This is a genomic window from Candidatus Pelagibacter sp. PS_41 (assembly GCF_059417725.1).
In genome coordinates this window covers 518331-632049 of record NZ_CM182062.1, presented here as the reverse complement: position 1 = coordinate 632049, position 113719 = coordinate 518331, and the positions used below count along the sequence as shown (strand labels likewise).

Below are 113719 nucleotides of genomic sequence, written 5' to 3'. Positions count from 1 at the left end.
AAAGAAGATTGAGACCTGGAGATAAAATGTCGGGTAGGCACGGAAACAAAGGTGTTGTTAGTAAAATTGTTCCAGTTGAAGATATGCCTTACAGAGAAGATGGTAGACCAGTTGATATTGTTTTAAATCCATTAGGTGTTCCAAGTCGTATGAATGTTGGTCAAATTTTAGAAACTCACCTTGGTTGGGCATGTAAAGAATTTGGTGAAGAAGTTAAAAGATTAGTTAATGAAAATAATAAAAAATTTGAAAAAACAGAAAAGATTTCTTCATTTTTAAAGTCTGTTTATGGAAATGATGTTTTTGATGGTGCTATCGACAAATTAAATAAAACGGAATTTAGTGATTTATGTGAAAATCTTCAAAATGGTATAGCTATATCAACACCGGTTTTTGATGGTGCTAAAGAAAATGATGTTTCTGAAATGCTTAATTTAGCAAAACTACCAACATCTGGACAAACTAATTTATGGGATGGAAGAACAGGAGAAATGTTTGATAGACCAGTGACTGTTGGAATAATTTACATGTTAAAACTTCATCACTTAGTTGAAGACAAGATACATGCTAGATCTACTGGACCTTACAGTCTTGTTACCCAGCAACCTTTAGGTGGTAAAGCTCAACTTGGTGGCCAAAGATTTGGTGAGATGGAGGTATGGGCTCTTGAAGCTTATGGAGCATCTTATACTTTACAAGAAATTTTAACTGTTAAGTCAGACGATGTAGCGGGTAGAGTTAAAGTTTATGAAACAATAGTTAAAGGTGAAGAAAATTTTGAATCTGGAATACCGGAGTCATTCAACGTATTGGTAAAAGAAATAAAATCATTAGCACTAAACATTGAGTTAAATTAAGTATGAAAAAAGAATTAACAGATTTATTTAAAAATAGTGAAGTTTCTGAAGCTCAAAATTTTAATAGTATTAAAATTACTTTAGCAAGTCCTGAAAAGATAAAATCATGGACTTACGGTGAAATTAAAAAACCTGAAACAATAAATTATAGAACTTTTAGACCTGAAAAAGATGGTCTTTTTTGTGCTAGAATTTTTGGTCCGATTAAAGATTATGAATGTTTGTGCGGTAAGTACAAAAGAATGAAATTCAGAGGAATAATTTGCGAAAAATGTGGTGTTGAAGTAACAAAATCTAATGTTCGTAGAGAGCGAATGGGTCATATCAATTTAGCAACACCTGTTGCACATATATGGTTCCTAAAATCATTACCAAGCAGAATATCACTCGCAGTTGATATGAAGTTAAAAGAAGTTGAGAGAGTTTTGTACTTTGAAAACTTTATTGTAATTGAACCTGGTTTAACTGGTTTACAAAAAAATCAATTATTAAACGAAGAAGAATTAGCAAAATATCAAGATGAATTTGGTGAAGAAGCATTTGAGGCTGGAATTGGAGCAGAAGCAATTTTAACAATTCTTAAAGCGATGGATTTAGAACTTGAAAGAACTAAATTAATTAATTCAATTAAAGAAACAAAATCTAAAGTTAACGAAGAAAGATCAATTAAAAGACTAAAATTAATTGAGTCATTTATTGAAACTGGTCAAAAACCAGAATGGATGATTTTAACTGTAATTCCAGTTATCCCGCCTGAATTAAGACCTCTAGTACCTTTGGATGGAGGTAGATTTGCTACTTCAGATTTAAATGATCTTTATAGAAGAGTAATCAATAGAAATAATCGTCTAAAGAGATTAATGGATCTTAAGGCTCCAGACATTATTGTTAGAAATGAAAAAAGAATGCTTCAGGAGTCAGTAGATGCACTTTTCGATAATGGAAGAAGAGGTAGAGTAATTACTGGAACAGGCAAAAGGCCTCTTAAATCATTAGCTGAAATGCTTAAAGGTAAGCAGGGTAGGTTTAGACAAAACTTATTAGGTAAAAGAGTAGATTATTCAGGAAGATCTGTAATCGTCGTAGGACCAGACCTTAAACTTCATGAATGTGGTTTACCAAAAAAAATGGCTCTTGAACTATTCAAACCATTTTTATACGCTAGATTAAATAAATTAGGATTAGCATCAACAATCAAACAAGCTAAAAAGTTAGTTGAAAAAGAAACTAATGCAGTTTGGGATGCGTTAGAACTTATTGTAAGAGAACACCCAGTTTTATTAAACCGTGCTCCAACTCTTCACAGATTAGGTGTGCAAGCATTTGAACCTAAGTTAATTGAAGGTGATGCCATTGAGTTACACCCGTTATGTTGTGCAGCTTTTAATGCTGACTTTGATGGAGATCAAATGGCAGTTCACGTTCCATTAAGTTTGGAAGCGCAGCTAGAAGCAAGAATTTTGATGCTTTCTACTAATAATATTTTAAGTCCATCAAATGGAAAGCCTATTATTGTACCGAGTCAGGATATGATTTTAGGTTTATATTATTTGTCCCAAGCTCCTTTTCAAACTGAAAAACCAGATGGCTATTTTATAAATAATGATGAAATTGAACATGCTTTGTCTACAGGTCAAATAAAAGTTCACTCTACTATTGTTTCAAGATTTGAAACTCTTGATGAAAATGGAAATAAGAAAGTTGAAAAACACACTACAACTGCTGGAAGATTTTTATTAGCAAACTTACTACCTAAACATAAAGATATTACATTTTCAATGATTGATAGATTACTACCTAAGAAAACGGTATCTGAAATTATTGATAGCGTATTTAGATTTTGTGGTCAGAAAACCACCGTTATATTTTGTGACCACTTAAAAGATTTAGGCTTCAAACATGCATTTAAAGCAGGGATTTCTTTTGGTAAAGATGACTTAGTTATTCCAGAAAACAAAGGTCAATTAATTGAAGATACCAAAAAACTAATTGCTGATTATGAAAATCAATATTCTGAAGGTTTGATTACTCGAGGTGAAAAATATAACAAAGTAGTTGATGCCTGGTCTAAGTGTACAGATAAAGTTGCTGGTGAAATGATGAGAGGTATCTCTGCTACTGAAAGTACTGCTGACGGAATGAAAATTAATTCTGTATTTATGATGGCAGATAGTGGTGCGAGAGGATCTGCAGCTCAAATGAAACAGTTAGCTGGGATGAGAGGATTAATTGCTAAGCCATCTGGTGAAATTATTGAGACACCCATTATATCAAACTTTAAAGAAGGTCTAACAGCCTTAGAATACTTTAACTCTACCCATGGAGCTAGAAAAGGTCTGGCAGATACTGCATTAAAAACAGCAAGCTCTGGTTATCTAACAAGAAGATTGTGTGATGTTGCTCAAGACTTAACAATTTCAAAAATTAAATGTGATGATCCAGGTTTTATTGAATTAGCAGAAATTCTTGAAGGTGGAAATGTCGTTGTCAGTTTATCTGAAAGAGCTCTTGGAAGGGTAACAGCATTTGATGTTAAAAATCCTATTACTGGTGAAGTTGTAATTAAAAAAGAAACAATGATCGATGAAGCTGGTTGCGATAAAATTGATGCAGCAGGGGTTAAATTTATTAAAGCATACTCTGTTATGACTTGTAGCTCTAAAAAAGGTGTTTGTGCAACTTGTTATGGACGTGATTTATCTAGAGGAAAAATGGTACATGTGGGTGAAGCAATTGGTATGATCTCAGCTCAATCTATTGGTGAACCAGGCACGCAATTAACAATGAGAACTTTCCACGTCGGAGGAACAGCTTCTGTTAAACAAGAATCGCAAATCATTACTAAATCAGCGGGTACTTTAAAAATAATTAATTCTAACTTATTAGAAGACTCTAAAAAGAATTTGATAGTAATGGGAAGAAATACTCAGTTATCAATTGAAGATGATAATGGCGTTCAAGTTGCTGTTTATAAAGTCGCTTATGGTTCAAAATTATTTTTCCAGAATGGAGATAAAGTTAAAGCAAATGAAAAAATTTGTGAATGGGATCCCTATACAACACCAGTTATTGCTGAAAAAAGTGGTATAGCAGGTTATGTTGATTTAATTGACGGTGTTTCAATTCAAGAAACTACTGATGATGCAACAGGAATTTCATCTAAATCAGTTATTGATTGGAGAGCTCAATCTAAAAATACTGATTTAAAACCAAGAATTACTTTAAGAGATGACAAAGGTAATGTTATTAAAAAAGCTGATGACAATGAAGCCAGATATTATTTAGTTCCAGACTCAATTCTTTCAGTGAAAGATGGTCAAAAAATATTTGCTGGTGACATAATAGCTAGACTTCCAAAGGAAACTACTAAAACAAAAGATATTACAGGAGGTCTACCTCGTGTTGCTGAATTATTTGAAGCTAGAAAAGCAAAAGATAGTGCAATAATTGCAGAGAATGATGGCCAAGTTTTATTTGGTAAAGAAGTAAGAGGAAAACAAAGAATTTCTATTCAACCTGAAAATGGAGAACCTTCAAACTATCTAATTCCAAAAGGCAAACATATTAATTTCAACCAAGGTGAAAAAATTAAAAAAGGTGAGTATCTTTTAGACGGACAGCCATTACCACATGATATTTTAAGAATACTTGGTATAAAAGATTTAACAGAATACTTTGTTAACCAAGTACAAGAAGTTTATAGGTTACAAGGTGTAATTATAAACGACAAACATATTGAAACGATTCTAAGACAAATGCTTAAAAAAGTAGAAGTTAAAGAGTCTGGTGACTCGACTTATTTACCAGGTGAGATGATAGATAGAATTAAATTTGATAATACAAATGAAAAGCTTGTTGCTGAAGGAAAAAATCCAGCAACTGGAGAAAGAGTTTTAATGGGTATTACTAAAGCATCTTTACAAACAGAGTCTTTTATATCAGCGGCTTCATTCCAAGAAACTACAAGAGTTCTTACAGATGCGGCTATTAAAGGTAAAGTTGACCCACTTAATGGCTTAAAAGAGAACGTTATTGTTGGTAGATTAGTTCCAGCTGGAACAGGTCACATTAAGAACAAATGGAACAAGAATGCTTTAGAAGCAGATAATAAGTTCTTGGCCGATCAAGATAAAATTGAACCAACAGAACCCACTGAAACTCAGGCAAACTAAACAAAATAACACTCTTCAAAAGCAGTTTTTAGTTTGACAAACTAGAATTAAATAGTAGTTTGGCGATGTTTTTGGTTGGAATGTAGTACCTACTTTATGGAACTAAACGCTGCCACAAAATAACCTGTCAGTTATTTTCATTCAAAAATATATTAATTAATTAAAAAAATTTATGCCAACTATTAACCAGTTGTTAAGAAAAAAAAGAATTAAACCTGTTGCTAGGAACAAAGTTCCAGCTTTGCAGAAGCAGCCTTTAAAAAGAGGTGTTTGTGTAAAAGTTTATACAACAACTCCAAAAAAACCTAACTCAGCATTAAGGAAAGTTGCAAGAGTTAGACTATCAAATGGTTTCGAAGTTACTGCTTACATTGGTGGCGAGGGTCACAATCTACAAGAACACTCTGTTGTATTGATCAGAGGTGGTCGTGTAAAAGATTTACCAGGTGTACGTTATCATATTCTAAGAGGAAACTTAGATACCCAAGGTGTTGCAAATAGAAAGAAGCGTAGATCTTTGTATGGAACAAAAAAAGGTAAATAATAGATATGTCTAGAAAAAAAACACAACCTAAAAAAGTCGTTACTCCAGACCCGATATTTAATTCTACAATTATTCCAAAACTAATAAACTCAATTATGTATGATGGAAAAAAAGTTGTAGCTGAAAAAATAGTTTATGAAGCAATAGAAAAAATTAAATCAAAAACAAAAGAAGAGCCAATTAATGTTTTTAATGAAGCAATTAATAACATTAAACCTACTGTAGAAGTTAGATCTAGAAGAGTTGGTGGCGCAACATATCAAGTGCCAGTTGAAGTAAAATCAAAAAGAGCACAAGCTCTGGCAATTAGATGGTTAGTTGATGCATCTAGAAAAAGAAAAGATAAACAAATGTCTGATAAAATTTTTAACGAACTGTATGATGCTTATGAAAAAAAAGGTTCTGCAGTTAAAAAAAGAGAAGATGTTCACAAAATGGCTGAGTCAAATAAAGCATTTGCTCATTTCAGGTGGTAAAAAATTATGGCTAGAACACATACTTTAGATAAATACAGAAATATTGGCATCATGGCACATATTGATGCTGGAAAAACTACTACTACAGAGAGAATATTATACTACACTGGTAAAAGTCACAAAATTGGTGAAGTACATGATGGTGCTGCAACAATGGACTGGATGGAACAAGAACAAGAAAGAGGAATAACAATTACCTCTGCCGCTACAACTTGTTTCTGGAACGATCATAGAATTAATATTATTGATACCCCTGGCCACGTAGATTTTACTATTGAAGTTGAAAGATCTCTTAAAGTTTTAGATGGAGCTGTTTGCGTTTTTGATGGTGTAGCAGGTGTAGAACCTCAATCAGAAACTGTTTGGAGACAAGCTGACAAATATAAAGTTCCAAGAATATGTTTTGTTAATAAATTAGATAGAACAGGTGCTGATTTCTATAGATGTGTTGAAATGATTAAAGATAGACTAGGTTGTACGCCTCTACCTATTCAAATTCCTATTGGTATTGAAGCAGATTTAGTAGGTGTTGTAGATTTAGTAAAAATGAAAGCACAAATTTGGAAAAATGAAGCTCTAGGTGCAGAGTGGGAGTACAAAGAAATCCCTGATGATTTAAAAGAAATTTCTCAAAAATATAGAACAGAATTAGTTGAGTTGGCTGTTGAGCAAGATGAGAAATTAATGGAAGCTTATTTAAATGGTGAAGAAATTAAAGAAGAAGATTTAATTAGATGTATAAGAAAAGGTACATTAAATTTCACTTTTGTACCAATAACAACTGGCTCTGCTTTTAAAAATAAAGGTGTACAACCACTTCTTGATGCAACAATAAATTATCTTCCAAGTCCAATTGATATTGGATCAATTAAAGGTACAAAACCTGGAACAGAAGATGTTTTAGATATGAAGTTCGATGATAAAGAGCCATTTTCTGCGTTAGCTTTTAAAGTTGCTAACGATCCATTTGTTGGATCTCTTACATTTATTAGAATTTATTCTGGTACAATTAAAACTGGTACAGCTGTATATAATACATCCAAAGACAAAGAAGAAAGAGTTGGCAGGATGTTATTAATGCATGCAAACTCTAGAGAAGATATCAAAGAAGCTAATGCTGGAGATATAGTTGCTTTAGCTGGTCTTAAATATACTATTACAGGTCACACATTATGTGATGAAAGCAATCCAGTATTACTTGAGCCAATGGAATTCCCTGAACCAGTAATAGAGATTGCAGTTGAACCAAAAACAAAAGCTGACCAAGAAAAAATGGGTGAAGCCCTTGGTAGATTGGCGGCAGAAGACCCTTCATTTAGAGTTACCTCTGATGAAGAGTCAGGACAAACTATTATTAAAGGTATGGGAGAGTTACATTTAGATATTATTGTTGATAGAATGAAAAGAGAATTTAAAGTTGAAGCAAATGTAGGTGCTCCTCAAGTTGCTTATAGAGAAACTTTACAAAATCCTTCTGAATTTGAGTACACTCACAAAAAACAAAGTGGTGGTGCGGGACAATTTGCAAAAGTTAAGCTTTTAGTAGAACCACAAGAACCTGGTTCTGGAAGATTAGTTGAAAGTAAAATTAAAGGTGGAGCCATTCCTAAAGAGTTTATTCCAGGTGTTGAAAAAGGAATTGAAACAATTTCTGATGGTGGAATTTTAGCTGGATTTCCAATGATTGATTATAAAGTAACAATACTTGATGGTTTGCACCACGATGTTGACTCAAGTGTTTTAGCTTTTGAATTAGCTGGAAGAGCTTGTTTTAAAGAAGCCTGTACAAGAGGAACTTTAAAACTATTAGAACCAGTAATGAGAGTTGAAGTTGTAACTCCTGAAGATTATATGGGTGATGTTATTGGAGACCTAAATAGTAGAAGAGGTCAAATTAGCACCCAAGAGCAAAGAGGAAATGCCACAGTTATTACAGCAATGGTACCTCTAGCTAATATGTTTGGTTATATTAATAGCTTAAGATCAATGTCACAAGGTAGAGCTCAATATTCAATGTTTTTTGACCATTATTCTAAAGTTCCACAAAACGTTCAGGATGAAGTAACTAAAAAGATTGCAGGCTAATCATTATGGAAAAACAAAATATAAGAATTAAATTAAGAGCATACGATAATAAAATTTTAGATGCTTCTACAGAAGAAATTGTAAACACTGTAAAAAGAACAGGTGCTACGATTAAGGGTCCAATACCTTTACCAACTAGAATTGAAAGATATACAGTTTTAAAAGGTCCTCATATCGATAAAAAAAGTAGAGAACAATTTGAAACAAGAACGCATAAAAGATTAATAGATATTATAGAACCAACACCTCAAACGGTTGAGGCTTTAATGAAACTTGATTTAGCATCAGGTGTTGATGTGGAGATTAAAATTTAATTATGAGTGAAATTGCATTAATTGGAAAAAAAATTGGTATGACTAGGGAGTTCTATAAAACAGGAAGACTAGTACCTGTTACAGTCATTAAGATGGAAAAAGCAAGAGTCATTCAAGTAATTAACGAGGATAAACGTGGATACAAGGCAGTGCAACTTGGTTTTGGTAAAATTAAGGCTTCAAAACTTACTAAGGCAATGAAAGGTTTTTATGCTAAAAAAAATACAGAAGCCAAAAAGAAATTAAAAGAATTTAGAGTAGAAGATACTGAACAGTATAAAGAAGGCAATGAGTTTGGATTAGAAATATTTAATGAAGTAAAATTTGTTGACACCACATCTAAAACTATTGGTAAGGGTTTTGCCGGAGCAATGAAGAGACATAATTTTGGTGGATTAAGAGCTACTCACGGTGTTTCAGTCTCTCACAGATCTCATGGTTCAACTGGTCAAAGACAAGATCCAGGTAAAGTTTTTAAAGGGAAAAAAATGGCTGGACATATGGGCGACAGGTTAAGAACTATGCAAAATTTAGAAATCGTTAAAACCGATTTAGAAAATGAATTATTATATTTAAAAGGTTCAATTCCTGGATCAAAAAACACTGAAATTTTAGTTAAAAAATCAGTTAAAGTTATTAATAAAATGACTATTAATGAAAAAATTGTTGCTGCAGAAGAAGCTAAAAAAACACCGGATAAAAAGAAAAAATAATGAAAATTAATAAAATAAATTTAGACGGAAAAAAAGTTTCTATTGAAGTTTTAGACCAAGTCTTTGGAGCTAAAATAAATAAGAAATTAGTTGATAATGTTTTATTTAAAACTAATGCCAATTACAAGGGAAGACACGCAAAAACCAAACAACAAAATGAAATTACTGGATCTACCTCTAAAATTTATGCTCAAAAAGGAACTGGTGGTGCTAGACATGCCAGTAGAAAAGCACCTATTTTTGTAGGTGGTGGTGTTGCTCATGGTCCAAAAGGAGAGCTGGCTTACAAAAAAAGAAAATTAAATAAAAGTGAAAAAAAACTAAGTATTGCTTCATTGATAACAGAAAAAAATAAATTAAATAATCTTTTAATCTTTAATGATTTTGGAAGTGAGATTAAAAAAACAAAAGAGATGAATTCAATAATTAAGAAATTTGAAATTACAAACTCATTAATTGTTTTAGATAAATTATCTAAAGAAAAAATAGAAAAATCTGTAAGAAATATTCCAAATGTTAAAGTTACAGATATCAATCATTTTAGTGCTTTTGATATAATGAAATTTAAAAAAGTAGTCTTTACTGAAAGTTCAGTTAAAGAACTAGAAAAGAGATATTCGTAATATGGACAAGATACATCTATACGATAAGATTTTATCACCGATGGTTACTGAAAAAACCACAAATTTATCTGAGCAAAATAAAATTGTGTTTAGAGTGCCACGTGCTGCAAACAAAACAAACCTAAAAAAAAATATTGAAAAAATCTTTAAAGTGAATGTAACAAAAATAAATATTATCAATAAACAGAATAGATCTAAGGTAACAAGAGGCAAAAAAGTTAATGTCCAAGGTTACAAAAAAGCAATAGTAACACTTAAAAAAGGTCAAAGTATTGACCTAACAACAGGAATTTAAGAAATGGCATTAAAAACTTTTAAACCATATACAAAATCAACTAGAGGAACAATTTTAGTTGATAGAACTGGACTATGGAAGGGAAAACCTTTTAAAGCTTTAGTAGAACCAAAAAGTTCTATGCGTGGAAGAAATAATAATGGTCACATAACTTCTCGTAATATGTCAGGTGGTGGACATAAGCAAATGTATAGAGTTGTAGATTTCTACCGAAAAAAAATTGATATGCCAGGTACTGTAGAAAGAATTGAGTATGATCCAAATAGATCTTGCTACATCATGCTTGTTAAGTTTGATGATGGACAACATTTTTACTATTTAGCCCCTCAAAAAATTCAAGTTGGAGATAAAGTTGAAAATGGTCCTGAAAAAGAAATTAAAGTTGGTAACTGTATGCCACTAAGAGATATTCCAGTAGGTATAAACATTCATAATGTTGAATTAAAGCCCGGAGCAGGTGGAAAAATTGCAAGATCTGCAGGAACTTCAGTTACAATCAGCGGTCTAGATGGAAATTATTCATTAATTAAGATGACCTCTGGAGAAGTTAGAAAAATTGACTCAAGATGTATGGCAACTATTGGGGTACTTTCAAATCCTGATCAAAAAAATATAAAGATAGGTAAAGCTGGTAGATCTAGATGGCTTGGTCGAAGACCACATACTAGAGGAGTTGTGATGAACCCAGTTGATCACCCTCACGGTGGTGGTGAAGGTAAAACAGCAGGTGGAAGACACCCTGTATCACCTACGGGTCAGTCAGCCAAAGGATTAAAAACAAGAGATAATAAGAGTACCGATAAATTTATTGTAAGAAGAAGAAATAATAGGAAGGATTCTAAAAAATAATGTCTAGATCAGTGTGGAAAGGACCATTTGTTGAAGAAAGCTTGATCAAAAAAGTTGAAAAACAAAAATTAGATCCAAAAAAAATGCCTATTAAAACATGGTCAAGAAAGTCTACAATTATTCCTGAATTTGTTGGAGTAAGCTTTTTAATTTACAATGGTAAAAAATTTATTCCTGTAACGATATCAGAAGATATGGTTGGACATAAACTTGGTGAATTTTCTCCAACAAGAACATTTTTTGGACATACACCAGCTGATAAAAAAGCAAAACCAGCTGAAACGAAAAAATAATTATGAGTAAGACAAAAAAAATTAATAAATTAAAAGAAAACACTGTTAGATCAGTTAATAACAACATCAGATCTAGTGTTAGAAAACTAAATCCAATTTTGAAAGCTATAGTAGGCAAAAAAGTTGATGTTGCAATTCGAGAACTTCAATTTTCTGCTAAAAGAATTACTAAAGAAATCAGAAAAACAGTTTCATCTGCAGTTGCAAATGCGGAAAATAATAATCAATACGATATAGATAAACTAATAGTAAAAGAGGCATATTGTGGAAAAAAAGTTGTTATGAAAAGGTTTAGACCAAGAGCCAAAGGAAGAGCAGCTCCGATTTTGAAACCATATTCAACAGTTACTATAATTTTATCAGAAGCAAAAAAAATGGAGAGTCATGGGACAAAAAGTTAATCCAGTAGGTTTTAGACTTGGTGTGAATAGAGGATGGGACTCTGTTTGGTATGCAAAAAAGAAAGATTTTGGAAATTATTTAATAGAAGATTTTAAAATAAGAGAATATATCAAAAAAAATGTAGTTAATTCTGGTGTTTCAAAAGTTATGATCGAAAGAACATCAAACAAATGTTACGTTACCATTTATACTTCTCGACCAGGTTTTGTGATTGGTAAAAAAGGTAGTGATATTGATAAAATTAAAAACAATTTATCAAAATTTACTAGCAATGAAGTTACTCTAAATATTAAAGAGGTAAAAAAACCTGAAACTAATGCATATTTAGTTGCAGAAAATATTGCTCAACAACTTGTTAAAAGAATTTCATATAGAAGAGCAATGAAAAGAGCTATGCAATCCTGTCTAAGATTAGGAGCAAAAGGAATTAAAGTATCTATTAGTGGGAGATTAGGTGGAAATGAAATTGCAAGAACTGAATGGTTAAGAGATGGAAGCATTCCTTCTCACACTTTAAGAGCTGATATTGATTATGCTGAAGCTGAAGCACTAACGACTTTTGGGATTATTGGTATCAAAGTATGGATCTATAAAGGAGAAGTTTTTGCTAAAGAATTTAGCCAAGAAACAAATAAAACAGTACCAAAAGAGGTTAAAGAATAATTATGCTACAGCCAGTTAGAACAAAATACAGAAAAGCGCATAAAGGAAGAATTCATGGTACTGCAACACGTGCAAGCAAAATAAATTACGGATCATATGCTTTAAAAGCAATGGCCCCAGAGAGAATTATTGGTAAACAAATTGAAGCTGCTAGAGTTGCTTTAACTAGACACATGAAAAGACAAGGTAGAGTTTGGACGAGAATTTTTCCAAATATTCCTGTTTCAAAAAAACCTGTAGAAGTACGTATGGGAAAAGGTAAGGGTGCACCAGAATATTGGGCTTGTAGAGTTAAGCCGGGCAGAATTTTATTTGAAATTGATGGTGTTTCAGAAACTATTGCTAAAGAAGCGCTTTACAAAGCTTCAGCAAAATTACCAATTAAAACTAAATTTATTAAAAGATTTGTATAAAAATGAAAAAACAAGAAATTAAAAAATTATCAAAAGATGAAGTTATCAAGAATATTGATAAATTAAAAAAAGATTTATTTAATTTTAGATTTCAAAAAATTAACTCACAAGTTACAAATCCATCTAAAATAGGACAGACTAAAAAAACTATAGCAAGATTAAAAACTATACTAAAAGGAAAGCTAAATGCCTAAAAAAATATTAACAGGAGTGGTAACTAGCGATAAAGCCAATAAAACTATAACTGTTTCAGTTGAAAGAAAATATTCACATCCCGTATTAAAGAAAGTTGTTAAAGTAAGAAAAAAATACAACGCTCATGATGAAAAAAATAAATATAAAATTGGAGACACGGTTTCAATTATTGAAAGTAAGCCTTTTTCAAAAAATAAAAAGTTTCAAGTAATGGATGGATCTAAATGATACAAGTACAAACAGAATTATTAGTAGCTGATAACACTGGTGCAAAAAGAATTGAATGTATCAAAGTTTTAGGTGGTTCTAAACGTAGATATGCAAGCATTGGAGATACCATTGTAATTGCTGTTAAAGAAGCTTTACCAAAAGGTAAGGTAAAAAAAGGATCAGTTCATAAAGCTGTAGTAGTAAGAGTTAAGAAAGGCATTCATAGAGATGATGGGTCTAAAGTTAGATTTGATAACAATGCAGCTGTTCTAGTTGATGACAAAGGTGAACCTGTTGGCACAAGAATTTTTGGTCCTGTAACAAGAGAATTAAGAAATAGAGGTCAAATGAAGATTATTTCATTGGCTCCAGAGGTTTTATAATGATTAAAAAAGGTTTAAAAGTGAGAATTTTAACTGGAAGAGATAGAAAAAAAGAAGGTGAAGTTATAGAAATTGATAGACCTAATAATAGAGCAAAAGTTCAAGGAATTAACATTGTTAAAAAACACGTCAAAACAACAAAAGAAAAAAAAGGTGGAATAATTTCTAAAGAGAGCTTTATTCATTTATCTAATTTAAAACTTGTTGATGACAAATCGAAAGCAAAAAAAATTGAGGCTAAGAAATAATGACACCTAGATTAAAAGAACTTTATTACAAAGAAATCCAGCCAAAGTTAAAAGAGCAGCTTGGTTTTAAAAACACTTACATGGGTCCAAAATTACAAAAAGTAGTTATAAATATGGGTCTAGGTTTAGATGGTGCGGATGCAAAAATTATGAAATCTACTGAAGAAGATTTAGGAAAAATTGCTGGCCAAAAACCAGTTGTTACTAAATTTAAAAAATCAGTTGCAAATTTTAAGACAAGAAAAGGCACAAATGCAGGATTAAAAGTTACGTTAAGAGGTAACAAGATGTATGAATTTATAGATAGATTAGTGAATATTGCATTACCTAGAATTAAAGATTTTAGAGGCTTATCACCTAAGGGTTTTGATAAGTTTGGAAATTATACTTTTGGCATCAAAGAACATATAATTTTTCCTGAAGTTAACTTTGATAGAATTGATAAAATTAGAGGTCTTGATATTGTTGTCGTGATTTCTGCGATAAGTAAAGAGCATAGTTTTGCTCTACTAGAAAAACTTAATTTCCCGTTCATTAAAAAAGGAGATAATTAAAAATGGCAAAAGTAAGCGCAATTAATAAAAATAATAAGAGAATTAAACTTTCTGATAGGCTTTATAAAAAGAGACAAGCTTTAAAGAAGATTGTAATGGATAAGAAAATATCATTAGAAGAAAGATTTAAAGCTCAACAAAAATTATCAAAGTTACCACGTAATTCTGCAAAAAGTAGAGTTATGAATAGATGTCAAATTACAGGTAGACCGCATGGTGTTTACAGAAAATTAAAAATATCAAGAATAGCCTTAAGAGACTTGGGACTGCATGGATTAATTCCTGGCATGACTAAGTCCAGTTGGTAGAAAGGATAATATGAGTTTAAGTGACCCAATTGGGGATATGATTGCAAGAATAAAGAACGCCCTACTGAGAAACCATAAAAAAGTATCACTGCCTTCTTCTAACTTTAAAGTTAAGATTGCAGATATTTTAAAAAGTGAAGGCTTTATAAAAGATTATAAAATTGAAACAGATGATAAAAAACCAACATTATCTGTTGACCTTAAGTATTACTCAGGAAATCCAGTAATTAGCACTTTTGAAAGAGTGTCTAAACCAGGAAGAAGAATTTTTTCTAGTGCTGATAGCTTACCAAAAATTAATGGTGGTCTTGGAATAGCAATTGTATCAACACCAAAAGGTGTAATGACTGATATTGAGGCGAGAAAACAAAAAGTAGGTGGCGAAATTATTTGTAAGGTATTTTAATGTCTAAAATTGGTAAAATAAGTATTTCAATCCCAGAAAAAGTAAAAGCAGTTCTATCTGGCAATGTTTTGAACATAGAGGGGCCATTAGGTAAAAAATCGTTAAACGTTGATTTAGATATGTTTAATGTAGATATTGCTGAAGGCAAAGAAATATCAATTAAACCAAAAAAATTAGATCAAAATTCAAAAAGATTATGGGGTATGAATAGAAGTCTGATAAATAATGCAGTAATTGGTTCAAGTACAGGCTATGAAAAAACACTTGAGCTTGTAGGAGTTGGTTATAGAGCTGCCCTTAAAGACAAACAGCTAAATTTACAGCTAGGTTACAGTCATGATATAAACTTTGATATCCCTGAAGGTATTAAAATTACTGTAGAAAAACAAACTATAGTTAAAGTTAGTGGATCAGACAAACAACAAGTGGGAATGGTTGTTTCAAAAATAAAATCTTTTAGAAAGCCAGAACCTTATAAGGGCAAAGGTATAAGAGAAAAAGGACAGTATATTTTAAGAAAAGAAGGAAAGAAAAAATAATGAAATTAAACACAATTCAAAGAAAAAAGTTTAGAGTAACTGGAAAGTTAAAAAAAGTATCTTCTCCAGACAGATTAAGATTGAGTATTTCTAGATCTGCGAATAATATTTCAGCTCAAATTATTGATGATACAAAAAATATAACTGTGGTCTCTTGCTCATCTGTAGAAAAAGATATCAGGGCAATGGATAAAAATAACAAAACTGAAATTTCAAAAATTGTAGCTGAAAAATTAGCAAAAAAAGCACAAGAAAAAAAGATAACAAAAATATATTTTGATAGAGGAATATATAAATATCACGGTAGAGTTAAGGCTTTTGCTGATACTTTACGTAAAAATGGAATGGAATTTTAATTATGGATTTTAAAAATAAGAACGATGACGGTATCTTAGAAAAATTAGTTCACATCAATAGAATTACAAAAGTTGTAAAAGGTGGACGTAGATTTGGTTTTTCAGCGCTTGTGGTTGTTGGAAATCAAGCAGGAAAAATTGGTATAGCTCACGCAAAAGCAAAACAAGTACCTGATGCTATAAAGAAAGCTAATGAAACAGCACGTAGAAAATTAATACATATTCCACTTAGAGAAGGAAGAACTATCCACCATGATGTTTATGGCAAAGATGGTGCTGGTAAAATTGTTTTAAGATCAGCTCCTAAAGGAACTGGTATTATTGCCGGTGGACCTGTTAGGTCTGTGTGTGAGGTTTTAGGTATAAAAGATATTGTTGCAAAATCTATGGGAACATCTAACCCACATAATATGATTAGAGCAACAATGAAAGCTTTATCAAAACAAAATTCACCAAAACACATAGCAACAATTAGAAATAAAAAAATTTCTGATGTAATTGAAAAAAGAGGATAATGAGCACACTTAATACAACGGGAAAAGTTACAAAGAAAAAAATTAGAGTAGGTAGGGGTATTGGATCTGGTAAGGGTAAAACATCTGGAAGAGGTGTGAAAGGTCAAAAGTCAAGATCTGGTGTAGCAATAAAAGCTTTTGAAGGTGGACAAATGCCTTTATATAGAAGGCTGCCTAAAAGAGGATTTAATGCAATTAAAAGATACCAGGCAGCAATTGCAATTATTAATTTAGAAAAAATTCAATCATTTATTGATGAAAAGACTATCAATTCAGGTGATGTTATTAACATAGCTTTATTAAAAAAATTAAAATTAATTAATAAAAACTCAGATAAATTAAAAATCCTTGGTACAGGAGAGATCAAAGATAAAATAAATATTGAAGCTGATTTAATCTCAAAGTCCGCAGTAGAAAAACTTGAAAAAGCAGGTGGATCAATACAGTTAAAAAAATAATTAAGATATTATGAGTGCATCTTCTCAAACTAATGATCTTAAAAATCGAATAATTTTTACAATATTTATTCTAGCAGTCTACAGATTTGGTACATTTGTACCTCTTCCAGGTATTGACCCAGATCAATTGCAGGTAATGATGGATGGTAATCAAAAAGGGTTGCTAGGCATGTTTAATGTTTTTGCAGGAGGAGCCGTTAGTAGAATGGCTATATTTGCATTAGGAATAATGCCTTATATTTCCTCATCTATTATTGTTCAGTTGTTAACTGGTGTTTCTGATTACTTTAAGCATTTGAAATCTCAAGGTGAGACGGGTAGAGCAAAAATTACTCAAATTACAAGATACGGAACTGTTTTGCTTGCTACAATTCAAGGTTACGGGTTATCGATTGGTCTAGAGTCTTCACCAAACTTAGTTATAAACCCGGGTCTATTTTTTAAAATAACTACTGTTTCAACTATTGTTGCTGGCACAATGTTTTTAATGTGGTTAGGTGAGCAAATTACACAAAGAGGGATTGGAAACGGTATCTCATTAATTATTTTTGCTGGTATAGTTGCTGAAATACCAAGAGCTTTAGTTACTACTTTTGAATTAGGTAGAACAGGAGCTGTTTCAACATTCATGATTATAGCAATATTTGTTTTATTAATTGCCACAATAATGTTTATCGTTTTTATGGAAAGAGCATTAAGAAAAATTCTTATAAACTATCCAAAAAGACAAATGGGGAATAAAATGTATGGTGGAGAGTCTTCTCATTTACCTTTAAAGATAAACCAAGCTGGAGTTATTCCTGCTATTTTTGCTTCTGCTTTATTGTTATTACCAGTGACTTTTTCAGGATTTAGCTTTTCTGACAATGATACATTTTTAAATATAAGTTCTTATTTTACACAAGGTCAGCCTCTTTATATGATCTTATATGCTTCAGGAATAATATTTTTTACTTTTTTTTATACCTCAATTACTTTTAATCCGACTGAGACTGCAGATAATTTAAGAAAATATGGAGGGTTTGTTCCTGGAATTAGACCTGGTGAAAATACAGCATTATATATTGAAAAAATTATAACAAAACTTACAACAATAGGCGCTCTTTATTTAACATTAGTCTGTTTAATGCCTGAGTTTTTAATTGCAAATTATCCAATACCTTTTTACTTGGGTGGAACATCAATCCTAATTGTTGTTGTTGTAGCAATTGATACCGTAACTCAAATACAAACTAGATTAATGAGTTCTCAATACGAGCAATTAATAAAAAAAACAAAATTCGGTAAGTAAAAATCGTGAATATAATTTTATTTGGACCCCCAGGTGCTGGAAAGGGGACTCAAGCACAGTTCATTGTAAAGGAGCATAATTATTTTCAATTATCAACGGGTAATTTATTAAGAAATGAAGTTAAGCTAAATACTGAACTTGGAAGTGAAATTGAAGAACTTATTTCAAACGGAAAATTTGTTTCAGATGAAATAGTGAATAAATTGCTGAAACAATCAATTACTAATTTAAAATTTAGAGATAGAATTATATTTGATGGCTACCCAAGAAATGTCGAGCAAGCAATTAATTTAGAAATTATATTGAATGAATTTAATCAATCTATAGGTCATACAATATTCTTAAATGTTTCAAGAGATATTATTGAAAAACGTATTATGGGAAGAATGACCTGTGATATATGCAATATGACTTTAAACGTTTATTTTAACAAAAAAGAAATTGAATTACATCCCTGTGGTGCTGAACATTTAAAAAAAAGAAAAGATGATAATTTAGAAGTGGTCATCGCAAGATACGATACTTATATGACGGCTACAAAACCTGTATTAGATTTTTATATTAAAAATTCAAATTTCACAGAAATTGATGGAGCAGATGAAATTGGTCAAATTACCAATAAAATTAATGATATTCTTAAGGTTTAAGACGTTGACTTTGGAACATCTTCTTATATAAAAGGCTAAATTTATTCTCAAAAATATGGCTCGTATAGCAGGTGTAAATATTCCGCAAAACAAACTTGTTCACATAGGACTTACCTATATCTATGGTATTGGTGATAAGTTTTCTAATCAAATTTGTACATCACTTGAAATTCCCAGAGAAAAAAGAATTAATGAACTTACTGACGAAGATATTCTAAAAATTAGAGAATATATTGACTCAAACTTTAAAGTAGAGGGTGACTTAAGAAGAGATTATTCTTTAACTATAAAAAGATTAATCGATCTTGCTTGTTACAGAGGGTCTCGTCACAGAAAAAAACTTCCTGTTAGAGGGCAAAGAACAAGATGTAATGCAAGAACAAGAAAAGGTAAGGCGATCGCGATTGCAGGAAAAAAATTAACACCACTTAAAAAATAATTTATTTATGGCTAAAGTTGACAAAGTTGAAAATAAGGATGCTGTTGTAGAAAAAAAAGCTGATAAGAAATCTAAAAAAAGCTCATATTCTAAAAAGAAGAAGATAAAGAAAAATATTCTTAATGGTATTGCTTATGTGCAATCAACATTTAATAATACAATAATATCAATCGCAGATACTAATGGTAACGTTATTTCATGGGCTTCGGCAGGACAAAAAGGATTTAAAGGTTCAAGAAAATCAACTCCATATGCTGCACAAATTGCTGCAGACTCTGCCGCATCTAAAGCTTTAGAGTACGGAATGAAAACTTTATCAGTTGAGGTTAAAGGACCTGGTTCAGGAAGAGAAACTGCTTTGAGAGCTTTACAAGCAAGAGGTTTTAAAATTCTTTCAATTAAAGATACTACACCAATGCCACATAACGGCGTAAGACCACCAAAAAAAAGGAGAGTTTAATAAATGGAAAGTTTAAATGTAAATGCAAAAAATTGGAAAGCATTAATTAAACCAGCCCAATTAGATGTAAAAATTAATGATGATAAATCACATGCAAAAATTGTAGCAGAACCTTTAGAAAAAGGTTATGGATTAACATTAGGAAATTCACTAAGAAGAATTTTACTTTCATCTATAAGAGGAGCCGCTGTAACCTCTATTCAAATTGATGGTGTGCTACATGAATTTACATCTATAAAAGGTGTTAGAGAAGATGTTACAGATATAGTTCTTAACGTTAAATCTTTAGCATTAAAAAGCTCATCTGAAAGTACTAAAAAACTTATTTTAGACGCTAAAGGTCCTGGTGAAATTAAAGCCTCTGATATAACACCAGTTACTGATATTGAAATTTTAAATCCAGATTTAGTTATCTGTAATCTTGATGAAAATACACATTTTCATATGGAAATGAATGTTGGCACAGGTAAAGGTTACGTTCCAGCTGTAATGAATAAACCAGAAGAACCACCATTAGGTTTAATAGCAATAGACTCTTTATATAGCCCAGTTAAAAAAGTTTCTTTTTCTGTTAGCACAGCTAGAGAAGGAAAGGCTCTTGATTATGATAAATTAACTATGGAAGTTGAAACAAATGGTTCAATTTCAGCTGAAGATGCAGTTGCTTATTCTGCTAGAATTTTTCAAGATCAACTAAATATGTTTGTTAATTTTGATGAACCAGTTGAAGCTCCTATAAAAGAAGTGTCAACTGAACCAGAATTTAATAAGAACTTATTAAGAAAAGTTGATGAACTTGAATTGTCAGTACGTTCTATGAATTGCTTAAAGAATGATAACATCATTTACATTGGTGATTTAGTTCAAAAATCTGAAGGTGAAATGCTTAGAACACCTAATTTTGGTAGAAAGTCATTAAATGAGATTAAAGAAGTATTAACTGGCATGTCTTTATATCTCGGTATGGAAATACCTAACTGGCCACCAGAAAATATTGCTGAAATGTCTAAGAAGTTAGAGGAACAGATCTAATGAGACACGGAATGACCAATAAGAAGTTAAACAGAACTTCTGAACATAGAAAAGCTTTACTGAAGAATATGCTAAATTCTTTAATAAAATATGAACAGATTACAACGACACTTCCAAAGGCTAAATTCCTAAAACCCCAAGCAGACAAGATTATAACACTTGGAAAAAAAGAAACTTTACAAACTACAAAAATGTTAATGTCAAAACTACAAGATATTTCATCAGCAAATAAGGTTAAAAAGACTTTATCTAAAAGATATGCTTCTAGAAATGGTGGTTATACTCGAATAGTTAAGGCAGGTTTTAGATATGGTGACAATGCACCAATGGCAGTAATTGAATTTGTTGATAGAGATGTAGAAGCTAAAAGAGTTGATAGAAAGAAAAAAGACGTTTCAAAAGATAAAACTGAAGAGAAAAAATTAGCTACTGCTTAATTTTTATATAATAATATAACATCATGAAAAAGTCATTCAACGTTGATTCAACGTTTAACGATATGCGTATCGATAGATGGATTCGTAATAATCTTGGCAATTATCCACAAAGCTTAATTGAAAAAAGTTTAAAAAGTGGAAAAATAAAAATAAACACTAAAAAAGTAAAAAGCTCACATAAAGTTAAAACTGGTGATGTGATTAATATTTTTAATTTTGATTTTAAAGAAACTATAGTTCAAAAAACAATTAAATTTGTTCCTACAGAGGAGGTTATTAAGGAAAATGAGGATTTGATTATTGATAACAACGAAGATTTTATTGTTTTAAATAAGAGTGCAGGTATTTCGGTTCAAGGTGGAACTAAGTCTAAAAAAAATCTAGTAGATATTTTTGCTCGAAGTGAGATTTTTCAAAATACCAAACCTTTTTCAGTTCATAGATTAGATAAAGATACCTCAGGTGTTTTTATTATGGCTAAACATAGAGAGTCAGCCCAACTATTAACATCTCTCTTTAGACTAAGAAAAGTTCACAAAACTTATCTTGCCATTTGTCATGGAGAACTAGAGAAAGACTCTGGTGAATGGAATAATGATTTAACAAGGTATGATAATGATAAAGAAATAGTTGAAAAAGCTAGAACTCTTTATAAGGTTTTAGATAAAAATTCTATATGTAGTTTAGTTGAAATGAAACCTATAACGGGACGAAAACACCAATTAAGAAAACAACTTTATGCTGTCGGATGCCCTATTTATGGAGACCAAAAATATAAATTTAGTAATACTGACAAAGCAATTAATAAGAATTTAATGCTACATTCATATCAAATTAAATTTATGATAAAGGATAAGAAGTATACCTACACGGCTTTGTTACCTGATTATTTTAAAAAACTTTTAAAAACTAAAAGACTTAGACTTCCAAATTCTTAGAAAATTTATCAATAACGATATCTTTTAAATTCTCATAATTTTGGTTATTGATCATTTTAAGATTAGTCACACCTTTATCTGAAATACCACAAGGTATTATTTTTTTATAATTATTAAGATCATTATCAATATTGATTGCAAAACCATGATAAGCAATCCACTTACTCACTCTAACTCCAATTGCTGCGACTTTACTAATTTCATCATTATGCTTAATCCAAATTCCTATATTTTTGGGATCTCCAAAAGTTTTGATATTAAATTCTAATAAACTTTGAATAATTGTTTTTTCAATTAATGTAATAAATTTTCTAATATCTTTTTCTCTTTTTTTTAAATCGATAACAAAGTAGCAAATTAGTTGTCCTGGCCCATGATAAGTAATTTTGCCACCACGATTTGTTTTAACTAGATTTATTTCATTATTGAGAACTTCCTCTGATTTATAGCTAGTACCAGCGGTAAATACTTCTTCATGTTCAAGAATCCAAATTAGTTCATTATTTTTACCACTATTTATTTCAATCAGTCTATTTTCTAAGAAATTTATAGCATCTTGGTATTTTACTGGTTTTGTTGACTTTTTTATCTCTATCTTCATTTATAAATTGTATTATTCTTATTATACACTATTAGTGCAAAAATTGATTTATAGGTAAATTTATGTCTTTAATAAAAAAAATAAAAGATAAAAAAGTTAATTTTGAATTTAACAAAGAGTATATAAAAGTAGTTACTTCAAAGATTAGCAATAATGATGCTGAATTTATTACAAATTCTTTTAATGAAATGCATCCAGCTGATGCTGCTGATATTATTGAACACTTAAATCAAAGCGATAGAGAAAGTTTAATCAAACTTAATAAATTTAATATCGATCCTCAAGTTTTTATTGAATTAAATGAGGCAATACAATCTGAAATTATAGCCTATCTATCACCTGAAAGCATTGTTAGACTTTTAAAGAATCTTGAGTCTGACGATGCCATCACAATATTAGAAAATGTAGAAGAAAAAGATAAAAATTCTATATTAAGCTCTTTACCACCTAAAGATCGTTTCGCATTATTGGAAAGTTTAAGTTATCCAGAAGATACAGCAGCAAGAATTATGCAACGAGAATTTACAGCAATTCCAAGCAATTGGTCTGTAGGTCAAACGATAGATTATTTAAGAGATAATAAAGATTTACCTGAAGAATTTTTAGAAATTTTCATAATAGATGAGGATTTTAAACCAATAGGAACTGTTCCTTCTTCTAAAGTTTTAACTACTTCTCGAGAAACAAAAATGTTGTCTATTATGTCGGAATCTCAATTATTAATTCCTGTTGATATGGACAAAGAAGAAGTGGGCCATGTTTTTGAAAATTATAATTTAAATTCAGCTGCAGTTGTAGACAAAACTAATAAGTTAGTTGGAATGATCATGTATGATGATATTTTAACTGTCCTTAAAGAAGAAGCAGAAGAAGATGCTTTAAGATTGGCTGGGGTAGGAGATGAGGAAATTACAGATGGTGTTTTTAAAAAGACAAGACGTAGATTTAATTGGTTATTATTAAATTTATTTACTGCCTTTCTAGCAACGTGGGTTATTAGTTTATTTGGTGCCACTATAGAACAAATGGTTGTGCTAGCATTTTTAATGCCAATTGTTGCTTCAATGGGTGGTAATGCAGGAATGCAAACTTTAGCAGTAACAGTTAGAACTTTAGCAACCAACGATTTAACTAAAAACAATTTTACACAAAATATTCTCAAAGAATTTAATATAGGTATTTTAAATGGAATTATTTTTGCAGTAATTAGTGCATTAATAGTCCAAATATGGTTTCAGGATAATTTACTTTCATTGATTATTTCTATGTCCATGATTATTACAATGATGGTAGCAGGTTTATTTGGAATTGTTGTACCTATTACCTTAAAAAGGATGAGCATAGACCCAGCAATTGCTTCAAGTGTATTTGTTACAACAATTACTGACGTTATTGGTTTTGTATCTTTTCTAGGAGTAAGTGCGTATTTTCTTTAAAAGTTATCTATAAGTCGAATACCACTTAAATAATAAGCAACAAATAACTTGAAATTATGTTTTTTAATTTTTTTACTCAAATTTATAAGATTTCTACATTCTAAATATTCAATCTTTATATTAAATTTTTTTATAAGATTATGAGAGGCTTTTTTTATTAGGTTTTTATCTTTAATATCTTTTTTGATCAATTTCTTTAATTTGAATAATTCACCAGCAATTGTTCCAGCTATTTTTAGATTATGAGCATTTAATAAAAAATTTCTCGTAGATAAAGCTGCTTTATTAGAGTCTCTGATAGTTTTACAAACATTAACTTTAGTTTTATATTTTTTCTCAATAAAATTACGCACTAAAAAGAATTGTTGATAATCTTTTTCACCCATCCAAATAATTTTTGGACTTATTATGTTTGTTAAACGGTCTAAAACATCAATAACTCCTTCAAAATGACCTTTTCTAAATTTAGCACATAATATTTTTTGTGATTTCTTTAATAAAATTTTGTTTAATTTTTTTTTACCATAAATCTGATCTACTGAAGGAATAAAAAGATAGTCAATCTTTAATTTTTTAAGAAGCTTAATGTCTTTATTAAGGTTTCTAGGATATGTTTTAAAATCTTTTTTGCTGTTAAACTGTGATGGGTTTACAAAAATACTTACTAGAGTTTTTTTACATCTTTTTTTGGAAATATTAATAAGTGAAACATGACCTTTATGCAAACCACCCATTGTAGGAACAAATCCCAGTCCTTTCTCATGGATTATTGCCTTATTTAAATCAACTATCTTTCGTATTAATTTCATTTGTAATAATAGTATTAATAAGTAAAACATTTATATGATTAAACAAGCAATTATTCCGCTTGCAGGACTTGGAACAAGACTGCTACCTCTCACAAGTGTTTTTGCTAAAGAACTTTTACCAATTAACGGTAAACCTGGAATAGAATATATTTTAGATGAATGTATTAATGCTGGTATAAAAGAAGTTATTTTTATTATCTCAAAAAAAAAATTAATGATAAAGAATTATTTTTATAACGATAAATTTTATAAAAATATTATTAAAAAGAAAAAAGACCAAAGGATCATTAAAGAGTATAAAAAAATATTAAAATACAAAAAAATGATTAAATTTGTATTCCAAGAAAAACCATTAGGAACAGGTGATGCTGTTTTAAAAACAAAAAAATTTATTAAAGATAAATATTTTTTAATGTTATTACCTGATGATCTAATAATGAAAAGTAATTGTTCAAAGTCTATGATTTCCATCCATAAAAAATACAACTCTGCTGTAATGGCGAGCATGAAGGTTAATAAGAAAGATGTTTCTAGATGGGGTATTTACAATATAAAAAAGAATATTGATAAAAATAATTTTATAATCAAAAATGTTGTAGAAAAGCCTTCAATTAAATCTGCTCCATCAAAAAATGCTGTTATTGGTAGGTATATTTTGCCTAAAACAATTTTTAGAAAGTTATCAAAGTTAAAGCCTGGTAGTGGTAAAGAAATACATATCACTGATGCTATTCAATCTTTGATAGATGAAAATTATAGATTTATTGGACATAACTTTAGTGGCAAATATTTAGACTGTGGAACAATGAAAGGTTATATTAACTCTACTTTAGAAATTGCTAAGATATGAAACTTTGTATGATAGGCACTGGCTATGTAGGTTTAGTAAGTGGTGTTTGCTTTTCTGATTTAGGTAATGATGTCATTTGTGTTGATAAAGATTTAGATAAGATTAATAATCTTAAACAGGGCATTATTCCAATTTATGAGCCTGGTTTAGAAGAGTTAGTTTTAAAGAATTTTAAAAACAATAGATTAAAATTTACAACTAATTTAAAAGAAGCCATTTTAAAATCTGATATAATTTTTATATGTGTTGGAACACCGACCAAAAAAAATAGTAGTGCTGCTGATTTAACACAAGTTTATGATGTAGCTAAAGAAATTAGCAGATCTATTGCTAAATTTAAGATTATTATTACTAAATCGACTGTCCCTGTTACTACGGGAGATGAAATTGAAAAAATAATATCAAAAAAAATATCAAAAAAGTTATTTTCTGTTGTTTCAAATCCAGAATTTTTAAGGGAAGGTGAGGCTATAAGAGACTTCATTTACCCTGACAGAGTTGTAATAGGTACATCAAATAAAAGATCAAATAAAATTTTAAAAAATCTCTATTCTCCACTTATATCTAAAGGTGCAAAATATATTAACACCTCAAGAAGAGCAGCAGAGTTAATCAAGTATGCGTCTAATGCTTTTTTAGCCACAAAGATAACCTTCATTAATGAACTCTCTAATCTATGTGAAAAAATAAATGTGAATATTGAGGATATTTCTATTGGAATGGGTCTTGATAAAAGAATTGGTAGTCGTTTTTTAAGAGCTGGTCCAGCTTATGGTGGATCATGCTTTCCAAAAGATACAAAAGCCATTGTTTCAACTAGTGACAAATTTAAAACAAATTTATCAGTAATCAAAAGTGTAATTAAATCTAATGACAATAGATCATCTTTATTACTCAAACGAACTTTTGAAATTTTAAACAACAAGATAAAAAATAAGAAAATATGCTTTCTAGGTGTAACATTTAAAGCAAATACAGATGATATGAGAGATTCATCCAGTTTATCTATGATTCCTTCGTTACATAAAAAAGGTGCAAAAATTAATTACTTTGATCCTACTGGTGAGAAAAATGATTTTAAGAAATTAAAAAATGTAACATTTTCTAATAATATTAAATCTGCAATTTCTAACTCAGATCTAATTATTATTCACACTGAATGGAATGACTTTAAATCAATAAATTTTAACAAACTTGTTAAAAACAAAAATTATAAAATCTTTGATATGCGAAACATTTATTCAGCAAAAAAAATGACCGAGCAGAAAATTAAATATTTTGCTATTGGATCTTAGTTTAATTCAAAAATTGCATCAACTTCGACTGACACACCTAGAGGTAAACTGTTAGTACTAACCGCTGCTCTAGTATGCATTCCAGCTTCACCAAAAACTGATACAATTAAGTCTGAGGCACCATTAATTACTTTTGGTTGTTCGGTAAAATCTTCTGTAGAATTTACAAATCCGGTTAACTTCACGCATGATTTAACTTTAGAGAGGTCATCATTGCATGCTTTTTTTACTTGTGAGATAATATTTAGACCACATCTTTTAGCCGCTTCATACCCATCTTCAGTGTTTAATTCTTTGCCAATTTTACCTTTAATTAGCTCACCATCTACATTAGTAGAAATTTGTCCTGATATAAAAAGCATTTTACCTATTATTTTTGATGCCACATATGAACCTACAGGATCTCTTGCTTCTGGTAATTTTAATTTTAATTCCTTAATTTTTTCTTCATAATTCATTTTTATTTACCTTTTTTCTTTTTTTTATTTTTTTTATTTCTATCGTATTCTTTTCTTTTCTCAATTAATATTAAAGCTTCTTCCATATTTAACTCCAATGGGTCTTTTTCTTCAGGAATAGTTGCATTTAAAGATTTATACTTAATGTAAGGTCCATATTGACCCTTCATTACTCTAACTGGTTTTTTGTCCTCAGGATGTTCTCCTAGATCTTTAATTATAGATGCCGACATTCTTCCAGGTTTAGCTTCTGCTATTAATGTTATTGCTCTATTTAAGCCTATAGAAAAAATTTCTTCTACATTTTCAATTCTTGCAGACTTATTTTCACATTTTAAATAAGGGCCAAATCTACCAGAATTTAATATAATATCTTTTTGATTTTCAGGGTTGATGCCTAAGCTTTTAGGTAATGAGCATAAGAATTTAGCTCTATCAAGATCTACACTATCTAATGTAATTCCTTTAGGTATAGAGACATTTCTTAAATTGTTATCTTCTTTTTCTATTTTCTTTTTTTTTGTTTTCTTTTTCTTTTTCGTTTCAACAATAGCTTCATCTTTTAATTCTTCAATTTTTTCATATTGTAAGTAGGGACCAAATCTTCCATTTTTAAGATACATGTCATTGCCATTTTCATGTTTTCCTATAAACTTTGGTTCTGCTAGTTGAGATTGAGCAGCTGCTTTAGCTTTAGATAAAGGTCTAGTAAATTTACACTCTGGATAATTTGAACAACCTATAAAAGCACCACCTCTAAAACTATTTTTTAAACTTAATGATCCCGTATCACAAAGTTTACATTGTCTATTTATATTACCTTCTTTATCTCTTTCAAAAATTAAACTACCAAGACTGTCATTTAAAAGGTCTAAAACTTCTCTAGTTCTTTTTTCTTTAACATCAGACACATTTTGATTGAAATCTTTCCAAAACATTTCAAGAACTCTAATCCATCCTTCTTTGCCTGTAGTTATGTCATCTAATTGATTTTCTAATCCAGCAGTAAAATTATAATCAACGTATTTAGAAAATAATTTTTCAAGAAATGCAGATATTAATTTTCCTCGGTCAGTAGGATGAAATCTTTTATTTATAGTTTCAGCATAACCTCTAGTTGATATGACTGATATTATGCTTGCATATGTTGATGGTCTTCCAATTCCTAATTCTTCTAGTTTTTTTACTAAGCTTGCCTCAGAATATCTTGGAGGAGGTTGTGTAAAGTGTTGTTCGTCTAATAAAGCTTCAATATTTATTGGCCCTTTGTTCATTTCTGGAAGAATATCTTCATCTTCATCTTTCTTATTATCGTTCATAACTTTTAAGAATCCGTCAAATTTAATCACCGAACCACTAGCTTTACAAATCGTTCCATTATCATCTGAAGTTATTGTAATAGTATTTCTATCAAATTGAGCAGGTTGCATTTGAGAAGAAAGCGCTCTACTCCAAATTAAATCATATAATTTATGCTGATCAGGACTTAAATATTTTTTAACAGAAGAAGGTGCACGCATAATATCTGTTGGACGGATTGCTTCATGTGCTTCTTGAGCATTTTTTGCTTTTTTACCAGAATAACTAGTTGGCTGATCAGGCAAATATTCACTTCCGAACTGATCCTTGATATATTTTCTGAAAGTATCCACAGCATCTTTAGATAGATTTGTACCATCTGTTCTCATATAGGTAATTAAGCCAATAGTTTCTCCCTCAATTTCTATTCCTTGATACAATTTTTGAGCGATTTGCATTGTACGTGATGCTCCAAACCCTAATCTACCTGAAGCAACTTGTTGAAGAGTAGAAGTTGTGAATGGACCAGAAGGATTTCTATTTATAACTTTGCTAGAAATATCACTTATTTGAAATTTTTTAGATTTAACGGTATTCATTGCTTTTTCGATTTCATCTTTATTTTTGAATGAAAATTTTTCAATTTTTTTATTCTCTAGTTGAGTGATGCTAGCAAGAATACTATTTTTATTATTATCATTAAATTTAATACTTAGTGTCCAAAATTCTTCTGGATTAAATAATTCAATTTCATGCTCTCTTTCAGTAATAAGTTTTAAGGCTACTGATTGAACTCGACCTGCAGATTTTGATCCTGGCAATTTTGTCCACAGTATAGGTGATATGTTAAAGCCAACTAAGTAGTCTAGAGCTCTTCTAGCCATATAAGCATCAACAAGTAAGGGTTCAATTTGCCTAGGATTTTCAATACCATGCACTACTGCTTTTTTGGTTATTTCATTAAAAACAACTCTTTCAACATATTTATCTTTTATTAATTTTTTTTCATTCAAATATTCTTTTACATGCCATGCTATTGCTTCACCTTCACGATCAGGGTCTGTTGCCAAAATTATTTTTGAAGAAATTTTAGCAGCATCAGTAATTTCCTTAAGATATTTTTTAGAAAAACTATCAACTTCCCATTCCATTTTAAAATTATTTTCTGGATCAACAGATCCATTTTTTGATGGAAGATCTCTAATATGTCCATAACTTGCTAAAACAATATAGTTATCACCTAAATACTTATTTATAGTTTTAGCTTTAGCAGGACTTTCTACTATGACTAGATTCATTATAAAACAAACTACTCAAAAGCTTTTGATAGTCAAATCAATAAATTTTTGTCTTTGTTTCTTCTTTATTTTTCAGGCGTTTAACGTTTTCTCTGTGAGTATAGAGTATTAAAATAAACATTATCATAAAAAAAATTGAATTATGATTTCCAAAAATGAATAAATAAAGTGGAATAACCAAACTTGCAATTATTGATGATAAAGATGAAAATTTTGAAATGACAAATATAATTCCCCAACTAACAACAAAAACAAAACCTAGAATAATATTTATAGAGAAAAGTATACCAACATAAGTTGCAACACCTTTTCCACCTTTAAATTTTAGCCATACAGGAAATACATGACCCAAAAATGCACTTAAAGAAGCTATAAAAACATATTCTGGATAGTTAAATTTTACAAATAAAACTGGAATAACTGCTTTTGCTATATCTAGGGCTAATGTCGTATATCCTAAAGCCTTATTACCAGTTCTTAGGGCATTCGTTGCACCAATATTCCCTGAGCCAATATTTCTAATATCTTTTTTTAAAAATATTTTTGTGAGTATAAAACCAAAAGGTATAGAACCAAGAACATATGATACTAATGCAATTAATAAATATTCCATTATTATAATTTAAATAGTTCTTCACCTTTTACAAATGTATTTGTTACTTTACCTTGGAGTTTTTTATCTTCTATCGAAGTATTTTTAGATTTTGATATCAGTTTTTCTTTTTTTACAATCCACGGTTTATCAATATCAACTATACAAAAATCAGCTTCATTTCCGACTGAAAGATTACCTTTGTTTATTTTTAATATTTTAGCTGGGTTTGATGTAAGTGCTTTAATTATAGTTTCTAATTTTACTGATCCGTTATGATATAATTCTAAGCTTAATGAAAGTAGCGTTTCAATACCTGATGCACCGGTAGCTGCTTGAGCAAATGTTAATCTTTTTTGCTCTTCATCTTCCGGCTTATGATCTGAAACAATTACATCAATAGTACCATCCTTTAACCCTTGTACGAGCCCAATTCTATCTTCTTCTGTTCTTAATGGTGGTGATAATTTTAAGAAGGTTCTGAAATCCCCAATATCATTTTCATTTAATGAAAGATTGTTTATAGAAACCCCAGTTGTAAATTTAACTTTTTCTTTTCTTTCTTTAATTATTTCAATTGATTTTGCAGCAGATACTTGTGATATATGATATCTACACTTTATATTTTCTAGTAACGTTAGATCTCTCTCTATAATTATTCTTTCAGCCACCGAAGATATTCCTGATAGTCCTAGTTTTGTTGCAATAATTCCTGAATTGATCATTCCATTTTTAGATAACTCATAGTCTTCAGCATGCTGCATAATTAAAGTCCCAAGATCTTTAGCAGAATTCATTATACGAGACATTAATCTAGTATTTTGAATAGTTTTTATACCATCTGTAAATCCAATTATACCTCTGCTTTGAAGTAGACCAAATTCTGTCATTGTAATTCCTTCAATGTTTTTTGTAAGGGCTGCACTAGGAAACACGTTAATTTTAGATTTATCTCTTCCACGTCTTTTTAAAAAATCTACAATTGAAACATTATCTATAATAGGATCTGTGTTTGGCATAGTGACAACAGAAGTTACGCCGCCAGCAAGAGCCGCATTACTCAAGGTTCTAAAATTTTCCTTGTATTCATAACCTGGCTCACCTGCAAAAACTCGCATATCTACTAATCCTGGAAATATATATTTTCCCTTTAAATCAATAATCTTTTCTCTTGAAGGTATATTGTTCGTGTTTACTTTTTTGCCAATAGCTTCAATAGAACCATCTTCAGCAATAATCATTCCACCATTTTCATTAATTGAATTATGAGGATCAATTATATTAGCATTTATAAAATATTGTTTTTTCATTTATTCACAAAATATTTTTAAACAAGCCATTCTTACAGCCACCCCAAGCTCAACTTGTTCTTTAATTACACTCCTGTTGATATCGTCAGCTAACTTTGTATCTATTTCAATACCTCTATTCATTGGCCCTGGATGCATTATTAATGCATCATCTTTTGCATGTAATAGTTTGTCAGGAGTTAAACCATAATATTCATAGTATTCTCTATTTGAAGATAAAAATGAACTAGTCATTCTTTCATTTTGTAATCTTAACATCATCACAATGTCACAGTCCTTTAATCCTTTTTTCATGTCTGTAAAAGTATTTACTCCAAATTTTTCTATCTCTTTTGGCATTAAATTAGATGGTGCAATAATATTAACTTCTGCTCCTAACATATTGAGCAGATAAATATTTGATCTTGCAACACGTGAATGTGTTATGTCACCACAAATTGCTATCCTTAAACCTTCAATTTTTTCTTTTCTATTTATAATCGTTAAAGCATCTAATAAAGCTTGAGTAGGGTGTTCACGACTTCCATCACCAGCATTAAGTACAGCACAATTTACCTTTTGAGATAAAAGATTACATGCTCCAGAGTCTTGATGTCTAATAACAATAATATCAGGATGCATTGCATTCAAGGTCATTGCTGTGTCTATAAGTGTTTCACCTTTTTTAATTGCAGAATTTGCCATATTCATAGACATGACATCTGCACCAAGTCTTTTACCAGCTAGTTCAAACGAACTTTGTGTTCTCGTAGAAGGTTCAAAAAATAAATTGATTTGTGTCTTACCATTTAAAATATTTGTTTTTTTGCTTTTACTTTGATTTAATTTAATAAAAGATTTTGCTTCATCTAAAATTAGATTGACATCATTGATGGATAAATCTTGAATACCTAGGAGGTGTTTTTGAGAGATTTTAATAGCTTTATTTGTTTTACTTGCCATTAAAATTAACTCTATAACTATTAATAGGCACTATGGCAAGTATTAATTATTCAAATAATCTATTGCCCCTTGTAAAATAAAGGCAGCAGCATTTTGATCTATAGTTTTTACTCTTTTAGATACATTAACATCCAATAAACTAGAAATATTAAATGCCCCAACCGTTGAAAGTCTTTCATCCCATAGTATCACTGGCAGATTAATTGATTTAGATATATTTAAAGCTACATCATTAACAGATTGAGCTGATCTGCCCATGCTACCGTCCATATTGACAGGGTTCCCAATAATTATCCCTCCAATATTGTTTTCTTTGATAATAATTTTAAGTTGGTCGATTAGTTCATTGGTGTTTGTTTTATTGATAGTTTTAAATGGTGTGGCAATTGATTGCCTCTCATCACATATGGATACACCAATTCTTTTAGAACCCAAATCTAAACCAATAAATCTGACTTTATTTGCTTGTTTTAATTTGAATTCTTCAATTGTGATCATATTGTATGTTTTAAACTTAAGTGATAGTTTGCCAACATATTTAATTATCACATGACTATTGATCTTAAAACAATAAAGCACATATCAAAATTATCAAGGATTTCTGTAGAAGAAAGTAAAGCTAAAAAATTGGCTGGAGACCTGAATTCGATATTTGATTTTATAGAAAAATTAAATGAACTTGACACTGAAAATATTGAACCTTTAACCTCTGTTGCTGAAATAACTTTAAAATTAAGATCTGATGAAGTTAAAAGTGAAAATATTAGAGAGCAAATATTGAAAAATTCACCTGATGAAAATGAAGATTTTTTTGTCGTACCAAGAGTTGTTGAATAATGACTAATATTACTTCATTAACATTGTCTGAATTAGTAAAAAATATTAAAGATAAAAAACTATCCTCAGAAGAAACTACAAAAGCTTACATAGAAAGAGGAGAAAAATCTCAAGATTTAAATACATATATTACTGAAGATTTTTCTAATGCTCTCAAAAAGTCAAAAATTTTTGACCAAAAACCAAATTTTGATTTAAAACTACCTGGAGTGCCCATGGCGGTTAAAGATTTATTTTGCACTAATGGAGTAAAAACAACTGCGGGAAGTAAGATGTTAAACAATTTCATTCCTACATACGAGTCAACAGTCACTCAGAATATTTGGAACGAAGGTGCCATTTTACTTGGTAAGTTAAATTGTGATGAATTTGCAATGGGATCTTCTAATGAAACAAGTTTTTTTGGAAATGTTCAAAGTCCAATAGATAAAGATCTTGTCCCTGGTGGTTCATCTGGTGGTTCAGCATCAGCTTTAGCTGCTAACTTAACTCCAATTACAATTGGTACTGATACAGGAGGTTCTATTAGACAGCCCGCATCATTTACAGGAACGGTGGGATTAAAACCCACTTATGGAAGCTGCTCAAGATATGGAATAGTTGCTTTTGCATCTTCTTTAGATCAAGCGGGTCCAATGTCTAAAGATGTAAAAGATTGTGCTCTGCTTCAAGAAGTTATTAGTACCTACGATGAAAAAGACTCAACATCAATAAACTTTAAAAGAAATGAGTACAGCAAGGAGTTAACAAACAATATTAAAGGTATGAAAATTGGAATCCCTAAAGAATATAGAGTCGATGGCATGCCTAAAGAAATTGAAGATTTATGGTCTAAAGGGATTGAGTATATAAAAGATTGTGGTGCAGAAATTATAGAAATTACACTACCACATACAAACTATGCTTTACCAACTTATTATATTGTAGCTCCAGCAGAGGCATCTTCAAACTTAGCAAGATATGATGGTGTAAAATATGGTTTTAGGTCTAAGGGTGAAAATCTTATTGATATGTATGAGAGAACTAGATCAGAAGGTTTTGGTAGCGAGGTTCAAAGAAGAATAATGATTGGAACTTATGTTTTGTCATCAGGTTACTATGATGCATATTATTTAAAAGCCCAAAAAGTTAGAAAATTAATTAAAAATGATTTTGATGATGCGTATAAAAAGGTTGATGCAATTTTAACCCCCTCAACACCCAGTGCTGCTTTTAAGATTGGGGAAAAAACTAACGATCCAATTTCGATGTATTTAAACGATATATTTACAGTACCAGTTAATCTAGCTGGTTTACCTGCAATTTCTATACCAGCAGGTTTGGATGCTAAAGGTTACCCGTTAGGACTTCAAATTATTGGAAAAGCCTTTGATGAACAAAAAATATTAAACATTGCTTATGCAATGGAAGAAAAAATTCAATTTAAAAATAATATTACTGATTGGTGGATTAAGTAAATGTCAAAAGATAAATCAGAATATCTAGTTGAAAGAGGAGACAACATCTATGAGGTAGTTATTGGTCTTGAAGTCCATGCGCAAGTAACCTCAAATTCTAAATTATTTTCATCATCATCAACAACTTTTGGAGCTGAACCCAATACACAAGTAAGTTTAGTAGATGCTGCATTTCCTGGAATGTTACCGGTTATTAATGAATTTTGTGTTCAACAAGCAATTAAAACTGGCATTGGATTAAAAGCTCAAATTAATAAAAGATCAGTTTTTGATCGAAAAAATTATTTTTATGCAGATCTTCCTCAAGGGTATCAAATTTCTCAGTTTAAATATCCCATAGTAGGTGAAGGCACAGTAATACTTGATATGCCAGATGGTCAAAAAGAAGTTGGTATAGAAAGACTTCATTTAGAGCAAGACGCTGGAAAAAGTATACATGATATGGATCCACAAAATACATTAGTAGATTTAAATAGATCAGGGGTAGCATTAATGGAAATTGTGAGCAAACCTGATTTAAGATCACCCGATGAGGTGAGTGCTTATATTAAAAAGCTAAGATCAATTATGAGATACTTAGGTACATGTGATGGAAACATGCAAGAAGGTTCTTTAAGAGCAGATGTAAATGTTTCTGTACGATTGAAAGACTCCAAAGAACTAGGGACACGTTGTGAAATTAAAAATGTAAATTCAATTAAATTTATGCAAATGGCAATAAATTATGAAGCAAATAGACAGGTTGATTTAATTGAAGAAGGAAAATCAATTGATCAAGAAACAAGATTGTTTGACACTAAAAAGAATGAGACTAGATCAATGAGATCAAAAGAAGATGCTCATGATTATAGATATTTTCCAGACCCAGATTTATTACCATTAGAAGTATCAGATGAATTTATTGAAAAACTTAAAAGTAATATTCCAGAACTTCCTGATGATAAGAAAAAAAGATTTATTGATGAATTTAAGATTTCTTCCTATGAAGCTACAATATTAGTTTCTGACATTGATATAGCAAAATATTTTGAGGAAGTTGTTGCAAAAATGGGCAAAAACAAAGATATGAAGTTAGCAGTTAATTGGATTACTGGTGAATTATTTGCAGTTCTAAATAATAAAAACTTGGAAATTTCAGAAAGTCCAGTAAGTGCAAAAAATTTAGCTAAACTTATCAACTTAATTAAAAATGGAACTATTTCTGGAAAAATAGCCAAGTCAATTTTTGAATTAATGATAGATAATGATAAAGACCCTCAAATTATTGTTGAGGAAAAAGGTTTAAAACAAGAAAGTGACCCAAAAGCTTTAGAAGCGTTAATAGATAAAATAATTGATACCAATAGAGAAAAAGCTATTGAATATAAACAGGGTAAAGAAAAACTATTTGGTTTCTTTGTAGGACAGGCAATGAAGGTTTCTGGTGGTAAAGCTAATCCACAGCTAATAAACGAAATATTAAAGAAAAAACTTCAATAGCTTTATAATAGGTAGACACAAAGGACTTAAAATACCATGGGTAAAGCAATTAGAATTACTGAAAAGCTTGAAAAATATATAAATAATTTTAGTTTAAAGCTAAATCCCATCCAGCAAGAAATCATCAATTATAATAATACTCTTGGAGACGTTAAGAGAATGCAAGTAGCAACATCTCAATGTCATTTTCTTCATTTAATTATAAAAACCTCTAACATTAGAAATGTTCTTGAGATTGGTACTTTTACTGGGTTAAGTGCGCTTTCAATTGCATTAGCACTACCAGAGAATGGTAAACTTATAGCTCTTGATAAAAATGAAGAGACCAACAAGATTGCAGTATGTTTTTTTAAGAAAGCTAATGTGGATAATAAAATTAAAACAATTGTTAAGCCTGCATTAGATAGTTTGGAAGAATTAAAGAATAATAAATTCGATATGGTTTTTATTGATGCTGATAAAATGAATTATAAAGAATATTACGAAAGATCTTTAAAACTAGTGAATAAAGGTGGATTGGTTATTGTAGATAATGTTTTGTGGCACGGTGAAGTTGCAGATGAGAATAATTTAGATAAATTCACTGTAAATATTAGAGACTTTAATGATTATGTTGCAAAAGATAATAGAGTGGAACAAATCATTGTACCATTAGGTGATGGAATGACTGTTTGTAGAGTGTTGTAATGTTTGATGTATTTGGATTTTACAAATTTAAAAAATTTACCTCATTAAAAAAAAATAAGGTTTTACTTCAGAATTATTTAATAAAAAAAAATATCCGAGGAACAATAATTATAGCGAGTGAAGGTGTAAATGCAACAATCTCAGGAAAAGCTAACGATCTAAAGTCAACTATTACCAAGATTAAAAAAATTTTAAATTTTAAAAAGTTTGATAGTGAAAATATTTCAAAAAGTAAATTTCAACCGTTTCACAAACCAAAAGTAAAAATTAAAAAAGAAGTAGTTCCCATGGGTCTTTCTTTGTCATCAAAAAATAAGAAAGATAATCATGTAGATCCTAAAAAATGGAATAAGTTAATTAATGATAAAGAAACATTAGTACTAGATTCAAGAAAACCCTTTGAGTACAATGTCGGTACCTTTAAAAGATCAGTTAATCCTGATGTTGCTAATTTTAGAGAATTTCCAAAATATCTAAATAAGTTAAAAAAAACAAAGCCAATTGCGATGTTTTGTACTGGTGGAATTAGATGTGAGAAAGCTTCAGTATTTTTAGAAAAAAAAGGTTTTAAAAATGTTTATCAATTAAAAGGTGGAATTTTAAATTATTTAAAAAATATTAAAAAAAAAGAAAGTCTATGGAATGGTGAATGCTTTGTTTTTGATAACCGAATTAGTGTTAAACATGGATTAAAGGTTGGCAGTTATTCAATGTGTAGTGGATGTAGAAAACCTGTCTCTCCAAAAGATAAAAAGTCTAAAAAGTATGAAGAAGGTGTTTCTTGCCCAAATTGTCATGATAGTTTGACAATCGTCCAGAAAGAAAGATTTAGAATGAGACAAAGTCAAATAAACCTTGCTAAAAAGACTGGTTCAAAGCATAAATTCCAAAAAGAGTTTAAATAGGAAAATCATTTGTCTAAAGCTATTAACTTAACAAAAGATCCAATTTGGTTACTACTTCAAAAAGTAACGATACCTGCTAGTGTAGGTTCTTTATTTCAAACTTTCTATAATTTAGTTGATACATGGTTTGCAGGAAGAATTTCTGCTGAAGCTATAAGTGCTATAGCTAAATCATTTCCAATATATTTTGTAATTATTGCCGTTGGTGTTGGTATTGGAGCTGCAACAAATTCATCTATTGGTAATCTTTTAGGTGAAAAAAAAATAAATAAAGCTTCGTTATTTATCGCCCAATCAATAATTTTTGCATTAGTTACTTCTATTATTGTTACTTTATTTGGGCTAAACGCAGCTGATTTTCTTTTAAGTGTTATGGGATCTGATGCAACAGGTATTGCTTTAACCAGAGAGTATTTAGATATTATTTTTTATGGAACGTTCATTGTAATGATTCAAATCTCTTTAAATGGAGCCCTGAATGCACAGGGTGATACCAAGAGTTACAGAAATGTACTTATTTTTAGTTTCTTTTTAAACATTTTTTTAAACCCTTTGTTTATTTGGGGATACGGAATTATCCCTGCATTTGGAATAGGGGGCCTTGCTATTGCAACTGTTATAGCTCAAACAATTGGTACTATTTATTTAGCTTACAAAATTAATTCTTGTAAGTTAAAAAAATATTTATCAATAAATTGTTTTATACCTAAGTTTATTTTTCTAAAAGAATTATTCATGCAAGCTACTCCAATTATGATTAGTATGCTTTTTATTGGTGTGGGTATCTTTAATATATTATATTTTATTGGACAGTTTGGAGATCTTGCAGCTGCTGGTTATGGTGCGGCTTTAAGAGTAGAACAAGTTTTTTTACTGCCTGTAATTGGATTAAATACAGCTGTCCTTTCAATTGGTGGACAAAACTTTGGTGCAAAAAAGTACAATCGTATTCGTGAACTTTATACCAAAGCTTTAACCTTTGGATGTTCTTTTATGGCTGCTGCAGGTGTAATTTTGTTTTTTGGAGCAGAATTCTTTGTTTCTTTATTTACTGAAAACCAAGAAGCTATTTATCATGGAGCCATTTATCTAAAAATTGCTGCTTTAATTGCACCAATTTATCCTGTATTTTTTATTACCACAGCAGTATTTCAGGCTCTTAAAAAACCTATTTTTAGTCTCTACCTTAGTATTTTGAGATTAACAGCTTTTCCGTTTTTGTCTTTATGGTATGTAATTAATATTAGAGGCGGTGACTATGCAGATATTTTTTATACAATCATGGCAACAAACTGGTTTATGGGTATTGCAGTAATTATATTTATTGGATATTTTTTAAATAATGTTTTTAAACAAAAGAAAAGCCATTTTACTTATTAGCATAAGTTTAATAATATTTTTTTTAACATACAATCAAGTTAAGTCTCAAATTATTAAAATAGTTGATGGAGATACAATTCATATTAATGGAGAAAAGATCAGATTTACTGGTATTGATACTCCAGAATTAAAACAAACATGTGTGAAGGCAGGTATTAGTGATCCCTGTGGAGTTACCGCAAGGCAAATACTTATTGATAAAATAGGAAATTATACTGTTAAGTGTATTAGTGAAGGAAAAGATCGATACAAAAGAACACTAGCAGAATGTTTTGTTAATAATGAAAGCCTATCAAGCTATTTAGTTAGAAGTGGCTATGCATTTGCCTACAGAAGGTATTCAAAAAAATTTGTACCTGATGAAGATTATGCAAGAAATAATAAAATTGGTATGTGGTCGATGGAGTTTGATTATCCTTGGGATTATAGAAAATCTAAAAAAAATTAAACCTAAAGATTACTTTTTTTAACAGTCTTAATTCTTAATTATTACCATCTCTTTTGAGGCGATTTTCAAACTTTCTTACAAAAAATGAGACAATTAAGATCAAAACTAAATATTCTAAAATTAAGAAGGTATAAATTTCTAATGGTCTATAAGTAGACACAACTAATTCATTAGCCTTTCTTGTTAAGTCACCAATACCAATAATTGAAACTAGTGAAGACATCTTTAATACATATACAAATTGATTGCCTAATGCAGGTAAGATATTTTTAATTGCCTGAGGAAGGATGACTAATCTTAACCTTTGATAAAAAGTTAATCCAAGTGTTGATCCTGCTTCCCACTGAGATTTTTTTATTGAGTTTATACCAGCCCTAAATATTTCTGCTTGAAAAGCACTTTCGCTTATCGCAAGTGCAATTATTCCAGATACAAAAGGACTGAAACTTATTCCTGTCATTATTGGAAGTCCATAATAAATCCATAAAATTAAAACAAGCAGGGGTATAGCTCTTACAATTTCTACATAGCAAACATTTATGTATGTTAAAAATCTATTTTTAGCTAAAGATGGAATTGCAACAATAAACCCTAATATTGCAGATATGATTATAGATACTACTGAAATATAAATTGTTGTAGTTAAACCACTTAATAAAAATTTAAGATTTGTTAACCCTTCAACATTATTGGGTGAAAGAATAAACCAGCCTAATTCTTGGCCACTACAAGAAGTAAGAGTTATAAATAAAAGTAAAAAAATTAAATTTTTCACTTTTAAATTATAATTGATTAAAGAATATTATCTAATCTTTATAAGCTTTTTAAATTATATTTTGCTAAAAGTTTATCAAAGAAACCAGAGGATTTTTTATCTTTAATCCACTTATTTACATAATCATTCCAAACTTTATCATTTTTATTAACCATCATAGCTAAAAAAGCAGGATTTTTTTCTCCATCAGGAACAATAGCTAGTTCAGGATATGTAATAACTAATTTATTTGCCTCAGTAGAGCTTGTAATATTTCCATCTGCTCTTCCAGCTAAAACTTCTTGAAAATCTCTTGCTGGCGCTTCAACAGATCTTAGATTTGATTTTGGAAAAAACTCCTTTGCTTTTTCTTCTTGTGAAGTTCCTAGTGTTGTTGCAATAGTAATATTACTGTTGTTCAATGAATCCCATGTCGAATATTTTTTTAAATTCTTTTTAAGCACCAATGGTACAGTTCCATATTTATAATATGTGTCAGTAAATCCAGCTACTTCTGCTCTTTTTGGTGTTTTCGTAACACTTGTAGAAATATCATATCTTCCTGCAGTAATTCCAGAAACTATAGTTTTCCATTCTGTAGGTACAAATTTAATTTTAACACCCATATCTTTAGCTAGTTCACTCATTACATCAATATCAAATCCTTTATACTTATTTGTAGCAGGATCTTTCAGAGTCATTGGATCCCAGTCACCTGTAGTTCCAACTTTTAATTCACCAGAAGATAAAATCTGATCAAGTTTAGATTCTGCGTTAAGTGAGAAGGGTAAAAGTGCTAATAGCACCACAAGGAGTATTTTTTTCATAATTAAAATATATATGAAAATTAATGTGTGTAAGGTTATAACCTTGACGCACTATCACTCATCCAGGAGTGTAAATGTTGGGAAAAAGAGCGCCTAATGAATAAATCCACATTATTTATCTCTTTATGGTGAATAATAACATCAATATGAGCTAGAATCGTTTGAACAACCAAACCTTTTTTCGTTTTAAAATTGTTAAAGTTAAAAGGCGAGCCTGTTGCTAGTAAATCAAAAACCTTACTACCCTTAATATTGAGCATTACAAATTGATCACTTACATCAGTCACTGCACCTAATTTAACTTTTGATATACTTCTAATTAACTCATCTTCAACTTCGTAAGTATTACTGTCTTCACTTACAGTTTCATTTGATGTTAACATCCATTCATCAGGGCTTAACCAAAAAGCAGTTAATTTTTCAGTTGCAGTAGAAGTATTAGCTTCTGTCGGTAAAAGCATATTGAGATTTTTTCCAATTGCGGTCATAAATTCTTTTGTTTTGCCTCTTACGATTAGTTTCATTATAGGTTTAATTTCCTTTATTTCTAAATCAGAATAAGTGATATCACCTTTAATAGATGTTTTATAATTAAGCATTTAACCTCTCATTTTCTTTGTCAAAGAAAACAGGATTAACAATTGTGACGTTAATATTTTTGTTTTCCATTGGAATAAATAATTTTTGACCAAGCATATTTTTTCCACCTCTAACTACAGCTAGTGCAATTGATTTATTTAGATTGGGACTATAATAACTTGAAGTAACATGACCTAACATTTCAACTGGTTTTTGATTTATATTAGCTACTATCTGAGCACCTTCTTCCAATACCTCTGATGGATTATCTGTTAATAGACCAACCAGTTGTTTACGGTCCTCTCTCATAGTGTCTGATCTATATAAAGATCTTTTTCCAATAAAGTCATATTTTTTCTTACTAACAATCCAGTCCATTTGTAGGTCTATAGGTGTCATCGTTGCATCGGTATCCTGACCAACAATAATAAATCCTTTTTCCGCTCTTAATAAGTGCATCGTCTCAGTGCCATAAGGTGTAATGCTGAACTCTTCACCGGCCTCCATACATTTTTTCCATAAAGCTTCACCGTAATTTGCCTGAATATTGATTTCATAACTATGTTCACCCGTAAAACTAATACGCATAATTCTACATTTAATATTATCTATTTTGATATTTTTGAACGACATATGAGGAAAATTTTCATCAGAAAGATCAAGGTCAGGTGCTAATTTTTTTAAAATCTTTTTACTATTTGGACCACAGATACTAGCTGTTGCATAATGATCAGTTACCGATGATAGGTAAACATCTAGTTCAGGCCATTCAGTTTGAAGATAATCTTCTAATTTTCCAAGTACATTTGCTGCGCCCCCGGTTGTGGTTGTCATTATATAATGATTTTCATCTAGTCTAGTTGTAACACCATCATCATAAACCATACCATCTTCATTGAGCATTAAACCATAACGACATTTTCCAATAGCAAGTTTTGACCATGCATTTGTGTAAACTCTATTTAAAAATTCAGAAGCGTCTGTTCCTTGAATATCAATTTTACCAAGCGTTGAAGCGTCTAATATGCCTGCACTCTCTCTTGCTGCTTTACTTTCTCTTTGTACGGCTTCATGCATGGTTTCATTATTTTTTGGATAGTACCAAGCTCTTTTCCACTGACCTACGTTTTCAAATTCAGCCTTATTTTCTATATGCCAATTGTTCATAGGCGTTCTTCTAAATGTATCAAAAAATTCACCAACATTTCGTCCAACAATTGTTCCAAATGTTAAAGGAGTGTAGGGAGGCCTAAAAGTTGTCGTTCCAAGTTCACCCATTTTTACACCTGCAGTTTCTGCAATAATACCAAGTGCATGCATATTACCAAGTTTGCCTTGATCGGTACCCATCCCTGTTGTTGTATATCTTTTTACATGCTCAATTGATCTGAAACCCTCTCTTAGAGCAAGTTTAATATCTTTTGCTGTTGCATCATTTTGATAATCAACAAAGGGTTTGGTCTTTCCTAAAATCTTATCAGAAGGAAGCAACCAAATATTTCTAAAATCCTTATCTTTAGGACATTTTATTTCTAAATTGTCATATTCAGTTTCGTTTATATTTAAAAATTCTTTTATAGATTTTACAGAGCTGGTTATTACATCATCAATTTCAAAATCACCATTACAAGATCCAATACTTATTTGATCAGAAGGGTATTTATTTGGTATAAAAACCTGATCTTTATCTCTAAATTTTAATTTACCCCCTGATTGAGTAAAAAGATGTACTGCTGGTGTCCATCCACCTGCAATAGACAAACAATCACAATCCAATATAATTTTATCCGAACCGCTAAATGATTGTCCATCTTTAGATAGTTTCATTATTGTAATCTTATTAATTCTTTTATAACCCTCGGTATCCACTACAGTATAAGAGTTATATATTTTAACTCCTAGATTTTGAGCTTCTTTTGTAAATTCTGTATTAGATTTTTCTCTAATATCGATTATTGCATCTACATTAATTCCTTTTTTTATCAAAGAAATTGCTGCTTCATAAGCTGTATTATTATTAGTAAAGAAGATATTTTTTTGACCAGTTGCTACACCATAATAATCAGCATATTTTTTAACAGCTGATGCAAGCATAATGCCAGGTCTATCATTGTTGTTAAATATTAATGGTCTTTCTAATGCTCCTGTTGCAACAATAACTTTTTTAGCTCTTATCTTTAACAACCTTTGTCTTACTTTATTTCTTTTATCTGAATGAGGAAGATGATCTGTTAAATTTTCTCTCGCTAATAAATAATTATATCCATGATAAGCCGCCACACTTGTTCTTGTTTTAATTTCCAAATTATCAATTTTTTTTAAATCATTTATTTCATTCTCTAACCAGATTGATGAATTTTGACTATTTATCTTAACATGATCTGTATTTTGATAGATTGTAGCACCACCAAGTTCATTTTTTTCATCAAGCAATAATGTTTTTAGATTATTTTTTGCAGCAGTCTTTGCAGCTAAAATTCCCGCAACGCCAGCACCAATTACAAGAACGTCACAATGAATATATTTATGCTCATAAATATCCGGATCAGGTTCAGTTGGTGATTTACCTAGTCCTGCCGAATGTCTGATTAAAAACTCATATTTTTCCCAAAAATTAGCAGGCCACATAAAAGTCTTATAATAAAATCCTGCAGGTAGAAGGGGAGATATAAAATTATTTATGCCACCTAAATCAAAGTTGACACTTGGCCAACAATTTTGGCTTGTAGCCTCTAGACCTTCATAAATTTCAACTTCAGTCGCTCTGACATTTGGTTCTGTGAATGCTGTGTTTTTATTAACTTGAACAATTGCGCTTGGTTCTTCTGACCCAGCTGTCATTATTCCCCTTGGTCTGTGATATTTAAAACTTCTTCCAACTAAATGAACATCATTTGAAAGGAGGGCTGAAGCTAATGTATCTCCTTTAAATCCATAGTAAGTTTTATTATTGAACTTAAAAGCAATCTTTGTTGTTTCATCAATAAAATTACTAGTTTTTACTCTTAACTTTTTTTGCATATAAAATTAAATTGACGGTGGTTTTTCACCCATTTTATAAACGGCTTTTATTTCATCATTGGAAGTGTCACGTACCATGTTAAACCATTTTCGACATCCGTGGGCATGGTTCCATCTTTCAAATTGCACACCTTTAATATTTTTTCTCATGAAGAGATATTCTGCCCACTCATCATCACTTAATTCTGTAGGTTGTTTTGGTCTTTCAATATGAGCTTCTCCACCAGCTTTAAACTCGCTTTGCTCTCTTTCTCCACAAAAGGGACAAGTAATTAAAAACATTAATGAGCTACCGCCGCTGCACCATGCTCATCTACAAGATCCCCACTAACAAATCTGTTTAGATTAAATGCAGCATTTAATTTATGAGGCTCATCATTAGCTATCGTATGAGCAAATAGATCACCTGACCCAGGTGTTGCTTTAAATCCACCAGTGCCCCAACCACAGTTAAAATAAAGACCTTTTATAGTAGTCTTACTTATTATGGGGCTTGCATCTGGACAAATATCAACAATACCACCCCATTGTCTAAGCATACGCATTCTACTAAAAATGGGATAAAGTTCTAAAATAGCGTTTAAAGTTCCTTCAACAATATCATGACTTCCTTTTTGTGAATACGAAACATAATCGTCTGTACCTGCACCAATTACAAGTTCACCCTTGTCAGATTGGCTAACATAAGCATGTACAGCATTAGACATCACAACTGTATCAATGATTGGTTTAACAGGCTCAGACACTAAAGCTTGAAGAGGTTTGCTCTCTAAGGGCAAACGTAAACCAGCCATATTTGCAAGTACACTTGAGTGACCTGCAGCAACTACGCCAATTTTTTTAGCTTTAATAAATCCTTTCGAAGTTTCTATACCTTCAACTTCATCACCATTTCTTTTAATACCTTTTACTTCGCAATTTTGAATTATATCGACACCCATTTCATCTGCACCACGCGCATAACCCCACGCAACAGCATCGTGTCTAGCTGTTCCAGCTCTTCTTTGTAATGTTCCACCTAATACAGGATAACGTATGTTAGGAGAAGTGTTTATGATTGGACAAAATTTTTTAACTTCTTCAGTACTTAAATAAACAGCATCAATTCCATTTAATCTATTTGCGTGAGTTCTTCTTTTTAAATCTCTAATATCTTGAAGATTGTGAGCCAGATTCATCACACCTCTTTGACTAAACATTACGTTATAATTTATTTCTTGTGAAAGACCCTCCCATAGTTTTAAAGCATGATCATAAAGGCCAGCACTTGCGTCCCATAAATAATTTGATCTTATAATAGTTGTGTTTCTTCCTGTGTTTCCACCACCAATCCATCCTTTTTCAACAACTGCAATATTTTTCATATTATGTTTTTTTGCTAAATAATATGCTGTTGCAAGACCATGACCACCACCTCCAATAATTATTGCATCGTACTCTTTTTTTGGAGCAGGGTCTTTCCACGCCTTTTGCCAATTTTCATGGTAGGAAAAAGCATTTTTAACTAAAGAAAATATTGAATAGTTGTTTTTCATATAATTAATAATAATTACTTTATAAATATTGAATATTCAATACAATCAGCTATATCGTTAATCTGTGGAAGAGTGGGTGAGAGGCTGAAACCAGTCGTTTGCTAAATGACCGTGCGGGGAAACTTGTACCGAGGGTTCGAATCCCTCCTCTTCCGCCATTAGAATAGTGGTTGATCCTTAAAAAAATCTTTCATTTCTATAGGTTTTTTTTCTAAAATGTATCTGTAAACATTATAGTTTTCCATTACACGCTGAACATAATTCCTAGTTTCCTTGAATGGAATTAATTCAACCCAATCAACAAAATCAATCTGTTTTTTTTGCGGATCTTTATTAATTTTTTTCCAGTGTTTAACTCTTTTAGGTCCAGCATTGTAAGCTGCTGTTGCAAACGGGTAAGCTCCATCATAATCAAGTATTAACCCTGCGATATAATGAGATCCTAAATTGATATTATATTCTGGGTCAGAGGTTAACCGAGACTTTGAGTAGGGGAGCTTTGCTTGTTTTGCAACTAGTTTTGCAGTGTAAGGCATTAGCTGCATCAACCCTTGAGCACCAACATGACTATTAGCTCTCATATCAAATTCACTTTCTTGTCTTATAAGTGATAGTATAAAAGCAGTTTCAGGAATTTTTCTTCCATTCACGTATTGAGGCACACTTATTATTGGATAGTTGTAAGTATTATGAAATCTCTTTTCATATGAGGCTATCTTTGAAACTTGTATAGCAAAATCATATCTTGAGATATTCGTTGCAAGTTCTGCAGCCAAAACCTCACTTCCACTCTTAATATTATCATTTGCTAGATGTCTTAAGATATTTTTAGTATATTTATCTTTATCTAATTCATCTAAAAGATAACTAATTTTAACAAGTTCTTTTTTTTTAAAATATTTTCTATATTCATCCTCAACAATCTGTTGTTCTTCAAGTTCAAATTTTTCATTGGGACTAATTTTTAAAAAAGCTAATTGACCGTAGTATGTGGTTAGATATTTAGTTGCCTCCTTATACCAATCTTCTGATTGTTTTTTATCACCAATTTTTTCATAAGCTCTACCAAGCCAATATGCACCTCTAGATAGACTTATAGGATAACTTACATTTTGGTAAAAATTATTGAAGTGATCAATTGCTAAAATTGGATCATCTAAAAAACTTAATGCAATCCATCCACTTACCCATTCAGCTTCAGCAAATTCAGGACCTGGATCAAGAGAATGTTGACTTGCAACTTTGTATGCTGTTTCATATTTATCTTTATAAATTAGAGCTCTTGTCATTATAGCTCTTTCAACCCACCATTTGTCAGGTCTCACAAGATAATCTTTATCATTTTTAATTGAAAATATAATCTCTAGAGAGCTATCAATTCTTCCTCTTTTTCTTCTCCATTTAAGTCGATCATGATTTAAACCAGCATCATTTTTAAATTTTTGTGGAACATTTTTAATTGCATTGTCTACACCATAAGATTTACTCATTAAAATTTGTCTAGCTGTATAAAGTAATTGATAATCTTTTGGCAGATAAATAAGCATTCTTTTTAAATCCCAATATTTATTTTCCCAGGCTAAATAATCAGCCCTTTTTACATAGTCTGTTGAATTAAGATATTTTTTATATTTTTTGTTCAATTTTTTCATTTGAGATCTTGAAAGTTTGGCTGTGATCCAACCTTTTTTTATCAATGAAACTCCTTTTTCAATATTTCCAGTTTGAATAAAACTTTCTCCTAATATTAGTTCACCATAACCGCTTAATGGTTCCTTCGAATTAAACCAATCAATGATTTTCTTGGGTGAAATTTTTTCTGTAGAAAGTTTTTCTTCTGCTAAATATCTAATTCTGTTTATTCGAGGATAGTCATCATTATTCTTTAAAAAAACTAAATAATCGTAAAAAGTTGCTTGATTTCCTGAAGTTAATAAATGTCTCCATTGAACAAAATTATATATAGATTTGTCTTTTGCTTTTTTAGAAATTGACAAAGCTGATGACCACTGACTTTTTTCCATTGCCTGAATAGATTTTTTTGCTATGGCGAAATCTTTTTGACTATAATATTTAGAAGTATTTTTAACCGAGGGTTTTATCTTTTTTACTATTAAAGGTTTGCTCTTTGGAATTGAATAATTAATCTTTTTATCAACAACTTTTGCAACTTTATCTTTATTTAATTGAATTTTTGTAGGTTTAGATTTTGGTTTTATTGTACTCTGGGAAATTTTTTCATTTTTTGTTTTTTCATCTAATATAGGTTTTTTTAAGGGTAATATTGTAACTTCAGCAGCATAAGAATTGCTTATTATTGACAATAATAACAAAAATAATTTTATAAAAAATAAAGTATTTTTAACCATAAATTTAGTAAATGAATCTTTAAACTATGTTATAAGTATTTATGTTCAAAGGATCAAATGTTGCTTTAATCACCCCGTTTAAAAATAATGAGCTAGATATAGATGCTTATATTAAGCTTATACATTTTCAAATTTCTAATGGTACAAATGGATTGGTACCAGCAGGTACAACGGGTGAATCTCCAACTTTAAGTCATAATGAGCATCAAAAAGTAATCGATTTATGCGTTAAAGAGAGCAATGGTAAAACTATAGTAATAGCTGGAACCGGTTCTAATTCTACAGAAGAAGCAATTTCACTCACAACGCATGCAGAAAAAGCAGGTGCTGATGCGGCATTGGTGGTTACACCTTATTACAATAAACCTACGCAAGAGGGACTATTTCAACACTATAAAGCGATAAATGATAAATGTGGAATACCAATTATAATTTATAATATTCCTGGAAGATCTGTAATCGATATGTCTGTTGATACAATGGCTAGATTGTTTGAATTGAAAAATATTGTTGGCGTTAAAGATGCTACAGGTGATTTAGAAAGAGTTAACCAACAAAAAGATAAGATGGGAAATGATTTTATTCAACTTACAGGTAATGATGATAATGCTTTAGAGTTTAATAACAGAGGTGGTATTGGTTCAATAAGTGTAACAGCAAATATTGCACCTAAGTTATGCTCAGATTTTCAGAAGGCATCAAAGTTAGATAATGCAGAAAGTAAACTTGAAGCTGTTAAATTAGATAAAATTTTACAACCTGTTCATAGCTCAATGTTTGTTGAAAGCAATCCAAGTCCAGTTAAGCATGCAGCTAAACTTTTAGGCTTATGTGAGGACGATGTAAGATTGCCATTGGTTAAAGTTACTGACACAACCAAAAATATTGTAAAAAAAGCTCTAGTATCTGCAAAATTACTCTAATGAATAAAAAAACCAATTCTGGTTTAAAAATTATTTGCTTAAATAGAAAAGCAAGTTTTAATTATTTTTTCGAGGAATTAATTGAAGCTGGAATTGTTCTCAAAGGCTCTGAAATAAAATCGATTAGAGAAGGCAAAATAAATATAGCAGACTCTTATGCTGTTGAAAAAAGTGGAGAAATTGTTTTGATTAATTCACACATCTCAGCATTTAAACAAGCAAGTTATTCTAATCATAATCCCACAGATGAAAGAAAATTATTATTAAATAGAAAAGAAATTAATAAACTAATTGGTAAAATGCAAAGAGATGGACTAACTCTTGTTCCAACAAAAATGTATTTTAAAAAGGGCAAAGCTAAAATTGAGATAGCAGTTGCAAAAGGTAAAAAGCAATTTGACAAAAGAGCTACTAAAAAAAACAGAGATTGGAATCGTGAAAAAGCCAGACATATTAGAAAATCGAGTTAAACATTCATATTTGGCAATCGGATCAAATCTAGGTAACAAAATTAACAATATTAATTTAGCTAAATTTGAATTAGAAAAAAATAGAATAAAAATAGTTAAAACCTCATCATATTATCTATCTAACTCATGGCCAGATCCACTGTTGCCAAAATATATAAATGTAGTCATTAAGGTCAAAACTACACTTAACCCTCTTGAATTATTGAAATATTGTAAATTAATTGAAAAAAAATTAGGTAGATCTAGAACAAAGAAGAATGCTCCAAGAACATGTGATATTGATATTATTGATTATGACAAAAAAGTATTAAATTTTATTGAAGAAAACCTTTTTATTCCACACCCTAGAATGAAAATGAGAAGCTTTGTTTTATTGCCTTTATTTGAAATAGATAAAAAGTGGAAAGATCCAAAATCTGGTAAAAATATTGTTAATTTAGTCTATAGTTTGTCAGTAAAAAACCTTAGATCTATTAAACAAATATAAATTAGTGTTATAATAACCTATGCTTAATTCTGAAGAACTTATAAATAAAGTCAAAAATTATAATAAGTTTTTAAATCCTGAAAAATTAAATAAAGCATACCAATACGCTGTTAAAGCGCATGAAAATCAAAAACGTGCATCAGGCGATCCCTATTCAAATCATCCAATAGCTGTTGCTTCTATACTTAGCGATTTAGAATTAGATAGCGCTACAATTGTTACTGGATTACTTCATGACACAATTGAAGACACACATGCTACATATGAAAATATCAAGATAGAGTTTGGACAAGAAATTGCGGATTTAGTTGAGGGTGTAACCAAAATTTCTGTTTTTGAAAATCAAGCAAACTCTAGTTCAAAAGCTGAGAATTTTAGAAAATTAATTTTAGCTACCTCTAAAGATATTAGAGTTTTATTAGTAAAACTTGCGGATCGTTTACATAATATGAGAACGATTGATGCTATTAGCAAAATTGAAAAAAAAGAAAGAATTGCTAAGGAAACTATGGAGATCTATGGACCATTAGCTGATAGAATGGGCATGCACAGAATAAGAGATGAATTGGAAGATTTATCTTTTAAAGTTTTAAATAATAAAGCAAGAGAACTTATCAAAAAAAGATTAGATGAAATTCGTGAAGATAAAGTAAATAACTTTAAATCAATTTCTATACAAATTACAGAACTTTTAAATGATCATGACATTAAAGCTAAGATTTTTGGAAGAGAAAAAACTCCTTTTTCAATTTGGAGAAAAGTACAAAAAAAAAGAATATCCCTTGAGCAAATTACAGATATAATAGGTTTTAGGGTTATATTGCCTAGTGAGTATGATTGTTATCAAGCACTTGGAATATTTCACCAACATTGGAACTGTATACCTGGAAAATTTAAAGATTATATTTCTTCACCAAAAATTAATCACTATAAATCATTACACACAGCTGTAATTGGACCAAATAAAAGACCTATAGAAATTCAAATTAGAACTATGGAAATGCATGAATTTGCTGAAAGAGGTATTGCATCTCACTGGAAATATAAATCTTCTGAGAAATTTAACTCTCTTACTTGGAAAGAATATGATTGGTTAGCAGATTTAGTAGAAATTATTGATAAAAATGAAAATCCTGAACATTTCTATGAGTATACTAAACTTCAAATGTTTCAGGAAAATGTTTTTTGCTTCACACCCAAAGGTTCAGTAATAAAATTGCCAAAGGGCGCAACTCCAATTGATTTTGCTTATGCGGTTCACACAAAAATTGGTGATAATGCTATTAGCTGTCAAATAAATGGAAATGATAGTGAACTACAAAGTATTCTTCATAATGGAGATGTCGTTAATATAATAACTTCAAAAAATAAATCACCTTCACTTCACTGGATACCAGTTACTAAAACAGGAAAAGCTAGAGCAGCAATAAGAAGATATTGGCATTCGAAAGGTGAACAAAAAGAAGAAAGAATAAAGAAATATAACACTACTTTATGGATATCTTTACCAGATCAACCAGGTAAACTAGGTGAAATTACAACATTACTAGGTAATCACAGATTAAACATATCTAATGTTGAGATGCATGAAAAAACACAATATTATATTAACTTTAAGTTCCATTTGATAATTAGAGACCTGAAAAACTTTACAAATTTTATTAGCGAACTAAAACAAAAGAATATTAAGTTTAAAATCATAAGACACGAGGAAAAAAGAAATGCTTTCACACAAAAAATCTTTAAATATTTTAAAAAAAACTAACGCTTTACTTGAGGGACATTTCGTACTTTCTTCTGGACTACATTCATCGAAATATATTCAATGTGCAAAACTGTTAAGTTTTCCAAATTTAGCTAATTCTATTTGTAAATCATTGGCCCAGAAGATTAAAAAAAAATTTAAATATATAGATTTAATTTTGGCTCCAGCGATGGGTGGAGTAATTATTGGCTACGAAATAGGTAAAATTTTAAAAAAAGAAACTATATTTTGCGAGAGAGTTAACGGTAAATTTACTTTGAGAAGAGGCTTTAATATTAAAAAAGGTTCTAAAGTATTAATTATTGAAGATGTTATAACAACAGGAAAATCCAGTTTAGAATGTGTAAATCTAATTACTAGACCAGGAGCAAAACTTGTTGGTTTTGCTACCATTATTGATAGATCAACAAAAAAATCTTTAAAAATAAAAAAAGAAATTATTTCTCATATGAAAATTGATGTTCCAACTTTTAAAAAAAATAAACTTCCTGAATTTCTTAAAAATACACCCATAACAGTGCCAGGAAGTAGATTTATAAAATGAAAAAATTGGGTGTAAACATAGATCATGTTGCAACAATTAGAAATGCAAGAGGCTCAAACCATCCAAATCCATTATTGATAGCAAAACATGTTAGTAAATGTGGTGCAGATTCAGTTACAATACATTTAAGAGAAGATAGAAGGCACATAAATGATCAAGATGTTTTAGAAATCTGTAAAGATAGAAAAATAATTACTAACCTGGAAATTTCTTTAAATGATGAAATAGTAAAGATAGCATTAAAAAATAAACCCAATTATATTTGCATTGTTCCAGAGAAAAGAAAAGAGATAACTACAGAAGGTGGTTTAAATTTAAATAAAAATAGAGTTAAAATTAAAAAAGTAATTTCATTATTTAATAAAGTAAATATTAGAACCAGCCTATTTATAGATCCAAATTTAAAAGATATTCAAAGTGCAAAAGAATTAAATGCTGATTGTGTTGAAATACATACAGGAAAAATTTCAGATTTAATTAAAAAAAATAAAGACTATAAAAAAGAACTAATAAAAATTAAAAAATGCTCTAAGTTTGGTAAAAATTTTGGTCTTGAAATCCATGCGGGTCACGGTCTTGACTATAAAACAACTGCAATATTAACAAAAATTAAAGAAATTACAGAATTCAATATTGGACATTTTATAATTGGTGAATCTGTCACTCATGGTTTAAAAAAAACGATTAAATCTTTTAGAAAAATAATAAATAAATAACCATGAAAATACTTGGTATAGGTGTTGATATAGTTGATATCTCAAGATTTAATAAATTGATAAAAAATAATAATTTTATTAAAAGAATATTTTCTAACTCAGAAATACTTATTGCTAAAAAAATTAGAAATAAAAAAGCATATTATGCAAAAAGATTTGCTGCTAAAGAAGCTTTGGCCAAATCGATTGGTACTGGCTTTAGAAATAATCTTAACTTTAAAGATATATCAATTATTAATGATAAATTAGGTAAACCTTCTTTTGTAATTACAAATAAGATAAAAAATATTGTTAAAGTTCAATTCAAAACATCTTCATTCAATTTCTTTCTGTCAATTTCTGATGAAAAAAAATATTCTATAGCATACGTAATTTTACAAAAAAATAAATAATGATAAGTAAAAACTTTATAATTGAAAATGCCAAAACAATTTTTTATGCCTTAATCATTGCAGTTATTATTAGATCTTTTTTTATACAGCCTTTTTATATACCCTCATCTTCTATGGAACCTACTTTATTGGTAGGGGATAGATTATTTGTTACCAAATATTCTTATGGTTATAGCAAACATTCTTTTCCATTTAGTCCACCAATATTCGATGGCAGAATATTTTCACAAAAACCTGAAGTAGGTGATGTTATTGTTTTTAAAACCCCTGCTGACAATAGAACAGATTATATCAAAAGATTAATAGGATTACCTGGAGATAATATTCAATTCATAAATGGTGATTTATTTCTTAATAATAATCAAATTTTTAAATCAAGGGTTCCAAAAAATGATATAATTTATTGTGGCAATCAAACTATAGATGTTGTTAAGTTTGAAGAAAAATTGCCAAATGGTGCAATACATAATACCGTTTATTTAAAAAATTATAGTTTTCAAAATTCTGATGTATTTATAGTTCCACCAAAACATTACTTTTTCCTTGGAGACAATCGAGATTGTTCTAAAGATAGTAGATATTTAACAAGTGTTGGATATGTTCATGAAGACAATCTAGTTGGTAAGGCACAATTTATTTTTTTTTCATCTGATTTTAGAATTGCAAGTATCTTTTCTTTTTGGAAATGGCACAAAACTATTAGGTTTGATCGTTTTTTTAAAACTATTAATTAATGAAAATATCCTCAACAATCTTAGAAAAGAAATTAAAGTTAAAATTTTATGATCCTAAGATTTTAATTAAAAGTCTTACTCATAAAAGCTATGACTCTTTGAATAATAATGAAAAAATTGAATTTTTAGGTGATAGAGTTTTAGGGTTAGTTATTGCAAAAAAATTATTAGAAATCTATCCAGATGAACGTGAAGGAATATTGGATAAAAAATTTGCATCTCTAGTTAATAAAAGAAAATGCTTAGAAATTGCAAAAAAAATTGAATTACAAAAATATATTTTGGTATTTAATCCAAAAAATAAAAAAATTGTAATTGAAGACAAAGTTATAGCTGATTGCTTAGAAGCTTTAATAGGTGCGATTTATTTAGACAAAGGTATTAATTTTGTTGAAAAATTTATTCTAAATTTGTGGAATGAGCATATTAATGCAAGTGTGGTAACTGAAATAGATGCCAAAACTAAACTTCAAGAATATTCTTTAAAGATGTTTAAAACTTTACCTATCTATAGGTTAATATCAAATACAGGGCCTCGTCATAAACCATTATTTAAAGTCTCTGTGAAATTAAAAAATACTAGAATTTTTACAGCAGATGGTTCATCTAAAAAAGATGCTGAACAGAACGCTGCAACCTTATGTTTTGAGAGTATTTTTAAAAAATGAATTGGGATGATAAAGGATATTTGTTATCTAAAAATCGATACAATGAAAATTCCATTATAGCAGAGGTATTTACTGAAAATTATGGAAAAATTTCTGGTATTATTTTTGGTGGAACTTCAAAAAAAATTAAAAATTATTTACAGATTGGCAATAAAATTCATGTTAATTATAATTCCAAAAGTTCAAATAGAATAGGTTATTTTAAATTAGAAATTGTTAAAGCTACTACGCCAATTTATTTTGATAATAGTATAAAACTTTGCTGCATAACTTCTGCTATGCATCTTGTAAAACTTTTAACAGCTGAAGCTCAATCAAATAATGACATTTACATTTTAATAGATGAATTTTTTGATTTATTAACTCATAATAATTGGATTGAAGAATATATTTTTTGGGAATTAAAGTTATTAAAATTACTTGGTTACGATCTTGAGCTTAAAAAGATGGTTGAAAAAGAAGTTATAGAAGGAGAGATTAATTATTTTGTAAAATCATCTTCAGAAAAAAAATTTATTCCAAACTTTTTGATAGATCATAATACAAAAAATATTGATTTAAAAAATTTATTAAAAGGTTTTAAGCTTCTTACTGATTATCTTGAAAAAAGCATATTGAAACCAAATAATTTAAATTTACCCGTTTCAAGAAGTTATTTTATAAATTTATTGAAATAGTCTTAAAGTATTATTTCATTTATTCTGTCAGCATAATAACTGACTATTGCATTTGCACCAGCTCTCTTAAATGAGATCAAGCTTTCTAATATTGAGTTTTTATCTATTAAACGTTTATTAATACTATTTGTGAGTAAGCTATATTCTCCTGAAACTTGATAAGCTAAAACTGGAATTTTGAAATTATCTTTTACTGATTTTATAATATCAAGGTAGGGCATTCCTGGTTTCACCATTACCATATCTGCTCCTTCCTTTATATCTAGGGCAACCTCTCTTAAGGCTTCATTACTGTTTCGAAAATCCATTTGGTAGGTCTTTTTATCTCCTTTTAGAAGTCCTCTTGATCCAACCGCATCTCTGAAAGGTCCATAAAAACTTGAAGCATATTTTACTGCGTAGGAAAGAATTTGAACTAATTGATAACCATTTTTATCAAGTGCTTTTCTTATTTTTCCAATCCTACCATCCATCATGTCTGAAGGTGCTAGCACATCACAGCCCATTTCAGATTGCAATAAGGATTGATTAATTAAAATTTCATTTGTTTCATCATTTAATATATAGCCAGATTTTATAAGACCATCATGTCCATGGGAAGTGTAGGGATCTAAGGCTACATCACACATAATACCAATTTCATTTCTGTATCTTTTTTTAATATATTGGATAGCTCTACAAACTAAATTGTCATCATTTAACGCTTCGGTGCCAATTTCATTTTTTAACTTTGAATTTGTGTATGGAAATAACGCAACCATAGGTATTTTATTCTTAATGGCTTTATCAACAATATGACCAATTTTATCTATAGAATACCTAAAAACTCCAGGCATAGTTTTTATGGATTGTTTCTTATTTTTTCCATCAATAAGAAATATTGGTAAAATAAAGTCACTTGAAGATAGGCTGTTTTCCTGAATAAGTCTTCTAGACCAATCATTCTTTCTGCTACGTCTAAGCCTTAGGTTTGGATAGCTTCCTGTTATCATGTTTTTATTATATTTATAAAATGCGACAAATGTATTATACAAATATATTCTAAAAAGAGTAACTAATAAATATTATGACATTAAATTTTAATGATTTTCAAAAGCAGGAAATTAAATTTGATATTACTGAACTTCAAAAGGCATATAGTGAAATTTTAAAAATAAAAAAATTTGATGGTCCTGAAGAGATTAGTAACTTTGGAGCAATATCTCTAACTCAAATTCCTGGTGATCCAGACTCTATTAAAGGTCATAAAGCCAGAGGTGTTTTTTGGACTAAACCGGATGCAACAGGCAAGGAAGTTGTTAGAGATGTAACTATCGACGAGTCTGCATATTCAGAATTTATCGATGAATTTAAAGATACTTATTTTAAGGAAGTTTTTGATGTGCTTTCATCTAAGTATAAGCTTGGAAGAGTAAGAGTATTGTTAAAACAACCAAGATCAACATTAAGTTGGCATAGAGACCCTGAGCCTAGATTGCATATACCAATTATTACTAACCCAGGATCAATAATGGTCATTGATAATGTTGCTAAGCATTTACCAGCTGATGGTTCTGTTTGGATTACAAATAATACAAAATACCATAATGCATTTAATGGTGGTGAAGAAGATCGTATCCATTTAGTTGCTTGTGTTTTAGATCATAAATTTAATTAGTTTGAAAAAAATATTCATATCATCTGATCATGCTGGGTTTAAATTAAAAGAATTAATCAAAAATTACTTAGATAAAAAAAATATAAAGATAGTTGATTTAGGTCCATTTAACGATGGTAGGGTAGATTATCCTGATTTTGCTCATAAGGTCGCTAAAAAAGTTAAGATTAGTAACAAACATGTAGGTATTTTAGTTTGTGGTTCTGGTATGGGAATGAATATTGCTGCTAATAGACATAAAAATATTCGTGCTGCACAGTGCTATAATTCAAAATCTACAAAATTATCAAGATTGCATAATAATGCAAATATCATTACATTAGGATCAAGACTTCTTACTAAAAAAAATGCTTTAAATTGCGTTAGCATTTTTTTAAATACAAAGTTTGAAGGTGGAAGACACGCAAAAAGAATTAAAAAGATTTAATTATGTCTAGTGAAAAAAACTATTTAAATAAAAATTATAAAAGCTTTTTTGAAGACAGTTTATCTGAAACTGATCCAGAATTACATAAAGCCATAAGTGATGAGTTAAAAAGACAACAACAACATATAGAACTAATTGCTTCTGAAAATATAGTTTCTCAAGCTGTTTTAGAGGCGCAAGGCTCTGTATTAACAAACAAATATGCAGAAGGGTATCCTGGAAAAAGATACTACAATGGATGTGAGCATGTTGATGTTGCAGAAAATTTAGCCATAGAAAGATTAAAGAAACTTTTTAATTGTAAATTTGCAAATGCCCAACCACATTCTGGGGCTCAAGCAAATGGAGCTGTATTTTTAGCTTTATTAAATCCTGGTGATACATTTATGGGAATGAGTTTAAATTCTGGTGGACACATTACCCATGGGTTAAAAATTTCAATGTCAGGTAAATGGTTTAATCCAATAGGGTATGATGTTGATAAAGAGTCTGAACTTATTGATTATGATAATGTTGAAAAACTTGCATTAGAACATAAACCAAAACTTATAATTTGTGGTGGCAGCGCTTATTCTAGAGTAATCGATTTTAAAAGATTTAGAGCGATTGCTGATAAAGTAGGGGCATATTTGATGGTGGATATGGCTCATTTTTCAGGTTTAGTTGCCGGCAAAGGGTACCCTAACCCATGTGAACACGCGCATGTAGTAACTTCAACAACTCATAAAGTTTTCAGAAGTGCTAGAGGTGGAATTATTTTAACTAATCATGAAGACCTAGCAAAAAAATTTAACACAGCAGTATTCCCTGGTTATCAAGGTGGACCATTGATGCATGTCATTGCTGCAAAGGCTGCTGGTTTTTTAGAAGCATTAAGACCAGATTTCAAAGATTATATTAAATCAGTTTTAGCTAATGCCAAAATTTTATCAGAGACACTTAAGAACAATGGTTTTAAGATTTATTCTGGTGGAACAGATACACACTTAATGTTAGTTGACCTAAGACCTTTCAATGTAAAAGGTAATGCTGCTGCCGAAAGCCTTTCAAATGCTAATATTACCTGTAACAAAAATGGAATACCTTTCGATTCAGAAAAGCCAATGATTACTTCTGGAATAAGACTGGGTACTCAAGCCGCAACAACTAGAGGTTTTGGATTAAAAGAGTTTGAGAAAGTAGGTGAACTAATAACTAAGGTTGTAAAAGGTTTGTCTGAAAACCCTGAGGATAATAGCAAAATTGAAGAAGAAGTTAGAAATGAAGTAATAGAACTTACATCTCACTTTCCAATATATAAAAATTTAAAATAATGATTTGTTCAATTTGTAAAAAAGGTGAAACATCAGTAGTAGACTCAAGACCAACTGAAGATGGCACAGCCATAAGAAGAAGAAGGCTTTGTGTGTGTGGTGCGAGATTTACGACTTTTGAAAGAGTGCAATTTAGAGAAATTATGGTTGTTAAAAAAAATGGAAGAAAATCTTCATTTGATAGAGATAAATTATCAAAATCTATTTTTATTGCTCTTAAAAAAAGACCTATTGATACTGAAACAGCAGAAAAATTTATAAGTAAAATTTCTCGATCACTTGAGGAGCTCGGTCAAAGTGAAATTTCATCTACTACCATTGGAACTATGGTTATGGAAGGTTTAAAAGAGCTCGACCCTGTTGCTTACGTAAGATTTGCTTCTGTTTATAGAAACTTTAGAGAAGAAAAAGATTTTGTACAATTCGTGGACAAATTAGATGTCTACAAAAAAAGATAAATTTTCAATCAAAGATAAAATTTTTATGGAGCTTGCCTTGAAATTGGCAAAAGCTCGTCATGGACTAACTGGAATTAATCCTTCTGTAGGTTGTGTAATTGTTAAAAATAATGAAATACTTTCAATTGGTCAAACAGGTTTTAAAGGTGCACCTCATGCCGAATTTAATGCCATTAAAAATTCACATGAAAATTTGGAAGGCTCAAAAATGTATGTGACGCTTGAACCTTGTAGTCATTATGGAAAAACTCCTCCGTGCACAAATATTATAATTAAAAATAAAATTAAAGAAGTTGTGTATGGAGTTGAAGATATTGATAAAAAAGTTAAAGGTAAAACTTTAAAAATTCTTAAGTCAAAAAATGTTTTAGTAAAAAAAAATTTACTCAAAAAAGAAATTAATAAATTTTATACACCTTATTTTTTTAATAGAAAAAATAACCTTCCTTATGTTACTGGTAAAATTGCAATTTCTAGAAATAATTTGATATATAGTAAAGATACAAAAAGAATTTCAGATATTCATACTGATAAATTTACACATTATCTTAGATATAAAAATGATTCGTTAATGATTTCCTCCAAAACTTTAAATAAGGATAACCCAAAACTTAATTGCAGACTAGAAGGTTTGAATAAATTTTCACCAAAAAGAATAATTTTAGATAAAAATTTAGAAATTAAAAAAGATTCATATATTTTTAAAACAGCTAATAAAAAAAATACTATAATTTTTTATCATAACGCCAAAGCTGAGATGAAATTAGTGTTAAAAAAAAGAGGCATAACTTTAATCAAAAGTAAATTAAATAAAGATAACTTTGATATTAAATCAATTTTAATGAAACTCTATGTCCTTGGCTGCAGAAATTTATTAGTTGAAGGGGGAAATGATCTTTCTAAACACATTATTAAAAAAAAATTATTTAATGAATTTTATTTATACAAATGTGCTAAAACTTTATCAAAGTTAGTTAACCATAAAGAGTTTAGTTTTCTTAATGAATTAAAGAAAAATTATAAAAATAAATTGAAAATTAAAAAAAAATTAGGCAAAGATGTAATTACACTTTACAAATAATATTATGTTTAATGGAATAATTTTTAATCAAGGTTTAATTACTAAATTTGAAAAAAGATCAAAAGGTATTAATATTTTTGTAAAAGCTGATTTAAAGCTAACACATAAAGATCTGGGTGTATCAGTTGCTTGTGACGGTGTTTGCTTAACATTAATTAATATTAAAAATAAAATAATGGAATTTTATCTTTCTGATGAAACCATACAAAGATCAAAATTTAAATTCTTAAAAATAAATGATAAAATTAATCTTGAACTTCCTTTAAGATTTGGTCAAAAAATATCAGGACATATTTGCCAAGGCCACATTGATGCAGTAGGTAAAATACAGAGTATTAAAAAAATTGATAAATCGTATTTATTTGATTTTGAAATTGTTAAAAAAGAAAGAGCAAATCTAATTGATAAAGCCTCTATATGTATAAATGGAATTTCTTTAACAATTTCTAAGGTAACCAAAAAAGGTTTTCAAGTTTGGGTTATTCCACACACCTTTAAACTAACCAATTTATCTTCTTTAAAAAAGAGCAGTCTAGTTAATATAGAGATAGATATCTTATCTAAATACGTTAGAAATTATTTTAATGAAAAAAAATAATTATGCATCCATTGAAAGTATAATTAATATCGCAAAGAAGGGTGGTATGTTCATCTTAGTTGATGATGAGAAAAGAGAAAACGAAGGAGACTTAATAATATCAACCAGTGATTCAAGTGCTAAAAATATAAATTTTATGGCAAAATATGGTCGTGGATTAATTTGTCTAGCACTAGATAGTATACAAGCAAAACGGTTAAATTTGTCTTTGATGTCCCCAATAAATCAATCAAGGAATAAAACTGCTTTTACAATTTCTATTGAAGCAAAAAAAGGAATAACAACTGGAATCTCAGCAAAAGATAGAGCAAAGACAATTAAAATTGCTTCAAAGAAAAATGTAAATAAGAAAGACATTGTTTCACCAGGACATGTTTTTCCAATTATTGCTAAAGATGGAGGTGTTTTAGTAAGAGCTGGTCATACAGAAGCCTCCGTTGATATTTCAAAACTTGCAAAAAAAAATAACTCTGCAGTTATTTGTGAAATAATGAATGAAGATGGCACAATGGCCAAAGGTCAAGACTTATTTAATTTTGCAAAAAAACATAATTTAAAGATAGGTAAGATTGAAGACCTTATTGCTTATCGTTTAAAAAAAGAAAAACTAATTAAACTTAAAAAACAATCTGATATTAAAATTAAAAATCAAAAATATAAAATTAGAATTTATGAAAATCTTTTAGATGGATCTGAACACTTTGCTCTAATTAAAGGTAATATTAAAAAAGGGATAATACCAAGAGTTAGAGTAATTTCATCTAACGTAGTTCAAAATTATTTAATCAATCAACAATTACCAAATTCATTTGATAAAACGTTAAATTATTTTAAGAAATTTAATAACTGTGTTTTAGTTTTTATAAAAGATACAAATTTAAAATCTGTTACACAAACACTCAAGGACTATAAGAACAAAGATTTTTATAAAAAGGGAAATGATAAACTTATTAGGAATTATGGTATTGGAGCTCAAATAATTAAAGATTTAAAGATTAAAAATATGATATTAATAACGAAATCTCTTAAAAAAGTTATTGGTTTAGAGGGGTATGATATAAAGATTATTAAACAGGAAATCATTTAATGAAAAAAAAATATTTAATAGTTATTGCAGATTATTATAAAGATATATCAAAAGGTTTATTAAGTAGTGCGAAGAGCGCACTGCCCAAATCTAGTTTAATAAAAATAATCAATGTCCCAGGTGTCTTTGAAATACCAGTTACCATTTCAAAGAATATTAAGAAGTATGATGCGTTTTTAGCTCTTGGGTGTGTGATTAAAGGACAAACCCCTCATTTTGACTTTATTTCTCATTCTTCTACTGATGCTATAATGAAACTGTCCGTAGAAAACAAAAAACCCATTGGTAATGGAATTATTACTTGTCTTAATATGCGTCAAGCTATAGCTAGGAAGAAAAAGGGAAGAGAAGCAGCTCTAGCTGTAACATCTGTCCTTTCCCAATAAGGATGAGAACTCCATATAACCCAAATCAAAATCCTAGAGTTATAATTATTCAAAAACTCTACGGTAAATTTTTTAATGATGATGAAGATATAACTTTTTCAAAACACAGATTTAAAAAATCTATTAAAGATGTGGTGCTTGGTACAATTGAAAGAAATGATGTAATTAAAGAAGAGGTCAGAAATTATTTAAGTGAAGATCTTGAATTGACAAATATGGATAAAGTTTTTCAGGTCATTGTTAAGGCGGCTATATTTGAATTTCTTTATAAGCCTAAAATCTCTAAAAAAATTATAATCAAGGAATATTTAGATGCTTCAAATTTTTTTTTAGAGGACTCCCAAACTAAATATTTGAATGCAATATTAGATAAAATTGCCAAAAAAATAAGAAATACTAATGCATGAATTTGATTTAATTAAGAATTATTTTCAAAAACTTTCTAAAAAGACAATTGGTTCTTTAAACCTTAATGATGATGTTTTTTTTGATAAGAAACATGAGTTAGTAGTATCAATAGACACATATATTCAAGGAAACCATTTTATAGATTTTAAAAAACCTGATTTAGTAATAAAAAAGATTATAAGATCATCAATATCTGATTTAATTTGTAAAGGCGTAAGTCCAAAATACTATTTTATTTCAGGCTCAGGTAATAAAAAAACTTTTTCAAAAAATAACTTAAAAAAAATATCCAAATCACTTAATGACGAACAGAAAAAGTATAAAATCTATCTTTGTGGTGGAGATACAGTTTTTTCTAACAAATTAAGTTTTACAATAACCTCCATTGGTTTTGCAAAAAAAATTATTGAAAGAAATAAAGCTAAACTTAATGATGACATTTATGTTACAGGAAATTTAGGTGATAGCTATTTAGGCTTATTAGTTTTAAAAAATAAATTTAAAATAAATAAAATTCAAAAAGATTATTTTATTAACCAGTACTATAAACCTAATATTCAAATTGATTTATCTAAACACTTAAATAAATTTACAAATACTTCAATTGATATTTCGGACGGTTTATTAACAGACCTTGAAAAATTGATTAATAATCAAAAACTATCTTATAAAGTAAGTTTAGATGATATACCGGTTTCTAATTCCTTGAATAAACTCATATCAAAAAAAAATTTTTTGAAAGAGCATTATATTTCAAAAGGTGATGATTATCAGATTCTATTTACTGCCTCAAAAGATAAAAGAAGAATCATAAAAAAAGTTTCAAATGAATTAAGAGTTAAAATTTCAAAAATAGGAATAATTCAAAATTCAAATAACAAACCCATATTAATTGATAAAAAAAGAGGAATAATTAGCCTTAAAAATAAGGGTTATTTTCATCATTTTTAAAAAGTTAAATATTGCCTTTTATGTTTTTTTTTGTATTGTCCGGACTTTAAACGTTTAATTTAACAACCAAACAACCAAAAGGCAAAATGAACTCAATCGTCGAATCAATATTACTTTATACTATAGCTGCAGGATTTCTTTCAATTGTATATGGATACTTTACTGGAAAAAACATATTAAGCTCAAGCACTGGAAATGCTAAAATGCAAGAAATTGCATCTGCTATTCAAATTGGTGCAAAAGCTTATTTAGCAAGACAATACAAAACAATTGCCGTGGTTGGAGTTGTAGTTTTGGTTGTTATATGCATTGTATTTAGTCCTCTTGTTGGTTTGGGTTATTTTATTGGAGCAGCTTTATCTGGTATAGCTGGTTATGTTGGAATGTTAGTTTCAGTTCAGGCTAACGTTAGAACTGCTGAAGCATCTAGAAAAGGTTTAGCAAGTGGTTTAGCTGTAGCATTTAAATCAGGTGCTGTAACAGGTATGTTGGTTGCTGGTTTGGCTTTGTTAGCAATAGCTGTTTATTATTATTTTTTATTAAAAGCGGGAGTTGATGAAAGGGAAATTGTTAATGCGCTTGTTGCCCTAGGTTTTGGTGCTTCTTTAATTTCAATTTTTGCAAGATTAGGTGGTGGAATCTTTACCAAAGGTGCCGATGTTGGTGCTGATTTAGTTGGAAAAGTTGAGGCAGGTATCCCTGAAGATGACCCTAGAAACCCAGCTGTAATTGCAGATAACGTTGGAGACAATGTTGGTGATTGTGCTGGAATGGCTGCAGATTTATTTGAAACATATGCTGTAACAATTGTTGCAACAATGGTTCTTTCTTCTATATTTTTTTACAATGATATCAATATGATGATCTACCCATTAACCATTGGTGGTGCTTGTATTTTAACATCAATACTAGGAACTTTCTTTGTAAAACTTGGAAAAAGTAAAAACGTAATGAATGCATTATACAAAGGATTTGTTGTTTCTGCTGTTTCATCATTATTAATTCTTTATCCTGTAACTGATTATGTTATTGGTTTTGCTAATGAGTATTCTGTAAATGGAAAAACTTTTACTGGTATGAGTCTTTATTACTGTGGAGTAATTGGCTTAGTTATTACCGGTTTGTTAATTTGGATTACCGAATATTATACTGGTACAGATTACAGACCTGTAAGAAGTATTGCAAAATCATCAACAACAGGACATGGGACAAACGTTATTCAAGGATTAGCTGTATCTATGGAGGCAACTGCTATTCCTGCTTTAATAATTGTTGCAGGTATTCTTGCTACCAACTCTATTGCTGGTCTTTATGGTATTGCTATTTCCGTAACAACTATGCTAGCGTTGGCTGGAATGGTCGTCGCTCTTGATGCGTATGGTCCAGTTACAGATAATGCAGGAGGTATTGCAGAAATGTCAAATTTACCAAAAAGTGTAAGGAAAACTACTGATGCGTTGGATGCAGTTGGTAACACTACAAAAGCTGTTACCAAAGGTTATGCTATTGGATCAGCAGGGTTAGGTGCACTTGTTTTATTTGCTGCTTATGTTGAAGATATTAAGCATTTTTCTGGTGTTGCAGGATCAAAGTTAGAAGGAATAGTTGTAACATTTGATTTATCTAATCCATATGTTGTAGTTGGATTATTGATAGGTGGAATGCTTCCATATTTATTTGGATCTATGGGAATGCAAGCTGTTGGAAGAGCAGGCGGTGCTGTTGTTGTAGAAGTCAGAAGACAATTTAAAAAATACCCTGGAATTATGAAAGGTAAACAAAAACCTGATTATGCTAAACTTGTTGATTTATTAACATTAGCTGCAATTAGAGAAATGATTATACCTTCTTTATTACCAGTACTTTCTCCAATTGTTTTATACTTTGTGATATTTCAAATTGGTGGGCAAGTTGCAGCTTTAGCTGCTGTAGGTGCAATGTTATTAGGCGTTATAATTACCGGATTATTTGTTGCAGTTTCAATGACAGCTGGTGGAGGTGCGTGGGATAATGCTAAGAAATATATTGAAGATGGTAATCATGGAGGAAAAGGCTCAGAAGCCCATAAGGCTGCTGTAACTGGAGATACTGTTGGAGACCCATATAAAGACACGGCTGGACCTGCAGTTAATCCGATGATTAAGATTACTAATATTGTAGCTTTATTGTTATTAGCTGTAATTGCAGGTTAATTTTTTCTTCGTTTACCAAGAGGGTCATTAACTTTTTGTCTCATACTTGATAAAAAGTCATAAATAAATGAATTTTTTTGGTAATTAACCTCTGTAGTATTTTTGGATATCTTTAAATTTTGCATTTTATTTAAATCATAAAATGTTTTTTTTTCTAATAAACCATATTTATTAATTTCTACAATCAAAACATTGTTTGTTATAATTTCTTTTTTTCCTAGTTTTAAGATACTTCCTGTTGTTTCTTTTCGTTCAATAAAAAATAATACTTCATTATCAAAAAAACTTGTACTAGATGGTGGGCCCAAAATTTTAATTATATCATTTTTATTTGTTTCATTAGGAAAAATTTTTTCCTGTTTAACATAAAGTTTATGTACACCATGATGATCTATAGCTAATTTGTTTGTACAATTTGCAATTATAAAAAAAAGAGTTAATAATAATAATGTTTTCATGAATGATTATTTAAATATTTACAATAATTTAGTTGGATTGACTAGAAATAAAGAATTATATAAAGATTTTAAAAATCAAGATACATTTTCTGATAGAATGATCTTTTTTTTATTACATTTTGCTTTTTTTTTAAAAATATACAAAAATGATAAAAATAAACAGATACTTCAAGAAATCTATGATTATGTTTTTAGACAAATGGAATTAAGTGTACGAGAGATAGGCTATGGCGACCAATCAATAAATAAAAAGATGAAAGATTATCTCAATTTGTTTCATGGAATGATTGATAAAATTCATAATTGGGAGCATTTAAGCAATGAATCAAAAAAAGAAAAATTAATAATCTTTTTAGATAATGCTCAAAATAGTGACTATTTGGTAATATATTTTGACAAATATGTGAAATTGTTGGCAAATAATACTTTAAATTCACATATAAAAGGTGTAGTTAAGCATTAATTTTATTATGGCTGTACCAAAACGTAAACAATCACCGTCAAGAACTGGGATGAGAAGAGCTCAGAATATGAAATTCTCATCTAAAAATATAGTTGAGGATAAGAAATCTGGTGAGTATAGACTCCCTCATCATCTGGATCTTAAAACTGGTATGTATCGTGGTAGACAAGTTTTGGACCCTAAAGAGTAAATTATTTTTTCAACTAACTAAATAGAATGAGCAAAACAATCAAAATTGCTGTTGATGCAATGGGTGGCGATGGATCACCAAAAAAAATTATTGAAGGTATTAATCACCATTTCAAAAACAATAAAAATACTTTTTATCAAATTTTTGGTGATAAAGGTCAAATTGAAAAGTTCATTACTGATGAACTGCCTAGTGAAAACTTTGAAATAGTTCATACAGAAGATGTTGTTAAAGGAACAGATAGTCCATTGGAAGGTGCAAAAAGAGGAAAAAAAACTAGTATGTGGTTAGCGATTCAGAGTGTTAAAGAAAAAAAATCAGATGTAGTAATTTCAGCAGGGAATACTGGTGCATTATTAGTTATTTCAAAGTTAAATCTTAAAATGATAGACAATATAGATAAACCAGCTCTTTCAGCCTTATGGCCAAATAAAAAGAATATGAGTGTTGTTTTAGACTTAGGTGCAAATATTGAATGTAGTCCGAAAAATTTAATTGATTTTTCGATAATGGGTTCCTCTTTATTTAATTCATTATATCCGAACGATGAAGCAAAAGTTGCACTATTAAATATTGGCTCTGAAGAACTTAAAGGAAATGAAATTATAAAAGAAACTTATCAACAATTGAATAAAAGAACTAATAACGATTTTGAGTTCAAAGGTTATATTGAAGGGAATCAATTAATGAACGGTGATGTTAACGTTATAGTAGCAGATGGTTTTACTGGCAATGTTGCATTAAAAACTGCTGAAGGTACTGCTAATTTTATCACAAGTGAATTAAAAAAAGCAATGACTGGAAATTTGATTGGAAAAATGTCTTCACTACTTAATATTTCAAATTTAAAAAAATTTAAAAAAAGACTGGATCCAAGATTATATAATGGGGCAATTTTTATTGGATTAGACTCCCCTGTAATTAAAAGTCATGGTGGAACAGATTATATAGGTTTTTCAAATTCTTTAAGTGTTTGCTCTAAAACAGTAACTGGAAATTTGATTGAAAAAATAACTAATAATATTAATTAATGACAAGAACTAACCTTACAAAAAAAGATCTAATTAACTCAATTTACATGCAGATTGGTTTTTCTAAAAATATTTCTGAAAATTTAATTGATGATTTTTTTACTACAATCCTGGAAAATTTAAAGATTGAAAAAAAACTTAAACTTTCAAAATTTGGTACGTTTTCTATAAGACAAAAAAAAAGTAGAGTTGGAAGAAATCCTAAAACTAAAGAAGAAGCGGCTATATCTGATAGAAATGTTGTTTTATTTAAAGCTTCTAAAGAGTTTAAAGATTTAGTAAATTCTATAAATGATCAATAAAAATTTAGATGCTTATAAATCAATAGGTGAGGTTGCTAAAATTCTAGATTTAGTAAATGTCAAAAAGGGCACTTTTAATACTCATACAATAAGGTTTTGGGAAAAAGAATTTAAACAGATCAAACCAAAAATTCTCAATGGTAATAGAAGATACTATAATAATCAGACTATAGAAGTTCTTAAAAAAGTTAAATTCTTACTTAAAGAACAAGGAATGACAATCAATGGAGTTAAAAAAGTTCTCAATTCTGACAAATCTTTAAACCTTGACGAATTATCAAATAATTCTATAAGTGCTAATTATAATTTCAGAAATAAATTAAAAAATATTTCTAACTTAGTAAAACAAATTAAAAAACTAAAATAGTATGGCAAAAAAAACACATGTTAAAGTAAGATTGGTCCCTGAAGCTAAACCTGATAGTCCTTTTTTTTATTATGTAAAAAAGCCAGCAGGTGGTGAAAAAGCTAAAGTTAAATTGTCTGCTAAAAAATACAACCCATCTACTAGAAAACATGAAATGTTTGTGGAAAAAAAACTTCCACCACACAGTAAATAGTTTATTTCTTTTTAAAGTTTCTTTTTTCGTAATCTATAAAAGACCAAATCATATTTTTCCAAATTCTGTTTGTAATTTTTGGATCAATTTTAGTCTTGATTGATTTTTTTTTAATTTTTTTAAGTATGTAAGTTATTCTTGCTTTATCGATTATTTCTTTTTTATAAATTTTTACTTTTAAAACTTCATTTACTAAAATTGATCTTTTTTTGATTAATTTAAGTAAATCATTATCTAATTTATCAAGTTTTATTCTTAATTGGCTAAGTTTTTTTTTATTAGTAGGCGACATTTAATCAATTGGTTATTAAAATAATTATTATAAGTATAATTTATGTTTGTAAATAGCGACAACTATATAAAATATTTAAAGATATGGTTAATAGGACTATTTTTGCTAATTGTTCTTATGGTTGCTGTAGGTGGCTTAACTAGATTAACTGACTCAGGTTTATCCATTACAGCATGGGAGCTTTTCTCAGGTATATTGCCGCCACTTAATTCAAATGATTGGAATATGTATTTTGAGGAATATAAGAAAATTCCAGAGTATAAAAATATTAACTATGGAATGTCTTTAAAAGAATTTAAAATAATTTTTTATTGGGAGTATGCACATAGATTATTAGCACGTATTGTTGGCTTGTTCACCTTAATCCCTTTAATTATTTTTTGGATTAAATATAGAGATTCTAATTTTTATTCTAATAAATATTTTTTGATATTTTTTCTTATATGTCTGCAGGGATTTTTAGGTTGGTTTATGGTTACTAGTGGATTAACACAAAATAATGATGTTAGTCATTTTAGATTGGCAATTCATTTATCACTTGCACTTTTTATCTTATGTTTAATTTTTTGGTATATTTTAGATTTTTTTGATATTAAAAAATTAGATTATAAAATTCCACAATCCTTTTTGTTATTTATTTTTTTATTAATTATTATTCAAATTATATTGGGAGCTTTTCTGTCAGGTTTAGATGGAGGTTTAATTTATAATACTTGGCCAGATATGAATGGTACATTTTTTCCAAATGATGTTTTATTATTAGATTTTTTTACCTCTGAGTCATTTTATAATACTTCTATTATTCAATTTTTACATAGATCAACTGCCTATCTGCTTCTGATCCTTGTTATGATTATTAACTATTTATTTATTAAAGAAGGAGTTGCCATAAAAAATATAATTCTTTTTGATACAGCTTTACTTATTCAAATATTATTAGGAATTATTACATTAATATCTGGTGTAGAAATAAAGTATGCATCACTACACCAGTTAGGTTCTATTTTTGTATTAACAACCTATATTTTACTCATTTATAAAAACTCAAGAGGTTTTTTAAAACGATAAAGAATTGTTATGAAGCGTTAAGTGCTTGATCAAGATCATCTATTATATCGTCAATATGTTCTAATCCTATACACAGTCTTATATATCCAGGCGTAACTCCTGCAGCACTTAATTCTTGCTCTGTGAGTTGGCTATGAGTTGTTGTTGCTGGATGTATAGCTAAGCTTCTAGCATCTCCTATATTTGCCACATGATAAAACATCTTTAAAGCTTCTATAAATTTCTTACCAGACTCAATACCACCTTTTAGTTCTATTCCTATTAAAGCACCATTTCCCCCATTAAGATATTTTTTTGCTCTTTTACCAATATCTCCTTCATATTTGGTTGGGTAAATCACTCTAGCAACTTTTTTATGTTTAGATAAGTGACCCACTGTTTTTTCAGCATTAGAGCAATGTTGTTTCATCCTCAAGGCTACTGTTTCAAGTCCTTGAATTATTCCAAAAGCATTATCAGGCGCTAATGCAGCTCCAAGATCTCTCAAAAGAGTAACTCTTGCTCTAACAGCAAAGGATACATTGGCACCAGTTAATTCAGGAACTGCCTTACCCCAAACTACGCCACCATAGCTTGCATCAGGTTCATTAAACAGTGGTTGTCTTTTTGGATTAGCTGTCCAATCAAAATTTCCACCATCAATTAGTGCTCCACCTACAACTGTACCATGTCCACCTATATATTTTGTAAGTGAATAAACTACTACAGCTGCACCATGTTCTATTGGCTTACAGATGATAGGAGCGGCCGTGTTATCAACTATTAATGGTATATTATATTTTTTTCCAATATCAGAAACTTCTTTAATAGGAAATACTCTTAAATATGGATTGGGTAATGTTTCCCCATAAAAAGCTCTAGTTTTACCATCTATTGCTTTTTCAAAGTTTTTAGGATCTGCTGGATCTGCATATCTAACTTCAATACCAAGCTTGCTCAATGTATGAGTAAACAATGAAACAGTTCCACCATAAAGATCTGTAGAACTAACAATATTATCGCCAGCTTGAGCAACATTCAAAATAGCAAATGTTGAAGCTGTTTGACCCGAAGAAACAGTTAAACTTGCTAATCCACCATCTAAGGCAGCAAGTCTTTTTTCAAGAACATCATTTGTTGGATTCATAATTCTTGTGTAGATATTTCCAAACTCTTTTAGACCAAATAAATTGGCTGCATGCTCAGTGCTATCAAATAGATATGAAGTTGTTCTATAAATTGGGACAGCTACAGCTTTTGTAGTTGGGTCACTTCTATAATCACCACCGTGCAATGCTATAGTTTCTGGGTTTTGTCTTTTTGTACTCATCTTAATACTCCTTTTTTAGTACTTTTGCTTTATGCAAGGCGTACAATACAGTTCAAATGCGCCTACCGAAAATGTGCGTAAAAAATCCTTTTTAGCAATTATTAGCCTGCAATAGGAACAAATCGGCAAATAAAAGTTACCATTAAATGGCTATATTGCAAGAGAAATATAAAATTGACTTTATAATTATTAATAGTATTAATCCTCGCACCATGACTAAATTTTTAAAAAGTAGCGAATTAACAAGTAATTGGTTTGAAATTGATGCTAAAGGAGCAGTTGTTGGAAGATTAGCATCTATAATAGCAATGATTGTTAGGGGAAAAAACAAAACTACTTACACACCTCACATGGATGATGGAGACTTTGTAGTTGTTAAAAATATAGAACATGCAAAATTTACTGGAAAAAAATTTAAAGACAAAAAATACTATAGACATACGGGCCACCCAGGTGGAATTAAAGAAATAACTCCTGAAAAACTATTAGAAAAGAATAAACCAGGAGAGACTTTAAAATTAGCGGTTAAAAGAATGTTACCAGGAGGTGTTCTTGGTAGAAAGCAATTAACTAAAGTTAAAATTTATGCTGGTGAAGAGCATCCTCATGCAGCTCAAAATCCCAAACTTTTAGATTTAGGAAAATTAAATAGTAAAAATTTAATTAGAAATTAATATGGAACAAACAGCACAAACAATATCAAAAAAACCTAAGATCAAGTTAGATTTTAAAGATAGTAAATATGCTACTGGCAGAAGAAAAAAATCAATTGCTAAAATTTGGTTAAAAAAAGGGACTGGTAAAATTTATGTTAATGGTCGAACAATGGATGAATACTTCACTAGTGGTAGTCATAAAATGCAAATCACAAGACCTTTTGAAATCATTAATCAAGCAACAGCATATGATGTTAGATGTAGTGTTGCTGGAGGCGGTCACACAGGACAGGCAGGAGCAATGGTTCACGGTATTGCAAAAGCCTTAATATTATTTGACTCAGAACTAAGAAGTACACTAAAAACAGAGAAACTTAACACCAGAGACTCAAGATCTGTTGAAAGAAAAAAACCTGGTCGTAAAAAAGCTAGAAGAAGCTTCCAATTCTCGAAAAGATAATTCTTTTTTATTTCAAAATAGTTATAATAAACAATGCCTAAGCTTAATGTTTTAGTTGCTGGTTCTACTGGTTATATTGGTGTTCAATTAATAAAGTTATTAGTTAAGCACAAAAATATTAATATAAAATATTTATGTGGTAGCTCATCTGTTGGTAAGAAAATTGCTAGTTATGAAAAATCATTAAAATCAAAAAATTTACCAAAGATTACTAAATTTAATAAATCATTTTTAAAAGAAATAGACTTGGTATTTACTGCATTACCAAATGGTGAGGCACAATCTATATCTAATAGTTTATTAAAACATAATGTGCTAATTGATTTGGCAGCAGATTTTAGACTTAATAATGCATCCTTATATTTAAAATGGTATAAACAAAATCACAGATCAATTTTAAATATTAAAAAATCTATATATTCATTACCTGAAATTACAGGTGAAAAAGTTAAAAATTTTAATATTATTGGCTGCCCAGGTTGTTATCCAACATCAATATTGTTGCCGTTAATTCCATTGATTAAAAAAAATTTAATTAAAGTAGATAATATAGTTATAGATTCTAAATCTGGATATTCTGGAGCAGGTAGAGGTGTGCATTACAAGTATAAAAATAAAAACCTTTATGAATCCTTAAGTGCCTACGGCGTTGGTTTTCATCGACACAATTCTGAAATACAACAAGAATTAAATTCTTTTACAAAAAAGAAGGTAAATTTTACTTTTACACCACATTTAACACCAATGTTTAGAGGAATATTAAGCACCATTTATGTAGAACTTAATAAAGGATCTACTATTAAAAAATTAGAAAAAGTATTGATTAATCATTACCCCAATAATGGATTTGTAAAAATTCTAAAAACTAATTCTTTAATAAGTACAAATGATATAATTAATACAAATAATTGCCATATATCAATTTGTAAAACTAAGTATAAAGATAGAATTATTATCTTATCAGCAATAGATAATTTAATTAAAGGTGGTGCAGGACAAGCTATACAAAATATGAATATTAGATTTGGATTTAATAAATTTAGAGGATTAAAATGAAATATCTTACATTAATTTTTTTATCTATTTTATCTGCATGTAATTTAAACGATAATATAGTTGAGCTTAATGATAATACTTTAAAAAAAACAAATGTTAAGAATTTTAATTTATCAGATACAGAATTTAAAAGAATGTCTTTTAATGAATTTGAATTATTTCTTAAAGAATATTCAAAAAACACAGAGTATCCTGATATAAAAAAGTAAATGAAAATGAATTTAAATATTGCTGTAGTTGGATTGGGTCAAGTAGGTAATTATTTACTAAATGAATTAAATACAAAAAAAAAAGAAATTGAATTAATTACAGGTAAAAGAATTAATGTTGTAGCTGTTTCCGCAAAAAACATAAAAAAGAAAAGAAAATTTAAAGTTAATAAAAATATCTTTTTTAAAAATCCTTTAGATATTTTTAAATTAAAGAAAGTAGATATTTTATTTGAAGCAATAGGAATGTCTGATGGCATTTCTAAAAGAGTAGTTGAAACTGCTTTAAGAAATAAAATTCACGTTATTACACCAAATAAAGCCCTAATATCAAAACATGGAGATTATCTTGCTAAATTAGCTGAAGATAACAATGTTAATCTTGAATTTGAAGCATCGGTTGCTGGTGGTATTCCAATATTAAGAACTATTAAAGAGGGTCTTGCAACTAACAAAATTACTAAAGTTTATGGAATTTTGAATGGAACTTCTAATTATATTCTTTCAGAAATGAGAAATTCTAAGGATAGTTTTGCTAATGTTTTAAAAAAAGCTCAAAAATTAGGATACGCTGAACCAGGCAACCCTAAATTAGATCTTAATGGTTTTGATGCTTTTGCTAAAGTGAGAATTTTGTCTGCTCTTGCATTTAATACTAAGATTTCAAAACACAAATGTTTGATGGAAGGTATTGAAAAAATTGAATTAAATGACATTGAAATAGCTAGCCAATTAAATTTACGTATTAAGTTACTTGGTATCTCTGAAATTATTAATGGTTGTTTATTTGAAACTGTCCACCCATGTCTTGTAAGTAAAAATTCTTATATTGGAAATGTTTCTGGTGTGATGAATGCTGTCATACTTGAGGGTAAACCTGTTGGTGAAAGTATATTACAAGGGGAGGGTGCTGGACCTGGACCTACTTCTTCATCATTACTATCTGATTTACTTTCAATTTTGAAAGGGGATATTAAAAAACCCTTTGGAATACCTAACAACAAGCGTAAGTCCATAAAATGTTATAATGTCAATAATTATACTAATTCTTTATATTTGAGATTTGAGGTTAAAGATAAACCTGGTGTTCTGTCCAGAATTACTAACAGGTTAGCTCAATACAAAATTTCTGTAAAAAGAATGATTCAAACACCAGATAAAAAAAATAATAAAGCTACTGTTGTTATTATTACTCACAAAACAAGCGAACTTAATTCAAATAACTGTCTTGCAAAATTTAAAAAAGATAAAGATATTCTTAAATATCCTACATTAATTAGAATTCATAATTAATGGAATTATATTCCAAAATTTTTGAAGTCTTATTTCCTGTTTTTTTTGTTATCGGTATTGGTTATTACCTGGGGAAAAAAAATCCAAAAATAGACACTAATTTCATAACTAATTTTGCAGGTAATATTGGAACGCCTGCAATGATTTTTTATACTGTAACTACCACAGGTATTACTTTAGCAATTTTTACCTCTTACTTCTTCTATGCTTTAGTTATGATTGGAGGCTTTTCCATAGTTGGTTTAATACTTCTTTTTATTTTAAAAAGAGATCTAAGTATGGAGCTACCACCAATGATTTTACCAAATACTGGTAATATGGGCATACCAATTTGTCTTTTTGCTTATGGCACTGAAGGGCTTGGCGTAGCTTCTGCTATAGCCTCTGTTATAATTTTGTTTCATTTTACACTGGGTGTTTTTCTTGCTAAAAAAAAATTTTCTTTTAATGTGGTTCTTAAAAGTCCTCCTGTTTATGCAATAATAATATCAATATTATTTCTTTATTTTAACTTAGATGTCCCAGTATTTCTTGAAAACACCACTTTTCTTCTAACATATGCAACAATATTTTTAGTTTTAATGTCCCTTGGTATAGCCTTAACAAGGTTTAAGTTTTCTTTAAAAGACTCAATTATATTAGCTTTAGGACGTGTTATTTTAGGTCCAATCATATGTATTCTTATAATAAATAAACTCGATTTAAATGGTTTTGCAGCTGGTGTTTTATTAATACAAAGTGCAATGCCTAGTGCTGTATTAAATTATCTTGTTGGTTCGATGTATTCGCCTAAAAAAATTGTTGATAGTATTGCTAGTACAATTGTAACATCAACATTGATGTCCTTTATTACTATTCCAATAGTAGTATTCTTTGCTTTAAAATACTTCAATTAAACTGTATCAATTGGCTCATGAAAGCCATTATTTTTAGTTTACTAGGTTGGATGATGCTACCTGTTATGGATGGTTTTGCTAAGTTTTTAAGTTCGGAACTTCCAGTTTTACAAATTACTTGGGCAAGATATTTTTTTACTGTTGCTTTTACTCTGCCTGTCATGTTTTTCTTTTACAATAAACAACTCGTTTGGTCTGATAAACCAAAATTACAAATTCTTAGAGGTCTAATATTACTTTGTGCTAATATATGTTTCTTCTATTCAATATCAATTATCTCCCTAGCTAAAGCCTTAACACTTGCTTTTGTTGCCCCATTAATAGTCACAGCGTTTTCACCAATGTTGCTAGGTGAGAAGGTGGGTATTAGAAGGTGGACAGCTGTAACTATAGGTTTTATAGGATCATTAGTAGTTATTAGACCTGGTTTTGTTGAGATTAACATTGCCAGTCTTGCAGCTTTAGGTACAGGATTTTTGTATGGATTTTATTTAATAATAACTCGTAAATTGAGTACATCTGATAATCCATTATTAACATTATTAATTACTGGATTAGTTGGTTGTGTAATTTCCTCTCTTGTTGCTCCCTTTTTTTGGGTTAAACCTAATCTAGTTCAATGGTCTATGATGGCAGGAATAGGGGTGTTTGCCTGCATTGGTCACTTATTCCTTATATTATCACTAAAATATGCTGATGCTTCTAAATTAGCTCCTTTAGGCTATACAGAAATCATTCCTAATGTTATAATTGGATATTATTTCTTTGGTAACTTTCCAGATAATTGGACTTTTCTAGGACTTTTAATTATTGTTATTAGTGGAATTTATATATCTAGAAGAGAAGTAGCTAATAACTCTACTTAATATATCTTATTTGTTTACTAAAACTTAAAGTTATACATTAATTTATATAAATAAATAACTGTAATTATTGATTTTAATTAAATATTTTAAAACAGACTATAAATTAAAAAAATAATCCTTTTATAATTAAATGTACTCAGAAATAGGTATATGTTTAAAATATTATGTTGGATATTAAAAAACCTTTTAAAATCAACAATAATTGCAATCACAAATAAAGGTTGATAACGTTGACTAATTGAGCATTGCAGTCTTTGAATATAGCTTTTAAACAGCCATAGAGGGGTCTTTTTTAAGCATAACCTCTTATGTAGTACAACTGAAGGGTGAATAAGGCTATTTAAGACTAAAATCAATATTTTGTGCTAAAAGTGTTTATTACCAACACTTTTATAGTACTTATATTATGAAAAAACCTTATTTAATAAAGATTTTTTCAGCTTTCAATAATCGTCTTTTTTGTTCGATTCCACCTTTTCCTGAATATCCGCCAAGAGTTCCATCAGATCTGATTACTCTGTGACATGGTATTTTGGGAGGATAGGGGTTTTTACCTACTGCATTCGCAACAGCTCTAAAAGACCTTGGTTTTCCAATGCCCTTAGCAACATCAAGGTATGTCTTTACTTTTCCTTTTGGAATTTTCTTTAAGTAATTCCATACTTTTAATTGAAAGGCGGTTCCAGAGAGTTTAGACATAAAAAAAAACCCTGAATCTCTACACTTTTTACAGTGTAAAGACCAGAAGTTTAGGTCCGTCGTTGAAGTTGCTACCGCCGAACCGGCCACCCCACATGTTTAGCACTACTTTGCAGGGTTTTCTGCCCTCCAGGCTTAGGTCTCTCGACTTTTCCCTGGATGGCCAGTTAAGAGTTGCCTCTTAAGTTAAGAATAATTTATACTATCAGTTAAGTTGTATGTATCACTAAATAGTTGATTCTTTTCATGGTCTATATTCTTGTGGATAATGGGGATAAAATTTTACTTAAGTTCGTACAGTTCAAAACCAGTATTATTGGCTATTTTATTGTATAATTTTTTAGCATTTTCATTAGAAGAGTGGGTAATCCAACGAATTCCATCCCAATTATTTGATTTTGATAAAGATTTTAAATGATTAATTAGCTTTTGAGCTATTTTTTTTCTTCTGAAATCTGGCTCAACAAATAAATCGTCTAAAAAGCCAATATATTGACCCTTAATCGGTCTTGGCATTGTTCTATAATGAGCAATTCCAACGATGTTGCTATCTAATTCAAAGCATATACCTCTAACAACATGTTTTTCATCATGAATCCACTCCCAAAGAGTATTTAAAATACCTGAATTCATTGGAACCGAGTAGAAATTTGCATATGCTTGATATAAATCTGACCATCTTTTAAAGTCATCCTTATTCAATTTTCTAATCATTTTTTTAAATTAAACTATTGACTTATAAAATCACTTAATATATTACTAACGATAATTAATGGTTATCAATACTAATTATGAATAATTTAATAACTGACATAAAAGCTTTACAAGAAGAAACTTTATTAAACCTAAAAAACTCTAAAGCCAACAACACTGTACGTGCTTATAAGTCTGATTTTAATGATTTTAGTTTATTTTGTGCACAGAACGGATTTAAATCTTTACCGTCTGAAGCAAAAATTGTTTCATTATATTTAACACATTTATCTACTAAAGACTTTAAAATGAGTACATTGAAAAGAAGATTAGTATCAATTGGGATAATTCATAAGTTAAAAGGGCATTATTTAGATACAAAGCACCCAATAATCTTAGAAAATGTAATGGGAATTAAAAGAAGGAAAGGAAGCGTTCAAAGAGGTAAAAAACCTATATTAATCAATGATTTAATAAAGGTAATTAATGTTATTGACGAAGAGCTGGGAAATGAAATCAAAAAATCTAGAGATAGATCAATTATATTAATTGGATTTTCAGGTGGATTTAGAAGAAATGAAATAGTCTCATTAGATTATCAAGACTTAGATTTTGTATCAGAAGGGCTTAAAATTAACCTAAAAAAATCAAAAACAGATCAGTTTGGCGAAGGTTCAGTGAAAGCACTACCCTACTTTAATAATACACAATATTGTCCAGTAATATCGCTCAAAAAGTGGATTAATATTTCAAATATTAATTCAGGTCCTTTATTTAGAAGATTTTCAAAAAGTTTCAACTTATCAAATAATAGATTAACCGACCAAACTGTAGCCCTTCTAATAAAAAAATATCTTACATTAGCAGGTATAAATAGTAAAAATTATTCTGGGCACAGTTTAAGATCGGGTTTTGCTACATCAGCAGCCGACGCGGGAGCAGAAGAGAGAAGTATAATGGCAATGACAGGTCATAAATCACCCGAAATGGTGAGAAGATATATTAAGGAGGCAAATTTATTTAAAAATAATCCTTTAAATAAATTGAAGATATAAAATTGATTAACAAAAATGAAATAACGATTGTATTAATAAGTCACAATAGTGAAGAATTAGTAATTCAATTCATAAAAAATTTTTCAGAAAAAATAAAATTCTTAATAATTGATAATTCAAATGATCAAAATTTAAAAGATAAAATTAAATTGCTTAATAATGTCGAAATAAAATTTATGGAAAATAAAGGGTATGGAGCAGCAATAAATTTTGCAAGAAAATTTGTTAAAACAAATTTTTTTTTTGTATTTAGTCCTGATATAAAAAAACCTGATGATATATTTATAGATATTTTTTTAGATAAAATAAAACTTACAGAAAAATTTGGAGCATTAGGACCAAGATTTTTAGGAGTGACACAAAAAAGTCATAAACAATCTGATATTTATAAAAAAATTGATCATATAGACAGTATTAGTGGTTCAGCAATGTTATTTGATGCCACTACTTTTGATGACATTGGAGGATTTGATGAAAATATTTTTTTGTATTTTGAAGAAACAGATTTTGCAAAAAGAGCAAAAAAAAAAGGTTACAAAATCTTTCAAATTAATGAAGCAAAAGTTTATCATACAAGAGGAGCCGATTCAGGAGTTGTAAATGCAAATAATAAAGAAGAAATTGATAGATTAGAAAATCTTTATTCTTGGCATTTTGTATGGTCTAAATTTTATTTTTATAATAAACATTATGGTAAAATAATTGCTATAATTTTATTTATACCAACAATAATAAGAATTTTTTATAGAATAAATTTGTATACTTTAAAAAAAGATCCAAAAAAAAAAGAAAAATACAAAAATAGATTAGATGGTTTTATCCATTCACTAAAAGGACTGGGGTCAAATAAAAGGCTATAATTAAATTAATCTTTTTCTTTTTAAAAATAAAGTAAATTTAGCTAACATATAGTCGATATCATTTTGTGTTAACCCATGATGGCAACCAATAAGTAAGCCATTTTTCATTATATTGTCGCTGTTGACGTGTGAATTTAAAGTTTTTTTATATATCATCGATTTCATAATTGGTTGTCTTAAAATATTTCCTGTAAAGATTGTCCTTGTTTGAATGTTACTCTTTTCTAAAAAAATCTGAATTTCAGTTCTTTTGATTTTTTTTTCATCTCTTATAATAAGTGGATAGGCCAACCATCCAGTTTTTAAACCTTTGAATTGTGTTGGTAAAATAAATAAAGACTCAAATTTTTTAAAAAAATTATTAATCATTTCAAAATTTTTGCATCTAGAATTAATATTTTTCTTTAGTTTTTTTAATTGCTCTAATGCAAAAGCAGCAGAAATTTCAGATGGGAGAAAATTATAACCCATTTTGGAAAAAATATATTTTCCATCATAAGGAATCCCATCAACTTTTTTATTAAATCTTTCATAAATACCCTCAGACTCATTGAAAACTGCCGAAGATCTACCCCAACCTCTTAGAAGTTTTGCATTTTCGTATAATTTTTTGTCATTAAAGCAAACGATACCCCCAAAACCTGCCCCAGTTATTATGTGTGAAGCGTACATGCTATTTGTACTAGCATCAGAATATTTTCCCAAATTATTGTTATTGTATGTGTAACCAATAGTATCAGCAGAGTCTTCAATTACTTTTAAATTATATTTTTTAGCAATATTATAAATTTTTTTCCAGTTTGGAACATTGCCTAATAAATTAGGAATCATTATTGCAGCAGTTTTATTATTTATACATCTTTCAATTTGATCTACGCGAGATAAAAATGAAGATTTTTCAACATCTATAAAATGAGGTATTAGACCAAGTTGGTAGATCGGAGCCACGGTTGTAGAAAAAGTTAATGTTGGTGTGATTATTTCAGAACCTTTTTTAAAATTAAATGATGATAGAGCTAATAAGTTAGCAGAAGATCCTGAATTAACCATTAGTCCATATTTTTTTCCAAAAAGTTTTGAAATTTTATATTCTAACTCTTTTACTGAAGGACCATCAATTAAAGTTAAAGACTTATTTTTTAAAACTTTTATAGCAGCATTTATTTCTTTTTTATCATAAACAGCCTTACCATAATAAATTTTCATAATTAAATATTTGATTTAAAAAATAGTTTTAAATAAGAACAATAAACCTTATCTATAAACAAATTATATAAAAAAGGGAAATTTTTTTTTGGATTTGAAAGTGGTCCATTGTAAATTTGATCTGATTTAAGATAAAAGTGTTTAAAAAATTTAATTGACATACCCCATTTCAATAAAAAAATTTTACCTCCCCTACTGCCTGATTCAGTCTTTATCGTAGGGTGATTCTTGTATTTACGAGTTACTATTGATCCAAAATGATAAACTTTACAATTATTTATACCTTTAAAAATTCTCACACCCTCATTCCATAGCTTCATATTTAGATCTGGATCTGATCCTGTACCTGGGAAATATTCTTCGCTAAATCCTCCAACTTTATTCCATAAATCTTTGTGAATTAAGTGTGGAGCCCATGTAGAGCCTTGAAAATTGAAATGATTAACTTTATTATAATTTTCTAATAATTTTTTTTCATTAAAATCATTCAAATTATTTCCACAGTCTAATTTTAAAGGACCATTATTCATCATAATTCCTGATAAATAAAATTTATTATGTGGTATTTTTTTAATCTCTTTTAATAAAACCTCATCCCATCTGGGTAAAAAATAAAAGTCATCATGTGCGTACAATATATAATTTGTAGTTGCTTTTTTTGCTGCAGTATTAACGCCCTCACAAATACCAGCATTATATTTGGTAATTGTATATTTAATATTTTCACTTATTAAATATTCTTCTGTACCATCAGCGCCTTCATTAATATGTGGAATTATCTCATGTATAAATATTGAATTTTTTCTAATACTTTCAATACATAATTTTAAGTATTTTATGTTATTAAATGTGGGTATGATTATTGAAAACACTAATTAATTTTTTCCCAAAAAAATTTTTTATTAATATTGAATGTTTTACTAATTATAAAGTCCGCAACTGTTGTTGAGTTAAAATATTTAAAATATTTATCTCTACCTTTTTTTGCAATAGAGGACCTCAATTTATTGTCAAAACTATATTTAATTAATTTTTCAGATAAATCAGAGATATTTTTATATAAAACAATTTCATTTTTATTAAAAAAATCATTCATTTTAGTTTTTTCATCAATCATAACCAATAAACCATTACCTATTAATTGTGAAAATCTATCACTACTATAGTACTTTGTTGCTTTGCCTTGACTTAAATTAAGACCAATTTTTGACTGAGAAATAGCACTCATATAATTGTCTGCCCAAATTGGTTGATTTCCATTCATTCCATAAATATCAAACCTTAAATCGGGTGTTAATTTGATTAATCTATTAATGATATTTTCTCTTTCATCAAATTTACCTTTTTTTAATATACCTCTATGAACACCATGGCTCATTGCAAAAAAAACATCATTATTAAAATTTTTATTTTGATAATTTTTTAAAGTTTCAAAAGATGTATCGACTGGGTTAGGTAAATAAAAAACATTATGTTTTGCATCTAATTTAAGAGCTTTTGGATCGGTGGTACAAAAACTAGCATCCATAATATGAATTTTGTCTAAAAATCTTTTTTTATTTTTTATCCAATGACTATCCATTCTATCTAAGAACCATTGAGCCATTTTAATATTAGGGTAGTTTTTTTTAATATATTTTAATGTTTCAACTTTAATCAAATCTGCATGACCAAGAATAATTATATCAGGGACATAATTAGAAATAACTTCTATCAATTTATTATTAAGTTTTTTTGATCCATCAAGATCATTTAAATTTCTATAATAACTTACAATATCACGATCACTAAATTCAAGAACGCTATGATTAAGCCTTATCAAACCATTATTTAACCTCTTTCCAGTATTGTAAAATAATCTTCCATTATGTCTTTCATTAAAATTTGTAACATGTAAGATTTTAATTTTATTTAAATTAGATGATTTAATTATGTTTAATTTTAACGATGAAATTAAATCATTGCGATATTTATCAATTTTATGAGAAATATAATTATCCGTTAGATAAAAATTTTTTGATGATTGTTTTTGAAGATAATAAAGTTTTGATTTATTTTTTATTAATTTTTCAATTTCAAAAAATAATGAATTAGAATTTAAATTTCTTAAAATTATACCATTAGTAATGGTTTCTGGTAAGCCTCCTCTATTAGATATAATTACAGCGCATCCTCTACTAGCTGCTTCTAAGCTTGTCCTTCCAAAAGGTTCTTCCCACCTTGAACAAGCAACGGCAATACTAGTTTTGTCAAAATTATTTAAAACGGTACTATGGCTTTGAAATCCTAAATTTTTTAAGTTTTTATGTTTATATAGTAATTTTTCTCTTGGCTCATCACCTATTACAACGGATTTCCAGTCAGGATATTTATTTAATATCTTAACAATAGCTTCACCAAAAATATCATACCCTTTAGCACGATTTAATTTACCCACAAAAGATATTAATTTATCTTTTTTTAAAATATTAATTTTCTTCTTTGATATAGATTGATGTATTACTTCTAGTTTTTTTGATTTATGAAAAAAACTTTTCAAATCTTTTAGGTATTGTTTTTTTGACCACTCACTGTTGAAAATAATCTTTGAACAAATATTAAGTAAATTTAATCTTTCTTTTACTGTTTTTGATCCAACCATACTAATAGGATCATTGTGAAAGTATAAGACAATATTACATTTTAATTCAATTAATTTATTTACATATATTGGTCTGTTATGTACTTCTATAATATCAGAAGGATTATCTTTAATAATATCAAAAAATTTTTGAACATAGTCTTTAGATTGACTTGTTAAGAATTTTTTCTTTAGATGAATATTGGTATAATTAGATGATAGTTTCATTTTATGATTAGTTGATCCATAAACAGTAATGTTCTTTTTGAATCTACTAACTTTATTTGTGGCTTTTACAAATAATGAGACTGCACCGGGATAAGTGGGTGAAAAGTTTTCTTTATAAGGTAGTAAAATAGAAATTTTCATTTAGTTTTAAAAATATTTTTTTTTAAATTCACTTAAACTTGGAGCATTTTTATCTTTATCAGATAAAATTGGTTTTTTAATCGGCCACTTAATCTTTAAATTTTTGTCATTCCAAGAAATTGTTCTTTCTGATTTAGAATGTCTATAATTTGAACATTTATAATTAACAGTACATGTTTTGCTTAAACAAACAAAACCATGAGCAAAACCTTCCGGTATATAAAAAGAAAAATCATCGTTATGAGATATTATAATTGACATATGTTTACCAAATGTTTTAGAATTTTTTCTCAAATCTACCGCAACATCAAAAATTTTTCCGTTTGCAACAGTAATTAGCTTTGCTTGTGAATTAACTAACTGTAAATGTAAACCTCTTAAAACATTCTTTTTAGAAAAAGACATAATATCAAAAGGAAATTTATTCTTTATTATCTTATGTTGAAAAGTTTCTTTTAAAAAACCCCTTCTATCTTTGAAAATTTTAGTTTTTAAAATTTTAGGTCCACTAGCAAATTTGGTTTTAATTAATTTCATTTTTATTTAAAAATTTTGTTTTTAAAATATTTCTTTTTAGATAATTTTTTTTTAATTTAAATTCTTCTCTCATAGCTTCACTTTTATCATAATAAGTTTTTGAATATATAAGTTTCCATGTTTTACCTCTGGTAAATTTAGCTCCTTTTGAAGTGTTATGTAAAAGAAGACGTTTTTGTATATTATTAGTGTATCCAACATAAGAAACGTGTCTGTTGTTGATTTTAGATAAAATCATGTATACAGAATATTTCATATTTATGGCGGTCCCTGGGGGAATCGAACCCCCCTTTGCAGGATGAAAACCAGCTGTCCTAACCGATAGACGAAGGGACCACGTTGTGATCTTTTATTTTAAAAGTCATTATTTATCAAGCGCTATAAACTATAGTATGATGTCTCTAATAGTTAATTGCAGATTTTTTTTATTATTCCATATGTTTTCACTAATTTGCCCTATAACATTAATATTTTTTTTATACCCTATTAAGTAATCCGCCATCTTTGCATTAATAGTATTAAAGGATATGGATTTTATAGAAAATCCTGTTTTTGATTTTAATATCATTGATATATGGCTGTTATTCAATATTTTTGATTTTAGTATTTTTAAATCTTTTATTAAAAATGTCGGTAACATGTTTCCAGTTCCAAAAGGTTCCAATCTTTTTAAGTTTTCATAAAATTCTTGCCTTAATGAATGAGATGAAATTTCTGAATCATAATAAAAAGTATTATTTCTCAAATTTATAGTTTTTAAAAAATCATCCGATATATATTCACAAAATATTTTAAGATTTTCTTTTTTCAAAGTAAATCCAGCGGCCATATTATGACCCCCTCCTCCAATAATGATATCTTCATCAAACAAATTCTTAATAACACGTCCAATATTGTAATTATAAACTGATCTTGCAGATCCTTTTAACAAATTATTTGATGAAGTTATAACAATAGCTGGTTTGTTAAAAAAATCCTTCAATCTTGCTGCAATAATTCCAATTAAACCCTCGTTAATATTTGGACTATAGTAGATAATTACATCTTTATTATTTTCTTCAATTTTTTTAAAATTAATCTCATTTAATATTAAATTTTCAATTTGTTTTCTTTTTTCATTCAATTTTATTAAATCATTACACTTATCATTTATGATTTTATCATTAGTTGATGATAGTACTTCTGTAGCATATTCAGATTTGCCCAATCTTCCACCAGCATTTAAAATTGGTCCAATTAAATAGCCAAGATCATTAATACTAATTTTGTTTTTCTTATTATTTAATTCAAATAATGTTTTAATTGTAAGATTTTTTTCAATATCAAAATTATTAAGCACATTTATTGCAATCAATCTATTGAGTTTTCTTATAGGCATTACATCACATACCGTTGCTAATAAAACATAAATTAAATAATCTTTAATTATAATGTTACACTTGATTTCCTTAATTAATAGATCTAAGAAAAAATAAGTAAGTGTTGTTGCACATAAATAATCATATTCATTATAACCATTATTTTTTTTTGGATTTATAATTGAGTTAGCATCAGGAAACGGTTTATTAATTTCATGGTGATCAATTATTAGAGACTTTATTTTTTTTTCATTTAAAAAATCAATAGCCTCATTAGATGTTGAGCCACAGTCAACCATGATAACTAATTTGGGATTTCTTAATATTAATTTTTGAAAAAGTTTTTTAGTTGCACCGTAGCCATCTTTTTCTCTGTCAGGTATATAATAGAAATATGGGTGTTTTATATCATCAAGAAATTTTACAAATAATGATGTTGCTGCAGACCCATCCACATCATAGTCACCTAAAATACATATTTTTTCTTTTTTATTTATAGACTCTAAAACTAGATGAACTGATCTTTTAAAATCATCTGTATTAAGAAAAACATTATTAAGATTGAGATTGTTATTTATTGAGGCAATCTCTTCTTCATTAAATTTTCTTGAAATAATTAATCTGGATAAAATATCATTAAAACCATAATCTTGCTTTAACTTGTTTACTAAATTTTGATTAATTTTTATTTCTTCCCAGTTTTTACCCGAAACTGAAATCATTCTTCAAGTATATTTGATCTTTTTAAGATTTCCCTAAAATTAGTATTTTTATGTGTAACTAGAGTTTCTGAATTATACCTATTACCTTTTATATGAATACCTGATAATACCTCGCTTGAAGTTATTCCTGTTGCACAGAAAATCGAATCTCCCTTAACAATTTCCTTTAATTCATATTTTTTATCTAAATCTTTAATACCCATTATTTTTGCTTCATTAATATCTTTATCATTATCAAAAATAAATCTTCCTTGAAAATGACAATTAAAAGCATCAAGAGCAGAAGCTGCCAAAACACCTTCTGGACCACCACCAACACCTAAAAATATATCCACATTATATTTGGGATTTGAAACATATAAAGCACCCAAAACATCTCCATCAGTAATAAGCTTAATTTTAACATTAAGCTGTTTTAACTCTTCAATAATTTTTTTATGTCTTGGCCTATCCAATACGCAGGCTGTAATAGATGAAATTTCTTTATTTAAAAATTCTGCTAAATTTGAAATATTTTTCTTTATTGAAAAATCAAGATCAACTAGACCTTTTTCTATTTTACCTGTAGCAATTTTATCCATATATGTTTCTGGCGCATTAAAAAGATTTCCCTTTTCTGAAACTGCTATTACAGAGATCGCACCTGGTAGATTATTTGCGGCAAAATTTGTTCCTTCGAGTGGATCAACTGCAATATCAAGTTCGGGTCCTTTTTTATTTCCTAGTTTTTCACCTGTATATAAAAGTGGTGCATCATCTAAAGCTCCTTCACCAATAACAATAGTACCATTCATGTCTATTTTATTAAGCTCAATTCTCATAGCATCCACTGCAGCTTGATCAGCTGCAACTTTATCCTTTTTTCCAACTAAATAAGATGAAGCCAATGCTGCTTTAGATGAAACATTTACAAAGTGTTCAATATACTTTTTGTCTAATGACATTAAATTTTTTCTTCAAATGTTTTTGATGAATTAATTTTAGACTCAAATTCTCTCAAACGTTTATAAACACTAGCAAGCTCAATGATTGTTGGCCAGGATTTAAATATATACTGCATTGATCCCTCTACTCTGCCAAATGCTCTAATAATCTGTTGCATTACACCAAGTGTAACCAATCCCGCAACAATGGCTGGTGCTAAAAAAACATAAGCGGATAATACATTTGCTTGTAAATAAGCTATCCTACCAAGGTTAAAATATAGATATCTTAAATATGACAAATAATGAATTTTTCTTACATCATCAAATAATTCGTTAATATTTTTTGGTCTTATAGTCATATCATCTTCAGCAATTACCAATAATTTTCTATATGCCGCCTCTTGTTTTTGTAAATCATATTCAACTCCTACAAGTCTTAAAATAATACCTAATACGATCAAAAATAAAGTTCCGCCTATTGTCCAAATAAAAGCCCCCACTATTAAACCATAATTCCAGTCACCAAAAAACAATATGGGTATACCAATACTCAGTCCAAATAAAATTGGCGTAAATTCAATAATCATCATTATTGCCTCTATAAGACTTGTACCCAAACCCTCCATAATTCTTGAAAACTTAATTGTATCTTCTTGAACTCTTTGTGAAGCACCCTCTATAGTTCGAGCTTTATCATATACGCCATGATACCATTCAACCATTGCAGTTCTCCAACGAAATAAATAGTGTGCTGTGAAAAAAGCAACAATAGTAGCAAGGGCCACATAAATGCCTGCAAGTGTTATAAATGATAATAAGCTAGCCCAATATTCCTCTATAGTGATTGAATTTGGTGCTGCCAATGCTTTTTGTATCATGTCATAAAATTGACCAAACCATTCATTAATTTTTACATCAATTTGAACCTGTATCCAAAGAGATAAAAGAATAACAATAGATCCAACCCACGACCATAGTTGCCATTTTCTTTGAGTAAAAAATTTAAACATTTTTTTATTTCAGGAAATTATCTGCATAAGACTTTTTAACAGTTTTTCTTTTTTGAGGTTCGATTATTTCAAAATCTATTTTATTTTTTTTTGCATACTCAATGGCTAACTCTTTTGTAGAAAATTCTAAATTTAATTCCGATAATGTATCTGAACTAGATTCCCATCCCATTAAAGGATTTAATCCCGAGTCATTTGTTTCAAATCTAATAAGCCATTTATAAGATTTACCAAGTCCAGACTGCATTGAGTTTTTTGTTGGAATATAAATTATTGCTTTTTTCATAAAATGGTCGGGGCGGCAGGATTTGAACCTGCGACCCTCTGGTCCCAAACCAGATGCGCTACCAGGCTGCGCTACGCCCCGATTGAGGTACTAATACATTAGATATTCATAATTTCAAAGAATAAAGAACATCAAAAATAAGGCTTTTTCACAAGAATCATATATACAGACTATATGATCGTTCAATGTAACAATTGTCATAAAAAGTTTGATTTAGACGCAAATCTAATTCCAGAAGAAGGTCGTCTGTTACAGTGTAGTGCTTGTAACAATACATGGTTTTTTAAAAAAAAAAATAGAGACGCCTCAAGAAGTAGCTATACCTAAAATTCAAGATAATAAAAAAGAAGAGACGCCTCAAGAAGTAGCTATACCTAAAATTCAAGATAATAAAAAAGAAGAGACTATATCTCCAAAAGAGGATCATGCTAATTCTTCTGAAAAATCCTCAAATGAAGAAATAAAAAATGTTAAAGAGGAAAAAATTATTGAACCCTTGCCTAATAAAAAAAATTATAGAATATTAAATATATTAGTTGTCTCAATAATATCTTTTGCTGCTTTTATTATTATTATAGATACTTTTAAAAAACCTTTAGGAAAAATTGTCCCAAATACTGAACTTTTACTTTATAATTTGTATGAAACCTTTAGGGATATAGGTCTATTTATTCAAGATTTATTTTAATTTATGATCAAAACCTTATCAAAACCCTTTAAATGGTTTTTTCAATTGGAGGCAGCAAGTGGATTAGTTTTATTGATCGCTGCAATAATTGCTCTTGTAATAAGTAATTCAAATCTAAGTGAATTATATTTTAGCACTCTTGAACAATATTTGTTTATTGGTGTAAACAATTTTGGCTTAAAACTTTCTGTTCATCATTGGATTAACGACTTATTGATGGCTGTTTTTTTCTTTTTTGTTACTTTAGAGATTAAAAGAGAATTTATACAAGGTGAGCTTTCTAATCTAAAAAAAGCACTACTTCCAATCATAGGTGCTGTTGGAGGAATGGTAATTCCTGCACTAGTTTATGTTTCAATAAATCTTGGTAATTCAGAAACATTAAATGGTTGGGCTATACCCTCAGCGACAGATATTGCTTTCTCTTTAGGTATATTATCTTTATTAGGATCAAGAGTTCCAATTTCATTAAAGATTTTTTTAACTGCTTTGGCAATTATTGATGATCTTGGTGCTATATTAATTATTGCTTTTTTCTATTCAGGAGATCTAAGTATAAGTTATTTAAGTTTAATTTTGATTTCTTATATTTCGTTACTAACATTAAATAAGTTTGGAATTAAGAAATTCATTCCTTATTTGATAATTGGATCCTTTATGTGGTTTTTTACTTACAAGTCTGGTATTCATGCGACTATAGCAGGTGTTTTACTTGCATCAACGATACCTCATAGAGTTAAAGAAAAAGACTTTTCTTTATTAATTAAACTTGAGCACGCAATAAGCCCTTATGTAGCCTTCATCATTATGCCAATATTTGCTTTTGCAAATGCTGGTGTTAATTTAACAGGATTATCATTTTCTAGTTTGTTGGCCCCTGTTCCATTGGGTATACTTTTAGGACTATTTGTTGGTAAGCAAGTTGGTGTGATGGTTATATCATATCTTGCAGTAAAATTAGGAGCAGCACAAATGCCCGATAAGTCTGACTGGTTAAGTTTATATGGTGTTTCAATATTAACTGGTATTGGTTTTACTATGAGTTTGTTTGTTGGAAATTTAGCATTTGTTGAAAATAATCAGTATATGGATGGTGTAAAAATTGGTGTTCTTTCTGGTTCTCTTTTATCAACTATATTTGGCTATTTTATTTTATTGTATGCCTCTAAAAAATAAATCATGTATAATAGTAAAAATTTCATAATTATATTAACAATATTAATGTTCTCTTTTTTTATTAACAAGGTTGATGCAAAATATGAAAAAATATTTTTTGATCATACGATCAAAAATATAAACAATGAAGCTATTCATTTAAATCAATACAAAGGAAAAACTATTTTACTAGTAAACGTAGCTAGTAAGTGTGGTTTTACAAAACAATATACTGGATTACAGGAGCTATTCGAAAAATATAGAGAAAAAGGTTTTTATGTTATAGGAGTACCATCTAATCAATTTGGAGGTCAAGAACCAGGATCTAATACAGAAATCAAAGATTTTTGTGAAACTAATTTTAACATTACTTTTCCATTGACAGATAAAGTTGATGTTAAAGGAGACAATGCTCACGAAATATATAAATGGGCCAAGAAAAATTATGGCGCCTCAACAGTTCCAAAATGGAATTTTCATAAAATATTGATTAATAAAGAGGGTAAAATAGAAGACACTTTTAATTCTTTTGTAACGCCCATGTCTGGAAAAATTATTAATAAGATAGAGTCGGTATTATAAATTTACTGTTAGTCCATCAAAACCAGGAATAACTTTTTTTGGTAATTTTTTTTTTAGCTTATCATAATCAAGATCGCTATGCATATTTGTCAAAATTGTTTTTTTTGGTGAAAGATCTTTAACCAATTCTAAGACTTGATCTAGATTAAAATGAGCAGAATGATTTCTATACCATAAGCAATCAATAATTAAGTAATCAATTTTTTTTAATCTTTTATAATCTTTTTTAAAAAATAAACTTATATCACTAGCATAAGCTAATTTTTTATTAATTATATAACAAACACTTTTAATTTTACCATGTTCGACTGGCATGGATTCAATTAAAATTTTTTTATTCTTATTAATAAACATATGTTTATTTTTAAGAGGGTTAATCTTTAGTGTTGATGGATATTCATGAGATGATTTAAAACAATAACCAAAAGTTGATAGCAAATATTTAGTTGTAAGATTATCTGCATATACAGGAATTTGTTTTTTATTAATCAAAAAAAAAGGTCTTAAATCATTAATACCATGAGTTTGATCAGCATGAAGATGAGTATAAAAAACTCTACTAATGTTTTTGATTTTATTTTGTAAAAGTTGTGTTCTTAAATCAGGAGAAGTATCAATTAAGATGTTTTGATTTTCAAATTTAATTAAGGCAGAACATCGTGTTCTAAAGTTTTTTTTATTTCTTAGGTCACAATTACCAGAATAACCATCCGCACGGGGTACACCCATTGAACTCCCACTACCGAGTATGACAAATTTAACTGACATTAAAAATCAAAAAGTCTATTAAAATTATCAGTTGTCAAATCTGACATATCTTTAATAGTTTGATTTTTAATTAAAGATAATTTTTCAAGTGTATATTTAACAAAGCTAGGTTCATTTTTTTTTCCTCTCATAGGTATAGGGGCTAAGAAAGGACTATCAGTTTCTACAAGAAGTTTATTTAAGGGAATCGTTTTGAATGTATCTTGTAATTCAAGACTATTCTTAAATGTGATTATCCCACTTGCAGAAAAAAATGCATCTAAATCTAATAATTTATTAGCAAAAGTTGTAGAGCCCGTAAAACAATGCATCAAAATCTTTAATCCTTGTGACTTGTAAGATTTTAGAATTTGGTAAGTTTCCTCTTCTGCCTCCCTTGAATGAATAATAATGGGCTTATCAAGGGCTATTGCAGCATCAATATGCGCCTTAAAACAACTTATTTGCTTTTCTCTATCACTATGGTCATAAAAAAAATCTAATCCTGTTTCTCCCACCCCAATTATCTTGTCATTTTGGTTAACTTCTTTGATTATGAAATTTTTATCTACTGATAAATTTTCGTTAGTTTCATGAGGATGGATTCCAAATGTTCCATATATAATTGGATCTCTTTTTATAATTTCTTTAATTCTATTAAAACTATCTAATGTAGTACATATTGTTAACAATTTAGTTATACCTACTTCTTTAGACCTTTTAATAACTTCGTCCAAATTTTCTAAAAGTGGTTCATGATCTAAGTGACAATGTGAATCAATCATTTTTTTCAATCTTTTTAAACAAAATATCAATTTTATTAATTATTTCTCCCGACTTAAGAAAATTATTTTCTCCTATAGAATTAAAGTCAATGTCTTCTTCTTTAAAACCAAATATATTTAGAGCTTTGATGGCTGACTCTGGAATAATAGGATAAAGCATGAAAGTAATTTTTCTAATCATTTCAAGAGATGTATATATTATTGTAGCAAGTCTTTGTGGGTCATCTTTTTTTTTCCAAGGTTCTTGATCATTAAAGTATTTATTTGCTTCAAATAGTGCGTTAATAATAAAGTTAATATAGTAATTTATGTTTTGATTATCAATTTCTTTACGTATCAAAGATATATTATTTGAAAATTTATTTAACATTAATAAGTCCTCCTCAATAAAATTTTTGATATCGGGAACTTTGGATTGACAATTTTTTTCAGCAAATGCTGTAACTCTTTGGCATAAATTGCCATAATTATTTGCAAGATCACTATTAATACAGTCTTCCAACCTGTCCTGAGAAATATTACCGTCATTACCAAAAGAAACCTCTTTAATTAAATAATATCTCAAGGGGTCAAGGCCATAAGTTTCAATAATATCAAGAGGGTCAAGTATATTACCTTTTGATTTTGACATTTTTTCATCGCCAGACAAAATCCAACCATGACCATAAACTTTATTTGGTAATGTAATTTTTGCTGCCATTAAAAAAGCTGGCCAGTAAACAGCATGGAATCTTAATATATCTTTGCCTATTAAGTGAACTGAGGCAGGCCAAAAATTTTTAAACAAATCATCATCTGTATTTGGATAATTTAAAGCACTAATATAGTTAGTTAATGCATCTAACCAAACATAGATAACATGTTCTGGATTACTTGGAACTTTAATCCCCCAAGAAAAAGCTTTACGACTTATTGATAAATCTTTTAAACCACTTTTTACAAAACTGATGACTTCATTTTTTCTAGATTTTGGTGAAATAAAATCTGGGTTATTTTCATAATATTCAAGCAAGCTATCCTGCCATTTAGATAAACGAAAAAAATAAGATTCTTCTTCAATCCACTCAACTAGAGATCCGGATGAAGTAGCAATCTTATTATCTTCTTTTTCAGAAATCTCTTCTTCGGTGTAGAAAGCTTCGTCTGAAACAGAATACCACCCTGAATATTTAGACAAGTAGATATCATCATTTTTCTCAAGTTGTGACCATAAATATTGGACTGTTTTTTTATGCCTATCTTCAGTAGTTCTAATAAAATCTGTATTTGATAAATTTAATGTACTAGACAAATTTCTAAACGTTTGACTTATTTCATCACAAAAAATTTGAGGATCTATATTTTTACTTTCAGCTGCTCTTTGAATCTTTAAGCCATGTTCATCTGTCCCAGTTAAAAAATGTACTTTAAAACCATCAATACGTTTAAATCTAGCAAAAAAATCAGCTGCTATACTTGAGTATGCGTGTCCCATATGTGGCTTTGCCGAAGGATAATAAATTGGTGTAGTAATATAAAAATTTTTATTCATTTATAATATTTTTGATTTAAATTCTAAAAATAAACTCTCTTCATCAAGATTGAATTTTTCAGTATTATTAATTTTTTGAATAAAACTTTGATAAAAATTTAATAATAGATTTTTATTATTTGATATTATATATTTTTTTAATAAAAATAGTTCGATAAAATTAGTTAACAATTCTTTAATAAATCTATCTTTTTTATAATATGTATTTTCAATAATTAAACTTATTATAGAAGAAAGGTCGTGGTCTCTAAGATTAATTTGTTTTTCTTCTGCAAAGTTGATTAATTTAATAATTTCACCAGGAGTACAATAATAATTAATCAAATTATAATTTAATTTATTTAAAATATTTTGATTAAGTATTTGATTGCATATATTAACTATTTCATCAAAAGAAAAGTGAATTTTAAATGTGATGCATCTAGATTTTAAAGTAGGCAGAATATTTTTTTCACTATTATTAATTAAGATAAAATAAATATTTTCATTAGGTTCTTCTATAATTTTAAGTAAAGCATTTATAGAATTTTTATTAAGATACTCAACATTATCAATCATAATAAATCGATCTTGATTATTAAAAGTAGATTTATTTGTATAAGAGATCATTCCTCTTATCTGACCAACATCTATATTTTTTTTCTCAGCCAGCAAATCAATCAAATAAAAATTTGGATGAGAGTTATTCTGTAATAGCTTGAAGGATCTATTTTCAGAATTGATCTTATTTTCAATTAAATCATATTTTAATTCTTCATCTTTTGATAAAAAAAAATTGACTAAATGATAGGCAAAAGTGGATTTTCCTGAACCTTTTTTACCCGATAATAAAATCTTATTAGGCATTTTTTTATTATTATAAAGTTGAATAATTTCATTAAAAAAATATTTATAGCCATAAATTGACGTATTTTCTGAAGGTTCTAAATTCATACCCTTAAATTAAACTTTTGACTTTATCCAATATAATTTTTTCATTAATCTTTATATTTATATTAGAATTAATCTTAATATATTTTTTAGGTTTCGATTTTGATAGTTTTATAAAGCCATTTTGAACTTTATTATAAAATTTAGTATCAAACTTATCGTATCTATTAAGTCTTTTTCTCTGACCAAGTCTTTTTTTCATATTATAATTATTGACTGTATTCAAAAAAGTAAAATCAATTTTTATATCTTTAAGTAAATGATTGTTGATATTTTCTATTAATTTACGATTTACTCCCATCCCATAATGTTGATAAGCAATTGTAGAATCGGAGAAACGATCTATTAATATAATTTTTTTACCTTTATTTTTTTTAATTAGTTCAATATTTTCACTTCTAGCAGATAAATATAAAAGCAAATCAGTTTCTTTATTAAAGTTAGATTTATTATCTAATATTAGTTTTCTAATTTTCTCTGAATTAATACTTCCACCAGGTTCTCTGATTTTTATAAAAGCAATATTTTTTTTTTAAAAAAAAAGCAACTTTTTTAATATGATGAGATTTGCCAGTCCCTTCTATACCCTCAAAAACAATAATTGGTTTTTTAGACATCGCCCCATATTAAAAAATTAATAGATTTCATTAATCTAGAGAAAATATTTAATTTTTTAACATCTTCGAATGCTAATAAGTCATATTCTTCAATAAATTCACCTTTATAACTTAGGTTTAATTTGCCAATTACATCATCTTTCTTAATAGGAGCATGTATTGGACCGTTGTACTTTATTGTAACTTTTAATAAGCTTTTTCTTCCTTTGTTAATTACTTTATAAATATCTTTATTAACATAGGTCTTCACTGTATTTTTTTTGCCCAGCCATACTTCAACATCTTCAATAGGTGCATCACTTTGTGTAACATTAACCAAATCAAAATTTGTCAATCCCCATGTTATAAGTTTTGAGCTTTCCCGAGACCTATCTTTTTTTGTATCAAAACCACTACCAACTGCAATTAGCCTTCTACCATTTCTTTCAACAGATGAAGCCAAAGAATATTTTTCAACAGCTAAATAACCAGTTTTAATACCGTCTGCACCAAGTGAGGAATATAATAGTGGATTTCTATTTCCTTGAGTAATTGGATCACCCCCGGTTCTATCCCAAGTAAATTCTTTTTCAGCAAACATCTTATATTCTTCTGGAAAATTTTTTATAAGGTAGTTTGACATAATTAATATGTCCTTAACGGTAGATAAATTTTTTGTATTATTTATTCCAGATGAATTAGCAAAATTAGTATTTTCCATACCAATTTCTTTTGCTTTAGCAGTCATCATGATTGCAAATTCATCTTCTGTGCCAGCGATACCCTCAGCTAAAGCTACACAGGCATCATTACCTGAGGCAATAATTATCCCTTTAAGTAAATCTTCTACAGTAACTTCATCGCCAACCATGATAAACATTGATGAATAACCAGCCGATGATAATCGCCATGCATTTTCAGATACAATAAATTTTTCATCTAAGCTTAAGTCGCCTTTCTTAATTAAATCAAAAGCTATTATAGCAGTCATGATTTTTGTCATAGAAGCCGGATAGATTGATTTATTAGGTTCTTTTTCAAATAAAATTTCACCAGATAGATAATCTTGTAGGATAGCTGTTCTTGCCTTAATATTAAATTCAGCTTTTGTATTAAACGAAAATAACAAAAGTATAAATAATGCTAAGAAAAATTTTGTTTTATTCATTTTATAATTTCAATGTTTTCAAATTCTAATATGTTTATACCATTAAAAGATTTTTGTAGAGTATTAATGTTATAGAACGGACCTAGATAAACTCTATATTTATTTTCCATAATCTTTTCAATTTTAACATCTTTCACATTAATTTCGTTGTTAATTCTATCAATTAATAACAAAGCTGTATCTCTAAAATAAAAATCAGCTATTTTAATTTTGTAAGAAAATTTATTTGTAGCTTTAGTTGAGTTTTTAATTTGAGTACTATTTAAATCGCTAATACTAATATTATTTACTGGTACATTATTAGCAACTTTTCTTTCTTCTTCAAAAGTTTTAGCTTTTTTTGCAATAAAAACTGAGTTTTCTAGGATTTCTCTAATCTCAACATATGGCTCCTTCTTATCTAAGTTTATTTCATCTGCTATACGGATTGATAAAACGGAATTATTAAAAGAAGGATAATTAGCACTATTTCCAACGGTTGCTATTACTGATCTATTATTTTTTATATTGGTAATTTTAACTTTTGTATTTTTTTTTAAATTTTTTTGAAAAATTATAAGGCTTCTCTCATCTATTTTTTTAGAAATTATTTTTTCCTTTAAAAGATTTTCGTTATAAATAAGTGCAAACCCTTTATTAATAAAAGGATCTTCTAAAAATTGAGTCGACTGAATTTTTGTTTGATTGATGTTAGCACAGTTACTTATAAATATCATAAATAAAAAAAAAATATCTTTTTATAGAACATTTTCAAATTTTTCTTTTAAAGTACAAACGGCTAGAGCAAAACGTAATGATCTATTCCATTGTAGAATTTTTTCGTAATTTTCAAAAACAATATAGGCAGGTTCTAAATTTTGTGCTTCAGGAATAATATCTTTATCTGGGGTAATAATTGAGGCTATCATATTATTGTCAATATTTGTAAAATTATCATTTTTAATTATATACTTTTTTAATGTCTTAAATTTTTGCTTGCTGTGCAAATTTCTTGCTGATGTATTTAATATATTTTGGGGCACATTTTTATCTAATTTTACTCTAATAAAACAAGGTTGATTTTTTTTCCAACCTATTTTGTTTATATAGTTTGCAGCTGAAGCAAAAGCATCTTTTGTTGACTTTAATTCAATAATATTATTTTGATCAAAATCAATCGCATATCGCTCCATAGTAGAAGGCATAAATTGAAAATATCCAAAAGCCCCTGCCCAAGAACCATATAGGATATCATGATTAATTTTTTTACTATCTATCAATTTAAGTATTGTAATAAGTTCTTTTGTGAAAAACTCAGATCTTCTTTCATCAAAACTCAATGTAGCAAGAGATGATAAAATATCCATCTTGCCGACATAAGTTCCAAAATTAGTTTCAATGCCCATTAGTGCTAAAAGCAACTCTTTTTCAACAGAAAATTTATCATCAATAAGATTTATAAAATCTTTATTCGACCTATAAATATCACTTCCCTTCTTTAATTTTTGATCTGAAGTTCTTTTGGATATGTATAATTTTGTATCCTCATAAAATTCAGGCTGAAAACGGTCATACTTTATTACCTTTGGTAAAAACACAACATCAGACATTGCAAGGTCAAAAGTTTTTTCAGAAACACCTTGTTTTAAAGCATAAATTTTAAAATTATTTAACCATTTAGAAAAATCATTTTCATCAGCCATTAAGTTGCTGGCAAAAAATATAAAAAATATTATCGATAAATATCTAATTATTTTCATATAAATCTTTTAAATAAATAATTACAGCAATCCAAATTAAAATGAAACTTAATGATTTATCGAGAGAAAAAGTTTCATTATAGTAAAAAAAACCCAGTAAAAACTGAAATGTAGGAGTTATATAAAAAATCATTCCAGTTGGTCCTAATCCTGACAGTTCAACACCTCTTACATATAAAAATAAAGGAATCACTGTCATTGGACCGGCCAACATTAATAAAAACATTAATGGTACATTGTTAAAACTGAAATAATTTTGACCATTTTGATATAAAAGATAAAATCCTAACAAGGCAAATGGTAAAATAAATAAGCTTTCTATTAATAGACCAATATCTGTATCTACATTAACCTTTTTTCTTATCAGATTATAAAGCCCCCAGCTTACACCTACAATTATTCCAACCCAAGGTATTGAGTCAAAGTTTTTAAACAATAAGAAAATTATTGAAATCAATACCAAAATAATAGACAGACCTCTTTTTTGATTTATTTTTTCATCATAAAAAATATATCCTAAAAAAACACTCAAAATTGGCATAATAAAATATCCAAAACTAGCATCTATAATTTTTTCATTTCCTACAGCATAGATCCAGGTCGCCCAATTGAGAAATATTAATACACTTGAAAAAAATAATAGAGTTATATTTCTAATACTGGATATTATTTCAAAAAAAATATTCCATTTTGAAAAATAAAAAGTAGTTATTATCAACATTACTGCTGTCCATACGCATCTATGAATTACCACTTCTATAGAGCCAGTATAGGAAATAAACTTAAAATAGATTACACCAATTACTCCCCACCAGAAAGATCCTAGAGCTGTTAAAATAATACCTTTATTGAATTTATTATTTTTCATTATAAATATTTCAAATATTAGCTCATTATTTATTCAATTTATCTATTTTATTGTTGAATTAAAAAATTATGATAATAAAACGATGTTACGGAGAGATGGCAGAGTGGTTGAATGCACCGGTCTTGAAAGCCTAGAAATCCCCTACTCACTTTACATCGTAACACATACATTTCCCTATTTTACTTATCAATTTAAAACTTCAATTTTAAAAAATGAGTTATTATTCACTCGCCTAAGCTATCAAACTAGTACTAGACTAGTACGAAGATTTGGTCTGGGGCACCGGGTAACAGAACACCCCTTACCACTCTCCTACTTCTCTTTATTTATAATGCTGATTAATGCTTAGATTAGATTTGGTCGTACCCTGATCGTAATTTTTATTTAAAAGCTTTTGTTCTATTCCACTTTATAAATTTTTTGGTTGCTTATGATCAAGATTGCAGACTATCTTATTGATAATTAATACTTGAAGTCAAAACATTATCTGTATTTGAGCACGGAGTTTCAAAGCAAGATCTAGTAGATATAGGCCAAGCTTTAGAGTTTAAAAAAATATATCCAATCATATTGTCAGGTATAGATGAACCTTTATAAACATCATTTCTAACAGCTCTTTGGCTGTCTCTATTCCAAACTCCGTTATCTATTGGGTTTAAAAATTTAAGACTAGGATCAAAATACATTGCATTAGCGGTTCTCCAGGAATCTTGAATTCCACCACAATTAAGTTTTTTTGATCCTGCGTTTGTAAAAACTTCAGTGTGACCAATTTCGCACTTCATTAATTCAGCTAAAACATATTTTTCAACTAATTTAAAATTTGACTTGATGGCATTTCTTTTAGCACTACTCGTATACCCATTATAAGCAACCACTCCCACTGCAGCGAGGATACCGATAATAGCTACTACGACTAAAAGTTCTATTAGAGTAAAACCATTTCGTTTCATCAAATAAACCCTATCTTAATATGCTAGGATTTTATAGGATGAAACTAGTACTAAACTAGTACGAGACAGCTTTTCAATAAAGACAAATTGATATTTTAAGTTGAAAATTTATGATTGTTCGTTAAAACACTCACTAACGGAGAGATGGCAGAGCGGTTGAATGCACCGGTCTTGAAAACCGGCAAAGGGGCAACTCTTTCCTGAGTTCGAATCTCAGTCTCTCCGCCATTAATCTGATCTATATTCATAATTTTTAAATAATTCGATAACTTTGTTATTTTCAAAAAATTTGTCTGTTTGTATATTGTGATTTAGTTTATAAAGATCTTCATCATCGTTATCCAATAGATTGTTTAAAAGCATGAGATCATTTTCATTAAGTTTATTTATATATTTTTTAGTAAAAGAAGTTAAAAGTTTATCCATTTCTTTAGTGCCCCTATAAGTAGCACGATAAATTATTTTATTTTTTAAATCCTTTATATTAATCATTGTAATTATTATTATATTCTATCTATCATGAAAAATAAGAATAATTACGACTATTTATTATCAGATCTTACAAAATTAAATGGTGTTGGGAAAAAAACCATGGATATTTTGAAAAAAAAAAAGTTAATACAATTTTTGATTTATTGTGGAGACTACCAAAGTCTTATACGGATAGATCTTTAGTCACTAAAATTTCTGACCTTCAAATTAATAAAGTTCAAACAATAAGAATAATACCAGCGAAATATCAATTTCCTAGAGTAAGAAACTTGCCAAATAGAGTGAATTGCTCAGATGAAACTGGCAAAATTGATTGTATTTTTTTTCATAGTTATGAAGGATATGTAAGAAAAATTTTACCACTTAATCAAGAGGTTACTATTAGTGGTAAAATCACATCTTTTAGAGGCAAATATCAAATAACAAATCCAACATACGTTTCACAGGACAGTTCATTAATAGAGACAGTTCATAATAAATATTCTCTTACTGAAGGCATTACTGAAAAAAATTATAATAAAATTATTAAACAAATATTAGAGAATTTACCTATCTTAAATGAATGGCATGACAAAAAAATATTAGAAAGATTTAAAAATGAAAGTTGGAATGAATCAATTATCAAATTACATGACCCAGAAAATATTGAAAATTACAAAGCAAACTTTTATCAAAGACTAGCTTACGATGAAATATTTGCATCATTTCTTGTAAACTCAGAAATTCGAAAAAAAATTAAGAAAATTAAAAAAACTTCAAAAAAAATTACAGATAACTCATATAACCAAATAATTAATAAACTTAATTTTAAATTAACAAATGATCAAAAAAAATCATTAACCGATATCAATAAGGACTTAAGTTCAAACAGTAAAATGTTTAGACTTTTACAAGGTGATGTAGGCAGTGGAAAAACTATTGTAGCATTAATTTCTGCATTAAGTGTAATAAATTCAAATTTTCAAGTGGCTCTAATGGCCCCCACAGAAATATTAGCTAGACAACACTTCACCTTAGCTAAAAAACTATTTCCTAAAAATATATCTATAGAATTACTTTCAAGTAAAAGTGAAAACATAGATAAGAAAAGAATTATAAACGAATTAAAAAATAATAAAATTAAAATGATTTTTGGAACCCATGCAATATTTCAAAAGAAAATATTGTTTAATAAATTAGGCTATATAATTATTGATGAGCAGCATAAATTTGGTGTTAGACAAAGAAAATTATTATCTGACAAAGGTGGAGATAATTGCGATGTACTCTTGATGTCTGCAACGCCTATACCTAGAACTTTAACTATGTCTGTTTATGGTGACATGGATGTATCAATAATTAGAGAAAAACCTAATAATCGTAAAGAAGTTAAAACTTATAGTAAACTAGAAACTAAAATGGACGATGTTATCAAATTTGTTAAAAAAGAAATTACAGAGGGCAATCAAGTTTTCTGGGTATGTCCTTTAATTGAAGAGTCAAAAAAATTAGATCATCAATCATCTGTTAATAAATATGAGTATTTGAATAAAATCTTTCCCAATAAAGTAGCCTTACTTCATGGGAAAATTGAAAATGATGAAAAGGAGGAAATTCTTTATAAGTTTCTTAATAAAAAATATTCAATATTAGTTTCAACAACAATAATTGAAGTTGGGATAGATTTTCCAAATGCCAATGTAATTATAATTGAAAATGCTAATAAATTTGGTTTATCGCAACTCCATCAATTAAGAGGTCGTGTTGGTAGAGGTAATAAACAAGCAAGCTGTATTTTAATATTTAAATCTAATTTAAGTATCAATGCAAAAAAAAGGATCAATATATTGAAAAATTCTAATGATGGCTTTGAAATATCAGAAGAAGATATGAGACTTAGAGGTTTTGGCGACTTATTAGGATTTAAACAAAGTGGTACTAAAAATTTTAGGTTAGCTGATCCTATACAAAATGAAGATTTATTTATCTTGGCAGAAAAACAAATTAAAAAAATTGAACAAGAAAACATTAATATAGAAAAATATAGACCTTTGCTAAAATTATACGATCAAGCTGATATTATTAATGATATAGTTTAATTTTTTGGATTTGAGGTTCCTGCAGAAACAATAAATTTTGATGCTTCTTCGAATGTCATATCCAGATAAACTAGTTCTTCTTTAGGTATCATCAGTAAAAAACCACTTGTGGGGTTTGGTGTAGTTGGAACAAAAACGTTTACAAGATTTAATTTAGTTTTAGTTTTTATTTCGCCAGTATTTTCTTTGGTAGCAAAACCAACCGCCCATGAGCCTTTTCTTGGATATTCAACCAAAACAACACTTTTTTTATTTCCTTCCTGCTCTCTAAATGAATCTGTCATCTGACCTATAGCAGAATATATTGTTCTCAAAATAGGTATTCTCTTAAAAAGATCATCAACCAGTTGTAAAAATTTTTTCCCAATAAAAGATAATGAGAGACCCCCTACGATTGTAATAAATATGATTGTCAGAATTATTTCAATTCCAGGAATTGAATAAGGAAGATAAGTGTTTGGATTTAGTCCAGCTGGAACTAATTTTGTTGAAAAATTGATTAAAAATTTACTTAAATAAAGTGTAAATCCAATTGGAACAAGTACAATTACCCCAGTAAAAAAATAATTTCTTAATTTCAGGGTTAATGATTTTTTTTTTTTTGACATTTTGTATTAATTGTAGCTAGAATAAATTACAAATGTAATTGAAATAATGAAAAGAACTAATAATATTTTGTTGTTTAAATTCATATCTGATATTGATTATATAATTATCAAATTTTATAAAAAATGAATAGAAGAAAATTTTTAAATGTAATGGGGTGTGGATGTTCAGGTCTACTAATTAATGCTTGCTCTACAACACCTATTACAGATCGTAGACAGTTCAAAATTATACCTGAAGCTAAATTAAATGCTCAAGCAGCCCAAATTTATGAAAAAGTAAAAGAAAAAGAAAAAATGAGTGATGATAAAAAAACACTTAACGAAATTAAAGATATTGGAAAACGAATGGAAGATTCAATATCGGAATATTTTTATAGAGCAGGACTAGATGACCCTACAGTAAATTTTGATTGGGAGTATATATTAATTGATAATAAAAAGATCAAAAATGCCTGGTGTATGCCAGGTGGTAAAATTGCCGTCTATACAGGAATTCTCAAGGTTACCAAAAATACCGATGGTTTAGCTTCAGTGATGGGTCATGAGATAGCCCATGCGGTTGCAAAACATTCTGTTGAAAGAGCTAGTAGAAGTGTTTTATTAAACACAAGTACTCAGCTTATTGATATTTTTTCAGGAGGTAAATTATCTCAAGTTAATAGAGTAACTGGCATGAATACTGTTGGTTTGTTATCTCAAATAGGATTAATGAATCCCTTCTCTAGAACTCAAGAAAGCGAGGCTGATTATTTAGGAATGATTTTTGCTTCATTGTCTGGATTTGATGTTAGAGAAACAAAAAAATTATGGGAAAGAATGAAAGAATCCAATAAAGGCAAAGAACCACCTCAGTTTATGAGTACCCATCCCTCTTCTTCTAAAAGAATAAAAGATCTTTCAGAGTGGGAAAACAGTGTGATACTTGATTATCCACCAATTAATATTAGTTAATTTTATTTTTTTGGTGAGCCCTGATGGACTCGAACCATCGACCCATTCCTTAAAAGGGAATTGCTCTACCAACTGAGCTAAGGGCCCGCATAGAATTTAAAAAAGTTGAGATTTTGTTTTTTTCTATCACATTTTAAAAAAAAACTTTTGGTGAAGCCTTCTTTAAAATTTTTAAATTTCTTTACACTTAAAAATTTAAACAATAAAAAAATATCTAAACTTAAATAAATTTTATTACCAAAAAACAATTATTTATTCGATAACTTGTTAAATTGCAAATATTTTTATTACAACCTATCCATGTATTCATCGTGAAACTTGTTAAATGTACCCTTTCTAATATTATCTCTTATGGCAGACATTAATTCTTGATAAAAGTTGATATTATGTAGTGTTAAAAGAGTAGAACCTAAAATTTCATTTGTATTAAATAAGTGGTTTAAATAATTTTTAGAATATTTATTAAGACTTAAATTAGAGCAATTAATATCTAATGGCTCATTGTCATTTTTATATTTATTATTCTTTATATTTAAACGGCCGTTCCAAGTAAAAGCTAGACCTGTTCTTCCAGATCTTGTTGGCATAACGCAATCAAACATATCAACACCTCTTTTAACAGCGCCAAGAATATCTGTTGGTGTTCCAACGCCCATTAAATATCGAGGTTTATCACTTGGCATATGTTCTTTGATATCATCTAAAACATTAAACATTTCTTTTTGCGTCTCACCTACTGCAAGTCCTCCAATTGCATAACCATCAAAGTCAATCTTAGTTAAGGCATTAAGTGACTTTAATCTAAGATCCTTGAATAATCCTCCTTGAATAATCCCAAAAAGAGCTTTGTGGGGATTTGAGCCAAATGATATTTTTGATCTCTCGGCCCAATAAATAGAAAGTTCCATTGATTTATTAATGATATCGTAATCACTAGTTTTTTTTGGACATTCGTCCATAATCATTACAATGTCTGAGTCTAATCCTTTTTGAATACGGATACTTTCTTCAGGGCTTAAAATAAATTTTTTTCCATCAACATGTGAATTAAAAATCGCACCTTTTTCTCTATCAACTTTATTTAGTTTGGATAAAGACATTACTTGAAATCCTCCAGAGTCTGTAAGAATAGGTAGTTTGCAATTCATAAATTTATGAAGACCACCAGCGCTAATAATTCTTTCAACTCCAGGTCTAATCATTAAATGATAAGTGTTACAAAGAATAATTTCTGAGCCTGTATTTATAACATCTTCAATTAAGCAGGCCTTAACAGTTGCCTGGGTTCCAACTGGCATGAAAGCTGGAGTTTGAATATTTCCTCTATGAGTTTCAATAACACCAGCTCTGGCAAAGCTATCATTTCCCAAGACATTAAAATTAAATTTTTTTAACGTCATTAATTTTTTTAAATTATTATTTAAAACTAATAATTTTATCTGGATTAGTTACTGAGCCGTTATTATTTTGGTCACCTCTTTTAATCTTATCTACAAATTCCATTCCTTCAATAACTTTACCAAAGACCGTGTATTGTCTATCTAAAAATGAAGCCTCTTTGAAACAGATAAAAAATTGACTATTAGCACTATTTGGATCTTGTGAACGAGCCATTGATAACGTTCCTCTTTCATGAGGTAAATTGCTGAACTCTTCCTTAAGATCTGGAAGATCTGAACCACCCATACCAGCTCGCCTTAGATCAAACTCATCGCTTTTAGAATTTCCAAACTTAACATCACCAGTTTGTGCCATGAAACCATCAATTACTCTGTGAAAAACTACACCATCATATTTACCTTCTTCAGCGAGTTGTTTAATTCTTTTTACGTGATTAGGTGCCACGTCCTCAAAAAGTTCTATTTTTACATCACCATCTTTAAGTTTTAAAATCATTATGTTCTCCTTTGCAGTTACATTATTGGTTGTTAAAAAGATTAAAAGTAAAATTTTGATTATAAATTTATTCATATTTTTCTTTTAAAGACTTTATTGTGCTTTTTGTAGTAAATTTTCTAATATCACCTTTTAATTTAATAATTTCTTTTACAAATCTAGAAGAAATAATCTGGTTTTCTATATCTGACATTAAAAAAATCGTTTCAATATTGTTATTTAATTTTCTATTCATACCCGCTAATTGAAATTCATATTCAAAATCAGAAACAGCTCTAAGGCCTCTTAAAATTATATTTGATTTATATTTTTTACAAAGATCGGTAGTTAATGACTGAAACGAAATGATTTCAATTTTACTCTTATTCAATTTTAAGTCTTTGAAAAGTGCTTTCTTAATGATTTCTATTCTTTCATCAGAATTAAATAAGTAATTTTTATTTGCACCATCTGAAACTGCAATGACAATTCTTTCAAATAATTTTAAGGATTTTTTAATAACATCTATGTGGCCAAATGTAATAGGATCAAATGTACCTGGATACACAGCAACTTTTTTCATTACACTAGGTTATCATCAATTTTTATTGCTGAAACTACTTTTTCATCACCCGATAATTTAATAATGCGTACGCCTTGTGTATTTCTTCCCGCTGTTCTAATTTCTTTTACAGCAACTCTAATAACTCTACCTTTATTTGTTGAGATCATAACTTCATCACCCTCTAAAACTGGAAAGCTAGAGGATATATTTCCATTTCTTGGAGAATTAACAATCCCTATAATTCCCTTTCCACCTCTATTTGTTACCCTGTAATCATTATGCAATGTTTTTTTACCATAACCATTTTCAGTTATAGATAAAATAAATCTCTCTTCTGTTTTTGAGTCTTTTTTATTCTTCACTTGATCAATAATGGATAAAGAAACAATTTCATCATTCGGTGCTAATTCTAAACCTTTTATTCCTTTAGAAGATCTTCCTTTAAAAATTCTTAATTTTTTTGACTCGAATCTTATACATTTTCCATTTTTTGTACTTAGTATTATATTTTGATCATCTTTACAAATTTCAACACCAACAATTTTATCATTTGGATCAAGTTTCATTGCAATTTTTCCAGCTGAATTAATAGATGAAAAATCTTCAAGACTGTTTTTTCTAATCTTACCTTTGGCAGTTGCAAAAACTATTTGCAAATTTTTCCAATCATTTTCAGGAAATGCCATTATAGAGCTAATTGATTGGTGGCTTTTTAAAGGTAAAATATTGAATAATGATTTTCCTTTAGATGCAGTTGATCCTTCGGGAATTTTCCAAGCTTTAATTTTATAAACAAGACCTTCGGTTGAAAAAAAGAGTAATGATGTGTGCGTATTAACAGATAATGTTTTAACAACAGAGTCTTCATCTCTTGTAACAATACCAGATTTTCCTTTACCACCTCTTTTTTGCTGTTTAACGTTACTTAATGCACCACGTTTAATATAACCTTGTAAAGTAACTGTTATGATTACTGACTCTTTTTGAATAGTTTCTTCAATATCGTAATTCAAAATTGCATCAATAATTTTAGTTCTTCTTGGTACAGCAAATTTTTCTTTAATAGTTTTAAGCTCTTCACTTATTACCTTTAAAAGCTCTTTTTTTGAATTAATTATTTTTTTATATCCTTTTATTAAATCTGCTAATTTCTTAATCTCTACTTCAATTTCATTAATGCCTAAAGCGGTTAACTTTTGTAGTCTTAATTCTAAAATTGCAATTACCTGAGGTTCTGAAAGAGAATAAAGATTTTTACCCTTTTTATCCACTATTAAGGATATTAATTTTAAAGATTTATTTATTTTCCATTTAGTATTTAATAAAGATTTTTTTGCATCATCTGGTGTTTTTGAAGAACGAATAATCTTAATAATCTTATCTAGGTTTTCTACAGAAACAGAAAGGCCAATTAATATGTGTGCTCTATCTTCTGCTTTTTTTAAATCAAATTTAGTCTTCTTAATTACAACATCTTCTCTAAATGATAAGAAATGAGATAAAAACTCTTTGAGGTTACAAATTTTTGGTTTTCCATCAACTATAGCTAAAGTATTAAAACCAAAAGAACTTTCTATAGATGTATTTTTATAAAGTTGTCTCTTAATCGTCTCAGGCTCCACACCATTTCTTAAATCAATAGCAACTCTTATACCTTCTCTATTTGACTCATCTCTAATATCTTTAATACCTTCAATTTTTTTTTCTCTAACAAGCTGTGCAATACGTTCGTTTAGTACTGATTTGTTCACTTGATAAGGTACTGAGGTAATTACAAGTCTTTCTCTTCCATTTTTTTGTGCTTCAACAGATATTTCACCTCTTATTTTAAAAGATCCACGTCCAATATTGTATCCATCTTTAATAATTGACTTACCAATGATCACACCCCCAGTTGGAAAATCTGGTCCTGGTATATATTTCATTAAATCTTTAATCTTAATGTCTTTATTTTCAATTAAAGCTAATGTTCCATCAATTATTTCACCAAGATTATGTGGGGGTATACTTGTAGCCATACCAACCGCTATACCGCCAGCTCCATTAACTAGAAGATTCGGATATTGTGCTGGTAAAACCGAAGGTTCTTTTTCAGTTTCATCATAATTACTTTTATACTCAATAGTATTTTTTTCAATATCATCAATTAAATACTGTGAAACTTTAGCCAATCTTGTCTCAGTATATCTCATAGCTGCTGCCGGATCTCCGTCTATAGAACCAAAGTTACCTTGGCCTTCAACTAAAGGTAAGCTCATAGAAAAATCTTGAACCATTCTAACTAAAGCGTCATAAACAGATTGATCACCATGTGGGTGATATTTACCAATTACATCTCCAACTATTCTTGCAGATTTTCTAAATTGTTTAGACCAATCATAGCCACCTTTATACATTGCAAATAATATTCTTCTATGAACAGGTTTTAAGCCATCTCTTACATCTGGGAGTGCCCTACTTACAATTACACTCATCGCATAAGATAGATAAGACGAGCTCATCTCGTCATGCATCGAAATTAACTTGATATTTTTATCTTTAGGAATTTCTGTGTTAGGCATAAAAAACTAAAATGGAATTTCGTCATCCATATCGTTTGATGTTTGTGGCGAGTCTTCAAAATTATTATTTGATACTTGATTATTATCATTTTGAATTCCACCACCTGTGTTGCCACCACCAAGCATAGTAAGAGAAGAGTTATAACCTTGTATTACAATTTCAGTTGAATATTTATCTTGTCCAGATTGTTCATCTTTCCATTTTCTTGTTACAATTTGACCTTCAACATAAATTTGAGCACCTTTTTTTAGATATTGCTGCACTACATTTACTAAACCATCATTAAATACAACTATACGGTGCCATTCAGTCTTTTCTTTTTTTTCACCAGAAGTTTTGTCTTTCCAAGTTTGGCTTGTTGCTAAACTTAGTCTTGCAACGCTTTTACCATTTACCATTTGTTTGATCTCAGGGTCTGCGCCTAAACGCCCAATTAATAATACTTTATTTAAACTTCCAGCCATAATATTTTAAAATGTTTATTTATTTATTTAGTATTTATATCACAATATAACCTGAATATTAATTTTATTAATTTAAAGCAACTAAAATTATGATCAAAAAGATAGTTATCAAGGGTGCAAAAGAACATAATTTAAAGAATGTTTCAGTTGAAATTCCTAAAGATCAATTTGTAGTTATAACTGGACTTTCTGGTTCAGGAAAGTCCTCTCTTGCTTTTGATACAATTTATGCTGAGGGGCAAAGACGTTATGTTGAGAGTTTATCTGCCTATGCACGTCAATTTTTAGATAAAATGAAAAAGCCAAATGTTGATCTTATTGAAGGTTTAAGTCCTGCTATAGCAATAGAACAAAAAAATACATCAAAAAATCCAAGATCAACAGTTGCTACTGTAACAGAAATATATGACTACATGAGAGTGCTTTATGCAAGAGCTGGAATACCATTCTCTCCATTTACTGGCAAACCTATAACATCACAAACAATTACTCAAATTGTAGATTTAATAAAAAAATTACCAAAAAAATCTACAATTTATATTTACGCTCCAGTAGTAAGAGGTCGTAAGGGTGAATATAAAAAAGATATTCTTAGTTATAAAAGAAGAGGTTTTAGAAAAATTAAGATAGATGAAGTTTTGTATGATATTGAAAAAGCTCCTGATTTAGATAAAAAAATTAAACACGATATATCGGTTCTTGTAGATAGAATTGTTATTAATTCATCTCTTGGAAATAGGTTGGCTGAAAGTATAGAGGCGGCTGTAAATCTATCAAATGGCTTGGTTTTTGTTGAATATGAAGATGAAACCTTGCCTCAAAAGTTTAGAAAAACTGAAAAATTAATTTACTCAACTAAATTTGCATGTCCTGAGAGTGGATTTACTATTGAAGAGATTGAACCAAGACTATTTTCCTTTAATAGTCCGTACGGTGCCTGTGCTGAATGTGAGGGTATTGGGATAAAGCTAAATGTAGATCCAAATTTAGTAATACCCGATGAGAGAAAAAGTATCGCTGATGGAGCAATTGAGCCATGGGCCAAGTCTACAACACTATATTATGCACAAACACTAGCTTCAATAGCAAAACATTACGGATTCTCATTAGATGAAAGGTGGAAAAAATTACCAAAAAAAATTAAAGATGTAATTTTATTTGGTTCAGATGAAGAAGAGATAAAATTTAATTATGATGATGGATATGAAAAATATTCACACAAGAAAACTTTTGAGGGTGTTATCAATAATTTAGAAAGAAGATTTTTGGAATCTGATAGTGAATGGAAGAGAGAGGCAATAGCCGAATATCAATCAGATTCAGCTTGTGAAGGATGTAATGGAAACAGGCTTAAAGAAGAGGCTTTATGTGTAAAAATAGACAACCTAAATATAAGCGAAGTTACAAAAAAATCAATTTTAGATGCCTCTAAGTGGTTTAAAGAATTAGAAGTTAAATTAGATAAAAGACAATTTAAAATAGCTGAACATATTTTAAAAGAAATCAATGAAAGATTAAATTTTCTTTTAAATGTTGGTTTGGATTATCTAACTCTCTCTCGTGAGTCTGGAACTTTATCCGGTGGAGAAGCTCAACGAATAAGATTAGCATCTCAGATTGGTTCTGGATTAACCGGAGTTCTTTATGTTCTAGATGAACCTTCTATTGGATTACATCAAAAAGATAATGTTAAACTAATTGATGCGCTCAAAAGA

The 113719-nt window shown here is 29.0% G+C and carries 133 protein-coding genes, 5 tRNA genes and 1 riboswitch (2 of these 139 only partly in view); of the genes, 88 read left to right on the top strand and 50 right to left on the bottom strand.

All coding sequences use genetic code 11. The features are described from left to right. From rpoB to AC5SL8_RS03325, 32 genes are all read left to right on the top strand, one after another. Positions 1-857, top strand: partial view of a DNA-directed RNA polymerase subunit beta gene (rpoB, locus tag AC5SL8_RS03480; protein WP_494579016.1) — the 3' end only. Its footprint begins 3235 nt before the window's first position; 857 of the gene's 4092 nt are visible here — the last part of the coding sequence; its start codon lies beyond the left edge, outside the window; it ends in the stop codon at positions 855-857. 2 nt (positions 858-859) lie between these two features. After that, positions 860-5029, top strand: a complete 4170-nt coding sequence (gene rpoC / locus AC5SL8_RS03475) for a DNA-directed RNA polymerase subunit beta' (RefSeq protein WP_494579014.1) — start codon at positions 860-862, stop codon at positions 5027-5029. 172 nt (positions 5030-5201) lie between these two features. Then, complete coding sequence (rpsL, locus tag AC5SL8_RS03470; RefSeq protein WP_006996807.1) at positions 5202-5573, top strand: 30S ribosomal protein S12; 372 nt, start codon at positions 5202-5204, stop codon at positions 5571-5573. 5 nt (positions 5574-5578) lie between these two features. After that, positions 5579-6049: a 30S ribosomal protein S7 gene (gene rpsG / locus AC5SL8_RS03465; RefSeq protein WP_494573598.1), complete on the top strand. Its 471-nt coding sequence runs from the start codon at positions 5579-5581 to the stop codon at positions 6047-6049. Positions 6050-6055: 6 nt separating this feature from the next. Next, positions 6056-8134: an elongation factor G gene (gene fusA, locus AC5SL8_RS03460; protein ID WP_494579012.1), complete on the top strand. Its 2079-nt coding sequence runs from the start codon at positions 6056-6058 to the stop codon at positions 8132-8134. Positions 8135-8139: 5 nt separating this feature from the next. Beyond that, entirely contained in the window at positions 8140-8448 is a 309-nt protein-coding gene (rpsJ, locus tag AC5SL8_RS03455) for a 30S ribosomal protein S10 (RefSeq protein ID WP_006996810.1), read from the top strand. A gap of 2 nt (positions 8449-8450) precedes the next feature. Beyond that, positions 8451-9161, top strand: coding sequence for a 50S ribosomal protein L3 (gene rplC / locus AC5SL8_RS03450; protein ID WP_494573600.1), 711 nt, complete (start codon positions 8451-8453; stop codon positions 9159-9161). Beyond that, positions 9161-9784 (top strand): 50S ribosomal protein L4, encoded by a 624-nt coding sequence (gene rplD / locus AC5SL8_RS03445; RefSeq protein ID WP_494579010.1) that lies wholly within the window; start codon positions 9161-9163, stop codon positions 9782-9784. The genes rplC and rplD overlap by 1 nt, the downstream gene beginning before the upstream one ends. Before the next feature lies 1 nt (position 9785). Continuing rightward, positions 9786-10079: a 50S ribosomal protein L23 gene (rplW, locus tag AC5SL8_RS03440; RefSeq protein ID WP_494573602.1), complete on the top strand. Its 294-nt coding sequence runs from the start codon at positions 9786-9788 to the stop codon at positions 10077-10079. A 3-nt stretch (positions 10080-10082) separates the two neighbouring features. Further along, the gene (gene rplB, locus AC5SL8_RS03435; protein WP_494573603.1) at positions 10083-10928 is read left to right on the top strand and encodes a 50S ribosomal protein L2; all 846 of its coding nucleotides are present in this window, start codon (positions 10083-10085) and stop codon (positions 10926-10928) included. After that, positions 10928-11221 (top strand): 30S ribosomal protein S19, encoded by a 294-nt coding sequence (rpsS, locus tag AC5SL8_RS03430; protein WP_494573604.1) that lies wholly within the window; start codon positions 10928-10930, stop codon positions 11219-11221. Before rplB ends, rpsS begins: the two co-directional genes overlap by 1 nt. Before the next feature lie 2 nt (positions 11222-11223). Continuing rightward, complete coding sequence (gene rplV, locus AC5SL8_RS03425; protein ID WP_494573605.1) at positions 11224-11622, top strand: 50S ribosomal protein L22; 399 nt, start codon at positions 11224-11226, stop codon at positions 11620-11622. Beyond that, entirely contained in the window at positions 11606-12286 is a 681-nt protein-coding gene (rpsC, locus tag AC5SL8_RS03420) for a 30S ribosomal protein S3 (protein ID WP_494579008.1), read from the top strand. The genes rplV and rpsC overlap by 17 nt, the downstream gene beginning before the upstream one ends. Positions 12287-12288: 2 nt before the next feature. Beyond that, positions 12289-12699 carry a 50S ribosomal protein L16 gene (rplP, locus tag AC5SL8_RS03415; protein ID WP_494573607.1) on the top strand — a complete coding sequence of 137 codons (411 nt, stop codon included), beginning with the start codon at positions 12289-12291 and terminating at the stop codon, positions 12697-12699. Positions 12700-12701: 2 nt separating this feature from the next. After that, positions 12702-12893, top strand: a complete 192-nt coding sequence (rpmC, locus tag AC5SL8_RS03410) for a 50S ribosomal protein L29 (RefSeq protein ID WP_347186771.1) — start codon at positions 12702-12704, stop codon at positions 12891-12893. Continuing rightward, positions 12886-13122: a 30S ribosomal protein S17 gene (rpsQ, locus tag AC5SL8_RS03405; protein WP_494573608.1), complete on the top strand. Its 237-nt coding sequence runs from the start codon at positions 12886-12888 to the stop codon at positions 13120-13122. Before rpmC ends, rpsQ begins: the two co-directional genes overlap by 8 nt. Next, positions 13119-13487, top strand: a complete 369-nt coding sequence (gene rplN / locus AC5SL8_RS03400; RefSeq protein ID WP_347186773.1) for a 50S ribosomal protein L14 — start codon at positions 13119-13121, stop codon at positions 13485-13487. Before rpsQ ends, rplN begins: the two co-directional genes overlap by 4 nt. Further along, positions 13487-13735 carry a 50S ribosomal protein L24 gene (rplX, locus tag AC5SL8_RS03395; RefSeq protein WP_347186774.1) on the top strand — a complete coding sequence of 83 codons (249 nt, stop codon included), beginning with the start codon at positions 13487-13489 and terminating at the stop codon, positions 13733-13735. Before rplN ends, rplX begins: the two co-directional genes overlap by 1 nt. Next, on the top strand, positions 13735-14289 hold the full coding sequence (rplE, locus tag AC5SL8_RS03390; protein ID WP_494579006.1) for a 50S ribosomal protein L5: 555 nt from the start codon (positions 13735-13737) through the stop codon (positions 14287-14289). The genes rplX and rplE overlap by 1 nt, the downstream gene beginning before the upstream one ends. A 2-nt stretch (positions 14290-14291) precedes the next feature. Beyond that, on the top strand, positions 14292-14597 hold the full coding sequence (gene rpsN / locus AC5SL8_RS03385; protein WP_494579004.1) for a 30S ribosomal protein S14: 306 nt from the start codon (positions 14292-14294) through the stop codon (positions 14595-14597). Between the two features lie 10 nt (positions 14598-14607). Further along, positions 14608-15003 (top strand): 30S ribosomal protein S8, encoded by a 396-nt coding sequence (rpsH, locus tag AC5SL8_RS03380; protein WP_347186777.1) that lies wholly within the window; start codon positions 14608-14610, stop codon positions 15001-15003. After that, positions 15003-15542, top strand: a complete 540-nt coding sequence (gene rplF, locus AC5SL8_RS03375; RefSeq protein WP_494580785.1) for a 50S ribosomal protein L6 — start codon at positions 15003-15005, stop codon at positions 15540-15542. Before rpsH ends, rplF begins: the two co-directional genes overlap by 1 nt. Next, positions 15542-15898, top strand: coding sequence for a 50S ribosomal protein L18 (gene rplR / locus AC5SL8_RS03370; protein WP_494580784.1), 357 nt, complete (start codon positions 15542-15544; stop codon positions 15896-15898). The genes rplF and rplR overlap by 1 nt, the downstream gene beginning before the upstream one ends. A gap of 2 nt (positions 15899-15900) precedes the next feature. After that, positions 15901-16413 (top strand): 30S ribosomal protein S5, encoded by a 513-nt coding sequence (gene rpsE, locus AC5SL8_RS03365; RefSeq protein WP_494573610.1) that lies wholly within the window; start codon positions 15901-15903, stop codon positions 16411-16413. Continuing rightward, complete coding sequence (gene rplO, locus AC5SL8_RS03360; RefSeq protein WP_494580783.1) at positions 16413-16871, top strand: 50S ribosomal protein L15; 459 nt, start codon at positions 16413-16415, stop codon at positions 16869-16871. The genes rpsE and rplO overlap by 1 nt, the downstream gene beginning before the upstream one ends. 10 nt (positions 16872-16881) lie before the next feature. Then, positions 16882-18162, top strand: coding sequence for a preprotein translocase subunit SecY (secY, locus tag AC5SL8_RS03355; protein WP_494573612.1), 1281 nt, complete (start codon positions 16882-16884; stop codon positions 18160-18162). Between the two features lie 5 nt (positions 18163-18167). Continuing rightward, complete coding sequence (locus AC5SL8_RS03350; protein ID WP_494580782.1) at positions 18168-18809, top strand: adenylate kinase; 642 nt, start codon at positions 18168-18170, stop codon at positions 18807-18809. Between the two features lie 55 nt (positions 18810-18864). Beyond that, positions 18865-19248: a 30S ribosomal protein S13 gene (rpsM, locus tag AC5SL8_RS03345; protein WP_494573614.1), complete on the top strand. Its 384-nt coding sequence runs from the start codon at positions 18865-18867 to the stop codon at positions 19246-19248. Positions 19249-19255: 7 nt separating this feature from the next. After that, positions 19256-19708 (top strand): 30S ribosomal protein S11, encoded by a 453-nt coding sequence (rpsK, locus tag AC5SL8_RS03340; protein WP_494573615.1) that lies wholly within the window; start codon positions 19256-19258, stop codon positions 19706-19708. Positions 19709-19711: 3 nt separating this feature from the next. Continuing rightward, positions 19712-20740, top strand: a complete 1029-nt coding sequence (locus tag AC5SL8_RS03335) for a DNA-directed RNA polymerase subunit alpha (RefSeq protein WP_494580781.1) — start codon at positions 19712-19714, stop codon at positions 20738-20740. Continuing rightward, the gene (gene rplQ / locus AC5SL8_RS03330; RefSeq protein WP_494580780.1) at positions 20740-21177 is read left to right on the top strand and encodes a 50S ribosomal protein L17; all 438 of its coding nucleotides are present in this window, start codon (positions 20740-20742) and stop codon (positions 21175-21177) included. Before AC5SL8_RS03335 ends, rplQ begins: the two co-directional genes overlap by 1 nt. A gap of 23 nt (positions 21178-21200) precedes the next feature. Continuing rightward, positions 21201-22115 carry an RluA family pseudouridine synthase gene (locus AC5SL8_RS03325; RefSeq protein WP_494580779.1) on the top strand — a complete coding sequence of 305 codons (915 nt, stop codon included), beginning with the start codon at positions 21201-21203 and terminating at the stop codon, positions 22113-22115. Here the strand turns inward: AC5SL8_RS03325 and lipB are convergent. Then, a complete protein-coding gene (gene lipB / locus AC5SL8_RS03320; protein WP_494580778.1) occupies positions 22096-22716 on the bottom strand; it encodes a lipoyl(octanoyl) transferase LipB in 621 nt (206 codons plus the stop codon). The two genes, AC5SL8_RS03325 and lipB, sit on opposite strands and share 20 nt — an antisense overlap. A 62-nt stretch (positions 22717-22778) precedes the next feature. Between lipB and mgtE the strand changes: the two genes are divergently transcribed. Beyond that, positions 22779-24152 carry a magnesium transporter gene (gene mgtE / locus AC5SL8_RS03315; RefSeq protein WP_494580777.1) on the top strand — a complete coding sequence of 458 codons (1374 nt, stop codon included), beginning with the start codon at positions 22779-22781 and terminating at the stop codon, positions 24150-24152. Here the strand turns inward: mgtE and panC are convergent. Beyond that, positions 24149-24991, bottom strand: a complete 843-nt coding sequence (gene panC, locus AC5SL8_RS03310; RefSeq protein WP_494580776.1) for a pantoate--beta-alanine ligase — start codon at positions 24989-24991, stop codon at positions 24149-24151. The genes mgtE and panC overlap by 4 nt on opposite strands. A 4-nt stretch (positions 24992-24995) precedes the next feature. On the opposite strand from panC, the gene AC5SL8_RS03305 reads away from it, so the two are divergent. Further along, on the top strand, positions 24996-25811 hold the full coding sequence (locus AC5SL8_RS03305; RefSeq protein WP_494580775.1) for a sugar phosphate nucleotidyltransferase: 816 nt from the start codon (positions 24996-24998) through the stop codon (positions 25809-25811). Beyond that, positions 25808-27106: a UDP-glucose dehydrogenase family protein gene (locus AC5SL8_RS03300; protein ID WP_494580774.1), complete on the top strand. Its 1299-nt coding sequence runs from the start codon at positions 25808-25810 to the stop codon at positions 27104-27106. Before AC5SL8_RS03305 ends, AC5SL8_RS03300 begins: the two co-directional genes overlap by 4 nt. On the opposite strand, the gene AC5SL8_RS03295 is transcribed toward AC5SL8_RS03300, so the two are convergent. Genes AC5SL8_RS03295 through ruvX form a run of 6 tightly spaced genes read right to left on the bottom strand, consistent with a single transcriptional unit; the run spans position 27103 to position 33503 of the window. Continuing rightward, a complete protein-coding gene (locus AC5SL8_RS03295) occupies positions 27103-27564 on the bottom strand; it encodes a RidA family protein (protein ID WP_494580773.1) in 462 nt (153 codons plus the stop codon). The genes AC5SL8_RS03300 and AC5SL8_RS03295 overlap by 4 nt on opposite strands. Before the next feature lie 2 nt (positions 27565-27566). Next, positions 27567-30161: a type I DNA topoisomerase gene (topA, locus tag AC5SL8_RS03290; RefSeq protein WP_494580772.1), complete on the bottom strand. Its 2595-nt coding sequence runs from the start codon at positions 30159-30161 to the stop codon at positions 27567-27569. Between the two features lie 37 nt (positions 30162-30198). Next, a complete protein-coding gene (gene plsY / locus AC5SL8_RS03285) occupies positions 30199-30774 on the bottom strand; it encodes a glycerol-3-phosphate 1-O-acyltransferase PlsY (protein WP_494580771.1) in 576 nt (191 codons plus the stop codon). A gap of 2 nt (positions 30775-30776) precedes the next feature. Then, positions 30777-32063, bottom strand: a complete 1287-nt coding sequence (gene pyrC / locus AC5SL8_RS03280) for a dihydroorotase (RefSeq protein WP_494580770.1) — start codon at positions 32061-32063, stop codon at positions 30777-30779. Further along, complete coding sequence (locus AC5SL8_RS03275) at positions 32064-33005, bottom strand: aspartate carbamoyltransferase catalytic subunit (RefSeq protein WP_494580769.1); 942 nt, start codon at positions 33003-33005, stop codon at positions 32064-32066. It lies immediately after the preceding gene. A gap of 42 nt (positions 33006-33047) precedes the next feature. Then, entirely contained in the window at positions 33048-33503 is a 456-nt protein-coding gene (ruvX, locus tag AC5SL8_RS03270) for a Holliday junction resolvase RuvX (protein ID WP_494580768.1), read from the bottom strand. Between the two features lie 51 nt (positions 33504-33554). Here ruvX and gatC point away from each other — a divergent pair, with 51 nt between their 5' ends. Genes gatC through AC5SL8_RS03235 form a run of 7 tightly spaced genes read left to right on the top strand, consistent with a single transcriptional unit; the run spans position 33555 to position 40198 of the window. After that, positions 33555-33842: an Asp-tRNA(Asn)/Glu-tRNA(Gln) amidotransferase subunit GatC gene (gatC, locus tag AC5SL8_RS03265; protein ID WP_494580767.1), complete on the top strand. Its 288-nt coding sequence runs from the start codon at positions 33555-33557 to the stop codon at positions 33840-33842. Continuing rightward, positions 33842-35299 carry an Asp-tRNA(Asn)/Glu-tRNA(Gln) amidotransferase subunit GatA gene (gene gatA, locus AC5SL8_RS03260; protein WP_494580766.1) on the top strand — a complete coding sequence of 486 codons (1458 nt, stop codon included), beginning with the start codon at positions 33842-33844 and terminating at the stop codon, positions 35297-35299. Before gatC ends, gatA begins: the two co-directional genes overlap by 1 nt. Continuing rightward, complete coding sequence (gene gatB / locus AC5SL8_RS03255; RefSeq protein ID WP_494580765.1) at positions 35300-36778, top strand: Asp-tRNA(Asn)/Glu-tRNA(Gln) amidotransferase subunit GatB; 1479 nt, start codon at positions 35300-35302, stop codon at positions 36776-36778. Positions 36779-36814: 36 nt separating this feature from the next. Then, the gene (locus AC5SL8_RS03250; RefSeq protein ID WP_494580764.1) at positions 36815-37465 is read left to right on the top strand and encodes an O-methyltransferase; all 651 of its coding nucleotides are present in this window, start codon (positions 36815-36817) and stop codon (positions 37463-37465) included. After that, positions 37465-38370 (top strand): oxygen-dependent tRNA uridine(34) hydroxylase TrhO, encoded by a 906-nt coding sequence (trhO, locus tag AC5SL8_RS03245; protein ID WP_494580763.1) that lies wholly within the window; start codon positions 37465-37467, stop codon positions 38368-38370. Before AC5SL8_RS03250 ends, trhO begins: the two co-directional genes overlap by 1 nt. A gap of 9 nt (positions 38371-38379) precedes the next feature. Next, complete coding sequence (locus AC5SL8_RS03240) at positions 38380-39750, top strand: MATE family efflux transporter (protein ID WP_494580762.1); 1371 nt, start codon at positions 38380-38382, stop codon at positions 39748-39750. Further along, positions 39713-40198 carry a thermonuclease family protein gene (locus tag AC5SL8_RS03235; RefSeq protein ID WP_494580761.1) on the top strand — a complete coding sequence of 162 codons (486 nt, stop codon included), beginning with the start codon at positions 39713-39715 and terminating at the stop codon, positions 40196-40198. Before AC5SL8_RS03240 ends, AC5SL8_RS03235 begins: the two co-directional genes overlap by 38 nt. Before the next feature lie 34 nt (positions 40199-40232). On the opposite strand, the gene AC5SL8_RS03230 is transcribed toward AC5SL8_RS03235, so the two are convergent. Genes AC5SL8_RS03230 through AC5SL8_RS03205 form a run of 6 tightly spaced genes read right to left on the bottom strand, consistent with a single transcriptional unit; the run spans position 40233 to position 46914 of the window. Next, positions 40233-40973: an amino acid ABC transporter permease gene (locus tag AC5SL8_RS03230; protein ID WP_494573638.1), complete on the bottom strand. Its 741-nt coding sequence runs from the start codon at positions 40971-40973 to the stop codon at positions 40233-40235. A gap of 38 nt (positions 40974-41011) precedes the next feature. After that, complete coding sequence (locus AC5SL8_RS03225; RefSeq protein ID WP_494580760.1) at positions 41012-41779, bottom strand: ABC transporter substrate-binding protein; 768 nt, start codon at positions 41777-41779, stop codon at positions 41012-41014. 35 nt (positions 41780-41814) lie between these two features. Beyond that, on the bottom strand, positions 41815-42378 hold the full coding sequence (locus AC5SL8_RS03220) for a sarcosine oxidase subunit gamma (protein ID WP_494580759.1): 564 nt from the start codon (positions 42376-42378) through the stop codon (positions 41815-41817). Beyond that, on the bottom strand, positions 42371-45379 hold the full coding sequence (locus AC5SL8_RS03215) for a sarcosine oxidase subunit alpha family protein (protein ID WP_494580758.1): 3009 nt from the start codon (positions 45377-45379) through the stop codon (positions 42371-42373). The genes AC5SL8_RS03220 and AC5SL8_RS03215 overlap by 8 nt, the downstream gene beginning before the upstream one ends. A gap of 6 nt (positions 45380-45385) precedes the next feature. Then, positions 45386-45661: a sarcosine oxidase subunit delta gene (locus AC5SL8_RS03210; protein WP_494573642.1), complete on the bottom strand. Its 276-nt coding sequence runs from the start codon at positions 45659-45661 to the stop codon at positions 45386-45388. Beyond that, entirely contained in the window at positions 45661-46914 is a 1254-nt protein-coding gene (locus tag AC5SL8_RS03205) for a sarcosine oxidase subunit beta family protein (RefSeq protein WP_494580757.1), read from the bottom strand. Before AC5SL8_RS03205 ends, AC5SL8_RS03210 begins: the two co-directional genes overlap by 1 nt. A 66-nt stretch (positions 46915-46980) precedes the next feature. On the opposite strand from AC5SL8_RS03205, the gene AC5SL8_RS03200 reads away from it, so the two are divergent. Beyond that, positions 46981-47072 (top strand) — tRNA-Ser (locus AC5SL8_RS03200). Here AC5SL8_RS03200 and AC5SL8_RS03195 read toward each other — a convergent pair. Next, on the bottom strand, positions 47073-49238 hold the full coding sequence (locus AC5SL8_RS03195; RefSeq protein ID WP_494580756.1) for a lytic transglycosylase domain-containing protein: 2166 nt from the start codon (positions 49236-49238) through the stop codon (positions 47073-47075). A gap of 86 nt (positions 49239-49324) precedes the next feature. On the opposite strand from AC5SL8_RS03195, the gene dapA reads away from it, so the two are divergent. From dapA to recO, 10 genes are read left to right on the top strand one after another with little or no spacing between them, the layout of a single operon-like run. After that, complete coding sequence (dapA, locus tag AC5SL8_RS03190) at positions 49325-50206, top strand: 4-hydroxy-tetrahydrodipicolinate synthase (RefSeq protein WP_494573646.1); 882 nt, start codon at positions 49325-49327, stop codon at positions 50204-50206. Then, positions 50206-50676 carry an SsrA-binding protein SmpB gene (smpB, locus tag AC5SL8_RS03185; RefSeq protein ID WP_494580755.1) on the top strand — a complete coding sequence of 157 codons (471 nt, stop codon included), beginning with the start codon at positions 50206-50208 and terminating at the stop codon, positions 50674-50676. The genes dapA and smpB overlap by 1 nt, the downstream gene beginning before the upstream one ends. Then, entirely contained in the window at positions 50642-51163 is a 522-nt protein-coding gene (gene folK / locus AC5SL8_RS03180) for a 2-amino-4-hydroxy-6-hydroxymethyldihydropteridine diphosphokinase (protein ID WP_494580754.1), read from the top strand. Before smpB ends, folK begins: the two co-directional genes overlap by 35 nt. A gap of 19 nt (positions 51164-51182) precedes the next feature. Further along, positions 51183-52928, top strand: coding sequence for a bifunctional (p)ppGpp synthetase/guanosine-3',5'-bis(diphosphate) 3'-pyrophosphohydrolase (locus tag AC5SL8_RS03175; protein ID WP_494580753.1), 1746 nt, complete (start codon positions 51183-51185; stop codon positions 52926-52928). Beyond that, positions 52885-53472 carry an orotate phosphoribosyltransferase gene (gene pyrE / locus AC5SL8_RS03170; RefSeq protein ID WP_494580752.1) on the top strand — a complete coding sequence of 196 codons (588 nt, stop codon included), beginning with the start codon at positions 52885-52887 and terminating at the stop codon, positions 53470-53472. The genes AC5SL8_RS03175 and pyrE overlap by 44 nt, the downstream gene beginning before the upstream one ends. Next, the gene (locus AC5SL8_RS03165; RefSeq protein WP_494580751.1) at positions 53469-54188 is read left to right on the top strand and encodes a pyridoxine 5'-phosphate synthase; all 720 of its coding nucleotides are present in this window, start codon (positions 53469-53471) and stop codon (positions 54186-54188) included. The genes pyrE and AC5SL8_RS03165 overlap by 4 nt, the downstream gene beginning before the upstream one ends. 2 nt (positions 54189-54190) lie before the next feature. Continuing rightward, on the top strand, positions 54191-54580 hold the full coding sequence (acpS, locus tag AC5SL8_RS03160; protein ID WP_494580750.1) for a holo-ACP synthase: 390 nt from the start codon (positions 54191-54193) through the stop codon (positions 54578-54580). Further along, the gene (gene lepB / locus AC5SL8_RS03155) at positions 54580-55314 is read left to right on the top strand and encodes a signal peptidase I (RefSeq protein WP_494580749.1); all 735 of its coding nucleotides are present in this window, start codon (positions 54580-54582) and stop codon (positions 55312-55314) included. Before acpS ends, lepB begins: the two co-directional genes overlap by 1 nt. After that, positions 55314-55982, top strand: a complete 669-nt coding sequence (rnc, locus tag AC5SL8_RS03150) for a ribonuclease III (RefSeq protein ID WP_494580748.1) — start codon at positions 55314-55316, stop codon at positions 55980-55982. The genes lepB and rnc overlap by 1 nt, the downstream gene beginning before the upstream one ends. Further along, complete coding sequence (recO, locus tag AC5SL8_RS03145; RefSeq protein ID WP_494580747.1) at positions 55979-56659, top strand: DNA repair protein RecO; 681 nt, start codon at positions 55979-55981, stop codon at positions 56657-56659. Before rnc ends, recO begins: the two co-directional genes overlap by 4 nt. A 2-nt stretch (positions 56660-56661) precedes the next feature. Here the strand turns inward: recO and hemB are convergent, their stop codons facing one another. Next, complete coding sequence (hemB, locus tag AC5SL8_RS03140; protein ID WP_494580746.1) at positions 56662-57651, bottom strand: porphobilinogen synthase; 990 nt, start codon at positions 57649-57651, stop codon at positions 56662-56664. Positions 57652-57725: 74 nt separating this feature from the next. On the opposite strand from hemB, the gene AC5SL8_RS03135 reads away from it, so the two are divergent. The 11 genes from AC5SL8_RS03135 to AC5SL8_RS03085 all read left to right on the top strand — a co-directional run bounded on the left by AC5SL8_RS03135 (position 57726) and on the right by AC5SL8_RS03085 (position 67217). Next, positions 57726-58316 carry an aspartyl/asparaginyl beta-hydroxylase domain-containing protein gene (locus AC5SL8_RS03135; protein WP_494580745.1) on the top strand — a complete coding sequence of 197 codons (591 nt, stop codon included), beginning with the start codon at positions 57726-57728 and terminating at the stop codon, positions 58314-58316. Position 58317: 1 nt separating this feature from the next. Beyond that, positions 58318-58743, top strand: coding sequence for a ribose 5-phosphate isomerase B (gene rpiB, locus AC5SL8_RS03130; protein WP_494580744.1), 426 nt, complete (start codon positions 58318-58320; stop codon positions 58741-58743). Between the two features lie 2 nt (positions 58744-58745). Next, the gene (gene glyA, locus AC5SL8_RS03125; RefSeq protein WP_494580743.1) at positions 58746-60056 is read left to right on the top strand and encodes a serine hydroxymethyltransferase; all 1311 of its coding nucleotides are present in this window, start codon (positions 58746-58748) and stop codon (positions 60054-60056) included. Beyond that, positions 60056-60514 carry a transcriptional regulator NrdR gene (gene nrdR, locus AC5SL8_RS03120; RefSeq protein ID WP_494573660.1) on the top strand — a complete coding sequence of 153 codons (459 nt, stop codon included), beginning with the start codon at positions 60056-60058 and terminating at the stop codon, positions 60512-60514. The genes glyA and nrdR overlap by 1 nt, the downstream gene beginning before the upstream one ends. Continuing rightward, positions 60495-61595 carry a bifunctional diaminohydroxyphosphoribosylaminopyrimidine deaminase/5-amino-6-(5-phosphoribosylamino)uracil reductase RibD gene (gene ribD, locus AC5SL8_RS03115; protein ID WP_494580742.1) on the top strand — a complete coding sequence of 367 codons (1101 nt, stop codon included), beginning with the start codon at positions 60495-60497 and terminating at the stop codon, positions 61593-61595. Before nrdR ends, ribD begins: the two co-directional genes overlap by 20 nt. Positions 61596-61599: 4 nt before the next feature. Next, on the top strand, positions 61600-62193 hold the full coding sequence (locus AC5SL8_RS03110; RefSeq protein WP_494580741.1) for a riboflavin synthase: 594 nt from the start codon (positions 61600-61602) through the stop codon (positions 62191-62193). Next, on the top strand, positions 62180-63280 hold the full coding sequence (ribB, locus tag AC5SL8_RS03105; RefSeq protein ID WP_494580740.1) for a 3,4-dihydroxy-2-butanone-4-phosphate synthase: 1101 nt from the start codon (positions 62180-62182) through the stop codon (positions 63278-63280). Before AC5SL8_RS03110 ends, ribB begins: the two co-directional genes overlap by 14 nt. Continuing rightward, positions 63280-63666, top strand: coding sequence for a 6,7-dimethyl-8-ribityllumazine synthase (ribH, locus tag AC5SL8_RS03100; RefSeq protein WP_494580739.1), 387 nt, complete (start codon positions 63280-63282; stop codon positions 63664-63666). Before ribB ends, ribH begins: the two co-directional genes overlap by 1 nt. Positions 63667-63668: 2 nt before the next feature. Further along, positions 63669-64073: a transcription antitermination factor NusB gene (locus AC5SL8_RS03095; RefSeq protein ID WP_494580738.1), complete on the top strand. Its 405-nt coding sequence runs from the start codon at positions 63669-63671 to the stop codon at positions 64071-64073. Further along, positions 64066-65025, top strand: a complete 960-nt coding sequence (thiL, locus tag AC5SL8_RS03090; protein WP_494580737.1) for a thiamine-phosphate kinase — start codon at positions 64066-64068, stop codon at positions 65023-65025. The genes AC5SL8_RS03095 and thiL overlap by 8 nt, the downstream gene beginning before the upstream one ends. Before the next feature lie 86 nt (positions 65026-65111). Then, complete coding sequence (locus AC5SL8_RS03085) at positions 65112-67217, top strand: sodium-translocating pyrophosphatase (RefSeq protein WP_494580736.1); 2106 nt, start codon at positions 65112-65114, stop codon at positions 67215-67217. Here the strand turns inward: AC5SL8_RS03085 and AC5SL8_RS03080 are convergent. Beyond that, positions 67214-67675, bottom strand: a complete 462-nt coding sequence (locus AC5SL8_RS03080; RefSeq protein ID WP_494580735.1) for a hypothetical protein — start codon at positions 67673-67675, stop codon at positions 67214-67216. The genes AC5SL8_RS03085 and AC5SL8_RS03080 overlap by 4 nt on opposite strands. Here AC5SL8_RS03080 and AC5SL8_RS03075 point away from each other — a divergent pair. From AC5SL8_RS03075 to AC5SL8_RS03050, 6 genes are read left to right on the top strand one after another with little or no spacing between them, the layout of a single operon-like run. Further along, positions 67674-68138 carry a ubiquinol-cytochrome C chaperone family protein gene (locus tag AC5SL8_RS03075; protein ID WP_494580734.1) on the top strand — a complete coding sequence of 155 codons (465 nt, stop codon included), beginning with the start codon at positions 67674-67676 and terminating at the stop codon, positions 68136-68138. The genes AC5SL8_RS03080 and AC5SL8_RS03075 overlap by 2 nt on opposite strands. 7 nt (positions 68139-68145) lie before the next feature. Then, on the top strand, positions 68146-68328 hold the full coding sequence (gene rpmF / locus AC5SL8_RS03070; protein WP_494573670.1) for a 50S ribosomal protein L32: 183 nt from the start codon (positions 68146-68148) through the stop codon (positions 68326-68328). Between the two features lie 26 nt (positions 68329-68354). Continuing rightward, a complete protein-coding gene (gene plsX, locus AC5SL8_RS03065; protein ID WP_494580733.1) occupies positions 68355-69359 on the top strand; it encodes a phosphate acyltransferase PlsX in 1005 nt (334 codons plus the stop codon). Then, a complete protein-coding gene (locus AC5SL8_RS03060) occupies positions 69359-69661 on the top strand; it encodes an integration host factor subunit alpha (protein WP_494580732.1) in 303 nt (100 codons plus the stop codon). Before plsX ends, AC5SL8_RS03060 begins: the two co-directional genes overlap by 1 nt. Next, the gene (locus AC5SL8_RS03055; RefSeq protein WP_494580731.1) at positions 69651-70028 is read left to right on the top strand and encodes a MerR family transcriptional regulator; all 378 of its coding nucleotides are present in this window, start codon (positions 69651-69653) and stop codon (positions 70026-70028) included. The genes AC5SL8_RS03060 and AC5SL8_RS03055 overlap by 11 nt, the downstream gene beginning before the upstream one ends. A gap of 1 nt (position 70029) precedes the next feature. Further along, entirely contained in the window at positions 70030-70221 is a 192-nt protein-coding gene (locus AC5SL8_RS03050) for a 50S ribosomal protein L33 (protein ID WP_006996892.1), read from the top strand. Position 70222: 1 nt separating this feature from the next. Here the strand turns inward: AC5SL8_RS03050 and AC5SL8_RS03045 are convergent, their stop codons facing one another. Continuing rightward, positions 70223-70513 carry a chorismate mutase gene (locus AC5SL8_RS03045; protein WP_494580730.1) on the bottom strand — a complete coding sequence of 97 codons (291 nt, stop codon included), beginning with the start codon at positions 70511-70513 and terminating at the stop codon, positions 70223-70225. Positions 70514-70555: 42 nt separating this feature from the next. Here AC5SL8_RS03045 and AC5SL8_RS03040 point away from each other — a divergent pair, with 42 nt between their 5' ends. Then, on the top strand, positions 70556-71581 hold the full coding sequence (locus AC5SL8_RS03040; protein ID WP_494580729.1) for a COX15/CtaA family protein: 1026 nt from the start codon (positions 70556-70558) through the stop codon (positions 71579-71581). 7 nt (positions 71582-71588) lie between these two features. Here AC5SL8_RS03040 and AC5SL8_RS03035 read toward each other — a convergent pair whose 3' ends face one another. Then, the gene (locus tag AC5SL8_RS03035) at positions 71589-72890 is read right to left on the bottom strand and encodes an O-acetylhomoserine aminocarboxypropyltransferase/cysteine synthase family protein (RefSeq protein ID WP_494580728.1); all 1302 of its coding nucleotides are present in this window, start codon (positions 72888-72890) and stop codon (positions 71589-71591) included. A gap of 4 nt (positions 72891-72894) precedes the next feature. Next, positions 72895-72963, bottom strand: a riboswitch (SAM riboswitch). A gap of 139 nt (positions 72964-73102) precedes the next feature. Between AC5SL8_RS03035 and rplM the strand changes: the two genes are divergently transcribed. From rplM to AC5SL8_RS03000, 7 genes are read left to right on the top strand one after another with little or no spacing between them, the layout of a single operon-like run. Continuing rightward, entirely contained in the window at positions 73103-73564 is a 462-nt protein-coding gene (gene rplM / locus AC5SL8_RS03030) for a 50S ribosomal protein L13 (protein WP_494573777.1), read from the top strand. Position 73565: 1 nt separating this feature from the next. Continuing rightward, on the top strand, positions 73566-74006 hold the full coding sequence (rpsI, locus tag AC5SL8_RS03025) for a 30S ribosomal protein S9 (protein ID WP_494580727.1): 441 nt from the start codon (positions 73566-73568) through the stop codon (positions 74004-74006). Positions 74007-74039: 33 nt separating this feature from the next. Further along, complete coding sequence (gene argC, locus AC5SL8_RS03020) at positions 74040-75062, top strand: N-acetyl-gamma-glutamyl-phosphate reductase (protein WP_494580726.1); 1023 nt, start codon at positions 74040-74042, stop codon at positions 75060-75062. Further along, complete coding sequence (locus AC5SL8_RS03015) at positions 75059-75271, top strand: hypothetical protein (RefSeq protein WP_494580725.1); 213 nt, start codon at positions 75059-75061, stop codon at positions 75269-75271. Before argC ends, AC5SL8_RS03015 begins: the two co-directional genes overlap by 4 nt. After that, positions 75272-76564, top strand: coding sequence for a homoserine dehydrogenase (locus AC5SL8_RS03010; protein ID WP_494580724.1), 1293 nt, complete (start codon positions 75272-75274; stop codon positions 76562-76564). It abuts the gene before it with no gap. Then, positions 76564-77460: an AEC family transporter gene (locus tag AC5SL8_RS03005; RefSeq protein WP_494580723.1), complete on the top strand. Its 897-nt coding sequence runs from the start codon at positions 76564-76566 to the stop codon at positions 77458-77460. Before AC5SL8_RS03010 ends, AC5SL8_RS03005 begins: the two co-directional genes overlap by 1 nt. A gap of 17 nt (positions 77461-77477) precedes the next feature. Continuing rightward, entirely contained in the window at positions 77478-78326 is an 849-nt protein-coding gene (locus AC5SL8_RS03000) for a DMT family transporter (RefSeq protein ID WP_494580722.1), read from the top strand. 417 nt (positions 78327-78743) lie between these two features. Here AC5SL8_RS03000 and AC5SL8_RS02995 read toward each other — a convergent pair whose 3' ends face one another. Then, entirely contained in the window at positions 78744-79025 is a 282-nt protein-coding gene (locus AC5SL8_RS02995) for a methylated-DNA--[protein]-cysteine S-methyltransferase (RefSeq protein WP_494580721.1), read from the bottom strand. Between the two features lie 282 nt (positions 79026-79307). Next, the gene (locus AC5SL8_RS02990) at positions 79308-79739 is read right to left on the bottom strand and encodes a GNAT family N-acetyltransferase (protein ID WP_494580720.1); all 432 of its coding nucleotides are present in this window, start codon (positions 79737-79739) and stop codon (positions 79308-79310) included. A 77-nt stretch (positions 79740-79816) separates the two neighbouring features. Here AC5SL8_RS02990 and AC5SL8_RS02985 point away from each other — a divergent pair, with 77 nt between their 5' ends. Together AC5SL8_RS02985 and AC5SL8_RS02980 are read left to right on the top strand one after the other, a co-directional pair. Continuing rightward, on the top strand, positions 79817-80773 hold the full coding sequence (locus AC5SL8_RS02985) for a site-specific integrase (RefSeq protein ID WP_494580719.1): 957 nt from the start codon (positions 79817-79819) through the stop codon (positions 80771-80773). A gap of 2 nt (positions 80774-80775) precedes the next feature. Beyond that, positions 80776-81633 carry a glycosyltransferase family 2 protein gene (locus AC5SL8_RS02980; protein WP_494580718.1) on the top strand — a complete coding sequence of 286 codons (858 nt, stop codon included), beginning with the start codon at positions 80776-80778 and terminating at the stop codon, positions 81631-81633. Here AC5SL8_RS02980 and AC5SL8_RS02975 read toward each other — a convergent pair whose 3' ends face one another. The 11 genes from AC5SL8_RS02975 to AC5SL8_RS02925 form a co-directional block, all read right to left on the bottom strand. Further along, on the bottom strand, positions 81634-82839 hold the full coding sequence (locus AC5SL8_RS02975) for a DegT/DnrJ/EryC1/StrS family aminotransferase (RefSeq protein ID WP_494580717.1): 1206 nt from the start codon (positions 82837-82839) through the stop codon (positions 81634-81636). 2 nt (positions 82840-82841) lie between these two features. Next, positions 82842-83711 carry a glycosyltransferase family 2 protein gene (locus AC5SL8_RS02970; protein WP_494580716.1) on the bottom strand — a complete coding sequence of 290 codons (870 nt, stop codon included), beginning with the start codon at positions 83709-83711 and terminating at the stop codon, positions 82842-82844. Next, on the bottom strand, positions 83711-85828 hold the full coding sequence (locus AC5SL8_RS02965; RefSeq protein ID WP_494580715.1) for a glycosyltransferase: 2118 nt from the start codon (positions 85826-85828) through the stop codon (positions 83711-83713). The genes AC5SL8_RS02970 and AC5SL8_RS02965 overlap by 1 nt, the downstream gene beginning before the upstream one ends. A gap of 6 nt (positions 85829-85834) precedes the next feature. Then, positions 85835-86365 (bottom strand): dTDP-4-dehydrorhamnose 3,5-epimerase, encoded by a 531-nt coding sequence (gene rfbC, locus AC5SL8_RS02960; protein WP_494580714.1) that lies wholly within the window; start codon positions 86363-86365, stop codon positions 85835-85837. Further along, positions 86352-86621, bottom strand: coding sequence for a GIY-YIG nuclease family protein (locus AC5SL8_RS02955; RefSeq protein WP_494580713.1), 270 nt, complete (start codon positions 86619-86621; stop codon positions 86352-86354). The genes rfbC and AC5SL8_RS02955 overlap by 14 nt, the downstream gene beginning before the upstream one ends. A 5-nt stretch (positions 86622-86626) precedes the next feature. Beyond that, positions 86627-86701 (bottom strand) — tRNA-Glu (locus AC5SL8_RS02950). Positions 86702-86750: 49 nt separating this feature from the next. Continuing rightward, positions 86751-88445 carry a single-stranded-DNA-specific exonuclease RecJ gene (gene recJ, locus AC5SL8_RS02945; RefSeq protein WP_494580712.1) on the bottom strand — a complete coding sequence of 565 codons (1695 nt, stop codon included), beginning with the start codon at positions 88443-88445 and terminating at the stop codon, positions 86751-86753. After that, the gene (gene glpX / locus AC5SL8_RS02940; protein ID WP_494580711.1) at positions 88442-89389 is read right to left on the bottom strand and encodes a class II fructose-bisphosphatase; all 948 of its coding nucleotides are present in this window, start codon (positions 89387-89389) and stop codon (positions 88442-88444) included. The genes recJ and glpX overlap by 4 nt, the downstream gene beginning before the upstream one ends. Further along, positions 89389-90381 (bottom strand): putative transporter, encoded by a 993-nt coding sequence (locus AC5SL8_RS02935; protein WP_494580710.1) that lies wholly within the window; start codon positions 90379-90381, stop codon positions 89389-89391. Before AC5SL8_RS02935 ends, glpX begins: the two co-directional genes overlap by 1 nt. Before the next feature lie 4 nt (positions 90382-90385). After that, the gene (locus AC5SL8_RS02930) at positions 90386-90667 is read right to left on the bottom strand and encodes an ETC complex I subunit (RefSeq protein WP_494580709.1); all 282 of its coding nucleotides are present in this window, start codon (positions 90665-90667) and stop codon (positions 90386-90388) included. Between the two features lie 4 nt (positions 90668-90671). Next, positions 90672-90748: transfer RNA gene (locus tag AC5SL8_RS02925), tRNA-Pro, on the bottom strand. Between the two features lie 93 nt (positions 90749-90841). Between AC5SL8_RS02925 and AC5SL8_RS02920 the strand changes: the two genes are divergently transcribed. Genes AC5SL8_RS02920 through AC5SL8_RS02905 form a run of 4 tightly spaced genes read left to right on the top strand, consistent with a single transcriptional unit; the run spans position 90842 to position 93092 of the window. Continuing rightward, the gene (locus AC5SL8_RS02920) at positions 90842-90994 is read left to right on the top strand and encodes a zinc-ribbon domain-containing protein (RefSeq protein WP_494580708.1); all 153 of its coding nucleotides are present in this window, start codon (positions 90842-90844) and stop codon (positions 90992-90994) included. Continuing rightward, positions 90927-91355, top strand: a complete 429-nt coding sequence (locus tag AC5SL8_RS02915; protein ID WP_494580707.1) for a hypothetical protein — start codon at positions 90927-90929, stop codon at positions 91353-91355. Before AC5SL8_RS02920 ends, AC5SL8_RS02915 begins: the two co-directional genes overlap by 68 nt. Before the next feature lie 3 nt (positions 91356-91358). Beyond that, positions 91359-92531: a Na+/H+ antiporter NhaA gene (gene nhaA / locus AC5SL8_RS02910; RefSeq protein WP_494580706.1), complete on the top strand. Its 1173-nt coding sequence runs from the start codon at positions 91359-91361 to the stop codon at positions 92529-92531. A gap of 45 nt (positions 92532-92576) precedes the next feature. Next, positions 92577-93092, top strand: a complete 516-nt coding sequence (locus tag AC5SL8_RS02905; protein WP_494580705.1) for a glutathione peroxidase — start codon at positions 92577-92579, stop codon at positions 93090-93092. Here AC5SL8_RS02905 and AC5SL8_RS02900 read toward each other — a convergent pair. The 10 genes from AC5SL8_RS02900 to AC5SL8_RS02855 all read right to left on the bottom strand — a co-directional run bounded on the left by AC5SL8_RS02900 (position 93087) and on the right by AC5SL8_RS02855 (position 102409). Beyond that, a complete protein-coding gene (locus tag AC5SL8_RS02900; RefSeq protein ID WP_494580704.1) occupies positions 93087-93860 on the bottom strand; it encodes an MBL fold metallo-hydrolase in 774 nt (257 codons plus the stop codon). The genes AC5SL8_RS02905 and AC5SL8_RS02900 overlap by 6 nt on opposite strands. Continuing rightward, positions 93860-94624 carry a TatD family hydrolase gene (locus tag AC5SL8_RS02895; RefSeq protein WP_494580703.1) on the bottom strand — a complete coding sequence of 255 codons (765 nt, stop codon included), beginning with the start codon at positions 94622-94624 and terminating at the stop codon, positions 93860-93862. Before AC5SL8_RS02895 ends, AC5SL8_RS02900 begins: the two co-directional genes overlap by 1 nt. Beyond that, positions 94617-96155, bottom strand: a complete 1539-nt coding sequence (gene metG / locus AC5SL8_RS02890) for a methionine--tRNA ligase (RefSeq protein ID WP_494580702.1) — start codon at positions 96153-96155, stop codon at positions 94617-94619. Before metG ends, AC5SL8_RS02895 begins: the two co-directional genes overlap by 8 nt. Continuing rightward, positions 96156-97088, bottom strand: coding sequence for a DNA polymerase III delta subunit-related protein (locus AC5SL8_RS02885; protein ID WP_494580701.1), 933 nt, complete (start codon positions 97086-97088; stop codon positions 96156-96158). Positions 97089-97092: 4 nt separating this feature from the next. Beyond that, entirely contained in the window at positions 97093-97545 is a 453-nt protein-coding gene (locus tag AC5SL8_RS02880) for a dTMP kinase (RefSeq protein WP_494580796.1), read from the bottom strand. Between the two features lie 149 nt (positions 97546-97694). Beyond that, positions 97695-98849 carry a D-alanyl-D-alanine carboxypeptidase family protein gene (locus tag AC5SL8_RS02875; RefSeq protein WP_494580700.1) on the bottom strand — a complete coding sequence of 385 codons (1155 nt, stop codon included), beginning with the start codon at positions 98847-98849 and terminating at the stop codon, positions 97695-97697. Next, the gene (locus AC5SL8_RS02870) at positions 98846-99565 is read right to left on the bottom strand and encodes a hypothetical protein (protein WP_494580699.1); all 720 of its coding nucleotides are present in this window, start codon (positions 99563-99565) and stop codon (positions 98846-98848) included. Before AC5SL8_RS02870 ends, AC5SL8_RS02875 begins: the two co-directional genes overlap by 4 nt. Positions 99566-99586: 21 nt before the next feature. Further along, positions 99587-100531 (bottom strand): lytic murein transglycosylase, encoded by a 945-nt coding sequence (locus tag AC5SL8_RS02865; RefSeq protein WP_494580698.1) that lies wholly within the window; start codon positions 100529-100531, stop codon positions 99587-99589. Positions 100532-100574: 43 nt separating this feature from the next. After that, positions 100575-101456 carry an EamA family transporter RarD gene (gene rarD / locus AC5SL8_RS02860; protein ID WP_494580697.1) on the bottom strand — a complete coding sequence of 294 codons (882 nt, stop codon included), beginning with the start codon at positions 101454-101456 and terminating at the stop codon, positions 100575-100577. A 452-nt stretch (positions 101457-101908) separates the two neighbouring features. Continuing rightward, positions 101909-102409, bottom strand: a complete 501-nt coding sequence (locus tag AC5SL8_RS02855; protein ID WP_494580696.1) for a type IV pilin protein — start codon at positions 102407-102409, stop codon at positions 101909-101911. Positions 102410-102547: 138 nt separating this feature from the next. Between AC5SL8_RS02855 and AC5SL8_RS02850 the strand changes: the two genes are divergently transcribed. Continuing rightward, positions 102548-102637, top strand: a tRNA-Ser gene (locus tag AC5SL8_RS02850). Here AC5SL8_RS02850 and AC5SL8_RS02845 read toward each other — a convergent pair. Continuing rightward, entirely contained in the window at positions 102638-102901 is a 264-nt protein-coding gene (locus tag AC5SL8_RS02845; RefSeq protein ID WP_494580695.1) for a succinate dehydrogenase assembly factor 2, read from the bottom strand. It abuts the tRNA gene before it with no gap. Between the two features lie 143 nt (positions 102902-103044). On the opposite strand from AC5SL8_RS02845, the gene AC5SL8_RS02840 reads away from it, so the two are divergent. After that, a complete protein-coding gene (locus tag AC5SL8_RS02840) occupies positions 103045-104979 on the top strand; it encodes an ATP-dependent DNA helicase RecG (protein ID WP_494580694.1) in 1935 nt (644 codons plus the stop codon). On the opposite strand, the gene AC5SL8_RS02835 is transcribed toward AC5SL8_RS02840, so the two are convergent. Next, entirely contained in the window at positions 104976-105587 is a 612-nt protein-coding gene (locus AC5SL8_RS02835) for a DUF502 domain-containing protein (RefSeq protein WP_494573710.1), read from the bottom strand. The genes AC5SL8_RS02840 and AC5SL8_RS02835 overlap by 4 nt on opposite strands. Before the next feature lie 123 nt (positions 105588-105710). Here AC5SL8_RS02835 and AC5SL8_RS02830 point away from each other — a divergent pair, with 123 nt between their 5' ends. Further along, complete coding sequence (locus AC5SL8_RS02830; protein WP_494580693.1) at positions 105711-106538, top strand: M48 family metallopeptidase; 828 nt, start codon at positions 105711-105713, stop codon at positions 106536-106538. Positions 106539-106549: 11 nt separating this feature from the next. Here the strand turns inward: AC5SL8_RS02830 and AC5SL8_RS02825 are convergent. From AC5SL8_RS02825 to ssb, 6 genes are all read right to left on the bottom strand, one after another. Next, positions 106550-106625: transfer RNA gene (locus AC5SL8_RS02825), tRNA-Lys, on the bottom strand. A gap of 200 nt (positions 106626-106825) precedes the next feature. Next, the gene (gene tgt / locus AC5SL8_RS02820) at positions 106826-107938 is read right to left on the bottom strand and encodes a tRNA guanosine(34) transglycosylase Tgt (protein WP_494580692.1); all 1113 of its coding nucleotides are present in this window, start codon (positions 107936-107938) and stop codon (positions 106826-106828) included. 16 nt (positions 107939-107954) lie between these two features. Beyond that, on the bottom strand, positions 107955-108509 hold the full coding sequence (locus AC5SL8_RS02815; RefSeq protein ID WP_494580691.1) for a peptidylprolyl isomerase: 555 nt from the start codon (positions 108507-108509) through the stop codon (positions 107955-107957). Further along, positions 108502-108996: a pantetheine-phosphate adenylyltransferase gene (gene coaD, locus AC5SL8_RS02810; protein ID WP_494580690.1), complete on the bottom strand. Its 495-nt coding sequence runs from the start codon at positions 108994-108996 to the stop codon at positions 108502-108504. The genes AC5SL8_RS02815 and coaD overlap by 8 nt, the downstream gene beginning before the upstream one ends. Then, entirely contained in the window at positions 108996-111539 is a 2544-nt protein-coding gene (gyrA, locus tag AC5SL8_RS02805; RefSeq protein ID WP_494580688.1) for a DNA gyrase subunit A, read from the bottom strand. The genes coaD and gyrA overlap by 1 nt, the downstream gene beginning before the upstream one ends. Before the next feature lie 6 nt (positions 111540-111545). After that, positions 111546-112004 (bottom strand): single-stranded DNA-binding protein, encoded by a 459-nt coding sequence (ssb, locus tag AC5SL8_RS02800; protein WP_494573716.1) that lies wholly within the window; start codon positions 112002-112004, stop codon positions 111546-111548. Between the two features lie 89 nt (positions 112005-112093). On the opposite strand from ssb, the gene uvrA reads away from it, so the two are divergent. Then, positions 112094-113719, top strand: the 5' portion of a protein-coding gene (uvrA, locus tag AC5SL8_RS02795; protein WP_494580686.1) for an excinuclease ABC subunit UvrA. It continues 1254 nt past the right edge of the window; 1626 of the gene's 2880 nt are visible here — the first part of the coding sequence; its start codon is at positions 112094-112096; the stop codon falls past the right edge of the window.

Coding starts and splice junctions, on each gene's coding strand:
- AC5SL8_RS02875 (WP_494580700.1), bottom strand. CDS start 98,849: ATGAATAAAACAAAATTTTTCTTAGCATTATTTATACTTTTGTTATTT.
- hemB (WP_494580746.1), bottom strand. CDS start 57,651: ATGATAACAGGAAGCTATCCAAACCTAAGGCTTAGACGTAGCAGAAAG.
- nhaA (WP_494580706.1), top strand. CDS start 91,359: ATGATCAAAACCTTATCAAAACCCTTTAAATGGTTTTTTCAATTGGAG.
- AC5SL8_RS03050 (WP_006996892.1), top strand. CDS start 70,030: ATGGCAAAAAAAACACATGTTAAAGTAAGATTGGTCCCTGAAGCTAAA.
- plsX (WP_494580733.1), top strand. CDS start 68,355: ATGAGCAAAACAATCAAAATTGCTGTTGATGCAATGGGTGGCGATGGA.
- mgtE (WP_494580777.1), top strand. CDS start 22,779: ATGTCTTTAATAAAAAAAATAAAAGATAAAAAAGTTAATTTTGAATTT.
- gatA (WP_494580766.1), top strand. CDS start 33,842: ATGACTAATATTACTTCATTAACATTGTCTGAATTAGTAAAAAATATT.
- rnc (WP_494580748.1), top strand. CDS start 55,314: ATGAAAATATCCTCAACAATCTTAGAAAAGAAATTAAAGTTAAAATTT.
- rplQ (WP_494580780.1), top strand. CDS start 20,740: ATGAGACACGGAATGACCAATAAGAAGTTAAACAGAACTTCTGAACAT.
- lipB (WP_494580778.1), bottom strand. CDS start 22,716: ATGAAGATAGAGATAAAAAAGTCAACAAAACCAGTAAAATACCAAGAT.
- rplX (WP_347186774.1), top strand. CDS start 13,487: ATGATTAAAAAAGGTTTAAAAGTGAGAATTTTAACTGGAAGAGATAGA.
- AC5SL8_RS02975 (WP_494580717.1), bottom strand. CDS start 82,839: ATGAAAATTTATTATGGTAAGGCTGTTTATGATAAAAAAGAAATAAAT.
- AC5SL8_RS02865 (WP_494580698.1), bottom strand. CDS start 100,531: ATGGCTGATGAAAATGATTTTTCTAAATGGTTAAATAATTTTAAAATT.
- rplM (WP_494573777.1), top strand. CDS start 73,103: ATGACTAAATTTTTAAAAAGTAGCGAATTAACAAGTAATTGGTTTGAA.
- panC (WP_494580776.1), bottom strand. CDS start 24,991: ATGTTTTACTTATTAATACTATTATTACAAATGAAATTAATACGAAAG.
- acpS (WP_494580750.1), top strand. CDS start 54,191: ATGAAAATACTTGGTATAGGTGTTGATATAGTTGATATCTCAAGATTT.
- AC5SL8_RS02930 (WP_494580709.1), bottom strand. CDS start 90,667: ATGAAAAAAGCAATAATTTATATTCCAACAAAAAACTCAATGCAGTCT.
- AC5SL8_RS03060 (WP_494580732.1), top strand. CDS start 69,359: ATGACAAGAACTAACCTTACAAAAAAAGATCTAATTAACTCAATTTAC.
- rpsE (WP_494573610.1), top strand. CDS start 15,901: ATGGATTTTAAAAATAAGAACGATGACGGTATCTTAGAAAAATTAGTT.
- AC5SL8_RS02905 (WP_494580705.1), top strand. CDS start 92,577: ATGTTCTCTTTTTTTATTAACAAGGTTGATGCAAAATATGAAAAAATA.
- AC5SL8_RS02920 (WP_494580708.1), top strand. CDS start 90,842: ATGATCGTTCAATGTAACAATTGTCATAAAAAGTTTGATTTAGACGCA.
- glpX (WP_494580711.1), bottom strand. CDS start 89,389: ATGTCATTAGACAAAAAGTATATTGAACACTTTGTAAATGTTTCATCT.
- AC5SL8_RS03175 (WP_494580753.1), top strand. CDS start 51,183: ATGCTTAATTCTGAAGAACTTATAAATAAAGTCAAAAATTATAATAAG.
- rpsN (WP_494579004.1), top strand. CDS start 14,292: ATGGCAAAAGTAAGCGCAATTAATAAAAATAATAAGAGAATTAAACTT.
- AC5SL8_RS03095 (WP_494580738.1), top strand. CDS start 63,669: ATGAGAACTCCATATAACCCAAATCAAAATCCTAGAGTTATAATTATT.
- rpsG (WP_494573598.1), top strand. CDS start 5,579: ATGTCTAGAAAAAAAACACAACCTAAAAAAGTCGTTACTCCAGACCCG.
- rpsM (WP_494573614.1), top strand. CDS start 18,865: ATGGCTCGTATAGCAGGTGTAAATATTCCGCAAAACAAACTTGTTCAC.
- AC5SL8_RS02965 (WP_494580715.1), bottom strand. CDS start 85,828: ATGAAAATTTCTATTTTACTACCTTATAAAGAAAACTTTTCACCCACT.
- ruvX (WP_494580768.1), bottom strand. CDS start 33,503: ATGATCACAATTGAAGAATTCAAATTAAAACAAGCAAATAAAGTCAGA.
- dapA (WP_494573646.1), top strand. CDS start 49,325: ATGTTCAAAGGATCAAATGTTGCTTTAATCACCCCGTTTAAAAATAAT.
- AC5SL8_RS03000 (WP_494580722.1), top strand. CDS start 77,478: ATGAAAGCCATTATTTTTAGTTTACTAGGTTGGATGATGCTACCTGTT.
- topA (WP_494580772.1), bottom strand. CDS start 30,161: ATGAATCTAGTCATAGTAGAAAGTCCTGCTAAAGCTAAAACTATAAAT.
- glyA (WP_494580743.1), top strand. CDS start 58,746: ATGTCTAGTGAAAAAAACTATTTAAATAAAAATTATAAAAGCTTTTTT.
- rfbC (WP_494580714.1), bottom strand. CDS start 86,365: ATGAAATTAATTAAAACCAAATTTGCTAGTGGACCTAAAATTTTAAAA.
- AC5SL8_RS03210 (WP_494573642.1), bottom strand. CDS start 45,661: ATGTTTTTAATTACTTGTCCCTTTTGTGGAGAAAGAGAGCAAAGCGAG.
- coaD (WP_494580690.1), bottom strand. CDS start 108,996: ATGAAAAAAGTTGCTGTGTATCCAGGTACATTTGATCCTATTACATTT.
- AC5SL8_RS03040 (WP_494580729.1), top strand. CDS start 70,556: ATGTTTGTAAATAGCGACAACTATATAAAATATTTAAAGATATGGTTA.
- ribB (WP_494580740.1), top strand. CDS start 62,180: ATGAAAAAAAATAATTATGCATCCATTGAAAGTATAATTAATATCGCA.
- AC5SL8_RS03055 (WP_494580731.1), top strand. CDS start 69,651: ATGATCAATAAAAATTTAGATGCTTATAAATCAATAGGTGAGGTTGCT.
- AC5SL8_RS03220 (WP_494580759.1), bottom strand. CDS start 42,378: ATGCTTAATTATAAAACATCTATTAAAGGTGATATCACTTATTCTGAT.
- metG (WP_494580702.1), bottom strand. CDS start 96,155: ATGAATAAAAATTTTTATATTACTACACCAATTTATTATCCTTCGGCA.
- AC5SL8_RS02835 (WP_494573710.1), bottom strand. CDS start 105,587: ATGTCAAAAAAAAAAAAATCATTAACCCTGAAATTAAGAAATTATTTT.
- rplO (WP_494580783.1), top strand. CDS start 16,413: ATGAGCACACTTAATACAACGGGAAAAGTTACAAAGAAAAAAATTAGA.
- ribD (WP_494580742.1), top strand. CDS start 60,495: ATGTCTACAAAAAAAGATAAATTTTCAATCAAAGATAAAATTTTTATG.
- gatC (WP_494580767.1), top strand. CDS start 33,555: ATGACTATTGATCTTAAAACAATAAAGCACATATCAAAATTATCAAGG.
- AC5SL8_RS03005 (WP_494580723.1), top strand. CDS start 76,564: ATGGAATTATATTCCAAAATTTTTGAAGTCTTATTTCCTGTTTTTTTT.
- rplF (WP_494580785.1), top strand. CDS start 15,003: ATGTCTAAAATTGGTAAAATAAGTATTTCAATCCCAGAAAAAGTAAAA.
- rpmC (WP_347186771.1), top strand. CDS start 12,702: ATGAAAAAACAAGAAATTAAAAAATTATCAAAAGATGAAGTTATCAAG.
- rpsL (WP_006996807.1), top strand. CDS start 5,202: ATGCCAACTATTAACCAGTTGTTAAGAAAAAAAAGAATTAAACCTGTT.
- rplN (WP_347186773.1), top strand. CDS start 13,119: ATGATACAAGTACAAACAGAATTATTAGTAGCTGATAACACTGGTGCA.
- AC5SL8_RS02870 (WP_494580699.1), bottom strand. CDS start 99,565: ATGATATTTATAAGTAACTGTGCTAACATCAATCAAACAAAAATTCAG.
- pyrC (WP_494580770.1), bottom strand. CDS start 32,063: ATGAAAAAACAATATTTTATAAATGCTAATATAATTGATCCTCATAAT.
- AC5SL8_RS03075 (WP_494580734.1), top strand. CDS start 67,674: ATGAATGATTATTTAAATATTTACAATAATTTAGTTGGATTGACTAGA.
- thiL (WP_494580737.1), top strand. CDS start 64,066: ATGCATGAATTTGATTTAATTAAGAATTATTTTCAAAAACTTTCTAAA.
- AC5SL8_RS02895 (WP_494580703.1), bottom strand. CDS start 94,624: ATGATTGATTCACATTGTCACTTAGATCATGAACCACTTTTAGAAAAT.
- AC5SL8_RS03275 (WP_494580769.1), bottom strand. CDS start 33,005: ATGGCAAGTAAAACAAATAAAGCTATTAAAATCTCTCAAAAACACCTC.
- AC5SL8_RS03215 (WP_494580758.1), bottom strand. CDS start 45,379: ATGCAAAAAAAGTTAAGAGTAAAAACTAGTAATTTTATTGATGAAACA.
- gatB (WP_494580765.1), top strand. CDS start 35,300: ATGTCAAAAGATAAATCAGAATATCTAGTTGAAAGAGGAGACAACATC.
- AC5SL8_RS03325 (WP_494580779.1), top strand. CDS start 21,201: ATGAAAAAGTCATTCAACGTTGATTCAACGTTTAACGATATGCGTATC.
- smpB (WP_494580755.1), top strand. CDS start 50,206: ATGAATAAAAAAACCAATTCTGGTTTAAAAATTATTTGCTTAAATAGA.
- AC5SL8_RS03205 (WP_494580757.1), bottom strand. CDS start 46,914: ATGAAAAACAACTATTCAATATTTTCTTTAGTTAAAAATGCTTTTTCC.
- AC5SL8_RS03295 (WP_494580773.1), bottom strand. CDS start 27,564: ATGAATTATGAAGAAAAAATTAAGGAATTAAAATTAAAATTACCAGAA.
- AC5SL8_RS03225 (WP_494580760.1), bottom strand. CDS start 41,779: ATGAAAAAAATACTCCTTGTGGTGCTATTAGCACTTTTACCCTTCTCA.
- AC5SL8_RS03015 (WP_494580725.1), top strand. CDS start 75,059: ATGAAATATCTTACATTAATTTTTTTATCTATTTTATCTGCATGTAAT.
- AC5SL8_RS02815 (WP_494580691.1), bottom strand. CDS start 108,509: ATGAATAAATTTATAATCAAAATTTTACTTTTAATCTTTTTAACAACC.
- AC5SL8_RS02830 (WP_494580693.1), top strand. CDS start 105,711: ATGAATAGAAGAAAATTTTTAAATGTAATGGGGTGTGGATGTTCAGGT.
- AC5SL8_RS03085 (WP_494580736.1), top strand. CDS start 65,112: ATGAACTCAATCGTCGAATCAATATTACTTTATACTATAGCTGCAGGA.
- rpsK (WP_494573615.1), top strand. CDS start 19,256: ATGGCTAAAGTTGACAAAGTTGAAAATAAGGATGCTGTTGTAGAAAAA.
- recO (WP_494580747.1), top strand. CDS start 55,979: ATGAATTGGGATGATAAAGGATATTTGTTATCTAAAAATCGATACAAT.
- rpsS (WP_494573604.1), top strand. CDS start 10,928: ATGTCTAGATCAGTGTGGAAAGGACCATTTGTTGAAGAAAGCTTGATC.
- AC5SL8_RS03305 (WP_494580775.1), top strand. CDS start 24,996: ATGATTAAACAAGCAATTATTCCGCTTGCAGGACTTGGAACAAGACTG.
- rplW (WP_494573602.1), top strand. CDS start 9,786: ATGGACAAGATACATCTATACGATAAGATTTTATCACCGATGGTTACT.
- AC5SL8_RS02985 (WP_494580719.1), top strand. CDS start 79,817: ATGAATAATTTAATAACTGACATAAAAGCTTTACAAGAAGAAACTTTA.
- rpsQ (WP_494573608.1), top strand. CDS start 12,886: ATGCCTAAAAAAATATTAACAGGAGTGGTAACTAGCGATAAAGCCAAT.
- ssb (WP_494573716.1), bottom strand. CDS start 112,004: ATGGCTGGAAGTTTAAATAAAGTATTATTAATTGGGCGTTTAGGCGCA.
- rarD (WP_494580697.1), bottom strand. CDS start 101,456: ATGAAAAATAATAAATTCAATAAAGGTATTATTTTAACAGCTCTAGGA.
- rplE (WP_494579006.1), top strand. CDS start 13,735: ATGACACCTAGATTAAAAGAACTTTATTACAAAGAAATCCAGCCAAAG.
- AC5SL8_RS02900 (WP_494580704.1), bottom strand. CDS start 93,860: ATGTCAGTTAAATTTGTCATACTCGGTAGTGGGAGTTCAATGGGTGTA.
- AC5SL8_RS02855 (WP_494580696.1), bottom strand. CDS start 102,409: ATGAAACGAAATGGTTTTACTCTAATAGAACTTTTAGTCGTAGTAGCT.
- rpoC (WP_494579014.1), top strand. CDS start 860: ATGAAAAAAGAATTAACAGATTTATTTAAAAATAGTGAAGTTTCTGAA.
- rplC (WP_494573600.1), top strand. CDS start 8,451: ATGAGTGAAATTGCATTAATTGGAAAAAAAATTGGTATGACTAGGGAG.
- tgt (WP_494580692.1), bottom strand. CDS start 107,938: ATGACGTTAAAAAAATTTAATTTTAATGTCTTGGGAAATGATAGCTTT.
- recJ (WP_494580712.1), bottom strand. CDS start 88,445: ATGATTTCAGTTTCGGGTAAAAACTGGGAAGAAATAAAAATTAATCAA.
- rpsI (WP_494580727.1), top strand. CDS start 73,566: ATGGAACAAACAGCACAAACAATATCAAAAAAACCTAAGATCAAGTTA.
- AC5SL8_RS03110 (WP_494580741.1), top strand. CDS start 61,600: ATGTTTAATGGAATAATTTTTAATCAAGGTTTAATTACTAAATTTGAA.
- AC5SL8_RS03080 (WP_494580735.1), bottom strand. CDS start 67,675: ATGAAAACATTATTATTATTAACTCTTTTTTTTATAATTGCAAATTGT.
- AC5SL8_RS03045 (WP_494580730.1), bottom strand. CDS start 70,513: ATGTCGCCTACTAATAAAAAAAAACTTAGCCAATTAAGAATAAAACTT.
- rplV (WP_494573605.1), top strand. CDS start 11,224: ATGAGTAAGACAAAAAAAATTAATAAATTAAAAGAAAACACTGTTAGA.
- rpsJ (WP_006996810.1), top strand. CDS start 8,140: ATGGAAAAACAAAATATAAGAATTAAATTAAGAGCATACGATAATAAA.
- AC5SL8_RS03035 (WP_494580728.1), bottom strand. CDS start 72,890: ATGAGTACAAAAAGACAAAACCCAGAAACTATAGCATTGCACGGTGGT.
- lepB (WP_494580749.1), top strand. CDS start 54,580: ATGATAAGTAAAAACTTTATAATTGAAAATGCCAAAACAATTTTTTAT.
- AC5SL8_RS03165 (WP_494580751.1), top strand. CDS start 53,469: ATGAAAAAATTGGGTGTAAACATAGATCATGTTGCAACAATTAGAAAT.
- rplD (WP_494579010.1), top strand. CDS start 9,161: ATGAAAATTAATAAAATAAATTTAGACGGAAAAAAAGTTTCTATTGAA.
- AC5SL8_RS03135 (WP_494580745.1), top strand. CDS start 57,726: ATGACATTAAATTTTAATGATTTTCAAAAGCAGGAAATTAAATTTGAT.
- AC5SL8_RS03300 (WP_494580774.1), top strand. CDS start 25,808: ATGAAACTTTGTATGATAGGCACTGGCTATGTAGGTTTAGTAAGTGGT.
- plsY (WP_494580771.1), bottom strand. CDS start 30,774: ATGGAATATTTATTAATTGCATTAGTATCATATGTTCTTGGTTCTATA.
- argC (WP_494580726.1), top strand. CDS start 74,040: ATGCCTAAGCTTAATGTTTTAGTTGCTGGTTCTACTGGTTATATTGGT.
- nrdR (WP_494573660.1), top strand. CDS start 60,056: ATGATTTGTTCAATTTGTAAAAAAGGTGAAACATCAGTAGTAGACTCA.
- AC5SL8_RS02845 (WP_494580695.1), bottom strand. CDS start 102,901: ATGATTAATATAAAGGATTTAAAAAATAAAATAATTTATCGTGCTACT.
- rpsH (WP_347186777.1), top strand. CDS start 14,608: ATGAGTTTAAGTGACCCAATTGGGGATATGATTGCAAGAATAAAGAAC.
- trhO (WP_494580763.1), top strand. CDS start 37,465: ATGTTTGATGTATTTGGATTTTACAAATTTAAAAAATTTACCTCATTA.
- pyrE (WP_494580752.1), top strand. CDS start 52,885: ATGCTTTCACACAAAAAATCTTTAAATATTTTAAAAAAAACTAACGCT.
- AC5SL8_RS02995 (WP_494580721.1), bottom strand. CDS start 79,025: ATGTCTAAACTCTCTGGAACCGCCTTTCAATTAAAAGTATGGAATTAC.
- gyrA (WP_494580688.1), bottom strand. CDS start 111,539: ATGCCTAACACAGAAATTCCTAAAGATAAAAATATCAAGTTAATTTCG.
- AC5SL8_RS02935 (WP_494580710.1), bottom strand. CDS start 90,381: ATGTTTAAATTTTTTACTCAAAGAAAATGGCAACTATGGTCGTGGGTT.
- AC5SL8_RS03335 (WP_494580781.1), top strand. CDS start 19,712: ATGGAAAGTTTAAATGTAAATGCAAAAAATTGGAAAGCATTAATTAAA.
- rplP (WP_494573607.1), top strand. CDS start 12,289: ATGCTACAGCCAGTTAGAACAAAATACAGAAAAGCGCATAAAGGAAGA.
- secY (WP_494573612.1), top strand. CDS start 16,882: ATGAGTGCATCTTCTCAAACTAATGATCTTAAAAATCGAATAATTTTT.
- AC5SL8_RS03010 (WP_494580724.1), top strand. CDS start 75,272: ATGAAAATGAATTTAAATATTGCTGTAGTTGGATTGGGTCAAGTAGGT.
- rplB (WP_494573603.1), top strand. CDS start 10,083: ATGGCATTAAAAACTTTTAAACCATATACAAAATCAACTAGAGGAACA.
- AC5SL8_RS03235 (WP_494580761.1), top strand. CDS start 39,713: ATGTTTTTAAACAAAAGAAAAGCCATTTTACTTATTAGCATAAGTTTA.
- rpmF (WP_494573670.1), top strand. CDS start 68,146: ATGGCTGTACCAAAACGTAAACAATCACCGTCAAGAACTGGGATGAGA.
- AC5SL8_RS02885 (WP_494580701.1), bottom strand. CDS start 97,088: ATGAATTTAGAACCTTCAGAAAATACGTCAATTTATGGCTATAAATAT.
- rplR (WP_494580784.1), top strand. CDS start 15,542: ATGAAATTAAACACAATTCAAAGAAAAAAGTTTAGAGTAACTGGAAAG.
- ribH (WP_494580739.1), top strand. CDS start 63,280: ATGAAAAAAAAATATTTAATAGTTATTGCAGATTATTATAAAGATATA.
- AC5SL8_RS02990 (WP_494580720.1), bottom strand. CDS start 79,739: ATGATTAGAAAATTGAATAAGGATGACTTTAAAAGATGGTCAGATTTA.
- fusA (WP_494579012.1), top strand. CDS start 6,056: ATGGCTAGAACACATACTTTAGATAAATACAGAAATATTGGCATCATG.
- AC5SL8_RS03250 (WP_494580764.1), top strand. CDS start 36,815: ATGGGTAAAGCAATTAGAATTACTGAAAAGCTTGAAAAATATATAAAT.
- AC5SL8_RS02955 (WP_494580713.1), bottom strand. CDS start 86,621: ATGAAATATTCTGTATACATGATTTTATCTAAAATCAACAACAGACAC.
- rpsC (WP_494579008.1), top strand. CDS start 11,606: ATGGGACAAAAAGTTAATCCAGTAGGTTTTAGACTTGGTGTGAATAGA.